Genomic DNA, 115,343 nt, shown 5'->3' on the forward strand with positions numbered 1-115,343 from the left:
CTCCCGAACAAGATCAATCAGATCGTGTCATCACACCCGCTCAACCAACCTCTCCGAGCAGTACAACTAGCGCAGCCGCGGCGGCCACGACAATCGCAATCACCGACAGTATCCGGGCGGCCGAATCGGAGGCCTGGATACCGGTGACCGAGATGATTGCCGCGTCGGTCGCGGTGGGGTCACCAGAAGGTGGAGCGGCGCTCGCCGCGCCGGACTGTGCGCCGGCGGCTCGCAGTACCAGAGTGGGCGTCGGAAACTCGGGTTCCTCGCCCGAGGCGGCTACGTCTTGGTTCCATCGGACGATGTCTCCGTTGTCGTAGGTCTGAACAGCGGGAAACGCCATCTCGGGAAGATTCGGGAGCGGGCCGACTGTGAGGCTGAAGTCGCCGTAGCTGCCCGGCGGGAGGGCGTTGCCGTCCCGGGCGGTGAAGGTCACGGAGGTGACCGCTTCGGTGATCGTGAAGTTGCCTTGAGTCACGGGTTGCGTCAGTTTGGTCTTGTCGGCGCGGGCGGTCCAGCCGGCGGTCTGCTCGAAGCGCACCTGCGCCAGGGGCGTGGCGGCCGGGATCTGGATCTGCACCATCACAGTCGATGCCGTCGCCGACTCGTTGGGTACACGGAACGTCAGCGTCGCGGTGTCTCCCGGTGCAGCCACACCGGGGTCGATGTCCAGGTGGGCCCACGCAGGTGATGCCGAGCCGACCAGGACAGCGACGACCGTTGCGGCAGCCGCGAATCCCCGGACCAGGTGGCGTCGAGCCTTAGAGAACACTGCTGTCCTTCCAGATGGTGCGAGGCGCCACGCCGCGCCGAAGGGGGAAGCGGCGCGGCGTGGCGCGGGCAGGACCGTCGACGATGGGGTCGACCGGTCAAGGTCATATCGTGCTGCTGTGCCCGGCATCTGCGGGGTTGGGCGCGGCCGGCCTGATGAGCGCGGCGTTGGAGACTTCGGTTGTCGAGCGGTCAGGGATAGCGGCGCCGGCTTGGCCGGTTTCGCGGACGTGCCGGTCGTGGAGCCTGGTCAGCATCGCGTTGTAGGCGGTCAATTCGTCGTCACCGTCCCGGTCTGCGCGTCGATCGGCGCGGCGCGCGTCGCGTTCATCGGCGCGGAACCACTGCGACACCAGGGCGATGATGACGATAGCGGTGGGGATGTCGGCTAACGCCCAAGCGATCGCCCCGCCCAGCCGCTGATCCGCCAGCAAGTCCGGCACCCACGGCAGCGAGAACTGGCGGTAGTAATCGGAGGCGATGACTGCATGACTGTTCATCAAGGACAAGCCGAAGACGGCGTGAAAGGGCAACGTCACCATCAATAGGCCCAGCTTGACCACCGGCGGGAATCGCCGCGCCGCAGGGTCCATACCAATGATCAACCAGTAGTACAGGTAGCCGACCGTCAGCAGATGCAGGTTCATGACCAGATGGCCCAGATGGGACGAGATCAACAACCCGAACAGTCCGGTGAAATATATGGCATAGAAGGAGCCGACGAAGAGCATAACGGCGACCAGGGGATGGCTGACAAAGCGCAGGGCCCGGCTGTGGGTCACCGCCACGATGAGCTCCCGCATCCTGGGCGGCTGCCCTCGCCCTGCCGGTGGCAATGACCGCAGCGCCAAAGTGACCGGTCCGCCCAGGACCAGCAGGATCGGGGCGAGCATGCCCAGCGTCATGTGGACGATCATGTGCAGCGAGAACTGGGTCTGCGCGTACCGGTCCAGTCCGGACGAGGTGGCGATCAACACCATGACGCAGCCCAGCGCCCAGGCAACTGTTCGCTTCACCGGCCACCGCACGCCCCGCCGTCGCAGGCGGTCAGCTGCCCGCAGGTACAGAAGCGCTGCGGCGATCGCGGCTACGCCCAGCAGCAGGTCCGGCCGCCAGGCCGTGACCAGTCGCCACACGGTCGGTGGCCCCGGAAGGTCGAAGCCCAGGGCGGCCCGGACCGTGCCGATGCTCTGATCGTCGATTGCTGGAGACGCCGTCCGTGCCAAGGTGGCGGCAACCGCCACCGTGGCTGCCATCAACACCAGCTCTGCGCCAGCGACGGCCAACAGCGGTCGGGTGCGGCCCTGACGGAGCTGGGCCAGCGCCCATCGGCGCTGCCACCAACCAGCAACGCCCAGTGCGAGCAACAGCGCGGACTTGCCGACGACCAGCCGACCGTAGTCGGTCGTCCACAGATCACCGATGGCGCTGATACGGACCGCCGCGCTCGCCGCACCGGACGCGGCCACCGCGACGAACGCGGCCAGTGCCGTGGCCGAGTACCGCGACACCACGACGGATAGACCGGCCACCTTCTGCTGTGTCAGCGCAACGACGGCCACCAACCCCCCGACCCACAAACACGCCCCGACCAGGTGATAGATCATCAGGTCGACCGCGATGTCGTGGTTGTCGCTGTCGCTGGCGTGCCCTGCGAAGGCCTGCGGCGCGACACCAGCGATGGCCACCGCCGCCAGCACCAACACTGTCGATGATCGTCGCGCCAGCCTGGCACCGACCGCGAGGCCAACGGCCACTACAGCGCTGATCAGGTTGGCCTGCAACGAGCCAAAAATGCTTGCCGCTTGCAGCACGAGGCCACCGCGCGCTGCGTCGATCACCGAACGGCCCGACAACTCCGACACGGACAGGGGCACGAGCAGCAGGCCCGACACCGCCCAGACCCCCGCGGACTCGGCGCCGGCGCGGGCAGCGCGCAGCCCTGCCACCGTCAACCGTCCCGACGGATCGGCCGGCAACCAGATCGCTGCCGCTACCAACCACCCAACCGTTGTTGCGGCGCCGACATAGAAGACAACGCGCACCGCGGGCAGCAGCAGCCGCGCCGCGCCGCCGGAATCCGCTACCCCCAACACCGTGGCAGGCGATGGCAGCAGCAAGGCCAAGCCAGCAGTAACGCAGCAGCCCACGACGACCAGCCCAGCGATGCTGGGGACTCCCCACCATCCGTGGCGGCGCTGTTTCGGCTCGGCGGACGCGACACCGACAGCGCCGTCACCCGAGGCGGCCGACCCTGCGCGGCGCTCAGCCACCGCAAACACCCACACCACCGACCCGCGCAAACCCGCCCGGCGAACCGCGCAACCTCAGAACTTCGTGCACCGGCCTATGACGATCCGCCGCCACAGCACCGGCACCGGCACCGGCACCGGCACCGAACTTCTCGCAGCGGCGAGCCAGCGGTCCGCACCAACGGACAACCGCACGCAACAGCCATGCAGCAGACACGAGCAGCTTCTTTCAGGGCGCCATCGTCACGCTCAGGTGGAAAGGCACATGACGGTCCGGCATCAACCGGACCAACGCCCCGTCCTAGACCTGGATGACGTGCACCAATGCGAGGCAGCCGGTCCATGGCGCAGGCCACAGCCGCCCCGACAGCTCGCGCAGATACCCGACACCGTCAGACCGTCGATGGGCAAGGTCCACCGGACCAACAGGCACGCTGAGCGCCCGCGAATCGGCCGAGACAGCCAGACACCGGGACAGTGCGGACCGGTGCGGATCGCTGCTGCCGTCCCCCGGTGCGGTGCCCTCATCGGAACCGATGATCCAACCACCGGGCGGGGCGGCTGCCTGCTGCACGTCCACGGTGGGGACCGCCAGGTCCACTACGGCGGCGACCGGCCGGTGGTCTCCCGCCGAGTCGTCCAGAGCCACCCAGTGCACCGACAGCAACACCGCCACAGCGGCCGCGAACGCAGCGATCAGCGTCCGTGCAGTCCGCCAGGGTCGCGGCGGGTCGGTTGCCTGCAACATCGCGCACCCCTTCGCGTCCTCGGTCGCTGGTGTCCTAGCATCGTACAGTGGACTGTGTATCACCGAGGTCGTGGCCGCCCGGCAGTCACCCCGCCGGCCGTCGGGTCAACGTCTGCGACGACCGCTGCGATCGGCACCGGACCCCGCCCAAGTGGCTGCCGTGAGACGGCCACCGGCAACACCGGCCAATCCAACGACGAGCTCCACGATCCCCACCAGCCAGAGCAGATGGGCATTTCTGCGTCAACGCGGATGGATAGCGGCAGTTGTCGGCGCACTGGCCTTCGCGGCCGCTTGCTGGCTGGTGTTGGCGCCGTGGCAGTTCGGTCGGCACGCCGAGCGCAGCCAGCGCAACGCCACCATCAACGCAGCCCTGACCGCCCCGCCCGCGCCGGTAGACGAGTACCTGTCCGTCCAGGGACCCCCGGACCCGGGCCTCGCGTGGCGGCAGGTGACCGCCACAGGAACGTTCGACTTAGACCAGCAGGTCGTGGTCCGCCTCCGCCAGGACCAGCGCAACCAGCCAGCTTCCGAGGTACTCGTCCCGTTCCGGCTCCAGGACGGCACAACACTGGTCGTGGATCGCGGCTACATCGGACTCGACGCGGTCGACATACCACCGGCGCCCGGCGGCAGGGTGACGATCACCGGTCGAATCCAGCCCGACCAGCCGGATCCGCTACGTCGCCCCCCGACAAAGATCGGCAGTCAAATGCTGGTCACCGGTATCGACAGTCGTCAGCTGCAGCCACGGCAAGCCGGCGATGGCACACTCCGCATCGGATTCGTGCAGCTGGGGCAAGCATCGCCAGGCGCGCTGCGGGAGATCGGCGTACCACAAACCGACGACGGATCGTACCTGTCCTATGCACTGCAATGGTGCACGTTCGGCGCGATCGCCGTCCTGACTATCGCATACTTCGCCTGGCGCGAGGCTTTCGACCCTCGAGAAAGCGATAAAAGGGACGCATGCAGCAGCCCCCCTGACCAGCCCAGTTTACGGGAGAGCAGCAACGTGCAGCGCCCAACGAGCGTAGGGACTGGCGTCGAAACGGGCCAGCGTGATCAACGCTCGAGTCCCGGCCACATGCGGCGACGATTCGACAGGTCCCAGCTCTATGATCAAGACGCGCCTCGCACATCGTGAATGCATGCGCTCAGGCAGGCGCAACGGTCGCTCGGCAGTGTCGGCCCGCAATCCGAAGGGAGGAAAGACGTGAGTGACGCCTCAAACCCAAAACCCCGGCCCAACCGCAAGCGCGAGCCAATCATGCGGCGGCGGGGACAGTTGATGCGGAAGCAACCGCCCGACGAGCCCCTCAGTCGACTGACCGCACCCCACCGTCCATGCCCGGTCAACGATTTCCCACAGCGACTGGGCGACACTGCTCATACAGAGTCGATCGATCGGGATGGCATATCGCACGTGCAGGAGTGGACAGTCGTCGGCGCTGTAGCACTGGTCATTGCGTTCGCAGTTCTGGTCGCAGTCAATGGTTTAGCAACTGCCCCCGCGCCGAGCCGTAACGTCAGCACCATGATGCACGGCCATCGCTAGCTTGCCGGTGATCAGGGGTCAGCGACCTGCCGACCCGCTCGCGTCCTCGGGTAGCGCAGTCGTCGGGGCTGCACTCGCGAAGACTTACCGAGCCGGCCCAGCCTGTACCCAGCCACGCACCCGACCGGTCGAGGGCACGCACGGATGCATGCGAGGGAGAACTCAGCTGATGTCCGATCTCGTGGCGTTTGTGAATGCGCGTATCGCTGAGGTCGAGCAGGACGCTGAGGACTTCCTCGGCCGCGGGCGCAGCCAAGCTTCCACAGGAGCCCGGATGGTCGCTGCCGTGCTGACGGGCTTCCAGATCCCCGACTGGTGCGCCGCCATGCGGACCATCACCGCCCGGTACAGCACAGCGCTCGCCGCGTACGACTGGCACCACGGCCACAACGACGACGGGCCCGAGGACCCGGGGATCGACGCCAACGAGGCCGACATCTTGGAACGCCATCTGCGATGGATCGTCCGAGCAATCGCCGGCATTTGGGCAGACCACCCCGACTACAACCACCAGTGGACGAACCCCACGGACCCACCACCCGACACTCCGACAACCGACGCACCGCCCAACTAGACGAGGACACCCGCGGCCGCCGCCCGCAATCCCCACACGCTCCGGTTGTCTTGCCAGCAATGGGGCTTCGAGTCCGGCGATACCGGCGAATTTGCCCGAAGGTCATCAGTTGGCGTGCGCGGACGCCCAACAAGGAGGCCGTCAACCCACTGCAGCACCGCCGGCCTCGTGCGGGCAATGTCGGGCGTTGGCGAGCGCGGGGCTGACCTTGTTCAGGCGTGCAGCCGCAGATGGCGCCTGCCGGGAGCAAGACGATCGCCTCGAGTTCTTCGCCTAGTCATCTGATCCAACTGCAGGGTGGACACCGCCTCGACCTGCACACGGATGGGCCCCGAAGCGGGCCTGGATGGAGTTTCGCTCAGCACGGTCGGCGGACGCGGCGACACAGCGAAGACTTGCTGGTAGATCCGAGTTGATTCGACCGCCGGCCGGGAGGACAGAGCTGTACCTGCCCACTACGACTTGTGACGGCGTCAGCCCATACTTCGGTCGGGCCCAGGTATCTGCGCTCGGGACTGACCGCTATCATCGGCGCATGGCTATACGTTCGGTGGAGCCGCGAGCGGCCCTCTCTCCCGCGGCGGTGTTGTTCCGCGGCCTCGGCGATGTCTCCCGCCTCGCCATCCTGCGTCGGCTGGTCGATGCCGAACGCCGGGTCACTGACCTCGTGGCCGACCTCGGACTGTCGCAAGGGACTGTGTCGGGGCACCTGGCGTGCCTACGCGACTGCGGCCTGGTGACGGCGCGTCCGCAAGGCCGGCAGATGTTCTACGCCTTGGCGCACCCGCAACTGCTGGAGTTGTTCACCGCCACCGAAGAGCTGCTTTTGCGCATCGGATCGACAGTTGCGTTGTGCCCGACCTACGGCAACCCCGATACAGGTTGCGACGACCCCAGCTGTGTCAAGAGTGAGGAGACGGCGTGACCGAATCCGTCGCCGGCGCACGGTTGGCGCGCCCGGCCCGGATCGCGATTGGGCTGCTTTGGGCCACGATCGCCTATAACGTCCTTGAGGGCGTGGTGGCGGTCTGGGCCGGTCTCGCGGCGGGCCTGGTATCGCTGACCGGTTTCGGCGTCGACTCCGGCATCGAGGTCGCGGCCGCCGGGATCGTGCTGCTGAGGCTGCGCGCGGAGGTCCGTCACGGCAAGGTCGATGAGACCAAGGAGCGCCGTGCGCTCCGGGCGGTCGCGGTCACATTCTTCCTGCTGGCAGCCTATGTCACCGTCGAGGGCGTCCGGGACCTGATCAACGGCGTGGAGCCGGGAACCAGCGTCGTCGGGATTGTGCTCACCGCGCTGTCGGTACTCATCATGCCAATGTTGGCCCGCTACAAGCGGATCAACGGAGAGCGGTTGGGGAATCGGCTCGTGCTTGCAGACGCGGCGGAGACGAAGCTGTGTTCTTGGCTGTCGGTGTCTACTCTCACCGGCTTGGTGTTGTTCGCGGTTGCCGGGTGGACGTGGGTCGACTCGGTCGCCGGTTTCATCATCGCCTACTTCGCTGTTCGGGAAGGTCGAGAGGCCTGGGAAGGCGAGTTGGTGTGCGACGACGGCTGCGATGACGACTAATCGCCCGGAACCGCCCGCCGAAGACGGAGACAGCGGCGCCCGTACGGCATTGCCGACGGTTGGCGTTCCGTCGGCGCAGCGGCGCCGGATGAGCTTGATCGTTGCGATCGGGGGTCTAGTGCTGGCCACGGACATCGCGACCAAGACTTGGGCGGTGCAGTCGCTGAGCACCGATCCGATCTCACTATTGGGTGGGGCGCTAGTGCTCACCGAGCGGCGCAACCCCGGTGCCGCATTCGGGCTGGGGACCTCGCTGACGCCGCTGCTCGCCGCTGTCGCTATCGTCGCGGTGATCATGCTGGCAGTGGCGGCCCGTCGACCGCACTCACGGCCGGTCGCGGTGGCGTTAGGGCTGGCCCTGGGCGGCGCCGCCGGCAATCTCGCCGACCGGTTGCTGCGCTCGCCAGGTCCGATGCGTGGCCACGTCGTCGATTGGATCGACATCGGATCGTGGCCAACATTCAACCTGGCTGATTCCGCCCTAATGATTGCGCTCGTCTGTGGCGCTTCGATCGCGCTGCGCACCGCCCGCAGGTCAACGCCGTGACGGCCGCGGCCGAGCCGGCCCCGACGGCAGCAGGTGGCCCGGCACCCATCATTCAATGGCCCCTGCGGTGAGCTGGCTGCACGCCTTGGTCCTTGGACTGGTGCAGGGCCTGACTGAGTTCCTGCCCATCTCCTCCAGCGCGCACCTACGCATCACTGCAGCTCTGTTCGGCTGGGAGGACCCGGGTGCGGCGTTCACCGCCGTCACCCAACTCGGCACGGAAAGCGCTGTGCTGTTGTACTTCCGTCGCGAGCTGTGGCAGATCGCGACGACTTGGAGTAGGTCATTGGTCAACCGAGGACTACGTAGGGACCCGTCCGCCCGGATGGGCTGGTACGTCATCGCCGGTACCGTGCCGATCGCCCTGCTGGGCGTGGCTTTCCAGGACCTCATCGAGACCCAGGCCCGTGACCTGCGGCTCATTGGCGTCAGCCTCATCGCGTTCGGGCTCGTCCTCGGCCTGGCGGACCGTGTTGCCCGGAACCAGCGATCGCTGCAGGACCTGAGTACCCGGCACGCCCTGATCTTCGGCGCCGCCCAGTCGCTCGCCCTCATTCCTGGAGTGTCCCGTTCAGGGGGCACCATCACCGCCGGGCTGCTGCTGGGCTACCGCCGGCAAGACGCGGCCCGCTACTCCTTTCTGCTCGCGGTGCCCGCCGTTCTGGCCTCCGGCCTGCTGGAACTGACCAAGCTTGACGACCCCGGTAGCACTCAATGGGGCCCGGTGCTCGCCGCGACACTCGTCGCGTTCCTGGTTGGCTACGCCACCATCGCCTGGCTGCTGCGCTTCGTCACCACCCACAAGTTCACCGGCTTCGTCCTCTACCGACTCAGCTTAGGCGCCTTGATCCTCGCCTTGACTGGCGCCGGCGTGCTGCAGGCCCGCTGACCTGTGCGGTCCCCACACGCCCAGCGCCAATGGCAAGTCGAATTCCATCCCCGGCGAGCGCACGCCGCACGGTGGGCAACTGGCGAGCTGGGCTTCGCAATGGGTGAGCCAAAACGACTGGTGCCGGTCTCGATGATGTTACCGCCGGAGGTGAGCCGCGGCGTGGCTGCCGTTGCGGCGGGGTCGCCAGCGAGCCGGCGGACGACCGGGCGGCTGCCGCAGCGGAAGGCGCGGCTCCCAGAAGGCCGCAGACGACGTCGCCGCGGCGTGGCTGATTTCCAGAGCCAACCGCACCAGCTTGAACGTCGAAGGCGCGTTCCAGCACATCCTCGACGACCTCTACGCGTTCATCGCCACCGCCATCGCCGGACTGGTTGTGCTGCTGACCGGGTTCGCCCGCGCCGACGCCGCTCGCGGCGATGGTCGTGGCAGCTTGATGCTTAAGGCCGGATTGATCGGTGAGTCTGGTCGGCCGCTGTCAACAGGACCGTCTACGACGAACCGGGCGACCGCGGTGCCTCAGCAGCCCCGAGAACCGCACGCTTCGGACCGCGACGTGCGCGGAAGGCGTACAGCGGGCATTCCCGGTAGCTCAACTGCAAGGGTGTCCACGCAGCGACTCGCCGCCGATTAAGGGTCGCCGCGTCGTGGACGTGGAGCCCGTCGGCCGCGCCTTTGGCAGAAAGACTGCGGCGCCCTAACAAGGGGTGCGCGCCACCGCGTTGTCGCTGATTCTGCAGCCGACAGCTACCCGCCCGCCGTCCCCGTCAGCAACTGCGGCGCTTGGGCTAGTTGCAGGGCGCGTCCGGGTCGATGACCACGCCGATCGCTACGAAGGCGCGGTGCCCGGCGATGCTCCACGTCGCTGCTGCGGTTGGCCGGGTTCGTGCGGCGGCCAGCAGCTGTTGGGCGGGTGGGCCGGTGATGGTGGCGCAGCCACCTTCCGCCCGGCCAGGACGCGCTGCACGGCGGCGGTGACAGGGATGGGCTAGGCCGGCGCGTCGGTGGAGGAGTACCGCGGAACCCAGGCCGCCGGCTTGGTGACGGTCACAACCGACGGCGTCCAGGCTGCGCTGGTGGGTGTCAGCTGTTGGATGTCGACGATTGTGGCGGTCAGCGCGGCGCGGCCGCGTCGTTGGGCTGCCACCATCTCGGCGGACCCGAACGCTTGGAAATCGTCGATGACCACGTGGCGGGACCGATCCTGACCGGCGTACTGCAGGACCCTGAGGCCGTCGTCGTACATGCCGTTGACGTGCGCCATGTCGATTCTGGACAAGTCGGTGCTCAGGTAGTCCTGCAGCCGTTGTCGCACCTTGGCCAGGTCGGCGCGTCCAGCGGTGAACGTGGGGATCGGTTGGCAGTACTGCCCGAGGCTGCCGGTGTCGGGGTCCGTGCGGATGACCGTGCCATCGTCTAGGACCACGAGTTCGGGCACGAGGGTGTGCAGATCCGCGCACGACCCTCCGGTGGACTGCCACCGAAGGACCAACACCGCCGGCGCCGACGCTGCTGCCCCGACAACAGCCGTCTGCCGCGACGTGCCCGCCGAAGCGGTCGAACTCGCTTCGGACAAGGGTCGCGACTGCAAAGTGGTCGACACAGCCGCGCCGGGCGACGACACCGGTGCCGAGCGGCCAACAACGGTGCCGACGTCGCGGGCGGAGCCAGAGCTGGTTGAACAGCTCACCAGCAGGCAACCCAACACGGCGGCGAGCGTCACCAACCCATGCCTACGGCCGGTCATACCGTGCTGCCCACCACCTCGTGCATCGCCAAGACCCGTCCAACCTCAGACGTGCGTCGCCAACCCAATGGTTGCTTTTAAGACCCCGCCTCGCCCAGGACGGCTTTGTCACAGCCTTCGGACGGCGTGACGCCGGTTGAAATCGCGACGCTCACCCGTCAGCCCCCGGCTAGCAGCCGTTTCGTCCGGCCACCTTGCACACCGGCAGGTCTCGCTTGCCGGGAAGGTGTGACCATGGGGTGCCGCGTCATGCACGACAACGCGAGCCGCCGCGCCGGTGGCGGTGCCGCACCACTGGTCACTGTGGCGCAAGATAGACGACCGGTCTCCAGCGTGGATTCGCAGCGATGTTGCGGCCCAATCGCGCGGCCACGCCCGGGTGAACGGGTCCACGCACGGACTTCGCCGGGATGCTTTCGCCACGTCGGTCGCGGCACTTGTCGATGATCAGTTCCCATGAGCCCTCGACACGGCCGTTCATTGCGATGGGGGTGGTGGCTGCTCGTCGCAGCGTGGGTCACCGTTTCCGTCTATGCGGCTGTGGCCGCGGTCGAGCCGGTCATCATCGAGCTCGACGACCTGGGGGCGGACCCGGTCGACTGCGGATCCGCGCTGTTCGCCGCAGCGCACCGCCCCCCGGCCTGCACGCCCGCCGCGATAGCTTCTCAGCTGAACGAGACTCGCACGCTGCTGGTGTTGTCGGCGGTGCTGCTCGCCGGCGTCGTCGCTGTTCTTCTACGCCGGCGTCGCTCCCGGCTGACGCCCACAGCCTGCAGCCAGCCGCCGACCCCAGAGACCGCTCGGGGTCGACAGCGACCATCGTGCCCAGCCGCGACAATCATCGATCTCCAGCGTTTGCAGCGCCTGAGCGCCTCCAACACTCCGCCACCGTCGGCCAACCGTGAGGACCCCGTGACCACAGCACACCGCCGCGGTCCTGTTCCGTATGCAGGCCTGTCGACGTAGGCGGTCAGTGGTTCCGTCGCCTGGGCGGCGCTTGCTTTCCCGGGCCACGGCAGACCGCATCAGATAGTGGCTGAGCCGGTGGGAACGGTTCGAGGTGACCACCCCGGCGGTGCCCAGAACAGCCCCGGGTGTGGCTAACGGTCGGGTGGAACGATCGTGCGGGTGCCGATCGCAGCGCCGGTGCGGTCGTAGGCGGTCACGACCAGCCTCTTGTCGACGTCTGGGTCGCCCACGACCGCGACGAAGCTTCGCCAGCCGTGGCCAAGGCTGGTGCCCGGGTAGCTGCCGAGCACCTGTCTGGGCGGGCGGCCGCCGCCGAACGCGAAGCGAAGGGCGGCGACATCCGACGGCACGGCACCCCAAACATAGTTCTCACCGCCCACGCTGCGCGGATGCGGCGGCGACGCCTGCAGACGCACGTAGGGCAACGGGCCCTCTCCCGGCGGGATGGCCTCGACCGGCTCGAGGCTGCCCCAGTTGGTGCGGCACAGGACACCGCGACCCGGGACGCCACCGGCGGTGAAAATCGAGATCACCGGGTGGCGGTCGCCGCCGGCATACATGAACGGCAGCGCCGCCACATCGCTGGATCGGTGCTGGCAGGCAACTGTCGGCCGTGGCACCGTCGGAACCGATCCGGATTGACTACCGGACTGCGTGGTTGCCGCCGTGCGGCTGATACGACTGTCCGGTGCGGAAGTCGCTGCCGTCCGCGGCGGCACCGCGTGCGCTGTGCCGTCCGAGGTGGCACTACCGGTGGTCGCGCCGGTTGGAGCGCGTGATGCGCCACCAAGTTGAGACGCCGTCTCGTCCGGCGTTGTCGATGCTGCAGCGCTGCCGAATTGACCGGTCCGCTCCAAGGGCAGGGCGGTCGGCGATGCGGACGTGCACCCCGACAGCAGGACGGCTACCGCGACGGCGGCAGCCGCGACCAAACGGGGCATCACCGGCGACGAGGACATGCCGACCATCTCCCGAACCATCTCGACGTCACGACTTGGGGACGGGACGGATTGAAGGCGCGCGCCCGTTGCTCGCTCGCGGCTCGAACTGCGGCTGCACAGACATTCCAGGGCGAGGATTCTGATCTGTGCCCATTCGGACGAGCGCTGCCCGAGGACATCCGGTCGCCGCCTGGCGTCTGACGCCGGAACGGGTATGCCGTCACCTAGAGTCGGTTGCCGGTCGATTATGGCTTGACGAGCCGGTAGGACTTCCAGACACGACAGGTCTGCTACACCCGTCTCCCTTGCTCGAGCAGCTGCTTGGTGCGGGCCTCCAGTTCGGCGATGCGGGTGTCCATGTCGTCCAGGGCGTCACCGAGGTGGGCGAGCTGTTCGCGGGCGGCATGGCGTTGGTGGATGCCGTGTTGCCACTGCTGAATGTCGTAGGTCAGCGTGGGCGCCAGGACGTCGTCGGTGAACTCGATGGGTCGCTGTCCGCTGACCGGTGGCGGGATGTCGCGGTGCGGCTGGTCGTCGCCGGCGGCAGCCTGTCGAGCAAGGCGGGAGATGGACTGGCGGGACAGGCCGGCCGGTCTGTCTAGGGGTGTCCAGCCGTGTTGGTCGATCGGCGGGAGCAGCGGCACTCCGTCTCCGGTCCAGTCGGGTGGGCGAGGGCTGAAGCAGTTGTGCGGGGCGCCGAAGTACAGCGGGTCGGCGTCGTGCAGCACTTGCGCGACCTGCCGGGTGCCGCGGGTGGCTTCGAGGTAGAGCAGGTCCATCCAGGCGGTGACGGCGCAGGCCGGGCACACCCACGCCTGCTCGGTGGCAGCTAGCTGGACGTCGCCGGCGGGGGTGGTGATGGTGGCGGCGCCGCGGCTGATGGTGATGTCGGCGCCGGTGAGCTGGGCAAGGTGGCGGTAGGGGATGTCAGCGGCGGCCAGGACAAGAAGGAGCCGGTCGCGGCGGCCGAACCAGCCGCGGGTCCAGCCGCTAGCCGGGAGCCGACGCAGCGCCGTGTCGACGGCGGCCGGGTCGAGCGGCCGGCGCACCGGCCGGGCGGGACGGCCACGGACCAGGTCCCGGATGGCGTCGTGCCGGCTGGGCGGCGGGTGGCCGGCGGCGCGGTGGTGATGGTCGATCGCGGTCAGCCGTCGCCGTTGGGTGGCTGGCGCGGCCGGGCAGGCGACCAGGAATGCGTGCACGGTTGCCGTGTCGCCGGGCAAGCCGGTATGGCCGGTGGTGGCGCACCAGTCCACGAACAGCCGCCACTCGGCCGCGTACCGACCCCCTCCGGCGTCACCCTCGCTCGCGGCGGATTGTCGGTCGGTGGTAGGCGGATCGGTTTCGGTGGCCACCATTCACAGCCCCAGCTTGGTGACGGCGTTGCCGACCAAGGGCGCGTGTTCGCGGGCGTAGGTCTCCAGGATGGTGGGGTTGCGGTGCCCTGTTTGCCGCATGATGGCGTGGGCGTCGGCGCCTTGTCGGAAGGCTTCGGTGACGAACCCGGACCGCAGGCTGTGGCCGCCGAGCTTGGCGATCTGGGCGTCGGTGTAGCCGGCGGCGGCGGCGCGTCGGGCGAGGACTTCGTTGACCGCCTGACCGGACATGCCGCGGCCGCTGAGGGCGCCGGTCTTGTGAACGGTCGGGAACAGCGGCGCGGTCGGGTCGGTCGGTGCGGGGAGGTCGACGCGGCAGACGTGGCCGTCGACGCCGGGGTCGCCAGCCTGTTGGAAGAGGGCGGCCATCACCGGCCGCCGCTGCTCTGCCGGCGACAGGTCGGCGGCGGTGTCGAGGAGTTGCCGCCAGCGGGTGTAGGCGCACGGCGGGCAGGTCTGGGGGTCCCTGCCGTACGGGACGGCCTTGACCGTGCCGCGGGCTTCCTGGTCGGTCTTGGACTTCCGGACGGTGATGTGCAGCCCGTCCACCCGATGCACCGCCACATCGCCCACAGTCAGGCCGACGAGCTCCGACCGTCGGGCGGCGGTGGCGAACCCGAGCAGCAAGAGGGCGGCGTCGCGGCGGGCGATCACCCCGGCCGGCCACTGGTGAAACGCCAGCCGCAACGTCTCCAGCAGCTGCCGGATGTCCTCGAGCAGCAGCGGCGCCCGCCGGGCCGGCGGCGTCGCCCGGCCGCGGCGGATCCCGGCCAGCGCCCGCCGCACGACCTCCGCGCGGCCGGGTGCGTCCAGGCCGGCGGCGGTGTGGAACTGGTTGATCGACGAGACCCACCTGGCGAGGGTGGCCGGGCTGTACCGCCACCGCGTCCCGGACCCCGACTCCCCCACCTTCGGCGGCCGCTGCTCCCCCGCGGCCTCCGTGACGTAGGCCGCGACAGTCAGCGGGTGCGCCGGCAGGCTGGCCTGCCCCTGCTCGTGGCACCACCGTTCGAACCGCGCCCAGTCCGACCGGTACGCCGCCTTCGTCGCCAGCGCCGTCGACGCCTCCACCGCCGCCCACACCCGGCGGACGGCGTCCGCACCCAACTCCTGCGCCGGGGCGGGTTGCTCGCTGACCGCGGCACCGGCGTCGAGGTCGACCTGCCGCTCCCCCGCCAACGGCATCAGCCGAGCCGCTGCCGGGGCGTTGCGGCGTCGGAACGTTGCAACGCTCCGACGGCCGGCTCGGGCTGCTCCGAACTCGACAGAGTGATCGACACGGCGCTCATGCCGCGGCCCCCGAAGTCGGGCATACCGTGCAGCCGTGACGACCACCGACTCGACGACCTACCGCCCGTGGTGGGTGGTCAGCGGATGCCGGACCGGAGCGGTCTGGTGGCTGGTACTTGGCCTGACCGGGGTGACACCCCTGCTGACGCTGTGGCGGTGGAACCTCGCAGTCACGGTGCTCGCTGTGGCCGGTGCCGCGTGCATCGCCGCCGGTTCGATCGCTTGGTGGGCCCTGAATCGTCGTGCACCCGCTGCGTCGCAGCCGCCGGTGTCCACGGAGCTGAAGGTCATCACCGTTGGATCCATCGTTGCGCTCCCCGTGGGAACGATCGGGTGGTTCGTCACCCACGACAGCGGCTGGCTCTTCGTCGCACAGATCGCAAGCATCGGGATGGCCGCCCGGTGGAGTGAGCGCGGTTGGCAACCGCGCCGGCCCCGCGTCAGTCCGTGGCAACGCCGGCCCGCCTCCCGGAGCTGACTGTGCTGCAACCGCCGCTCGACCGGCCACCCGCTCCCCTCCCCCACCGCTGATCCGCCCAGTTCACCGGCAGCGCCGTCCCAGCCCGCTCAGTGCGGACGGGATCTTGAGCTGTGACTTGCTGGGCTATTCGGCGCAGTCTCGCAGAATTATTCGGCGTAGTCCGTGTGCCGTGCCGCGGTGGTTCAGTCGGTCCGGGGGTCGAGGTCGGCGATGGCACTGCCTTCGGGACCGCAGTGCACTTGTCTTTGTGGTCCTGGCGCTGTCAGCGGTAGGCGATGGTTGGGATGAGGCGTCGGAAGGTGGTTTCGGCGGGCGCGGTTACGGGGCCGGCGAAGCATGCCGTGAGCTGGATTGGGTAGAAGCGCCCGGTGCGGTCGCCGGGGACCAGGACGTGGATCTGGCGTTGGGCGCCGACGACTTGGCAGTCGTCTTGGGCTGCGGTCTCGGTGATGGAGGCGGGTCGGCCGGCGACGGTGCTGTTGGGGTGGAGCGGCGGTTTACGGGAGGCGGGGCCGTCGGCGCCGCCGAGGATGATCAGGACACCGTCGGCGGTCAGTCGGGTTAGCGGTTGTGCGCAGTCGGTTTCGATGCCGTCGGGCACCTTGATGGTGGTGCACGGTTGGTGGAGCGGGTCGGTGCTGAGGTAGCCGACCACGGTTGAGAGGGATCCGGCGACGACGTACGGGTAGAGCCGCCAGGTGGGTGGGTGTTGGAAGTAGATGCCGTTGACGACCGCGGCTGGCCACTGGGCGGGGTTGGCGGCTGCAGCGCCGCTGGGCGGCGCAAGTTGCGGCCAGTAGCGGGCGAGGCGGGCGAGTCCGGTGTTCTTGAAGGTCATGTGAGCGGTGGTGGTGGTGAGCGTCAGGGTTGTCGCGGTTCGCTGGTAGTGGATGGGTGCGGCGTCGAAAGCGACATCCAAAGCGTCGGGGTCATGACCTTGGGTCGACGGTGGGCAGCCGCGGGCCAGGCTGTCGATGAGCGGCCCAAGTTGCAGGGCGGAGGGTGGTGAGTCGGTGCGGTAGCTGTAGAGGCGGCCGCCGCAGCCGGTCCCCAGAGCCAGGTAGGTATCGGTGAACTCGATGGTCACGTCCGGGTAGGCCGTGCTGGCTGGCCGGTTGTCCGCCGTGCGAAGTGAGGACAGGTGCCAGCTGATGCCGCCGAGCCGGCCAGCGACGGTGGTCCGGGCAGCGGTGGTGGTTGTTGGAAGCGTCGGTGTAGCAGGCACGGCCGTCGTTGTCATGCCGGTCGTGGGCACGGCCGTGGGCCTGGTGCTGTCCGGCGTTGACGAAGCGGGCTTCGGCGGCGCCGGCTCGGCTCGGGTGGTTGAGGATGTGACCTGCGCAGCGGACGCGGATGAGTTGGCCGGCGAGGTGGTGCTTCGACAGCCGACGGACAGTAAGAGGGCCGCCAGCAGCACGACGGCGCTGGTTGATCGTCGCCCTGCCCTCATGTGTCCCCCTGGTGCTGGTCCTGATCGTGGACGGCCGTTGGTGGCTTGGTCGTTGCAAGCAGCGCGCCGCGGGGGCCGCTATGCGCCGATGACGAGGGTTTGGCGGGCGGCTTCGACGAGTTCGGCGGTGATGGTGTCGAGGTGGTTGAGCTCGCGGAGTCGGCCGATCTGGGTCATCAGGCGTTGGATGAGGCGGTAGTTGCCGCCGGTGATGCGGGTGATGGCGGCGGCGGCGTCGATGGTGTCCGGCCGGTCGGGTTCGTACTGGGCGCCCAGGCTGGTCCAGGCGGCGGCGAGAACGGTGTCGAGGTCGTCGGTGTCCAGGGTGCGGTATTGGTGGGCGAAGCCGATGCGCGAGTACAGCTGGGGGTAGCGGGCCAGACGCCTCTCGAAGCCGGGCATGCCGATCAGGACCAGGCCGATGTCGGTGCGGTCGAAGAAGTCGCGTAGCTGTTCCAGGCCGCTGGTGCGTAGCCGGTCAGCTTCGTCGACGATCAGTAGATGGACTTCGCTGGAGCCGTCGTTGGGCCAGAAGTCGCCGTCGTAGCTGGGGTCGAGCTGTTTGCGTAGGGCGCCGTCGAAGCCCAGGACGCGGATGTGGATCTCTTCTTCCAGGCCGCGGGGGCTGGTGGTGACGTACGGGGTCCACATCGCTGTCCGGGCCGCAAGCAGTGATGCGGGCATGCCGGCGGCGGCGTAGCGGTGGCTGTTCCAGTGGTCCCAGTCGTCGGCGGCGGAGTAGGCGCGGGCGGAGCGGGTCTTGCCGACTCCTGGTGGGCCGTAGCAGACGCCGATGTAGCGGTGCGCGCGCACGGCATCGGCGAACTCGACGAAGCGGCGGTGTTGTCGGGTGGCGATCAGCGGTCCAGTCAGGTGCGGCTGAGGCCGCAACGGCGTGGTCTGGTCGCGGTAGTGCGCTGGTACGGCGGTCGCCGTCACGGCCTGCCTCCTAGCGTCCGGAGTCGATTGGTGAGCGGTGTTCAGTCCTCGCGGTAGAGGCGCAGCGTGGTCCGCGGCGTCCGTCCCGTGGCGGCTGCGGTAGGGGCCGGCGGGATCCGCGCGGTTGTGGGGGTCTCGTCGGGGACGTCTTGCCAGACCGGGTAGGTCAGGGTGTCGACCAGGCTGCGGCGGTGCTGCAACTGGTGCTGTAGCTGGCGCCGGCGGCGGGCGCGGGTGGTCTGCAGGTCCTTGAGAGAGATGGTCGCCGCGGCCAACTCCGGGGCGACGGCCCGACAGATGAACTGGCCGCGGTGGAACACCCGGATCTCGGCAAGGTCCCGCGGGTCGTAGCGGATGGTCACCTGCTCGCCGACATAGGCGGCCAAGGCCAGGTCCATGTAGCGCAGGCCGTGGCAGCGGATGCCGTCGCGGTGCACCACCCGCGGGGTGGCAACGGTCAGCAGCAGCAGGTCCAGCTGCTCGAGCGAGTCCGGCATGCGGGGTAGCCACCCGCCGGCTGTCCACCGTTGCGCCGGCGTCTGTCCGGTCTTTGGATGCACCCGCTGGTGGTAGTTGTCGGTGACGAACCGGCCGACGACGCTGTCCAACTGGTGCAGCGACAACGCCGGCGCGGTCACCGGCCGGCCGTTGCTGCCATGCGGCAGGTGCCCGGGCAGGGTGGGCAGCAGCTCGGAGGTGATCGTGCCGAAGAACCGCTCGATTTTGCCGCGGCCCTGCGGCACACCCGGCGTCGAGTGGATCAGCTGCACCCGGGTGTCCGCGCAGACCTGCGCGATGTGCTCGGAGGTGAAATCCGCGCCGTTGTCGCTGTAGAGGGTGGCCGGTAGCCCGCACACCGGCCACGCCGCATCGTCCTTGCGCCAGATCGCCTGCCGCAGCGCCAACGCGGTCTGCACCGCTGAAGGCGCACCGAGGAACACGGCGTATCCGGCGACCGCCCGCGACCGGTCGTCCAACACAACCGTCAGCCACGGCCGCACCGCCCGTCCCCGCTCGTCCACGATCAGCAGGTCCAGTTGCGTGTGGTCGACCTGCCACACATCGTTTGGGGCAGACGCCTCGCGGCGCATCACCAGCTCGAACCGATCCCGATACCCGGCGCTCCCCCGCTGCGCCAACACCGCCATCCCCGCATCCATCGCCGCCACGATCGACCGCACGGTGGAGTACGACGGCGCCGCCCAGCCGCGCTGCTCGGACACTGCCGCGACCGCGCGGTGCAGCTGCGCCAGCTTCGGCGGCGGCCGGCGCAACGCCATCCCCTCCACCAGCTGCACCAGCTCCGCCGGGAACCGCCGACCGCCCCGATCCGCCCGCCCCGCCCGGGACAACGCCGCCGCTCCCCCGGCCTGGTAGCCGGCCAGCCACCGCTGCGCCGTCCGCAACGGCACACCCGCCGCCGCCGCCGCACGAGTCAACGGCACACCCTCGTACAGGTGCGGTCCCAGCACCGCCAACCGCCGCTCCGCCACGCTCATCAGGGCAAACCCTGGCACGAGCCGCGCGACTACGCCAGATAGCGCTGCAGGTTCGCGCCACCTACCGCTGCGCCTGACAATCTTGACCGTACAGCCCGTCTTTAACTCGGGTCGGTTGACACGCGGTGGGGATGAGCCGCGGTAATGGATCCTTATGACAGCTGGCAGGACTGTAGTGTTGCGCCCTTGAAGAAGCGTGTGACGGCTCCGATGGACCAGCTCAGGGGCTCTTGTCACGTGACGAAGCACCGTCCGATCGCCGTTGCGCCCGCCGCCGGGTGACCACCTGCACCACCAGCGCCACCCACGCGATGCCCAAGCCGATCCACACGATCGGCAGAGCGGGATTGCTGGTCCGTCCGGCTCGGATCACGACCACCATGCCCACGGCAACGAGTGCGCTGCCCACGAGAACCAGCAGCGGATAGAGCCACCGAGCGGTGCGTTCAAGCTGGGTCGGCATGGGCGCACTGTAGCCGGGTGGGATTGCCCGGATTCCCATATCGAGCTTCACTCGCAGAGTGCTGGCCTCGCTCCGATCCCGTGCGTTGGTGTGCGCCCTCGCGATGACCACGGGAACCGCGCTGGGCTCCTGCGCCGAGCCCCGGGCGTGCTCGATGGTTGCGGGTATCAATGGCGTCGCTGTGGCCTTCGACCGTTCGATCACCGGACGCGTCGTCAACCTGCAGGTGTGCATCAACGAGACCTGCCAGAAGGGACACGACGCGACGGCATCGCACGGAGCGTTCGTGGGCTTCCCTACGCTCGACGGCACCGCCGTCAAGGTGGCGGTCAGCGGCGACACGGCAAGTCGCACGATGCACTTCGGTGGCTCGACAACGGCAACACCGCAGGCGTACGAGCCCAACGGGCCCGGATGCGGCACCTGGTGGCACGTCGACGTCACCGTGACTCGCAGTCGGCTGGTCCCGACTTCTTGACGGTGAGGCGTTGGCGCGTCGATCCTCGCTGTACTGAGCTGGCTCGACCGTGCGATACCGAGGCGGCGAATCGATCGACGCGCGACCTCTCCCCCACTGTCGCTGCCGCGGCGGGTCCGTGGGGTGGAGTTCAGCGGACACCCGGCGTTTGGAAGCGAGCGGGCGTAGCAATGTGCCCGCGTGCCGGCCGGTGTACCGGTGTGTGTATCGGTGACTGTGCCGGGCGGCGTGCCGGCCGGACGGGAGGCGGGGGCCTGGCAGTCGTCGGCAGTCAGCGCAGTCAGCGCGGGTCGACCGCCCGGCCTCGAGATGCGGCCGGCTCGCGTCTGGCGTTCTAGTAAGCGAGTTGGCGACGCCCGCATCGATCGTCTGCCGGTTGTTGTGCCGGTTGTCGGCTCGGCCGGTGTGCCGAGCGCTGCTGGCGCACGTCATGGTCGATGGAGTAAAGCGGTCGCTGTGTCGGTGGGTGGGCCGGTCGGTGTGCCGGTGGCTGTGCCGGCCGGCGTACCCGTGTAGCTGGGCAGTGGTTTAAGTGAGTTCGTCGGTGGGGCTGCCGGCCGCCGCCCTTCTAGTTGCCGCGTGGTCGTCGTCAGGACGCCGGAGCGCTCGGCGGCCCGGCCTCGAGCGCTGACTGAGGTCGTGCCTTACGGCGTTGTGGCCGGCCAGTGGTCACGGCGTCCGTTGCGGCTCAGCGACCGGTTGCTGTGCCGGCGCCCGACCGGTGGGTGTACCGGCAGATGTTCCGGTTGCTGTGCCGGCCGGCTGGCCGCGCGGCCCGTCAGTGGGGTTTGCCGTGGGCGTCCCGACGCTGTGGCGCCGGCCGTGTCCTCGGATGGCGATCGGCGCGGCCAGCAGAGTAGGCGGCCCAGCCCGAAGGGACGGCTGGGCTTGCCTTCCCTCCCCGGTTGTTGTGGAGGGCGAGTCGGCGGCGTCTGTGACGAGCGAGTGCCGGTTGCTGCGCCGGCAGCCGTGCCGGTGGGTGCATCGGCTGGTGTGCCGGTTGGGGCGCTGGCCGGATGGCCGGCGGGCCTGTCGGTGGGTTAGGGCGTGCCGACGAGGGGCGCCAGCGGCGCCCGTCGGATGGCGACCGGCGCGGCCGGCACGGCGTGGCGGCCGGTCCCCGACGGACGGGGGCTCCTCGTGGTGCGTCGTGGGTGCGAGATGATGCTGTCCGACGCGACGGTGTGCGAGTCGTTGTGCCGACGGGCCTGCCGGTGGGTGTGTCGGCTGGTGTACCGGTTAACGCGCTGGCCGGGTGGTCGGCGGCCCTGTCGGCGGGTCTCTGCGGGCGTGCCGACGCGGGGCGCCGGCGGCCCCTGTCAGATGGCGATCGGCGTGGCCGGCACGGCTTGGCGGCCGGTCTGCGGCCGACGGCGGGGGTCGCTTCCGTGGTATGGATGGCAAGCCGGAGCTGTCCGTCGCTACGGTGTGCCGGCAGGCGTGCCGGTGGGTGTGTCGGCTGGTGTGCCGGTTGAGGCGCTGGCCGGGTGGCCCGCGGGCCTGTCGGTGGATCTCTGGGGCCTGCCGACGCGGGGCGCCGGCGGCGCCGTCGGATGGCAATCGGCGCGGCCGGCACGGCGTGGCGGCCGGTCTGCGGCCGACGGCGGGGCTCGCTTGCGGGCGTGGATGGCAAGCCGGAGCTGTCCGTCGCGACGGTGTGCCGGTTGCTGTGCCGGCGGCCGTATCGGTGGGTGTATCGGCTGGTGTTCCGGTTGCTGTGCCGGCCGGCTGGCCGTCCGGCCTGCCGGTGGCCGCCTTGATTGCTGTTGCTAGGGCGACGTGCCGGTCATGCGCCGGCCGCACGGATGTAACTGCTGCGCATGGGGTGTGCCGGCAGGAATGCCGGTGGGTGTGCCGGCCGGAATGCCGGCGGCTATGCCGGCCGGTGTGCTGCCGCAGTCGTGCCGACCGACGCATAAGCAGGCTTGGCGGTGCGTGCGCCCCGCGTCGGTAGATGGGCCCAGCAGCGCTCCGGTTGGTGTGTCGGTAGCCGCGCCGGCCGGGTCCCGGGCGGGTGCGCCGGTTTGTGTGCCGGTGGGTGTGCCGGTGACCATGCCGGCCGCTGTGCCGGTTGGTGGGCCGGCCTGCGTGTCGGTCGGCCGCAGTACCGGCGTGTCTTCGTTTATCCCGATCCGACCGGTGAGATTGTGGGTACATGACTGTCGACCGTGAGGCGCTGACTCGCGTCGTTGCGATCGCCAACGGCAAGGGTGGCGTCGGCAAGACCAGCCTGGCGACCACCCTTGCGGGGCTTGCAGCCGCTGGCGGCTACAACATTCTCCTCGTCGACCTCGACCCCCAGGGCAACGTGGGCGAGGACCTGGGCTACACCGGCGCCGGAGGCAGCGACGAGGGCGCCGGACTTGTCACCGCATTGGCAGCCCGGACCCCCTTGACCGTCACGCTCGCGCAGGCACGGCGCGGCATAGACGTCATCTGCGGGGGAGAGCGACTCGACGACCTCTCCGGACTCCTGCTGGCCCGGCACCGCCAAGGCAGCCGAGTCGCCGACATCCTGGCCGAGCCGCTATCGCAACTACTCGCAACCACCGACTACGACCTCGTCGTCATCGACTGCCCGCCCGGCGAGCCGAATCTGCAGCTACTTGCCCTCGGCGCGGCTCGCTGGCTCATCGTGCCCACGCGCGGTGACGCCGCCAGCCTGAAAGGCATGACCCGCATTGCGCAGCGCCTCGTCGAAGCCCGCGCCAACAATCCAGACATCGAACTGCTCGGCGTGGTCCTGTTCGACATCGCGAGTTCTGCAACCCGCGTCAAGCGCGAGATCTCCGCTGAGATCACCAGAGCGCTCGGGGGAGTAGCACCGCTGTTCGAGCACACCATCCGGCACAGCATCGCCGCCACCGACTCCCGCCGCCGTGGACTGCTGATCCACGAGCACGCCAGCTCCCTCGAAGGCGAACCGTTCTGGAGGGCACTCAAAGAGGGCCGCCAACCGAGCAACCCCGGCTCCGCACCTGCCCTCGCTGCCGACTACGCCGGCCTCGTCCACGAGATTCTCACCCGGATCAGTGCTCTGGAGGCCCAACAAGATCCGGCACTCGCATGACCGCCGTCGAACCACGCCCCATGGCAACCCCCGACCTCGCCGGCCTGCTGAGCAAGCGACCCAAACCGCAAAATCGGTCGTCCACACCGTCGACCTTGGCGCCCGAAGAAGCCGCTACAAACCCGCTCACGGAACAGCCGGCGGTCCAGCAGCCTGCAGCCCAACCAACGCCGAACACGGCTGAGCCAGAAGCCCGCCCACCGCGCACTGCACCCAAGACCGCCGTGCGGCGACGTCCCTCTCGGACCGTCACGGGCGAGGTCGCCTCCCTGGCCGCTCCCGAACCGGTCGAACCTGACGACATCGAGAGCCCGACCACCACCTCGCGGTCCTACCGGCGGCCACTGACGTTCCAACTGCCACGGTCAGTGCACCGAGCGCTTCGCGAGTACACCGAGAGCCGCGAGACCACGCAAACTGCGGTGTTGTTCATGGCCGTGAACGCCACGCACAAGGAAGTCAGGGAAGCGCTGCGCGCTGAGGACGCCGTCGCCGACGGCGAACTGTTCAAGATTCCGCAGACGCCAAAGGCCGAGCCAACCACCGAGGTCAAGGTCCGAGTCACCGACGCCCAACTCGACGCCCTCAACCAACTAGCCAGGGAGCTCGGCACCAATCGGTCAAGGGTCGTCACGGAAGCGGTCAGGATCTACCTCGGCCAGTAGCCGCGGCGCAACCTCCACTACGCCAATCAGCTCGACCGCCTGTGCGAGTGCGTATGCGCGCTGTCCGCACCGTCCGTCGGCTGTGCCCAGCTGTGCCAGTCCCAACCCGTCACCAGCAGTCGTCCGTACCGCTGACGGCGCGCGGGGGTCATCGATGGGCAGCTGGTCGGGGAGCGCGTGGCTTGACCAGCGCCATCAGCTGCGCCCGAAGCGCTCAATGCCTGCGCATACACGGTCGCCTGCGCCTGCACTCCCCTCGGCGACGGGTGTCGGCGACAAACTCCGCGACCAGCCATGCGCGGTACCGGCAGACACAGGACCCACCGGCTTCAGCGTCTCCGGCGTGTCAGCACCAGTTCGGCCGCCGACCACGGCACCGTGATCACAGAACTGCCCCCGCGGAGTCGGAAGCTCCCGGGGGCACGGACCGCTCCTACTGTCATAGGAACCGCCATGACCACAGTACCCAGCAGCAACCCCGACACTCAGCCGTCGCTGTTCGGCGCGTCGTCGACACTCCCAGCCCCACCCACCCGGCGCCAGCGTGAGCTGCTCGACATCGCCAACGCCATCGAGCTGGAAGACGCCCACGAAGCCGGCGCCGTCGGCTACGCCGCCCGACTGTGGGCGCAACTATCCCTGCCCTACAAAGAACCCGGCCCCGACACCCGACTGTGGATCCGCCGCAACGGCACCCTCACTCTACGAGTCATCCCCGGCATGACCGGCCGCAAAGGCTCCGAAACCGTCGGCTACCCCTACGGCGTCCTACCCCGCTACATCCTCACCTGGATGAGCACCGAAGCCGTCCGCACCCAATCACCAGTCCTGCAGCTCGGCACCAGCCTGCGCAACTTCATGAGCCAACTCGGACTCAAACCCACCGGCGGCAAAACCGGCACCATCGGCCGCCTCAACGAACAGATGCGCCGCCTGCTCAGCAGCTCCATGGCCGTCGAAGACACCCGCCACACCGACCACCGCTGGAGCGTCGCCGGCGGCCACTTCAGCGTCGCCACCTCCTACCAACTCTGGTACGACGCCGACGACCACAGCGGACGAAACCCGCTCTGGGGCTCGACCATCACCCTGTCCGACGCCTTCTACAACTCCATCATCAGCTCACCCGTCCCCGTCGACACCCGAGCCCTCACCGCCCTCGCCGGATCACCACTCAAGATCGACCTCCTGGTCTGGCTGTCCCACCGGCTCAGCTACACACGCAAACAACAACTGATCCCCTGGGAGCTGCTCGCCCAACAGTTCGGCACCGAATACGGACGCCTCCGCGACTTCAAGGCCATCATCCAGCGCCAACTCGCCGACGTCCTCACCGTGTACCCAGGCGCCAACGTTCAGGTCGCCGAGGGGGGACTTTTGCTCGCACCCTCAAGGCCGGCGATCAGCTCACGCTGAGCCGGTCTCTCGTACCCCGAAAGCCCCGCACGCGGACGCTGGACCCCACGTGTCGTGCGCATGTCATGGTCAATCAACGGCAGGGCTTCTCCAGCTGTTCGGCGACGGCACAACCACCGAACGTAGCTCCGCGCCGAACCCGCGGACCACTCCTGTAGCCGATCGAGACAATCGGCCGGGACCGCAACAAAGGGCCACCCAGGCCACCTTCCAGCAGCCGCCACAGGTACGGACCAGGTGATTGCCGGTCGCAGCACTGCCTGAGCTGCCGCAGCGCGACCACACCTTCGGCAGGCGACACAAGAGTCCGCGCGGCCGGGCGACAAGGCGGCCGGTAAGGACTTAGGGGCACGTCGCGTCGATGAGGGCCAGAATGTTGCCCCACTGCGTAACCATGCGAGCGACGGCGCCGCGAACGCCTGCCGGTAGCGCCGCGCCTCCCGCCCTGAGGCCGAGACAGAGGAGCGGCGCTCCCCAAGGGTACGACCCAAGACGACAGCACCGAACGGTGCAGCACCCACTCCTGAGCGAGACCAACCAGTGCCGCCCGCAGTCACTTGCAGTCAGGCGCTACGGGTCATAGCATGTGCTATGCCCCGTAGCACATAGACGCACAAGGCCAGGACGACACGAGGCGGCGTCGGCCCCCAAGCGAACCGCGTTGTCATTTGGCACCCAGGGTGGCCCCTGCGGTCCAACACGTGCACCGCATCGGATATGTCGAGACGGCCACCGAAGCTGTAACGCCTTCGGCGCTGCACGAGAGCAATGTTCCTACCGACCGGGCTTGTTCGAATCGAGGCTCCACCAATGAGCCGTCCTGGCAAGCGACGCACGAGGCTTGTTATAGCCCTATCCGTGTGCTGTCTTCTCACAGCAAATTGCCAGGACGACAGCGGGACCGCCCATACCGGGAAACCGGGAACGTCCGGCGTCGTGACCACCCCGCCCCCCAACAGCACCACGAGGAGGACGCCGTGATGGATCTCGTGTGGATCTACCTGATCTTTCGCTACCGGCGGGGCATCACCTGGATTTTCGCCTGGATGTTCGCGTTTTGGGCGCCGGCCCTCATCCCGATCCCCGTCATCGGCTGGGCCGCTCCGCCGCTGCTGTATTGGGCCGCCATCTCCTCCCGCCGGCGACACCTCCAGCAGCCACCTCGCAGCCATAAAATGGCGTCCCCGACGCAGCGAGCATGGACCGCCGCTATGGCCGAGCTGAAAGCCGGACGCCTCCAACAGCCGTGATGAGGAAGAAGGCCGTCCACCCGGAAGTCGAACGGCGCGGAGCCGTACACAACGGTTGCCGCCCGTCCACCACCGCCGGCGCGACACTCAAGCGGGGCCGACGACTCGTCCGGTGATCAGCGAGCAGGCACGGAGCTGTGCCTGAAGACGACAGTGGCCGCGGGCCTCGGGCAAGGAGTCCCCAGGACCGGCGGCGGCTGGCGCGTTCAATGCGGGGACCGTCAGCGATCTCTCGGCCTGTGGCCGCTCGCAGCGGCCAGAAGTGGGGCCCCGGGGCATGTACCGCACCAACGTCACCTACAAGCGCATCCCCGGACGAGATGTTCCGCGGCGCGCCGGACGCCGGCCGGCCTCGGCGATCGAGACCTAGGGCTCGCTTTGCACTGTGGCGTCAGCCGTTGTCGCCTTCGGCCTCGACGGGGGCCGGCTGCAGCGCGTCGAGGTTCAGCGCCCTGCCGGTCCGTTCCGCCCAGGCGGTGAGGTCGCCGAGCGCCCACACGCTGCCCATCTCCAGGACGGCAAGGGGCGCGGGAAAGGTGGGCTTCTGGGCAAGCTGCGACACCCGCTGACGGCTCACGCCGATAAGGCGGGCGAGTTCGGCAGGTCCGAGCAATCTGTCCACATCGAACAGGGTAGGCATCTGTACAGGCTAGGGCGTGCCTAGGCAGATGACAACTAGCCATGTGTAGATTGACGATTGACTACTAGGCGTATGACAAGTACGCTTGAACTATCGGCAGGGCGGGCGGTCCGCCTCGATAGAGGGAGTGAGTCATGGCTGATCAGCTGGAGAAGTGGACGGACGGGTCGGCGTCGTTCGTGTCGGCGCGGAAGCACGCCTGGCACCGGTTGGGCACGGTCCTGCCGGACGAGTTCGACGCGGCGCAGGCGATGGAGTACGCCAAGCTCGGCGGCTGGCGGGTCCGCAAGGAGGCCCTGCAGACCACCGTCCTAACCAGCGACGGGGTGACCACGCTCGACGTGCCGGAGCAGTTCGCCACGGTGCGGACCAATCCGGTGAACGGGCAGCCGGAGGTGCTGGGCGTCGTCGGTCGCGGGTACACCCCAATCCAGAACGAGGAACACGCCGCCCTGCTCGATGCGCTGGTGGACGAGTCCGGCGCGCACTTCGAGACGGCCGGATCGCTGCGCGGCGGCCGGGGCGTGTTCCTGACCATGAAGCTGCCGACCACCATGCAGATCGGGGGAGTGGACCCGCTCGACGTCTACCTGATCGCGCTCAACAGCCACGACGGCACCAGTGCGTTCCGGCTCCTGGTGTCCCCGGTGCGGGTGGTGTGCGCCAACACCCAGGCGATGGCAATCCGCCGGGCACAGTCGACGTTCTCGATCCGGCACACCTCCGGCGCTTCCGGCCAGATCGAGCAGGCCCGGCAGGCGCTGGGGCTGACGTTCAAGTACGCCGAGACGTTCCAGGCCGAGGCAGACGCGATGATCGCGCAGGCGATGACCGATGCCGAGTTCCGCGAGCTGATCGACGCGGTGTGGACCGTGGAGCAGCCGACTGGGACGGCCAAGCCGTCCAAGCGGGCGCAGACCATCGCCAGCAACCGGCGGACCGCGCTGCTGAACCTGTGGAAGTCCTCGCCCACCGCCGAGGCGATCCGGGGCACGAAGTGGGCCGCCTACCAGGCGATCACCGAGTACACCGACCACGTCGCGCCGGTCAGCGACAAGCGCAACCCGGGCGCGGCCCGCGCCGAACGGGCCATCACGTCCGCGAACGTCGCCGCCGTCAAGACGCGAGCGTTCGAGCTCATCGCGACGAACTGACCGACCGGTCACGTGGTGGGCCGGGGGATCGCACCCCCCCGGCCCACCGGGTCGCCCCACCCCACACAGCCATGCGTCAAGGAGAGCAACACCCATGATGCCCACCCACCACCCGGACCCGCACCCCGCACCCGGCCGGGCCGTGGACGGACCGACGGCCGAGATGGTCGGACCCGTCCGGTACCACGGATCGCTGACCGAGCACCACGGCGCGGCCCTGTGCCTGGGGTACTGCCCGTGCCCGGACTGCCGCGCATTCGCTGCGGCCTCCGATGCCTACCACCGCACCGCGTTCGCCGGGGACGGCCTGGGCGACGAGCGCTTCACGCTCCAACTCCCCGAGGGCGGTGTCCTGTCCCACGTCCGCGCCGACAGCTTCACCCCGTGCGCCCAGCACGTCCGTCCGGCCACGCCTCGACGGCCGCCTCGCGCCCCTCCAACTCCTGAACGATCCGAGAGGACTTCACCATGACCGCACTGCTGAACCATCCCGTCGCCGCCGACACCGGCAGCGCCGACGCCAACCAGGTCGACCACGAGCAGGCCAACCACCAGCACGCCGCGCCGGCCGGCACCGTCGTGGTCGAGCTGACCGCCGATCAGGTCGCCCAGCATCCCGACAACCTGCGCGACGCCGGGCGCGGCATCCGCGAGCTGACCGCGTCCATCGCCGAGGTCGGCGTCCTGGTCCCGCTGATCGTCGTGCCCGTCCAGGCCGTGCCCGGCTACGAGTTCGGCCCCGCCGTCACGCACCTGGCCGTGGACGGCAACCGCCGCCAGGCCGCCGCCCGCGCCGCCGGACTGCCGCTGCCGTGCATCGTCCGGCCCGACGTGGCCAGCGCCCGCGACACTGCGCTCACCATGGCCGTCACCGGCCTGGCCCGCGACGGACTGACCGCCCGCGAGGAAGCCGGAGCCGTCCAGACGATGCTCGAGCTGGGCATCGACGCCGCCGCGATCGGCCGCGCCACCGGCCGCAGCCGCAAGCACATCGCCGCCGCCCGCAAGGCCGCCAGCCTCACCGACGAGGTCACCGCCGCCGTGGCCGACTACCCGATGACCCTGGCCGAGCTGGCCGCCCTGGCCGATTGGCAGCACGACCCCGAGGCCACCGCCGTCCTGCTGGAGGCGATCCCACGCGGCCAGCTCGACCACACCCTGGCCCGGCTGACCCTGGCCCAGCGCGAACGGAAGCTGCACGCCAAGACCGCCCGCGAGCTGACCGCCCACGGCGTCACCGTCACCGACACCGAACCCAGCTACTACGGCGACGGCCCCCGAGTGCTGACCCGGCTCCGCGCCGCCGACGCGCCCAGCGGACAGGCGCTGACCCCGGACGAGCACGCCCAGTGCCCCGGCCACGTCGCCCACGTCGAGGTCACCATCTACGAGGCCGACCCTGACGAGGGCACCGACGAGGACACCGAGGTCAGCATCACTTACGGGTGCACCGACCCCACCGCGCACGGCCACCTCGACCTGTGGGAGCGGCCCAGCATCCGCACCGTGCACCTGCCCGACGAGGACGTGCCCGCCGACGAGGACGAGCAGGCCCGCGCCGACCGGCTCGCCCGCGCCGAACAGGCCCGCGCTGAGGCGCAGGCCCGCGCCGAGCAGGAAGCCCGCGACGCCCGCCGCGAGCTGATCCGGCTCAACAAGGAAGCCGACGCCGCGCAGACCGTCCGCCGCGAGTTCCTGCGGTCCTGCCTGACCGCCAAGCCGCGCCACAAGGCGATGACCGGCTACGCGCTGCGCCAGTTGCTGGCCCGGGATCGCACCGTCACCGACTGGTTCAACGACCACCCGTGGCCCACCGGTGAGCCCGCAGTCCTGGCCGAGTTCCTGGGCGAGGACCCGGTCACCACCGCGACCAACGCCCCGGCCACCCGGCAGCCGATCATGCTGTGGGCCTACGTCGTGGCCGCGCACGAGAAGGCCATGCCCCGCGACGCCCACCGCGACCACAACCCCGGCCGCGCCGACTACCTGCGCCACCTGATAGACCTCGACTACGTCCCGGCCGACGTCGAGCGCCGCATCATCGCCAACGTCTACCCGCCGACCCCGCTCATCGAGCGCAACCCGAACGAGCCCGACGACCAGACCGACGCCGAGCCAGCCGACGCGGAGCCGGTCGTCGCCGAGCCGCCCGTCGCGGAGCCGGTCGACTCCGCGCCTGACGACCAGGCCGACGCCGAGCCCAAGCGGGTCGCCGTCGACGGTGCCGAGCCGGGGACCCCGGCCGTGTCGATGCCGGGGGAGGTGATGCCCGCAGCCTGACGACCCATCGACCGGAGGGGCAGCGTTGACCGCGAACGCTGCCCCTCCCTGCTGTATGCGGTCAGCTCACAGGTCGAACAGCGGCCAGGTGTCGGCCGCCGAGGGCAGCGCCGGCAGCGCCGGCACGCTCAGCGCCGGCGCCGCGACCGCAGCGCCGGCCGCCGGCGCCGGCGGCTCCACGTCGAACAGCGGCAGCAACTCCCGCCACGGGTCACCATCGGCGATGACCGACGCCAGTACCGCCGCGAGCGCGTCCGGGGAGCGGTCCATCGACGCGGCCAGCGCCGCCTGGATCGCCCGAGACGCGCCGACCTTGCCCCGCACATCGGTCCGGCCCGGCCGGGGACCGACCGCCCGGCCGCGCCGCACCGCGTCGCGCATGTTCTCGCTCTGCGTCCCGATCCGCACGTGCCCGGCGTCGGTTCGGCAGCACAGCCGGACCTCGCAGTCGTGCAGGATCGTCGCCCCGGCCGGGATCACGCCGAACCGCAGTCGCGCCGCCACTTGATGCGGAGTCAGCATCCGTGGCCCGTCGTCCTTGGTGTTCACCGCGACCCGGCCGTAGCCGTCCGAGCCGACCGCGCCCATCCAGATGTGGCACGTCCCGGTGGGCAGCACGTGCCGCCACCACCGCGCTACGTCCATCTGCGACAGCTGGACCGGCCGCCCCTGCGACTTGCTCACCGCCCCGTCCCGCCGCTCACGCCGCACCGTCCAGGTCGCCGCCGGATTCGACCGGAGCGGCCGGAGCCGCCGGGCCGCGCAGCAGCCGCCGCACGTCCGCGGCGGGCAGGGTGACCAGCTCCGCGATCTGCGCGACGGTCAGCCCCTCACCCTTGAGCGCAGCCACGCCCGTGCCGATCCGCGCATCGGCCGCCGCGACCGCCTCCCGCTCGGCTTGTTCGGCGTCCGCGATCGCCCGCTGCGCCGCCTCGACCGCCAGCGCCCGCCGCGCCGCCGCCGCCGTCTTGGCGTCCAGCTCCGCGAACACGTCAGCGGCCGCGTCCTCGATCCGCTGATCCCGCGCCGCCCGCTCCGCGTGCAGCGCCGCCATCCGCTCCTGCGCCCGAGCCCGCGCCGCCACCGCCGCGTTCGCCACCTTGCCCATCGCGCACCCTCTCCCGATCGCCAGCGCCAACCGTCGCCCAGTCCACACCCGACCACCGACAGTCCCCAGCCGCCAGCCAGCACGCTACCGGCCCGACCAACGCCGGACACACCTCATGCACTTTGGTCACGACGCGGTTACGACCGCTAAGCTGCTGGTCGTGATGGGTCTGCACAAGCTGACCGCCGGGGACGGGTACACGTACCTGATCCGGCAGGTCGCGGCGTCGGACTCCACCGAGCGCGGCTACAACTCGCTGGGCGACTACTACGCCGCCAAGGGCGAGTCGCCGGGCACCTGGATCGGTCGCGGCATCGACGCCCTGGGCACCTCCGGGGCGGTCACCGAGTCGCAGATGCGGAACCTGTTCGGACTGGGCATCCACCCCGACGCCCACGACATCGTGGTCGCGCAGACCGCGGCCGGCGCCTCGGCTGCGGCCGCGCAGGCCGCGACCAAGCTGGGCTCGGCGTACCGGGTCGTCGAGGGCGACGCCGAGTGGCGGGCTGGCCTGACCGAGCGGTACCAGGCGTGGAACCTTGTGCGCGATCGGCCGGAGAACGCGCCGGTGCCGCCGGAGGAGCGGACCCGGATCCGCACCGAGCTGGCCACCGAACTGTTCACCAAGCGGCACGGCCGGCCGCCGGCGCACACCGGCGAACTGACCGGCTTCCTGGCCCAAGCATCCCGCCCGGAGTCGGCGTCGGTGGCCGGGTTCGACCTGACGTTCTCCCCGGTCAAGTCGGTCTCCTCGCTGTGGGCCGTGGCGGAACGCCCGGTCGCCGAGCAGATCGAAGCCGCGCACCGGGCGGCGGTGCTCAAGACCATCGAGTTCCTGGAACGCGATGCCGCCTACACCCGGATGGGCACGCACGGGGTGCGGCAGGTGGAGATCCGTGGCCTGGTCGCTGCGATGTTCACCCACCGCGACTCGCGGGCCGGCGACCCAGACCTGCACACCCACGTCGCGGTCTCGAACAAGGTGCAGACCCGAGACGGCCGGTGGCTGGCCCTGGACGGGCGGATGCTCTACCGGTACAACGTCGCCGCGAGCGAGTTCTACAACTCCCAGCTCGAGGCCGAGGTCACCGCCCGCATCGGCGGCCGCTTCGCCGCCACCGAGCGCGGCGACGGCAAGCGGCCGGTGCGCGAACTGGTCGGCGTCGACGAGCGGCTGAACACCCATTGGTCCAGCCGGCGGCAGGCCATCGAGACGGTGACCGGTGACCTGGCCGCTCAGTTCGTCGCCCGGCAGGGTCGGGTGCCGACCGCGGTCGAGACGCTGCGGCTGGCGCAGCAGGCCACCCTGGCGACCCGGCAGGCCAAGCACGAGCCGCGGTCGCTGAACGAGCAACGTCAGGTGTGGCGGGCCCAGGCGGTGCGGGTTCTCGGCGGTGAGGCGCCGTTGGCGGCGATGCTGCGCGACGTCCGCACCACCGTCGCGGCCGAGCCGATCACACCCGCACTGGTCGATGAGCTCGCCGCCGAGACCGTCTCGGTGGTCAGCACGGCGCGGGCCCGCTGGTATGAGACCAACCTGCTCGCTGAGGCGATCCGGCAGGTCCGCGCGGCCGGTGTCGACCCGGCTCAGGTCAACGAGCTCGCTCAGCAGGTCACCCGGCGGGCGGTGTCACCGGATCACTGCGTGCCGATCGGCGCGGACACCGACGTCGCCCCGGACGCTCAGGTGCCGGCGGCGCTGCGCCGCTCGGACGGGACGTCGGTGTACCGGGTGGCCAAGGGCCAGCGGTACACGTCGCCGGCGGTGCTGGACGCCGAACGTCGGCTGGTGCAGGCCGCCGGCCGCACCGACGGCCGGCGGATCACCGCGGCCGATGTGCAGGTGGCGATGCTGGAGTGGTCCGCCAACCGCGAGGGCCGCGTTCTGAACCACGGTCAGGCCGCCATGGTCAACGAGGTCGCCACCAGCGGCCGCCGGGTGCACCTGGCGTTGGCGCCCGCGGGCACCGGCAAGACGACCGTGATGGGGGTGCTGGCCCGCGCCTGGCAGGGCAGCGGCGGCCACGTCGTGGGCCTGGCGCCGCAGGCCTCCGCGGCCGAGGAGCTGCACGCCGCGCTGCACCAGGTGGAGACCGACACCCTGGACAAGCTGGTCCACGAGATCAGCCAGACGCATGAGGACGCGCACCCGGACTGGATCCGGGAGATCGGCCCGAACTCGCTGGTGATCGTCGACGAGGCCGGCCTGGCGACCACGACCAAGCTGGACGCTGCGGTCGGGTTCGTGCTGCATCGGGGAGGGCGGGTGCTGCTCGTCGGGGACGATCGGCAACGCGCCGCCGCCGGCGCCGGGGGAGTCCTGCGCGACATCGACGCCGCGCACGGGTCCTCGACCCTGGTCGAGGTCATGCGGTTCGCCGATCCCACCGAGGGCCACGCGACGCTGGCCCTCCGGGCGGGGGAGACCAGCACGGTCGGCTTCTACACCGACCGGAACCGGCTGCACGCGGTCAACGCCGACACCGGCATCGACGCCGTCTACCGGGCCTGGGCCGCCGACACCGCCGCCGGCGCCGACTCGGTGATGATGGCCCCGACCCTGGAGCAGGTGGCCCAGCTCAACGCCAGGGCCCGCGCCGACCGGCTCACGGCACAGGCTCTCGACGGGACGCCGGTGGGTCGAGAACTGACGCTGGCCAACGGCGAGACGGTGTCCGCCGGCGACGTGGTGGTCACCAAGCAGAACGCCCGGTCGCTGGCCCTAGGCGGCACCGACTTCGTGCAGAACAACCACCGCTGGACGGTCCAAGCCGTCCGGGCGGACGGGTCGCTGGACGTGCGAATGATCGGCGGCACCGAGCGCGAGGTGCACCTGCCCGCCTGGTACCTGGGGCAGGGCAACGTCAGGCTCGGCTACGCCCACACCCTGGCCTCCTGCCAGGGCATCACCGTCGGTTCTGCTGGCCCCGGCGGGCGGCGCGGCACCGCCCACGCGCTGCTGACCCCGGAGATGACCCGCAACGAGGCGTACGTCGCGCTGTCCCGGGCGGTCAGCGAGAACCACGCCTACCTGCAGGTCGGCGGCGGCACCGACCCGCACCAGGTCGTCACCCCCGAAGCGGTGCAACCGGAGACGCTGGCCGAACAGCTGACCCAGATCCTGGGTCGGGACGGTTCGGCCAAGTCCGCGACCACCGAGATCCGCGAGGCGCTGGACCCGCACCTGCTGCTCGGGCACGCCTCCGACGCCTACGCCGACGCCATCGTGGCCGGCGCCGAATCCCTGCTCGGCCCGCAGCGGCTGCAGGAGACCACCGCCGCCGCCGAGCAGACCGTGCCCGGGGTCACCTCGGCGCCGGCCTGGCCCACCCTGCTCGGCCACCTGGCCGTCCTCGCCGTCAGCGGCCACGACCCGATCCAGCAGCTGTGGTCGGCCGCCGCCCGCCGCGAGCTGGACTCCGCCCTCGACATCGCCGCGGTGCTCGACTATCGGCTCGACCCCAGCGGCAACCACTCCGAGGGCCGGGGTCCGCTGCCGTGGCTGCCGGCCGTGCCCAGCGCGCTGCGGGCGCTGCCGGAATGGGACCCCTACCTGACCGCGTGGAGCAACCGGGTCGCCGACCACGCCGGCGCCGTCCGCGACGACGCCCGCGACTGGACGCTCGACACCGCCCCGGCGTGGGCGGTGCCGTACCTGTACGACCGGCAGTTGGTCGTCGACCTCGCCGTCTGGCGAGCCTCCCAGTCCGTCCCGGCCGACGAGATCCGCCCAGCGGGCGAACGGCCGCAGCGGGTCGCCCTGCGCAGTCACCACCGCACGCTCACCGAGCGGTGCGAGCGGGTCGCCGGCAACGCCCGCGACGGCGCCGACCGCTGGTCCGCCGTGCTCGCCGCCCGCAGCATCGACCTGACCGAGGACGACTTCTGGCCCGTGCTGGCCGGCCGGCTCAACCTGGCCGACTCCGCCGGCCTGCCCGTCGCGGCGCTGCTGGACTCCGCAGCCGCCGCCGGGCCGCTGCCCAGCGAAGGCCCAGCCTCCGCGCTGTGGTGGCGCCTGCACCCGCACCTGGGCGCGGCCACCTCACCGGTGCACCCCGACGTCCACAGGGTCCGCCCGGCCTGGACCGACCGGCTCGTCGAAACCCTGGGGGAGCAGGTCGTCGACCGGATCACCCGCGACCGGCTCTGGCCGGTCCTGGTCGGCCGCGTCGACACCGCCGCCGAAGCCGGCGCCCACCCCGACCGGCTCGTCACCGACGCCGCCGCCCTGCTCGCACCGCACCTGGGCGACGTCCCCGAGCATGCCTGGGCCACCGCGCTGCTGTGGCACATCGGCACCCTGGCCGACCCCGAGCCCGTCCAGCCCGGCGTCGATGCGGTGCCGCCGGACCCGGCCGACGCCGACCGCACCCCACCGGCCGACCTGTACCTCGACGCCCCGGAACCGGACCCACGCACAGCCACCACCGACCTGCCCGGCGACCCGACGGCCGCGGCACCGCCGGCACCGGAAGCACCGGCCGAGCCCGAGGCGGCCCCGCCGGACCCGCAGGCCCCGCCCGCCGTGGTGGTGCTGCCGGCCGCGGAGCAGGCCGCGGCGCTGACCCGGGCCCGCGCCGCCGTCGCCGCAGCATGGGACTACTACCGCGAGCTCACCCCGCGATCGTGGGTGCCCGCCTACGTCACCAGCCGCGGCCTGGACCCGGCCGGGTTCGGGTACGCCCCGTCCGGCTGGACCCGCACCCTGGAGCACCTGCGCGCCGCCGGGTTCACCGACGACGAGCTGCTGGCCGCCGGCCTGGCCCGACCGACCAGCCGCGGCACCCTCATCGACCCGTTCCGCAACCGGCTGATGCTGCCCATCCATGACGCCGACGGGCAGGTCGTCGCCTTCGTGGGCCGGGCGCACCCGCGGAAGGTCGACGAGCGCACCCCGAAGTACCTCAACAGCGCCACCACCGACCTGTTCAGCAAGACCGACCTGCCCTACGGACTGACTCCCGACACCATCGACAAGCTGCGCCTGGGCGCCAGTCTGGCCATCGTCGAGGGGCCGATGGACGTCCTGGCCGTGAACGCCGCGGCACGGCACGCCGCCCGGAAGCTGGTGGCCGTCGCCCCGCTGGGCACCGCGCTGACCGCGGCCCAGCTGGCCACCCTGGACCGGATCGCCCCGCTGGCCGACCGCAGGGTCGTCGTCGCGCTGGACAACGACCCGGCCGGTTCCCGGGCCGCGGCCGCCGCCCACGACTTGCTGCTCGCGGCCGGGGTCACTGTCCCGCGCATCCCGAACCTGCCCGCCGGCCAGGACCCCGCCGACGTCCTGGCCACCGCCGGCGTCGACGCCCTGGCCACCGCGATCGGTCAACGCCGACCCCTGGCCGATCTCGTCGTCGACCAGGTCCTGACCGCCGCACCGCGATCTGGTGACCACAGCGCCGAGGGGCGCCTATGGGCGCTGAATAAGGCCGCACGAGTCGTCGGCCGCATGCCGTCCGAGCAGCGCGCCCGCCAAGCCGTCCGGGCCGCCCGTGCACTGGACCTGGACGCCTTCCGCGTCCTGGACACCATCCAGTCGCACGTCCCCTATGACCCCAAGCCGCAGGGGCCGCTTGGACTGCCCAAGCCGCCCCGCTCGATGCGGCAGCGGGCACAACTGCTGGCCGACAACGCGACACGCATCAACGCCATCGGCGCGAACCGCGACGCGACGCAGGCGGCCCGCCGTCGGCGCTTCGTCGTCGACGGCCGCGACGAGGACCGCAGCGCCGAGGTGGACCGCGGCGCCGACGCCGACTGGTAGGCCGCTTGGTGCGTCCCCGATGGCGGTCTGGTCAGCTCGCCGTCGGGTCGGCCGGCAGTGCGTCGACCGCTCGCCGCAGCGCTGAGAACCGCTCGTGCGTCAAGTGACCGGACCAGCGCAGCTCCGCGAGCGCCGCGTACCGGTCGCCTTTGGTGGGCCAGTGGTGCCACGTCCGTCCCGCGCGTCTGGCTCCGCCCGCCGAGACGGCCGGGCACTCACTGCCGCCCGGGCCTGTCAGGTCACCAGCACTCACCGAGCTGTCCTCCCGACACGTCCAGCCAACCGATCAGGCGCAGCGGTGATGCTGGCACGCCCTCGCGGTGGTCAGCAGCGGTCGAGACCTGGAACGACCCGGCTGAACAAGGCGGCCACTCGACGCGGCGGCCTGCGGCCGTCGTAGCGACAACCACGTCACCCGGTCGACGCGCCGCCGACCCCGGCTACGTCGCGACGCCGGCCCGGTAGTCGAAGCGCATAACGGCCCGGCTCGGGCTGTCGGCGACGGCGCCGTGGCGCTGGTAGTAGGCGGCCACCGCCTCGTTGGCCGGGTTGAACAGCACCACTGCGCCCGTGCGCTGCCACTCCTCCTGCAGCGCGCGCAGCAGCCGGCTGCCCTCACCGGCCCGGGCCCGGACGAACGCCGACATGACGAACACCGGCGCCCCGGAGCCTGCGGCCAGCTCGCGCTGCCGGGCAGACAACGACCGGACCTCGGGGCTGCGCGCCAGACGGGTCAGGCGAACGCCCAGCTCGAGCAGCAGCGGCGCGGTCACGATCACCAGCGCCCCGACGGCCGCCCAGCTCGCCGACAACGGACCCAGCAACGCCACCGTCAGGGGGAGCGCGACGGCCACCACGACGGCCAGCTGGGCAAGCAGCAGCGCCACCGCCGTCAGCACCACCGGTCGGCTCATCCGCGGCGACGTGCCGTCGGTCAGTGTCATCGACGCCCCGTCCAGCCGGCGCAGACGCCCCCAGTTCAGCGCGACGATCATGGTCTCGAACGGCCACAGCCACGCCGCGATCAGCGCACCGGTCCACGAGTGCGCTCCGCGGTTGAGCAGGTTGAACGACCGAGCTCGTCGCCAGCCGATCCGGGCCGCCTCGATCGGGCCGGCGCCGCGGGCGGCGGTCAGCGGTTCACGCAGCGAGTCCTGCGCCGTCACGTCCGCGCCGGCTCCGCCGGCGCTGGCGCGGGGGCTGGGGCCGGTTCGGCGGGCAGGACCGGCGCGGTGGTCGGCAGCACCTCGATGCGTCGCTGCGGTTCGCCGATGTCGGCCATGGTCACGCTCCAGTCGTCGGGGAGGGGGGAGGTGGGGGAGTGATCAGGACGGGGACGACGCCGCGGCGGCCGCGGCGCCGCTCGCCGGAGGTCAGGCGTTCCGGTGTCCAGTCTCGCCGGTCGCTCAGGCCCGGGTGCGCGCCCCGGGCGGCTCCGAGCGGGGTCGGTGCGCTCGATGGGGCCAGGGCCAGCATGAAGCGCTCGACGCCCAGCAGCAGCGCCCACGCGGCCAGCAACACCGCGATGCCCGCGGCCGGGATCGACTGGCCCACCAGCGCGGATGCGGCGGTGCCGGCGGCCAGGAGGGCGCTGGCTGGCCGCCACAGGCGGAGCGCCGGACGGCGGGGAGTTATCAGCAGTGGGGGACTGGCTCCCGTGGCCAGCAGCGCGATCATGTGCGTCGGGGACTCGCACAGCATCACCACCACGGCCAAGACCAGCAGTACCGCGGCCAGCTGCGCCATCACGACCGCCGCCGACACCGCAGCGGCCCCGGCGGTCACCGCGCACAGGACGGCGGTCAGCACCGCCACCGCAGCCGCCCACAGTCCGGCTCGGCGAGCTCCCGGCAGGCGCGGGCGGGTCACGCTGGACCACCACGAGCGGGCAGCCCGCGCGAACGCCGCCGACCGCGGCCGCCGCGCCGGGACGAGCTCCGGGTAGGCGGCCAGCATCCGGTCCAGGTCGGTGTGGACCCGCACGCCAGGCAGGTGCTGCCGCAGCAGCCCGGCCTGCTCCGTCGGCAGGCCATGGCGGCCCGTCGCGGTCCAGACGTCGACAACACGGGCGGCCTGAGAGCGCCAGCCCTTGGCGCCCTCGACGGTCTGGCCTTCCAGGGCGACCACCGCCACCAGGCGGCGAGCCGACCAGTACTGCAGGCGCAGATCCCGCAGGTCCCGCAGCGAGTAGATGCCGCACGTGCAGCCGTCCGCCGGCGCCGCGTGACCGCGGCCGCATCGGGCGATGCACGTCCCGCGAGCCCAGTCCGCCCCGGTGAACGACAGCGGCAGCAGGTAGCCGTTGGCCGACACCCGGAACGTCCGCAACGCGAACAGGCCGACGACCGGCTCCGGCCCTCCTCCCAGCGACGTCACGGCCGCCTCCGTCTCTCCACTGGGGCCGGCGTCCGCGCCGGCTCCCCGCTCGACGGTGCCAAACCGCCGGCCGCGCAGCAAGGCGGTCGATTGGTCATGCCGCGGTGCTCACCTCGACGACGAGTACCTCGCCCGGCGCGAACCTCGCCCGGCCCGTCTCGCCGGCGAACAGCACCGACACCACACCGCCACCCGCACCCTCCAAGCGGACCGAGGCAACCATTACCGGCCGGCCCTCCCGAACCACCCGCTGACCGATCCGGAGACTGCCCGCCGGCAGCTGCTGCGTACGCATGCCGTTGGTCTACCGCCGACGACCGACAACGGGCCGACCTGCGACTATCCATCGACCGCGGCTCGGGCGGTGGTGAGCGGACCCGACGATGCCAGCAGCGATCGCCGCACGGCATCGCCAGCGCCGAGCACCGGCCGACCAGTCTGCTGGCACGGTCGGTGGCACGGCATCGGTGGGCCTGCGGGGTGTGGGCTTGCGGGTCGGGCAGGATGCATGGGTGCTGACCGGTGACACTGCAGAGCTACGGAAGGCGCGGGGGGCCTACTTCACTCCGTCGGCGGTCGCGCGCTTCATCTCGGCTTGGGCCATCCGCAGTGCCAACGATGCGGTGCTGGAGCCGTCATGCGGCGAAGCAGTGTTCCTGCATGAAGCTGGCAGGGATGGTCGCCACAAGGGCGCCCTCGTGGGGGTCGAACTCCACGACAGCTCCGCGGCCCAGGCCGAGCAGACACTGCGCGCTGAGGGCATCGACGCGGACATCCACGTCGGTGACTTCTTCCACCACTCGCAGTTCGGCGTCTACGACGCAGTCATCGGTAACCCTCCCTATGTCCGCTACCAAGACTTCTCGGGTGAGTCTCGAGTCCGCGCTCGCCAAGCCGCCTTCCGTGCCGGGGTGTCCCTTACCAACCTCGCCTCGTCCTGGGCAGCGTTCACGGTCCACTCCGCGCTTCATCTGCGAGCCGGTGGGCGCCTCGGGTTGGTGCTTCCTGCCGAGCTGCTCACGGTCAACTACGCCGCCGGGGTCCGGCAGTTCCTCATGGACCACTTCAACGACGTCGGCCTCGTGCTGTTCGAGGAACGCGTGTTCCCCGGCGTGCTTGAAGAGGTCGTACTGCTGCTAGCCGATGGATACGACCCGAGGGGCATCGCCGGCACCGACCACATGACCATGTGGCAGGTCCGGGACGCCGCCGGCCTGATCGATTTGGCTGAGTCGCGGCGCTGGACCCCACCGAGCAAGTCGGCCAAGTGGTCCGCGGGCCTCATGTCCGCGAGCGGGCTGGCTGCCTACGACCACGCGCTGACCGGGCAGGGCTTCACCGTCCTGGAAACCTGGGGCGACACCACACTCGGCATGGTCACCGGCAACAACAACTTCTTCACCCTCGCGCCCGCCAAGGCGCGCGAGCTGCGCCTACAGCCGACGGACCTTCTGCGGCTCTCACCGCCCGGATCACGGCACCTGCGGGCACTCACCCTGACCGATGCCGCCCTGGACGCCCTCGGAGACGCCGGACAGGCCAGCTTGCTGTTCCGGCCAGCCGACGAGCCCTCCAAGGCCGCCTGGCGCTACATCAAGTCCGGCGAGCTGCTGGACGTGCACCAGGCGTACAAGTGCCGGGTCCGGTCCCCGTGGTGGCGGGTGCCGTATCTGCGCCCTGCGGACCTGTTCCTGACCTACATGAACGCCGACACCCCCCGCCTGGCCAGCAACCGCGCGCGGGCGCATCACCTGAACTCCGTCCACGGCGTGTACTTGCGCGACGATCTCCGCACGGACGGTCTCAGCCTGCTCCCGCTGGCCTCCTTGAACTCGGTCACGCTGCTCGGCGCGGAAACCGTCGGGCGTGCGTACGGCGGCGGCATGCTGAAGATCGAGCCGCGCGAAGCGGACCTGCTGCCGGTGCCCTCGCCGGCCCACGTCCGAGCGCACCGCGACGCACTCAATCGAGTGCGCCCGACCGCGGTCGCACACGTCCGTGCCGGCCGCCTGCTCGAGGCCGTCGCCTTGGTGGACGACGTGCTCCTGACCCGCGGGCTCGGTATGGCTGCCGCCCATCTGGCTGCGATTCGCAATGATCATGCCGACCTCACGGCCCGGCGCGTCGCTCGGGGGAAGGACAGCGCCCGTGGGGTCTGAGCCGACCGGCAAACAGCTGGCGTGGCCGCTGTTCGACGCCATCGTCGACCGGGCTTCCTTGAAGACGGTCAACCCCTGGAAGGCTGTCGGTGCCGGCTCGGAGCCCGTCTTCGAGCCCGATTACAAGACTCTCCGCCAGCTGCTGGGAGTGCCCCTTCACCTAGAGTCGACCACGAGGTCAGGGATTCCGGCGCTCGCGGTCGACGTCTGGGTGGCCTACGAGCTGCGCCGCGCCGGACTCGACCCCGACGCGGTCTGGCCACGTGCAGAAGCCCCCCGAGTGATCGACAGGGACGTCCTCAAGTTCGTCCGGTCTACGCCCAAGAAGCTTCAGACGGAACTGCGATCGAGACTCCGCACGAGCACCGCGGGCGGCGTCGCCACCGCCTCCGCGAACATCATGGGCAAGAACTACCTCAAGCAGGTCGACGTCATCATGACCTCGTGGCAGACCGGCCCAGAGCTGCTCATCTCCACCAAGCGCATGGACTCCTCGTTCGGCAAGAACGCCGCCAACCGCGTCGAGGAGTCATACGGCGACGCCAAGAACCTCGCACTACGACACCCGCTGGCAGCAATCGGCTTCGTATACGCCCTCCGATCCACCGCGTACACCCAGGAGCGCACGCAGTTCGACTGGCTCATCGACCTGCTCACCAAGCTCGGCCGCGAGGAAGACGCCTACGACGCCTGCGCACTCATCGTCCCCGAATGGGAGGGCGCCGGCCCGATCGGCGATGGAAGCCCTGAAGAGGCTCCGATCGACCCCGACGACGTCGAAGTCGAAGACGCCGAAGCAGAGGTTGTCGATGACCTTGACGAGCAGTTGGCCGCGCTGCCCCCGGTTCAACTCCGGCACGATCTTGTGCCCGCTGAGCTCAATCCGGGTCGCTTCTTTGGCCTCATGATGGCCTTGGTGCTCGACAACTCAACAGTTGCTCATCACGGAGAAGCCAGGTGGCGGCGAGGGAACCCGCGAACGGCGTAGCCGACGTCAGCAAGTAAGCAGTTGTTGCCGTTCTTGCCGCGGACGAGACGACTGTTTACCGAACTTCCGGAACGACTCGCTGACCGATCAATGCTCGCCCGCTGGCAACTGCCGCATTCGCTTCTCGCCGACCACATACATTTCACCACTTCGGTCAAACACTCTCGAACGGGAGCTCGGCGGAAGCGAAGCCCCGTCTACAGCGAAAGCCCATTCGGCCAATGGGCCCGGTGGCTCTTAGAAATGTTTCGCAGGTTACTTCGGACTTGTTTGAGTGTGATCGTTGAGGGTACGTCGTCGTCGTGGCTGCCAGGATTGAGCTGCGTGTTGAAACTGCGCCACTGGCCTTTTTCAGCGTTGTCGAGCGCGTAACCATTAACCAGCGGAACTAACTTGCCAAGCACGGACGCTTCGGCATGTACGTCGGCGACACTGGTGGGATATCCGTCGTTGGTACGCCCGGTAGCGATGACCTGCTTGGCCAGCCGCTCGGCGGCTGAGCGCAGGCTGGTGCAGGCGGCGCGGCGGCTGCGGGCAGTGGGGGAGTGCAGGTTGTCCTCAGCTTCGAGCAGTAGCTGACTGAAAGTGTCTGCCGTCGGGGTCACCTCGGTGCCGGAGGTGGCGTCGAGCAAGGTGAGGTCATAGCCCGACAGGCCCCGCCAGTCGTGGATGGCGCGGGCGTGCTGCACCAGCTTGCCGTCGAAAGTGCAGAGCACGACTTGGATGCCGTCGTCAAGAAGCTGTCCCAAGGTGTTTTCAACGAAGGTCGACCGGTGGTCGGCGTCGCTGCCTGGGATAGGGTCATCGAGCACCACAATCGGTGAGCTGAGCAGCTGAGTGCGGGCCAGGAAGATCGACAAACCTAGGGCGTTGAGTTGGGAGTCGCTATACACCCCGAGCGCTTCACGTTCGACCGGGTGGCTGGCAGCATCCGCCCGCAGCGCCGCAACGAGGTTAACAAATAGTGCGCCGCCAGCGCGCCGCTTCACTCCGCCAAAATCGACAAGCTCCTCCGGTCGGATGGTGCGCCACCAAGCGGTGATGGTGTCGCTCATTTGCTCGAAGCGGATGTCGAGCACTTTGCCGGCTGCCTCGCGCAACCCTCTTTCGGCAGCGGACATGCGCTGGATCGTGCGTTGCCGCGCGGATCCGACGACAAGATCAGTGACCAGCTCGCCGCGTCGTAACAGCAGCTCGCTTAGGTCTGACAGTCCCGGCAACGCGCCACGTTCGCGGATGGCGGCGGCGACGGCCGACCGCAGTCGGGCGGAGATTTCGTCGTAGGCGGCACTGACCTGCCTGAGAGTACTGAGGGCATCCTGATCCGTGAGGAGTCCGGTCACCTTCGCGCAATCAGCAGGTTCGGTGGGCTTGCTCGGCTCGGTAGATCTATCGGGCTCCGCCGGCTCCTGGTCGATGGGGGGCAGCGGCTCGCGTGAGGAAACCGCGCCTAGAGCGGCTATCAAAGCGTGGCGGGCGGTATCAATGGCGTCGTTGGCTTGCTCGGCGGCAGATGCCACTCGTGTGGCGGCGTCGCGGGCGTCTGTGACTAGGTCGGCGTCCAGGCCGAGCTCGGTAAGGCGGTCGGTCGCTGCTGCAAGGGCACGCTCATCCCACGCGGCTACGGCCGGTACCGCTCCACGAGTCGCGGCGGCGACCTGATCGAGTTCGCTGGTTGCGCTGGTCAGGACTCGTGTGGCTGCCTTCGCGGCGTCATCGATGGCTCGGGTCTCGAGGAGGTGTTGTCGCAGTTGCCGGACGCGGTCGGCGTTCAATGCGTGCGCCGTCCCGCAGAGTGGGCAATCGAGTGGGTCGACCAGCCCGGCGAAGCTGTCGATGGACAGCAGAGCGTCGATGACCGGGGCCAATCGGGCGGCGCGTGCGTCGGCCGCGGCAAGCGCCGCGGCGTAACCGGACAGGTCAGGTGGCGCCGGCAGACGGTCCGGCGCTGGGGCGGCATCGAACGGGGCCAGGGGGAAAGACCGCTCGCGGTGCTCGTCGCGGGCGCGGTCAATAGCGGTCTGAAGCGCGTCGAGATCGTCGAAGACAGAGATAAATTCGCTAGTCGGCCCGTCTACCGGAACCGACGTCGCGGTGTCGGAATCGCGAAGAATCATCACGCCGGTATTAAGGATCAGGCGCTCGACGAGCGTCGTGGCGTCGACAACGGTCATCGGACGCGTCGTGGCGGTACGTAGCTGTGCGATCAGAGCGGCGAACGGTTGGCCACTCAGAGCGGTCACCGCGCTCAGTGCCGCGCCGACCTGCTCGGATTCGAGGCGGGAGCGAAGAGCCTTGACGCGTTCGCGTAGTTGGTCGAGGTCGGTCAGCTCGAGTAGTGCCTTGAAGTAGCCAACGCGTTGCTTGGGCTCGGTGGACAAGACGTGGCGCAGGATGTGCTGCAACAGCACCGGTGCGCGCACGGGTCCCTCGGCCAGTGCGATACCTACAGCGGACAGGTCGGCAACCTCAACCCCGTCAACCAGCAGGCGGCTGACACATTCGGTGCCCCGTCCGAAGTCAGACAGCAGCTGGCGCCGCACTCGCCGTAACGCGCCGGACGGGTCGCGCACTACCGCCTCGACATAGACCTCGTCGTCGCCTTCGGGCAGGTGCGCGTTGCGCAGGCTGCCGTCATATTCCGCCTTCGCCCCACCCAGCAACTCCCGGCGACTGCTGCGCCCGCTGATCAAGAACTCGATGGCCTCGGCCAGACTAGTCTTGCCCTGGCTGTTGCCCGCGTGCAGCACGATCAGCGGCTCATCGGTTTGCAGCGTGCGCGCCTCGACGCCGAATGCGCGAAAGCCACGTAGCTCCAGCGAAACAAGGCGCGTTCGAGCGCCGGCCCCAGTCACTGCTCCGGCAGCGGTCTCAGTCACGATGGCGGAAGACACCGCTGCGTCGACGGGATGGTCACTGCTCGCGCCAGCGCGTTACGACGACATTGAGCTGCTCGTCGACCTCGTCCAACGTGCCGGCGGTCTGGACGGCCCGAGCCAGCTCGCAGGCGTCCCGTCGGGCGGCGGTGTCGTCGTTGAGTTGCTGCAGCAGCGCGTCGAGATTAGGCAACAGGTCGCTCACAGGCCGGATGCTACCGACCATCTACGGGTGTGACGGATGCCGATAACGTGCGTTCCGTCAAGCGAGGCGGAATGTCCGGTTCAGTGGGTCCTCCCCGGCCATGGGTACAGCGGTCCGGGACGCTCGGTTTCGGGGTTGCGGTACGGCCGGTTGTTCTCGTCCCACAGGATCGCCTCGGGTTGGTGCTCATGGCTGCCGCCGGCGTGGCTCACCGCGGCCAGAACCAGGGCGAGGGTGTCGCGGTCCAGGCCCGGCAGGTTGTCGTTGAGCAGGCCGTCGTCCGCCCCGAAGGACGCGGCCAGGGCGAGGATGCGCCGCTCGCCGCCGGACCAGGGTCCGCCGGCCGTGACCGCCTCGCTCAACTCCTCGAAGTCGATCCAGGCCCGACCGGAGTCCTCGACGTGCACCCAGGGGTTGCCGGGCGCGGCGAAGCGGCCGCCGCAGGCGCGGATCAGCAGCTCGGTGGCCGCCTCGAGCGGGTACAGGCCGCGGGCCCAGTCCCGGAGCGCGTCGGAGTGTGCCGCGGTGAAGGCCTCCGAGGTCGTCATGACCTGAGCTTAGGGTCTGGGTCCGACAGTGACCTCGAGATCACTGGTCGGCGACGTCGCCCGGCTCAAGGTCGGTGCCCGGCCGTGCCTGGGGTCCCGATCGGCCCGCACGGCTCCGTCCGCGGATGTGTCGCCCGCGAGCAGCTGGTTTTACCGCTGCGTGAGGTGCTGGGTGACCTCGGCCGCTTCGGAGCGGAGCTGGGCGCCTCCGCGCGGGCCTGGGCCGCCCGACGGCACAGCAGCGCACGCTCCTGCTGGTCCTCGTCCCAGCTCGCGTCCTGCCGGCGAGCGTCCGTAGCACTTCCTCCCCTGGCGGCACCACGACGCGGCGGCGACCCTTGGCGCATCTGAGTGTGGACGGCCGAGCCGCATGTGAGCAACGCTCGCCCCCTGGAAACCAGCCAAGGAAGTTTGAGAGACTGACTCGCTGTTGACCAGGCCCGCACGGGACGACGCACGCACCGGTCCTTGCCGCCAGCGCCAGCGCACGACCGTGCAGACAGTGCACGCCGCCCGTCGAGGCAGGGAGACAGTGTGCCGTTCAACGACTCGAACTCGACCTTGGTGCCCGATCAGGCGTCCACCGCGGCCATGCTGGCCACGCTGCAGCAGGTGGCCGCCGGGCTCGCGTTGGGTGAGCCGACCAGCACCTTGTGCCAGGGGGCGGTGAAGGAGCTGCGAGACCCGCTGGGGATCGACCTGCTCCTGCACTACGGCGTCACCGGGCAGCAGCTGCAGCTGCGCGCCACCGTGGGCATCGACCTGCAGCACCTTCCCGCCCTGCAGACCATGCCCATCGGGCATGCCGTGTGCGGCGCGGTCGCTCAGGCCGGCGCTCCGCTGTGGTTTCAGGACGTCCAACACGACCAGGACCCCCGCCTGGACCTGGCGCGCTCGCTGGGGGTCACCGCCTACTTCAGCGCGCCCCTGCTGCACCAGGCGGCCACGGTCGGCACCGTGTCGTTCGGCTCCCGCACCCGCACCGCCTTCACCAGCACCGAGCGAGGCGTGCTGAGCAGCATCGCGGACCTGCTCGCCGTGCAAGCCGCCGGACCTGAGCCCGCCGCCGTCCCGGCCGCCGAGGTGACCGCGCTGCAGCAGCGGATCGCCCACCTCGAGGTCGGCCTGGAACGACGGACAGTGATTGGCCGGGCCACCGGCATGCTCATGCTCGCCCTGGGCACCGACCCAGATGCCGCGTGGTCCACGCTGCGATACCTGTCGATGAACACCAACCGCAGAGTTCGCGACGTCGCCGAGCTCATCGAGCAGCACCTGAGCACCGCAGCGCCTCTCCCGGACGACCTGGCCGGCCATCTGCGATCGCTGCTCACCTGGACAACGCGCAAGGACCGGTAGTCGTAAAGCCCGAGGTGGGAGGCGGTCCGGCGAGCCGCCATCTAGGACTCGCCGGACCTGACGACACTGCCCCTCCGGATGGGCGGCCCCGCTGACGCGGCAGTACCCCCCACCTATCAGTCCGACTCCCTTCAGTACCAAAGGCCGTCGACTGCGCATCCACACGCGGCAGCGATCCGGTAGCGGCCCTTATTGGACCCGTCGGCCGGCGTTGCCTAGAGGCCGAGTTGGGTGGCGGCGTTGTCGTCCCAGGCGGTGTCGGTGCGGATGTAGGTGCCAACGCTGGTGAGGGAGCGGTGGCGGGTTTGGTGTGCGATGGCGTGGTCGGTGGCGCCGCGGGTGTGGGCGTAGGTGACGAATCCGGCGCGGAGGCTGTGGGCAGAGTACTGCTCGGGCTGGTCAATGCCTGCGGCTGCGACGGCGGTCTGCACGATGTCGTTGACCGCGGCGGGAGCGAGGCGGCGGTTCAATGCGCGGTTGCCCTTGGAGACGGCGCGGAACACGGGCCCATCGGTGATGGCGGCGAGTTGCAGCCAGGTCTGCAGGGCGGTGACGGGGCAGCGGGCGGTGTTGGTGGCGCGGGGCAGGACGACCAGTTCGGTGGTGTCGCCGCGCTGGTTGGTCTTGGACCTGGACAGCTGCACCACAATCCCCCGGTCGTGGTCGGCGATGTGCTCGACGTCGATGCCGACGATCTCCGAGCGGCGTAGCGCGGCGACGAACCCGACGAGCAGCATGGCGCGGTTGCGAGCGCCGGCGAGGTCCGACTCGGGCGGACGACTCGGCGTCTTCCAGGTGCGTTGGGTGGGGAAGGTGGCCAGCACGTCCCACAGCTGCGGTGGCATGAGTGGGCGGGCCTGGTCGGGGTCGGTGGTGTGGTGGCGGCGGATGCCTTCCCAGACCCCGACGACCAGGGCGTTGGCGGTGGGGTCGGGGTGGTTCTGCAGCTTGTGCACGAACTTGATCGCCGACAGCCGTCGGCTCATGGTGCCGACCTTGGCGCCGTGCCCGGCGAGCAGGGTGAGGTAGCCGGAGACGGTGCGCGGCGCCGCGGGCAGCGGGTCCAGGCCCTGCTGGGCGCACCAGGTGGTGAACTCGGTCCAGTCGGAGCGGTAGCCGCGGACCGTGTTCGCGGCGCGGGCGGCGCCGATGTACCGGCGCTCGTCCGATGACAGCTTGTCCTGGTCGGCGATCGCCATCGGATCCGGCACCGCCACCTCGGCTGGTAGCTCGGTCGGCGGCGTGGCCGGTCGGGGTGTGCTCATCGCGGGCCTGATCGGCGGAAGGGAAGCACGTTGTCCGGCGGGACGAGCCGGGCGCGGAGCCCGGCGATGCCGTGCTGGGCGGCCAGGTCGGCGATGCTCTGGGCATCACCGAAGTTCGAGAGCCGGCAGAGCTCGACGGCCAGCTGCAGGTCGTCGTCGGTGCCTCGTTCCGGGTACGGGACTTCGAGCAGGTGGTCCTCCAGCGCCCACCCGCGGTGGTGTTCGCCCAGCGGCGGCTGCCCGAGCCGCATGTTGCGCACGATGGCCAGCGCGACACTGATCCGCCGGATGGTTCGCAGGTACACCAGCTTGTCGCGGTCCAGCGCGCTGGCCGGCGGCAGGAGCCGGTCGACCAGGGCGACCATCCCGTCCCGGGTCGGCCCGTCGCCCCAGATGACGTGCCACCGCCAGCCGCCGCTGCGGCTCGAGGAGTCCCATTGCACCTCGACCGGCGCCCCGGTCTCCGCTGACAGCTGCACTTGCAAACGGCGCGCCTGCACCGACCGACCGGCCATCAGTGCACGCCTGGACCGACGCCGGCCGCCGCGCCTCGTTCCAGCCCGCTGATCACGGCCGGGACCCGTCGGTGTGAGTGTAGGTGTCGCCGTCGGTGACCGTGCTGGTGGCGTCGATGCTCGCGGTCCCAGTCCCCGTTGCCTCTGCGGCGCCGGTGATGGCGACGGCGAACGCGGCGGTCACCTGCTCGGCCGGTGGAAGGGCGGCCTGCTCGGCGGGTGGGAGCGCGTCGTAGGTGTAGGTGGCGATCGCCATCGGCGCGTTGGCGGACCGCAACGCGTAACGGACCACGGCCTCCTTGGAGCCTTCGCTGCACAACAGGATCCCCACGGTGGGGGCGTGCCGGGTCGGGTGGCGGAGCTGGTCGTCGACGACGGTGACGTAGAAGGCGAGCTGCCCGGCGTACTCGTGCCGGAACCGGCCCACCTTCAGCTCGACGACGACGTAGCGGACCTGCTCAGCGTGGAACAGCAGCAGGTCCACGAAGAACTCGTCACCGTCGACGGCGAAGTGAACCTGCCGGCCGACGAACGCGAACCCGGGGCCGAGCTCGGCCAGGGTCTGCTGCAGCCGCTCGGTCAGCGCAGTCTCGATCGCCCGCTCCCGGGACCGCTCGGTCAGGTCCAGGAAGTCGAAGACGTAGGGGTCCTTGACGATCTCCTGCGCCTGATCGGCGTCGACCGGCTCGAGGTGCTCGGTGAAGTTGCTGGGGGCCGCACCGGTGCGGCGGTGCAGATCGGTGGCGATGTGGTGCTCCAGCACCTGCCGCGACCAGCTGTTCATGGCGTCGCGTTCGGCGTACCAGTCCCTCAGCGCAGGGTCGTCGAGCTGATCCAGCAGGGCGCGGACGTGGCCCCACGGCAATGTCCCCACGGGCTGTGGGGAAATTGGTTCGGCCGGCCAGGCCGCGGCGAACGCCCGCATGTACTGCAGGTTCGTCGCCGACAGCCCCGTCATGTCCGGGAACTCCCGGCGCAGGTCGGCGGCGAGCTGCCGGATCACCTTCGAGCCCCACGGCTGGGCGTGCTGCCGGTCAAGGATCAGCCGGCCGATCCGCCAGTACAACCGCACCAGCTCGGTGTTCGCTGAGCGGGCCGCGCGCAGCCGGGTGGTGCGGACCTCGGCACCGATCGCGCTGACCAGCCCGCCGTAGCCTTCCGGCACCAGCGACGTCACAGCACCTCCACGGGCCCACGCGATGCAGCCGGCGGACGCCGGTCAGCCGCTCACCCTACCGGTCGACCGGCCTATTACCCACGATTCCATCCATAATCGTAGGTAATAGATCGCGCACGTAGCGTTGAGCCGAGGCGCCGCTGCAATCGGCCGCAGTATCGTGAGTTCCGACGCTCCGCCTGCTGCTCGTCCTGCGACGCTCATCGCTACGGAGTCCGCCCACGCCGTGACGTCGCGGACCGCGATGTCGCAAGGCGCAGCCGTCGCTGCACAGCACGCAGGCCGACTCCATCCCGGCTTGCACGTGCGCCTCAGTGGCCCCCTCGGCCAGCACCTGGTCGACGCGGACGGGCCACCGCTGTCCCCGGTCGAACGGTGTGCCGTCCCCCAGACGTCGGCGACGCGATCGACCATCGACCCCTCCCGGTTGCACCGTTGACGCTCACGCGAGTGTTCGGATCATCATCGGCGTGGCGTGCCCGGTGGGCCGCTCAGTGGTCGCGTGGGTCGACTGCATTGCGTGCGCACGGGCGGATGTACCGCTGGCGCCGGCGGGCAGCAGCGCGCCGTGCGTTCCGGCCGAGTGCCCAGCGGTGGGTACGTGCATGCCGAACAGGACTACGAGCACGGCGAGCAGCAACGCGGACCGCAGCGGCAGCGGCGCCCGCCGCCCGCCGGATCGCTGCCTTCCGCTCCGCAGGTGTTCGATGTTTCATCCGATGCCCGGACGACCCGGCTTCCTCGACGTTTCGGCGAGCACGCGTCTGATCCGCGGCCCGGTCACGGGACGGCAACCAGGATCGGCAGCGAACCAGCTCCCACACCGAGCAGCAGCACACCAGCGGCGGCGAGGACCGCGGTCCGCTCCGCCCATGGCCGGCTTCCCCGCAGGTCGCGTCGGTCCACGTGTCCCTCAGCCATATCGCCTGCTCGCGCCGCGCGGGTGAACGTCGGTGCCAGCCAGCGCAGGAAGTAGAACAGGCTGGCCACGGTGTTGACCGCGGCGACGATGACGAGCCAGGCCAGACCCCCGTCCCAGGCAGCGGTGAAGGTGGTGAGCTTGCCGAGGAACACCGCGGTCGGTGGGGTCCCGACCAAGGACAGCAGCGCGACCAGCAAAGCTCCGGCCAGCCAGGGCCGGCTGGTGCCCAGGCCGCGGTATCCGGCGAGGTCGGTGCGGTCGGGAACCGCCGCGATGACGGCGAAGGCGGCGAGGTTACTGACGGCGTACCCGGCCAGGTAGATCAGCAGGGACGGCTCGGCCAGTGGCGCGCGGCCGGCGACGGCCACGGGCAGCAGCAGGAAGCCGACCTGGCTGACGGTGGACCACCCGAGCAGGCGCCGCGGGTCCCGCTGCGCGAACGCGGCGAAGGTTCCCACCGTCATGGACAGCGCGGACAGCGCGGCGACCAGCAGGGGCCAATCGGCCACTCCCGGGAGCGCGTCGACGAGGCGGAACATGGCCACCAGCGAGCCGACCTTGGGCACGGTGGTCAGGAACGCGGCCGCGGCGGTGTTGGCGCTCTGGGCGGCGTCCGGGACCCAGAAGTGGCCCGGCACCGCACCGGCCTCGAACAGCAACCCGGCCAGCACCGCCACCGCACCGACCGCGACCACCGCCGGCACGACCGAACCCGCAGTGCTCAGGCCGGCGTACCCGGTGCCGCCGGTCATGGCGAACAGCAGGGTGACCCCGAGCAGCATCACGATGCCGAAGAGCGCGCCGAGCAGGTACGTCTTCATCACCGCTTCTGCGGCCCGAGCGGTGCGGGTGCTGCCGATGAGCGCGTAGAGCGGGATGCTGGTGAGCAGGTACGCCACGGCCAGCACGAGCAGGTCGGTGGTGCCGGCCAGCACGGTTGCGCCGGTGGCGGACAGCAGCAGCAGACAGCACGTCTCGCTCTCACGCGGCGATCCGCGCAGCTCCTCGGTCCCCAGCAGCAGCACCAGCAGGGTGGCTGCCGCGACGACCAGCCGGGTCGTTCCGGTGAGGGGGTCCACGGCGTAGCTGTCGGCGAAGACCGACCGGGTTGGGCTGGCCAGGGCGACGATGGCGGCTGCGGCGGCGGCGATGCAGGCCAGCGCGGCGAGGATGCGGGCGATCCACTGCCGCTGCCGGGGCAGGAACGAGCCGGCCAGCAGGGTGGCGATGGCGCCGGCGAGCAGGCAGATCTCCGGGAGCAGGGCGAGCGGGTCCTCGTCCACGCCGCTACCGGCCGACCAGGGAGACGACGACCTCGGCTGCGGGCTCGATCACGTCGAGCAGGAACCGGGGCAGGATCCCGATGACCACGGCCAGGATCAGCAGCGGGCCGGTCGAGAGCAGTTCGGCCGGTCGCAGGTCGCCGAAGCCGGCCGACTTCGGGCCGGGTGCCCCGGTGAGCAGCCGCTGGATCGCCCGCAGGAACAGCGCCGCGGTGATGAGGATGCCCGGCAGGGCCAGCGCAGCCCAGCCGGTGGCGCCGATGCTGCCGGTGAAGACTTGGAACTCGGCGATGAACCCGCTGAAGCCGGGCAGGCCCAGCGAGGCGAACGCCGCGACCGCGAAGAACCCGGCGAACCGCGGGGCCGGGCCGGCCAGTCCCCCGAAGTCGGCGAACTCGTAGCTGCCGGCGCGGCGGTGCAGCACCCCGGCGAGTAGGAACAGCGCGCCGGTGATGAGCCCGTGGCTGACCATCTGCGTCACCGCCCCGGACACCGCGACCTGCCGGGCGGCGGCGTCGGAGCCGGTGACCACTCCCGCCGCGCCGACCGCCAGGACCACGTACCCCATGTGGTTCACCGAGGTGTAGGCGATCATCCGCTTCACGTTGCTCTGCGCCAGGGCCACCAGCGCGCCGTACAGCACCGACACCACACCGACGGCCACGACGACGCCCGCCCAGGCCCGCCAGGCCTCGGGCAGCATCGGCATGGCGATCCGCACGAAGCCGTAGGTCCCCAGCTTGAGCAGCACGCCGGCCAGCACGGCCGACCCGACGGCCGGGGCGTCGGTGTGCGCCGGCGGCAGCCAGGTGTGGAACGGGAACGTCGGCGTCTTCACCGCCAACCCGACCAGGACCGCCGCGAGCACGAGTCCGCCGACGGCCCCGCTGCCCTGCAGTGGAGCGGCGGCGACCAGCTCGGGGATGTCGAAGGTGTGTGGGTCGGCGGCCAGGTACAGCCCGATGAAGCCGACGAGCAGCGCGAGCGACCCGGTGAAGGTGTATAGGAAGAATTTCAACGCCGATCGGGCCGCAGTGCCGTGTCCCCAGCCGGCGATGACGAAGTACATCGCCACGATCGACAGGTCGAAGAACAGGAAGAACAGGATGAGGTCCTGCGCGGCGAACACCCCGAGACAGGTGGTCTGCAGGAAGCAGAACAGCGCCGCCTGGGTCCGCGGCCGGGTGCGTTCGGTCAGCGCGTACACGGCGCAGGCGGTGAAGACGACCGTGGTCAGTGCGAGCAGGGGCAGGGACACCCCGTCGACGCCGACGTGGTAGCTGCTGCCCACCGAGGGCAACCACCGGACCTGCTCGGCGAAGGCGAGCCCGCCCGGCGGTGGCGTCCGGTAGGCCGCCCACAGTCCCACCACGAGACCGAGGTCGGTCAGCGTGATACCCACCCAGGTCCATCGGGCGACGCCGTCGGGCATCCGGCGCGCCGCCGCGAGCACCGCGGCGCCGACCAGGGGCAGGAACACCACCACGCTGAGCACGTTCATCCTCCCGTCATGAACAGGACGCTCACCGCGGCGAGCGCCGCGGCGGCGCCCAGGACGATGACGACCTGGGCGTAGTACTGGTGCAGCTGGCCGGTCTGCGGGCGCCGGGCCAGGGTGCCCAGCCTGCGGGCCCCGCGTGCGATGGTCTGCACCGCGCGGTCGATGCCGGCCTCGTCGACCCGGGCGGTGACGTCGGCCAGCCGGACGCCGCCGCGGGCGGCGCCGCGGACCGCGCCGTCGACCGCTCGGTCGTCGAAGCGGGCCACTCGCTGGGCGGCGGCCCGGGCCATCGATGCGGCGCCTCGGACGCCGCCGTCCACCACCCGGTCATCGAACCTGGCCAGACCGTCGGCCAGGGCCAGGACCGGCCGGACGACGAGGCGGTGGGCCGCGCGTTCCAACCCGAGCCACCCGGCGGCCCACCGCAGCGCAGGCAACCCGCGCCACACGACGAGCACCACCACCGCCGCCGACACCGCTCCGGTGAGCAGCAGCGACGTCCAGTCGGGCGAGGGACTGGTGGTGTCCCCCAGCACCCGGCGCACGGCCGACCCGACCGGTGGCAGCGCCAACACGCTCAGCACGGCGGCCGCGGCGGCCAGCGGCACCATCGGCCACCACTCGGCCTCCCCGATCCGGCGGGTGCCCCGTTCCTGCTGGTCGTACCGGTCCTGGACGCCGACCGGGGCCGAGGCGAGGACGACCCGCAGCACCTTCGCCGCGTACGCCGCCGACAGCACCGCACCGACGAGCCCGGTCAGGTACAGCGGCACCGAGGCCTCGCGGGCCGCGGCCAGGACCTCGTCCTTGGTCGCCCACAGCGACAGCGGTGGCACACCCGCCAACGTCACCGCCCCGACGCCCGCGCACACACCGACCAGCGGCCACCGCCGCGCCGCCCCGCGCAGCGCGGCGAGTTCTCTGGTCCCCAGCGCCGACAGCCAGGCCCCGGCGGCCAGGAACAACAACGCCTTGGTGGCGGCGTGCGCGATGAGGTGGGCGGTGCCGCCGGCCACCGCCGACACCCCGGCGGCCAGCACCACGAAACCCAGTTGCGCCGAGGTGGACGCGGCCAACAGCTGCTTGAGGTCCCGCTGGGCCACGGCCACCAGCCCCAGCAGCACCGCGGTCACCGCACCGGCCCACGCCGCCACCGTCGCTGCCCAGCCCGTCGCGGCCAGCAACGGCGCCGTTCGCAGCAACAGGAACCCGCCCATGGCGACCATGGCGGCCGAGTGCAGCAGCGCACTCACCGGGCTGGGACCCTGCATGGCGCGGGAGAGCCAGAACGAGAACGGCAGTTGGGCCGCCTTGCCCAGCGCGGCGACCAGCACCCCGCCGGCCGCCACGTGCACCCAGCCCCCGGGCGCGGCGGGCAGGTCCGCCAGGGCCCAGCCGGCGCCGCCGGCCAGCGCGGCCGCTGCGGCGGCGTACAGCCCGAGGTCGGCGAGCCGGGTGGTCAGGAACGCCGTCTCGCCGGCGGCGACGTCGTGCGACCGGCGCCAGCGGAACCCGATGAGCGCGTACGACGTGGCCCCCATGACCTCCCAGGCGACCAGCAGCGTGGGCAGGGTCGCCGCGGTCACCGTGACCGTCACCGCCGCGGAGAACAGCAACATCAGCCCGAAGAACCGGCCGGTCGCACCGCGGATGTCGCCGCCGGCGAACACCAGCACGAGCAGGGCGACGGCCGCGACCGCAGGAAGCACGAGCGCCGCCAATCCGTCGACGGCCAGGGCGAAGTCCGCGCCGGCCACGAACGGAACCGACACCACCGGCCGGGTGAGCGCCACCGCGGACGCGAGCACCAGGCCGCCCGCGGCGACGACGACCGCGACCGTCGAGGCCGAGCGGCGGATGCGGGAACCGCCCAGGCACAACAGGACGCCGACCGTGGCCGGGAACAGCACGGCGATCACCAGCGCCGCCTGGCTCAGCACGGCCACCGCCCAGGATCCCGTTCGGTGGGCGTCATCCGGCGAGGTCCGCTGCCATGTCGGTCATGTCCGACTGCCGCGAACGGTGCAGCAGCGTAGCCACGGCGAAGCCCATGGCCATCTCCACGGTCATCGCGGCCAGCACCACCAGCAGCAGCACCGCACCGTCGATCTGCGGAGCCAGGAACCACAGCACCGCCGCGACCGCCAGGAGAACCGCGTTGAGCATGAGCTCCAGGCCCATCATCACCATCACCACGACCTGCTGGGACAGCGCGCCGTACAGGCCCACGCAGAACAGAGCGGCCACCACGATCAACACCGCCTGCAGGCTCACCGCCCCACCCCGCCCGGTTGCGGATCGGCGGGCGGGCGCCGCCGAAGATCGTCGCCGAACCGGTCGTACCGGCCGCGGGGCAGCGCCAGCACCAGGGCAGCCACGATCGTGGCGAACAGCACCGGACTGACCGTCAACATCACCAGCATCTTGTGCCCCATGATCGACTCACCGAGCGCGTGGGTGACGTCCGCGACCGGAGCATCGCGTCGAGATGGCCACGGCACCAACAGGATCCCAGCGGTCAGCACGATGAAGAGCCCAGCGGACAGCGCCAGCGCGGTCCGCCGCCCGTGCACCATGCTCATCGGCATCAACGCCGGGTTCATCCCCATGAACATGACCATGTAGACGGCCATGATCGCCATCTCCATGACCATCATCAGGGCGGTGACCACCCCCAGGTAGTCCTGCCGGAACAGCAGCAGGACCACGGCCACCGCGACGAAGGAGGCGGCCAGGCAGTATGTCGCCCGCGCCATCGAGTCCACACGGAACACCAACGCCCCGAACGCCACCGCCGCGGCCGCCAGCACCCAGAACGCCACCGTGCTCAGCACTCCCACCGCTGCTCCTCCCGAACGCCGTCCCGGGGTACCCGGGGACGCGCCGACACCGCCCCGCTCACCGACCCCGTCACCGAGCCACCACCACGACCGAGACCACGAGCAGCTGCAGCAGTGTCGCCGGCACCAACACCAGCCACCCGGCCTCCAAGAACCGGTCCGGTCGCAGCACGGGCAGCCGGCGCCGCAGCACCACCAGCGCGCACAGGACGGCGAGGGCCTTCACCGCCATCCACAGCCAGTCCGGCAGCAGCGGTCCCGCACCGCCGCCGAGGAACAGCGCCGCCGCGAACCCCGAGCCCGCGGTGAGCAGCAGGTACCGACCGGCCAGCACGATCAGCCGGTCGACGCCCGATGCCTCGGCCAACACGCCCCCGGCGATGTCCGCTCCCGCCGGGGCGCTCAACGGTCCCCACACCGAGAACCCCGCGACACCCAGGCAGAAGACGACGAAGGCCACCGGCATCCACACCACGAACCACAGGCCCTGCTGGGCCTGCACGACACCGCCGACCCGCAACGTCCCCGCGGCGACGGCCGGCGCCGTCAGCGCGAACATCAGCGGGAGCTCGTAGGCCAGCGCCTGGGCCAGGAAGCGGTACCCGCCGATCAACGCATGCGCACTGTTGGGCCCCCACCCGGCCAGCCACACCGCCGCCCAGACCGCCACATCCACCGCGTTGAACCACACGATGCCCACCGACCAGTCGACGAGCGTCCAGCGCCCCAACGGCAGCACCGCGGCCATGAGCAACGCCGCGACCGGCAGCGCGGCCACCCCGATCCGCCACAGCATCACGTCGGCCGCCACGGGAACCCGGCGCCGCTGCCGGAGCAACCGCGCCACCGCACCGGTGACCGTCCGACGCCGACCCGGTCGAGCCCGGCCTGCCCGACCGGCCGGCACCGAGTGCAACGCTCCGTCCAGGGCCGCCGCGACCACCGCGCCGGCCAGCAGGACCAGGGCGACCACCGGCGCCCACGCCGCGCTCAGCGGCGCCACGCCCCCAGTCACGGGCCGGCTACCGAATGCCGACGCACGACGGACACGTTCGGGTCCAGGCTGGCCACGACCAGGCGTGCCGCGGCAAGGTCGAGCCCGGTCACCACCTCGGGGAGCCGATCGAGGCGTTGCCGTTCCAGCCGCGGATCGGCCGGCTCCCCGGCGCCTCCGTCCAGCAGCAAGTCCCGTGCGTGGTCGAGCCGCGCGAGCAGCCGATCCCGCACATCCCCGCGCAGCAGTGCCGGGACGTCGTCGGGGACACCGCCCGGCGGCCGCGGTGCCCGACCGAGCAGACCGAGCCCGCGCACCGACCAACGCAGCAGCCACGAGCGCCGGACCTGGCGCGTCACCTGCGCCACCTCCCGCGCGCAGTCCTGCGACGGAGCTCCGTCCAGGATGCCGTCGCGCACCGACCGCAGCCGCTGCGACGGGTGGTCCCAGCCCGCGACGGCCAGGAACCGCGCGGCACTGTCGCACTCGCCGGCGGCGATGCGCCGGGCCTGCCATCCGTCCATTGCGATCTCCGCGACCTCGGGCGCGACATCCGCAGCCGGTCCCAGCGTCGACACCTGCGCGTGCACGACGACATCACCGTGCAGCACGCACCGCACGACCAGCCCGGCCGGCCAGTGCGGCAGCACCGGTCCCAGCGGCACCGTGAGCTCGTCCATCTCCAAGCCGTCGCGGTCGTCCTGGCCTCCGCCCGCCAGTGGCACGCCGCCCGGCATCGGCATGTCCATATCCATGTCACTGGAGTCGTCCGTGTCACTGGAGTCGTCCGTGTCACCGGGGTCGTCCGTGTCACCCATGTCGTCCATGTCATCCGAGTTGTCCTGATCGCCGTCCGACTCGGCGGGCGCAGGTGCCGAGCTCGGCTCCGCTTGAGCGCCGGCCTGCCCTCGGCTGCCGGCGTCAGCGCGTTGTCGGGGTGCGTCCAGCAGGGCAGCCGCAGCCTGCTCGAGGGCGGCGGCTGCCTCGCGCGCGTCGTCCACCAGCAGTCGCGCGCGAGGCCCCGGCAGCTGCACCCACACCGCCTGGACCGCCTTAGCCAGCTCAGGACTTGGACGGCCACAGACGACCAGGACGTCCGCGTCGGCCGAACTCATCGCGAGTCGCCAGCCCCGGCACCGGACCTGCCGCTCCACCGCGATGCGCGTGTCGGTCGAACCCGGAACTTCGACCAGCAACACGGACGCCGCCCGCACCCCCGCTCGAGCCAACGCCCCGGTCACACCCACCGCAGCGCCCCCTCACGCCACGCCCACAGCACCCCGACCAGCAGGACGCCCAGGAACACAAACATCTCGACAACGGCGCCGACCCCCACCTCCCGGACGATCACCGCCCACGGGTACATGAAGACCATCTCGACGTCGAAGGCCAAGAACACCAACGTTGCGGGGTACCACCGCACGTGGAACCGCGAGAGCGCGTGCTCGTCCGGGCGCCAACCGGACAGGAACGGCAGCACACCCAGCGGGCGTGGGTCGACCGCGGTGCGGAGGGCGACCCACCACAGGAGAGCGACCGAGACAAGGGCGGTGAACAGCATCGAAGCCACCCCGACCAATGCGAACATCCAGCCCTCCTCACCACCGTGCCGAACCCGGTCTGACGATCAGCCGAGGCTGTCGAGAAGTTGGCGGCACGCCCGCTCACAGCGCCGGCATGCCTCAGCGCAGACACGACAGTGCCCGTGCAGTCCGGCGTGCGACTCACACTTATCCGCGCACGCCTTGCACGTCGCCAACACGGCGCGAATCAGGCTCGCGTCGGACCCGGCGAGTTGAGTCAGCACCCGCCCGGTCGCCTCACACACGTCCGCGCAGTCCAAGACAGTCCGGATGCACTTGACGAGTTCGACGACCGTGTCCTCGCTCAGACAGGCCTCGGCGCATGCGCGCACGCCTGCGCACACTCCACACACGCTCGGATGCACTGCACCAAGACGTCCCGGTCGACTCCGGCCAACCCTGTGGGTTGGGTGCTCAGCATCGCGTCCGGCCCGCTCATCATCGGTGCTCCCGTCCGCTCGAGTCGCGGGCACGCCGCCCCTGGCCTGTCCTCTCCCGTCACAATCGACAGCGACTCGCGCACGCACAATACCCGCAGACTCGTACGGATAAACGGCTGAGAGGCGAACTCCATCATGACGTCGGCCGCCGAGCCGCACCCGCACCCCATCGACCCTGCACGACTGCAACGTGCCCGCGACCATCTGCCGTCCCTTGAGGACGTCGCGCGCACCTCGAGCATCTTGAGCTTGCTCGGCGACCCGACCCGTGCCCGTGTCCTGTATGCCTTGGACATCGTCGACGAGCTGTGTGTCGGTGATCTTGCCCTCGCCCTGGACAGCAGCGAAGACGCCATCGGCTACGCCCTGCGGATCCTGCGCACCGCCGGCCTGGTCATGAACCGCAAGCAGGGGCGCGTCGTGTACTACCGCCTCGCCAGCGGCTTCCCTGAACCGCTGCTGGACCACTGCCTGCGCCGCCTGGTCGACCTGTCAGCGGACACGGATCCGGACGACTGACCAGCTGGCGGCGGCCAGCTGACGCACCGGCCGTCGTGACGATGCCTACCGGAATCGCCCTCGACCACGGTTTGATCGCCCACAGTCGGCCAGCGACGTGTCACCGCGTGCCGCCGACCGTCGACCGGAAGGGTGAGCTGACCGGCAGCGTGACCGTCCCGAGCCAGGCGGAAGGTGGTCGCGGGCGCGCTGCACGCCCGTGGGGTCGACGGGGTGCGGGTGCGGCTCGGGGGCCGTCGTCATCTTCGGTCCTTCCACCCGCTTATCCGTACGAATTTGCGGTTATCTTGCGTGTGCGGGTCGCAGTCGATTGTGACGGTGATGGCAGGCCGGCGAGTGGCCTGCCGGCGACGCGCGGACGGGAGCGCCGACCGTGAGCGTGGCAAGCGAGATGGTGAGCAGCTACCCCAAGGACCTGGGCGGCATCGATGAGGCCGCCTTGGTGGAGTGCATCCAGGCGTGCGTGGAGTGTGCGCAGGCGTGCACGGCGTGCGCGGACGCGTGTCTGAGCGAGGACATGGTCGCCGAGCTCACCAAGTGCATCTGGACCGACCTGGACTGCGCGGACGTGTGTGAGACCACCGGGCGGGTGCTGTCCCGGCACACCGGGTACGACGCGAACGTGACCCGCGCGGTCCTGCAGGCGTGTGCCGCGGCGTGCAAGGCGTGCGGAGACGAGTGCGAGTCCCACGCCGGCATGCACGAGCACTGCCGGATCTGCGCGCAGGCGTGCCGCCGGTGCGAGCAGGCCTGCCGGCAGCTGCTGGCGGCGCTGGGCTGAGGCGCCCAGAACCGGGCGGGCCGGCCGCCAGGTCCGGCAGCGGGTCGGTCAGGTGCGGCGCCCGGGAGGCAGGCAGGTGACAGGGCGGCGTTCGGACGTGACGCCGTCGGTTGCCCGCGCCGGTTGGAACACTGATCTGGTGGCTGCCGGGGGACGTCGGGGCGGTGCCGGCAGGTCGCCGGCACCGGCGCGATGGGTGCTGCTCCTGGCCGTGCTGGCCGGCCTGTTCGGGATGCACGTGCTGACCGCCGAGAGCAGCTCCGGCGGGCACGGCGCGCTGCCCACTGCGTCCGGGGCCGGTGCGCACTCCGCGAACCAGGCCGGTGGACATGACAGCGCAGCTGATCACGCCGTCGCAGCCCTCACCGGGTCCCTGGTCGAGCCCGCGGGGATGACCCGCGCGGCCGGAGCGGCTGCGGAGGCGCCGGATCCGGCTGGCATGCCCGAGGGTCACGGCGGGCTGAGCGGCTGCATCCTGTTCATGGTGATCGGCGGCGCGCTGGTGCTGCTGGTGCTGTTGTCCGGTCGGGCCTGGCCAGCTGCCTCCGGGGCCTGGAGCGCGACGTGGACGGCGCGGTGGCAGGTGCGGCGCCGTGGACCACCGGGCCGGGACCGGCCTCGGGTGGCGTTGTGCGTGATCCGGGTTTAGAGCGCGGCTGACGTCGTTCCCCACGGAACGGCGGACTCCAGTACGCCCTCATCCGGATCTTCCTCGTAGGAGCACACCCACATGTCTTCCCTGAACGGGTCTTCGGCTCGGCGCGGTCTCATCGGCCTGGCCGCCGCGGCCACCCTGAGCTTGGCCGCCTGCGGCGGCAACGACACCACCACCGCGGGCGCCTCCAGCGGTTCCACTTTTTCCAGCGCGGCCATGTCGATGACCGCGACGGCCCCGTCCTCGAGTGCAGCGTCCTCGAGCGCGCCGTCCTCCTCGATGGAGATGTCCTCCTCGATGGGCACGTCCTCGAGCTCGTCGACCTCAGCTGGCGCCGGGGACAGCACCCACAACGACGCGGACGTCATGTTCGTGCAGATGATGATCCCGCACCACCAGGGCGCCATCGCGATGGCGCAGCTGGCCGCCAGCCGGGCCAGTAACCAGCAGGTCAAGGACCTGGCCGCCACGATCGAGGCGGCACAGGGTCCGGAGATCGAGCAGATGACCGCCTGGCTGCAGGCCTGGGGAGTGAGCACCTCAACGGCCGACATGTCCTCCTCGACCGCCGCCTCATCCGAGGGCGGGATGGATCACGGCGGGATGGACCACGGCGGCATGACGATGGGCAAGGACGGCGACATGGGCTCCTCGACGGCCATGTCGATGCCCGGGGAGATGACCGACGAGCAGATGCAGGCGCTGGAAGCGGCCACCGGCCCCGAGTTCGACCGCATGTTCCTGCAGATGATGATCGAGCACCACACCGGCGCGGTGGAGATGGCCCAGACAGAACTCGAGCAGGGCAGCAACTCCGACGCCCTGCAGCTGGCCGAGTCGATCAAGTCCAGCCAGACCGAGGAGATCGCCACCATGCAGCAGTTGCTGCAGTCGCTCTGACCGCTGCCGGCTGTGCTGCCTGGTGGTCCGGCCGCGGGCCGGGCCACCAGGCACGCCGTGCGGCCCGCCGCCCCCGTGCGGGGCTGGCTACCTGACCTGCCTTCCCTGTGTGTTCTCGATCGAAGGGTCAGTTCGATGCGCGTTTCCCGGCGCCCCCGGGCGCTGCTGGCGTCGCTGCTGCTCACGGCGGCGCTCACCGCTACCGCCTGCACCACCGGCGGCCTAACCTCCTCCTCGCAGGTGACGGTCACCGTGTCCATCGGTCCCACCTCGACAGGGCCAACCGACGGAGCAGCGCCACCGGCGGCGAGCTCGACGCCCCCGTCCTCCCCTGCGGCGGGCACGTCCACCACCTCAAGCACGCCCAGCCCACCGACGTCGCAGGCGGTGATCACGATGACGCCGGCCGATGCGGCCACTGGCGTGCCGGTGCTGCAGCCGGTCACGGTCACCGCGACGGCCGGCACGCTGACCGAGGTGTCGCTGACCAACCCCGAGGGCAAGCTCGTGGCCGGCGCGCTGGCGCCCGATCAGCGCACCTGGACCTCCAGCGAACCGCTGGGCTACGCCCGCAGCTATCTGCTGGCCGCCACAGCCGTGGACGCCGCCGGGCTGAGCACGACCTCGTCCAGTTCGTTCACCACCGTGCAGCCGGTGGGGGTGATCTTCCCGTCGTTCGAGCCGCCGCCGGACCGCGGGCAGGTCGGCATCGGCCAGCCGCTGTCGGTGATCTTCGACCAGCCCCCGGCGGATCGCGCGGCGGCCGAACGGGCACTGTCGGTGACCAGCGACCCCGCCGTGGAGGGGGCTTGGTCGTGGGTGGACGAGCGGACGGTGCACTACCGGCCCCGGGAGTACTGGCCGGCCGGCACGCAGATCACCCTGGGGGCGAACGTGTACGGCGTCGACCTGGGCGGCGGCATGTACGGGGAGACCGACCGGTCGATGTCGTTGACGATCGGCCCGGCCAAGATCGCCACCGTTGACAACGCCACCAAGCAGATGACCGTGAGCATCGACGGGCAGGTGGTCCGCTCCTATCCGGTCAGCCTGGGACGGGAGGAGTCCACCGTGGTGGACGGGCAGGAGATCTCCTTCGTCACCCCGAGCGGCATCTACGTGGCGCAGGAGAAGTACGAGGTCAAGCAGATGAGCTCGGCGACCTACGGGCTGCCCACGGACTACGAACTGGGCTACGACTCGGCGATCCCGCTGGCGGTGCGGCTGTCCAACTCCGGGATCTTCGCGCACTCCGCGCCCTGGTCGGTGGCCGATCAGGGCGTCCGGAACGTCTCCCACGGCTGCATCAACATGCCGCCGCAGGACGCGCAGTGGTTCTACGACACGTTCGGCTTCGGCGACATCGTGCAGGTCACCGGGACCAGCACCCAGCTGGCCCCCGACGACGGGTACGGCGACTGGAACGTCCCGTGGGAGCAGTGGGTCGCTGGCAGCGCCCTGAGCTGACGGTCTGGCCGGGGGCGCCGGCGCCGCGATGGCGGCATGACGGCGCCCCGGCCTGCAGGTCGTGCGGACCGCCGTGGCGCGGTGCCGCCGGCGCGGCCCCGGACCGGCACTTCCCCGTGCCCGGTCCGGGGCCGTTGCACGTTCACCGCCCGGCTGGCACCGGCTGATCAGCAGCGCGAGCGGGCTCGGCCGGCGCGGGCAGGCGCAGCCGCTTGAGCAGCAGGGCGTTGACCGCGACCAGGAAGCTGGACCCGGACATGGTCAGCGCGGCGATCTCCGGGCGCAGCACCAGCCCGAGGGAGGGCTCCAGGACGCCGGCGGCGATGGGCAGGGCGATGGCGTTGTAGCCGATGGCCCACCCGAGGTTCTGCCGCATCTTGCGGAGGGTTCCGCGGCCGATCCGCAGCGCCACCGGCACGTCCAGCGGGTCCGAACGCATGAGCACCACGTCGGCCGTTTCGATGGCCACGTCGGTGCCGGCGCCGATCGCGATGCCCAGGTCGGCCTGCGCCAGGGCTGGGGCGTCGTTCACGCCGTCCCCGACCATCGCCACCTTCCGGCCCTGGGCCTGCAGCCGGGCGATGTGCGCGGACTTGTCGGCGGGCAGGACCTCGGCGATGACGGTGTCGATGCCCAACTGCTGCGCGATCCGCTGCGCGGTGGCCTGGTTGTCGCCGGTGAGCATGACGACCCGCACCTCGGCCTGGTGCAGCGCGGTGACCGCGGCGGCGGCGGTGTCCCGGGCCGCGTCGGCCATCGCGATGACGGCGACGGCGCGGCCGTCGACCGCGACCAGCACCGCGGTGCGGCCGGCGGCGGCCAGTTCGTCGCGGCGCGACGCCAGCGGGCCCAGCTCCACCTGCTCGGCGGCCAGCAGGGCGCGGTTGCCGACCAGGACGCGGCGGCCGGCGACAGTCGCGGTTGCGCCGTGCCCGGGCACGTTCCGGAAGCCGCTGGCCGTGTGGTCCGCACCGTCCGCGGCGGCGTGCTGCTGGGCGTAGCGGACCACCGCGGTGGCCAGCGGGTGCTCGGATTCCCGTTCGACGGCGGCGACCAGGCGCAGCAGCTCAGCGTCGCCGATGCCGTCCACGACGACGTCGGTGACCTCGGGCTCGCCGCGGGTCAGGGTGCCGGTCTTGTCCATCACGACGGTGTCGATGCGGGCGGCGGTCTCCAGCGCGGTGGCGTTCTTGAACAGCACGCCGCGGCGGGCGCCGAGCCCGGAGCCGACCATGATCGCGGTCGGGGTGGCCAGGCCCAGGGCGTCGGGGCAGGTGATGACCACGACGGTGATCGCGAACAGCAGCGCCGTCTGCACGCCGGCCCCGGCCGCGAGCCACACCAGCAGGGTCGCGGTGCCGCCGAGCAGAGCGACCAGCACCAGCCAGAACGCGGCCCGGTCGGCCAGCCGCTGCCCGGGCGCCTTGGAGTTCTGCGCCTGCTGCACCAGCGCGACGATCTGGGCCAGGGCAGTGTCCGAGCCGACCTTGGTGGCCCGCACCCGCAGCGTGCCGGTGGTGTTGACCGACGCCCCGATCACCCCGGAGCCGGGCTGCTTGGCCACCGGCAGGCTCTCCCCGGTGACCATCGACTCGTCGACCTCGGAGACGCCCTCGACCACGGTGCCATCGACCGGGACCTTTGCGCCGGGGCGGACCAGCAGCAGGTCCCCGACCTGCACCTGCCCGGTCGGCACCTCCACCGGGTCGCCGCCGTCGGGTGGCAGCCGCAGCGCCATCGGCGGGGACAGCTCCAGCAGGGACCGGATCGCCTCGTTGGCGCCGCCGCGGGCGCGCATCTCGAACCAGTGCCCCAGCAGCACGAACGCGGTGAGCACCGAGGCGGCCTCGTAGAACACCTCACCACCGCCGGTGAGGGTCACTCCCACGCTGTACAGCCAGCCGGCGGCCACCGCCACCGCCACCAGCACCATCATGTCCAGGGTGCGGGCCCGCAACGCCCGGTAGGCGCCATCGAAGAAGATCCACGCCGCGTAGAACACGACCGGCAGCGACAAAATCAGGCTGAACACGTCGTCGCGGAGCCCCAACGGCGCCGGCACGTGGAACCCCAGCACCTCCCGGCCGATCGGGGACCACAACAGGATCGGCACCGACAGGACCGCGGCGACCAGGAACCGGTTGCGCATGTCGCGCACCATGTCCGCCATCGACATGCCGCCGTGGTGCCCGCCGTGCCCCATCACCTCCTGCGGCGACCGGCCACCCTCCTGCCCGTGGCCGCCGTGGCTCATCTCGTGGTCCACCGCGGTGTGCGCCGCGCCGCTCTCGTGCCCGGCGGGGGGCTGCGGGTGGGCGTGCTCGAGCTGGCCGCCGGCGCCGGCGGGTTCGCTCATCGGGTCGCACAGGTGGTTCGGCACGGACTGGCCGGCGCAGTGGTAGCCGCAGTCGCGGACCCAGCCGGTCAGCTCGCGCACCGAGGTGCGGTCGGGGTCGTAGGTGACGGTCGCGGTCTGGGCGACCGCGTTGGCCTGCACGGCCAGCACGCCGGGCCGGCGGGCCAGGGTCTGCTCCACCACCGCCTGGGAGGTGGCCCAGTGCAGGCCGCCGACGTCCAGCACGGTGCTGCGACCAGTGCTCATCTTGTCCTCCAACAACGTGTGGGGGTCGCCCAGCGGCCGCAGCGGCGAGCGGGCGGCCGGGCGGCGGCTGGGTCCGGTCCGAACATCCAAGGGATGGCGGGTGGCGGGGTGCGGCGGGGTGGCGGGTCAGGTGGTGGCGGGGTGCCGGTCGCGGGATGGCGCGTGCGGCCGCCGGTGGGCGTCCTGGTCGGTGTCGGTCAAAGACACAGCGGTGAAGGAGCGCAGCCGCAGGCTGTTGCTGACCACGAACACCGAGGACAGGGCCATCGCGGCGCCGGCGATGAGCGGGTTGAGCAGGCCGGCGACGGCCAGCGGGATCGCGGCGACGTTGTAGGCGAACGCCCAGAACAGGTTGCCCTTGATGGTGCCCAGGGTGCGGCGGGACAGCCGGATGGCATCGACCGCGGCGCGCAGGTCACCGCGGACCAGGGTCAGGTCGCTGGCCTGGATCGCGACGTCGGTGCCGGTGCCCATCGCGATGCCCAGGTCGGCCTGGGCCAGGGCGGCCGCGTCGTTCACGCCGTCACCGACCATGGCCACCACCCGGCCCTGCCGCTGCAGGTCCTGGATCACCGACAGCTTCTCGGTGGGCAGCACCTGCGCGATGACCTCGCTGATGCCGACCTCGGCGGCGACCGTCGCGGCGGCCCGCTCGTTGTCACCGGTCAGCAGCACCGGCCGCAATCCCAGCTGGCGCAGCTCAGCCACAGCGCGGGCGCTGGTCGGCTTCACCGTGTCGGCCACCACCAGCACGCCCCGCACGGCGCCGTCCCAGCCGACCACGATCGCGGTGCCGCCGGCGTCCTGCGCCTGCCGGTGCGCCGTGTTCAGGTCGGTGGGCAGCGGCAGCGCCCACTGCTCGGCCAGCCAACCGGCGCGGCCGGCGACCACGGCGTGCCCGTCCACCACCCCGGCGACCCCGAGACCCTGGGTGCTGGTGAAGTTCTCGACCGGCGGCAGCGTCCCGAGCTGCTCCCGGGCGGCGGCGGCGATGGCCGCGGCGATCGGATGCTCTGAGGCGTCCTCCAGGGCGCCGGCCAGGCGCAGCAGCTCTCGCTCGTCGACACCGTCAGCGGGCAGCGTGCGGGTCATGCGCATCCGACCGGTGGTGATGGTGCCGGTCTTGTCCAGCACGATGGTGTCCACCCGGCGGGTCGACTCCAGGATCTGCGGGCCCTTGATCAGGATGCCCAGCTGGGCGCCGCGGCCGGTGCCCACCAGCAGCGCGGTCGGCGTGGCCAGTCCCAACGCGCACGGGCAGGCGATGATCAGCACCGCGACCGCGGCGGTGAACGCGGCCTCCGCGCCCGCTCCCCACAGCAGCCACCCGGCCAGCGTGGCCAGCGCCAGGGCGATGACCACGGGCACGAACACCGCGGAGATCCGGTCGGCCAGCCGCTGCACCGGCGCCTTGCCGGACTGCGCGGCCTCCACCATGCGGGCCATCTGCGCCAGCTGGGTGTCGGCGCCGACGCGGGTGGCCTGCACGACGAGCCGGCCGCCGGCGTTCACGGTCGCGCCGACCACCGCATCGCCCGGCCCCACCTCCACCGGGACGGGTTCCCCGGTGAGCATGCTGGCGTCCACCGCGGAGGAGCCGTCCACGACCTCCCCGTCGGTGGCGATCTTCTCGCCGGGGCGGACCAGGAACTGCTCGCCCACGGCCAGCTGGCCGACCGGGATCCGGACCTCCTGCCCGGAGCGCAGCACCGCGACGTCCTTGGCGCCCATCTCCAGCAGGGCGCGCAGCGCCGCGCCGGAGCGCTTCTTGGCGCGGGCCTCGAAGTACCGGCCGGCCAGGATGAACACGGTGACCGCGGCCGCGACCTCGAGGTAGATTTCCTCGGCCCCGGACCCGGCGTGCGGCAACAACCGGAACGGCATCCGCATGCCCGGGTGGCCGGCGCCGCCGAAGAACAACGCGTACAGCGACCAGCCGAACGCGGCCAGCACCCCGACGCTGATCAACGTGTCCATGGTCGCCGCGGCGTGCCGGGCGTTGACCACCGCGGCGCGGTGGAACGGCCACGCCCCCCACACCACCACCGGCGCGGCCAACGTCAGGGACAGCCACTGCCAGTTGGCGAACTGCAGCGGCTCGATCATCGCCAGCAGCAGCACCGGCAGCGTCAATGCCGCCGAGATCCCCAGCCTGCGGCGCAGCTCGGTGACCTCCCGGTCCTCCCCCGGCTCCGACGGCTCCATTCCGGTCGCAGCGTCATCGACCGCCGGGCGCGGCGGCTCGGGGAGCTCGGCGGTGTAGCCGGTGGCCTGCACGGTGGCCACCGCGTCGGCCACGGTGGTGCCCTCGGGCAGGTGGACGACCGCCTTCTCGGTGGCGTAGTTGACGCTGGCCTGCACTCCGGGCATCCGGTTGAGCTTGCGTTCGACCCGCGCCGCGCACGACGCGCACGTCATGCCACCGATGTTCAGTTCGACCCGCTGCCCCGCAGCAGGCAAGGAGGCAACAGGCGGCGAGGCAGCCGCGGGGGTGGACGTCATGACAGCTCTCCCAACATGAACAGCACGATCACTTCGAGTCCGGCGACCGAGGAGCCGGTCGGTACTTGCGCTCCCCGGCCGCCGGCGGTCAGCGCAGGCTTCCGGGTACCAGCTGGTAGCCGGCCTCTTCCACGGCGTCCTGCACGGCGTCCGGGTCGACCGGGCGGTCGCTGGTCACGGTGACCTGCCCGGAGGCCAGGTCGACCTGGACCTGCGCGACGCCGGGCACGCCGTCGGTCACCTCCTGGGTCACCGCCGCCACGCAGTGCCCGCAGGTCATCCCGGTGACCTGGAACGTGGCGGTCACCGCGGCGGCGGCCGGCGTCGAGGACGGGGCCGAGGACTGGGCAGCGGCCTCACCGCACCCGCACCCGCACCCGCGTCCGCTCGGCCGCTCGGTAGCGGCGGACACGTCGGTGATGCGCAGGGACTCGCTCATCGAGAACTCCTTCGGATTGTTGACTGGCTGGACGGCCGCGGGTGATGCGGACCGCGGGGAGTCGTGGACCGGCCGGTCAGGACCGGACGAGGCGGGCGATCGCGTCGGCGGCTTCCTTGACCTTGGCGTCAGCGACATCGCCGCCCTGGGCGACCGCCTCGGCCACGCAGTGGGCCATGTGCTCCTCCAGGAGCTTCACCGCCACCGACTGCAGCGCCTTCGTGGCCGCCGACACCTGGGTCAGGATGTCGATGCAGTACTGGTCGTCCTCGACCATCCGCGACAGCCCACGGATCTGACCCTCGATGCGGGCCAGCCGCTTGGCGTAGTCGCTCTTGCTGGCTGAGTAGCCGTTCATCTGCCTCGACCTCCGGTCCGTGCCGTCCACACCTTTATACCATACCCCCCCAGGGTAGTCCCAGGAGTCGACTCGGCGGCCCACGGTCCCCAGGCATACCCCGGCCGCTATCCGCTCAGGTTTCTCTCAGGAGATCGACATCTGCTCACCCGGACCGGCTCGATCCCCGAGACGTTCACCGTCGCTTCGTGACGGCCGGGCAGTGTCGGTGGTCGAGGCGAGGATCAAGCCGTGTGGATCGCCATCGACCCTGACCATCCCCGCCGACGCATCGCCTTCGGCGACGAGGAACGTGCCCACAGCTACGCCGACAAGCTGACCTCGGCCTGGACCGTGCGGCCCGCCGACGACCCCCAGGTCCAGCCCATCACCGGCACCTGGGCCGACGACGAGACGCCCTCCGCCTGATCGTTCGAGCTGTCCACACCCGAGCAACCACCGACAGGAGCTTGGGCACTCGCCCAGCAGAATCGCTGCGTGACGACCCCACCGCCCGGCCCCCGCTTCCTCCGGTTGACCGACGTGGCCGAGGTTATGTCCCGTCTGACTGTGCGGATGAGTGTTGAGCTGCATCGATGTGTCGTGGACATGTCTGTGACGGTGGCGGGGTCGAGGCGGTGAGCGAGGTTCGGTTTCTGAAGCTGACGGACGTGGCCGAGATCTTGAACATCTCGGCCAGTCAGACGTACGCGTTGGTGCGCAGCGGCGAGCTCAAGGGCATCCAGATCGGTGGGCGCAACCAGTGGCGGGTGGAGCGGGTGAAGCTCGAGGAGTTCATCGAGGAGGCCTACCGACGCACGGCCGCGAACCTGTCGTCGCTGCCGACAACGCTCCCCGAGGACGCGTAGCCAGGGCGCTCCGCCTACCAGTACAGGATGGCGTGTATTCAGCCGTCGCTGTACGGTTCTGATCGTGCAGACGTTGACTCATGGTCCGGTGCTCGCCCGTTTCGGGCATGCGCTGTCCGACCCGACCCGCACCGAGATCCTGCTGTCGCTGATGCAGGGCCCTGGCTATCCGGCTGAGCTGGCCGATCGGCTGGCCGTGTCTCGGCAGTCCCTGTCCAACCACCTGGCGTGTCTGCGTGGGTGCGGCCTGGTGGTGGCCGTCCCGGAGGGCCGGCGGGTGCGGTACGAGCTGGCCGACGCCCGGTTGGGGCATGCCCTGGCTGACCTGATGGCCGTGGTGCTGGCGGTCGACCCGGAGCACTGCGCCGCCGCCGGCCAGTCGGGCTGCTGCTGATGGCCACCGACCTGACCCTCGCCACGGGGCCGTCGGCGGACGGGGCCGGCGCAGATCGGCGGCGGGTGCTGCAGCGGCGGATCCGTTGGTTCGTGGCCGCCACGATCGCCTACAACCTGGTTGAGGCGGTGGTCGCGATCACCGCTGGGACGATCGCGTCGTCGGGTGCGCTGGTCGGGTTCGGTCTGGACTCGATCATCGAGGTGACGTCGGCGGCCGCGGTGGCGTGGCAGTTCGCGGGCCGGGATCCCGAGCAGCGGGAACGGGTGGCGTTGCGGATCATCGCCTGGTCGTTCTTCGCGCTCGCGGCGTACGTGTCCGTCGATGCCGTCCGGACGCTGTTCGGAGCGGCCGAGGCGCAGCACTCCACGGTCGGCTTGGTCCTGGCCGGCGCCAGCTTGCTGATCATGCCGGGGTTGTCGTGGGCGCAGCGGCGCACCGGTCGCGAGCTGGGCTCCCGCTCGGCGGTCGCGGACTCCAAGCAGACGCTGCTGTGCACCTACCTGTCGGCGGTGCTGCTCGTGGGTCTGGCCGTGAACAGCCTCTTCGGTTGGTCCTGGGCCGACCCCATCGCCGCCCTGGTCATCGCGGCGGTCGCGGTCAAGGAAGGCCGGGACGCTTGGCGCGGCGACGCGTGCTGCGCCCCCGGAGCCGACCTGCACCACCATGACGACGACGCGGCCGCGCCTGCTTCCAGTGGCGGCTGCGGCGGGGCCTGCGACTGCTGCTCGCCTTCCAGGTAGGCCGTCACCCGTCCGGCTTGCAGCGGAGTGGTCTCGCGTGCCGGTTCGGGTCACGCGTCCCTAGGGGCGTACATGAGCACGGCCACGCCGATCAAGCAGATCAACGCGCCGATGACGTCCCAGCGGTCGGGGCGGAACTTGTCGACGACCATCGCCCAGGCCAGGGACCCGGCGACGAAGATGCCTCCGTAGGCGGCCAGGATCCGGCCGAAGTGGGCGTCCGGTTGCAGGGTGGCCACGAACCCGTAGGCGCCGAGCGCGAGGATCCCGCCCGCGATCCACAGGACGCCGCGGTGCTCCCTGACCCCTTGCCACACCAGCCAGGCGCCACCGATCTCGAACAGCGCGGCGACCACGAACAGCACGATGGAGCGGGTGAGCGTCACTGGCTGGTCTGCGTCCGTGCCCCGACGACGAGGTCGAGCACCGCGGTCCGGGCGTGCTCCGGGGCCGTGATCTCCAGCTGGGTGGTCGGCCCGGTGAAAGTCAATCGGAAGGACAGGAATGGGCAGCACTGCTGCTCGGCGACGATCAGCGACGCCAAGGCAGCGGTCCGGTCTGCCGGTACCTGCAGGACCGCACCGGTCGGCGTTGCGGTCCAGGGAACGTCGGCCAGCGTGGTCGTCCAGTGTTCGAGGCGGTCACGGTGATCGGTCGGGGTGAGCGAGCAGGCGATCTCCGGCTCCGGCCCCGGCTCCGGCGCCGGCTCGGTCAGGAACGCGCAGGTCGGCGCGCAGGCGGTGTCGCGGTCGGGCAGGGTGTCCAACCGGTGCAGCGCCGACCGCAGCCGTGCGTCGATCTCGGCGACCGCTGCGCGGTCCCGTTCCAACCGCTCGAGCTGCTGGTCGATCAGGGGTCGTAGGCGCTGCTTGACCGACCGGCACGGACGGGACTGCCACATCTGGGTGAGTTCGGCGATCGCCTCCAGCGGCAGCCGCAGGCGTCGGGCCGCGGCGATGAACCGGATCTGCTCAACCGCCCGTTCGTCGTAGATGCGGTACCCGGCTGGCGTGCGGCCGGGGCGCAACAACCCGACGTCCTCGTAGTAGCGCAACGTCGTCGCCGGCACGCCGCTGCGAGCGGCAGCATCCGAGATCCGAAGGGCAGGCACGCGGCGACGGTAGACCTTCGAGCCCACTCGAAGGTCAAGCGTGCGCACCGGCCACTTCCCCTGGGTTCAGGTGGCTCGCACGGGCCTCGGGGGACGCAGCGGCGACCTCGACGCCAGCTGGATCGATGAACGCGAGCAGCGGAGTGTGGGACGCCGGCGCGTGGGACGGCGCATCGTCGGGCGCGCTCCGCCGGCCCGCCCCGCGGCTGTGGAGTTGGCAGTGGTCGCTGCAGTGCTGCAACGGTTCAGACCGATGATGACCGTCCTGGCGACACTGGCCGTGGTGACCTACTGGTGGTGGAGCCGGGCTTGGAGGCGTGCAGCGAGCTGGTCGACCCGGTGTGCGATGTCGTCGCGGACCAGGCGCATGCGTTCGAGACCGTCGATGCCGCGTTCGGAGGGTTCGTCGGTGTCCCAGACCTCGACGGGGGTGCCGTCGACCGGGTCGACGGTGGCCTCGCGACCGAGGACCACGACGAGGTCGGCGGCGGCGATCAGCTCCGGCGTGACGGACTTCGGGCTGTTGCCGCTGATGTCGACGCCGACCTCGGCGAGGGTCTGCGCGGACAGGGCGTTGATCGTGCTGCCGGGATCGGTGCCGGCGGAGTCGACCTCGACGGTGTCGCCGGCGGTCTTGCGCATGAGACCTGCGGCCATCTGCGACTTGCCGCCGTTGCGGACGCACACGAACAGCACCGACGGCGTGCTCACTGGCGAGCCTGACCGGCGGGCGCGGGCAGCAGTTCGGCGATGAGGGTCTCGACGCGGGCGCGGATGTCGTCGCGGATGGGGCGGACCGCGTCGATGCCCTGGCCGGCGGGGTCGTCCAGGGCCCAGTCCTCGTAGCGCTTGCCGGGGAAGATCGGGCAGGCGTCGCCGCAGCCCATGGTGATGACGACGTCGGATGCGCGGACGGCGTCGGTGGTGAGTTGCTTGGGGACCTCGGTGGCGATGTCGATGCCGACCTCGGCCATGGCCGCGACGGCGACCGGGTTGACCTGGTCGGCAGGCAGGGACCCGGCGGAGCGAACCTCGATGGCCCCGCCGGAGAGGTGGGTCAGGAAGCCGGCGGCCATCTGGGAGCGGCCGGCGTTGTGCACGCACACGAACAGGACGGTCGGCTTGCTGGTCACAGGTGGCTCCTGGGATCGGTGGGGTCAGGTGGTGACGAGGGCGCCGGCGGGCTGCGGCGCGGGCTGATGGTGTTCGCGGGTCCAGGCGTGGCCGGCCATCTGCACGGCGTCCCATGGTGAGCCCAGTGGTGGGGTGTAGGACAAATCGAGGGCGTCGAGGTCGGGGACGGTCATGCCGGCGTACAGGGCGGTGGCGTAGGTGTCGACGCGTTTGGCGATCTCGCTGCCACGGCGGCCGACGAGCTGCGCGCCCAGCAGGCGGCTGTCGCGGGTGTCGCCGGTGACCCGGATCGCGATGCGGTGGGCGCCCGGGTAGTAGGCCTTGTGGTCGTCGGCGGTGGTCTGGGTGGTGGCCGGGTGGAACCCGGCGCGGGCGGCCTCGTCGTGCCGAAGGCCGGTGCGGGCGGCGACGAGGTCGAACACCTTGACGACCTGGGTGCCCACGCTGCCGGTGAACCGGGCGCTACCCCCGACGGCGTTGGTGCCGGCGACCTTGCCCTGCTTGTGGGCGGTGGTGCCCAGCGGCAGGTAGGTGACACCCAGGAGGCGGTGATGGGTGGTGACGCAGTCGCCGGCGGCGTACACATGCGGCAGGCCGGTGCGCATCGCCTCGTCGACGACCACGGCGCCGCCGGCCCCGGTGACGGCGCCGGCCGACACCAGCAGGTCGGTGTCCGGGCGCACCCCGACCACGACCAGGACCACGTCGACGGTGCGGGTGAACGGAGTGCCGTCGCGGCGACCGGTGACGGTGACCCGGCCACCCGTGCTGGCCCGTGCGCGGGCGATGGCGGTGATGGTGGTGCCGGTGACGACCTCGACGCCGTGCGCGGTGAGCTCGTCGCGAACCAGAGCACCGAGGGGCTCATCCAGGGTCGACAGCACCTGCGGGCCGCGCTGGACCTGGGTGACGGTGATGCCGCGGGCGGTGAGAGCCTCGGCCATCTCCAGGCCGACGTAGCCGGCGCCCACGATGAGCGCGGTCTCCGGCTGCTGGGCCAGATCCCCGGCCAGGGCGAAGGTGTCGCCCATGGTGTGCAGGACGTGCACGCCGTCGGCCGGGCCGAGCGCGTCCGGTCCGGTGAACCCGCCGATCCGGGATCGGGTGGGGACGGCGCCGGTGCCCACGACCAGCTCGTCGTAGGACAACCACGACTGCTGCCCGCCGGCGCTGGTGAGCAGTACCCGCTGCTCGGCGACATCGATCCGCTCGGCGCGGGTGTCCAGGGCCAGGCGCATGCCGGTGGCCTGCAGGTCCGCCACGGTGCGGTGAGCCAGGTCTCGCCAGTCCGGGACATCACCGGAGAGGTGGTACGGGATGCCGCAGATCGAGAAGTTCGGGTAGGCGTCGGCCACGACGACGGTGACGTCCACGCCGGGCTCGAGTTCACGAGCGCGCAGCGCAGCGGAGATCCCCGCGTCTCTGCCGCCGATGGCCACCAGGTGCCGGTTCGCCATGTCCGGTGCTCCGCCGGTCAGCGGGCCTGGTCGGACGACCGGCCGGCCTCACCGACGAGTTCGGTGAGCAGGGCCCGCACGCGCTGGTCGAGGTCGTCGCGGATCGCCCGGACCTGCTCCAGTGGCAGGCCCTCGGGGTCGGGCAGCTGCCAGTCCAGGTACCGCTTGCCCGAGTACACCGCGCACGCGTCGCCGCAGCCCATGGTGACCACCACGTCCGCGGCGCTGACCACGTCGTCGGTCAACGGCTTGGGGAACTCCCCGACCAGGTCGACGGCGACCTCTTCCAGGGCCTGAACGACGACCGGGTTGATCTGCGCGGCGGGCAGCGACCCGGCCGAGCGGACGTGGACCCGGCCGCCGGCGCGGGCGGTCAGCAACGCGGCGGCCATCTGCGAGCGGCCCGAGTTGTGCACGCACACGAACAGCACCTCGGGCACGTCCTTGTCGACCTTGCCCTTGGCCTGCGCGAGGGCGGTAAGCCGGTCCTGGGCGAACCGTTGCGTCAACACCGGCAGGAACGTCGTGACCCTCGAGGTGCGGCGCAGCGTGGCGTAGGACTCGAACACGTACCGCTCGACGGTCTCGGCGGAGAACACCCCGGCGAACCGGGTACACAGCCGCGCGGTGATGTCCAGCAGCGTGTCCCGGGGGATCGCCGCGGCATCGACATCACTCGGCGCGGGGGCGGATGGGGCGGTCATGACCGAACTCCCTTCGTGGTGTCGGCGGTGGCGCCGACCGGGACGGTGGCGGTGGGATCACCGGGGAAGAACCGCCGCCCGGCCCACAGGGCGACGTAGACCAGGGCGACCAGGACCGGGACCTCGATCAGGGGCCCGACGACGCCGGCCAGGGCCTGCCCGGAGGTGACGCCGAAGGTCCCGATCGCGACGGCGATGGCCAGCTCGAAGTTATTGCCGGCAGCGGTGAACCCCAGCGTCGTCGTCTTGGCGTACCCCAGCCGCAGCGCGCGGCCCAGGACGAATCCGAGGGCGAAGGTGATGGCGAAGTAGACCAGCAGCGGCAGCGCGATCCGGGCGACGTCCCACGGGCGGCTGGTGATCTGGTCACCCTGCAGGGCGAACAGCACGACAATGGTGAACAGCAGGCCGTACAACGCCCACGGCCCGATCCGCGGCAGCACCCGGGACTCGTACCGCTCCCGGCCCAGGCGGCGTTCGCCGAGGGTGCGGGTGAGGAACCCGGCCAGCAGCGGGATCCCGAGGAACACCAGCACACTGATAACGATCGCGCCGACGGAGAAGCCGGCGCTGGTGGTGGACAGGCCGAGCCAGCCCGGCAGCACCTGCAGGTAGAACCAGCCCAGCGCGCCGAACGCGACCACCTGGAACACCGAGTTGATCGCGACGAGCACCGCGGCCGCCTCACGGTCACCGCAGGCCAGGTCGTTCCAGATCAGCACCATGGCGATGCAGCGGGCCAGCCCGACGATGATCAGCCCGGTGCGGTACTCGGGCAGGTCCGGCAGCAGCAGCCAGGCCAGGGCGAACATCAACGCCGGACCCACGACCCAGTTCAGGACCAGCGAACTGACCAGCAGCCGCCGGTCGCCGGTGACGCGGCCGGTCTCGTTGTAGCGGACCTTGGCCAGCACCGGATACATCATGACCAGCAGGCCGATCGCGATCGGCAGGGACACCGACCCGATCTTCACGGCATCCAGGCCCTCGGCCAGGCCGGGGATCAGCCGACCCAGCAGCAGCCCGAGGGCCATGGCGGCGATGATCCAGACCGGCAGGAACCGGTCGAGCGTCGACAGCTTCTTCAGGACCGGTGCGTCGGTGATGGCGGTCGAACTGGTGCTCATCGACCGGTTTCCTGGCAGCCGCAGGTACCCGCGAGGTGCGCGGAGGCCTCGCAGCAGTCGGCCTTGGCGGCCGGCTCACAGCAGGAGTCCTGCACCGCCGGGGCGCAGCACGACGCAGCGTCCGCGGTGACGTCGGTGACGGGCAGTCCCGTCCAGACCGGCGCAGCCCAGTTGGAAGTGGTGGTGCTCGTCGCAGGGCTGTCCGACGCGGTGGGTGCGTCCAGCGGCTTGGTCGCGCGGACGATGGCGCCGTGCATCCCGGGCGCGACCTCATGGGTGAAGACCACCTCGGTGTCGGTGAAGCCCATCGCGGCCAGACCCTGCAGGTATTCGGCGCGGGACAGTGCCCCGGCGACACAGCCGACGTAGGAACCGCGTTCGGCCCGCTGCTCCGGGGTGACGTGGTCCTCGGCGACGACATCGGAGATGCCGATCCGCCCGCCCGGGGTGAGAACCCGGAACATCTCGGACAGCACCGCCGGCTTGTCGGTGGACAGGTTGATCACACAGTTGGAGATGACGACGTCGACCGCGGCATCGGGCAGCGGCACGGCCTCGATGTGGCCCTTGACGAACTCCACGTTGGTGGCGCCGGCCTTGGAGGCGTTGGCGCGGGCCAGCTCCAGCATCTCGTCGGTCATGTCCAGTCCGTAGGCGTACCCGCTCAAGCCCACCCGGCGGGCGGACAGCAGCACGTCGATGCCGCCACCCGAACCCAGATCCAGCACCCGCTCGCCCGCACGGAGCTCGGCGACCGCCAGCGGGTTCCCGCAGCCCAGGCTGGCCAGGACGGCCTCCTCGGGCAGCTCCCCGGTCTGGCCCGGCTCGTACAGTCCGGCGCCGAAGACGTCCGTGGGGCTGCCGGTCACGGTGGCGACCGCATCGTCAGGTCCGCAGCAGCTCGCCCCGGTACCCGATCCCACAGCCCGGGCGGCGGCGGCGTACCGCTCCCGGACCTGCTCACGCACGACATCGGTCGATGCGGTCATGACTCCCCACCCCTTGCATAGACAACCGTCGATGACTGGAACCACGATGCACCGGGACATCGACAACTGTCAATGCCACGGGCACACTGGCTGCATGGCCGGCCCGAAGACCCTTCCCCTGCTCGATCCGGCATGCTGCGCCCCGCTGGTCCGCGCCCCGCTGGACGCCGCGGCCGCCACCAGCCTGGCCCGGACGCTCAAGGCGCTCGCCGACCCGGCCCGGCTCCGGCTCCTGTCGATGGTCGCCGCCCACGAGGGCGGCGAGGCCTGCGTCTGCGACCTCACCGAACCGCTCGGCCTGACCCAGCCGACCGTCTCGCACCACCTCAAGGTCCTCGTCGACGCCGGCCTGCTCACCCGGGACAAACGCGGCGTGTGGGCCTACTACGCCCTGGTCCCCGGCGCCCTCGACGCGGTGGCTGCGGTCCTCACCAGCCAGGACGTCGCCGTCCGGATCTGACCAGGGCCGAGCCCGGCGGTCACCGCGTGACGGTGGGCACACCGAAACGCAGGGTGCGCAGCTCGCCGTAGAGGATGGCGATCTGCGCCTGCAAGGCGCGGTTCTCGGCGGTCAACGCCCGATTCCGGTCATGTGCCAGTGACAGTCGTGCAGCAGTGTCTGCTCGCTGGCCCGCTCGCCAGTCGGCGGAGCGCCCGCGGTGGTGGCCGGCGCCGGCGCTCGAGGTAGGTCGGCCAGCAGTATGGGATGGGTGTAGACGCCGACGTCCGTACGCCCTGGTCCGCAGCGGTGAGCTGCGAGCCATCCAGATCGGCAACCGCAACCAGTGGCGGGTCGAACGGGCCAAGCTCGAGGAGTACATCGAGCAGGCGTACCGGCGGGCGGTGGACAACCTGGGCAACCTGCCGGCGGAGCCGCCCGAGGAAGCGTGACCGCAGCACCTACTATCTCGAACATGCGTTCGACTGACGGGCTCAGGTCGGTTCGCGGGTACGAGCTGAGCGGGCGTCACTTCGGCCGGCACGGAGCCGAAAGGCTGATCGAGTTCATGCCGTCCCGCTGCCCGGGCGGGCACGAGCTCATCGAGAACACGGTGCTGGTCGGGACGCATCCGTGCCTGTGCCTGTGCGCGGCTCCGGTGACGTGCCATCGGACGTAGCGGTGCCGGGTGTGCGACGCCTGCTGGGTGTACCCCGCATGCACCGGGCATCCGCGGTGGCCCGAGTGGGACGGCGTCGATCCGCCACCCCGCCGGGGCCGCCGGCCGCGCATGGGCTAGACGGTATGGGGGTCAAGGCCGATCCGCCCCGACCCCCATACCGTCTAGCGCTCCAACTCTCGGCCGTCATCCGCGGCGCCGCGGTGCCGGTCGTCGTCGCGGCCGCGGCGCGCGTCGGCGCTGCGTCGCGCTGCCGCGGACTGCTGCTGCTGCAGGTTGGCGCGGTACCGGTCGGTCATCCGGGCGGTCCGTTCGTTGAGGTCGACGAGGCGTTCCAGGGCCTGGACCAGCCGTTCGGCCACCGGGGCCGTCGACCATCCACCGGGTGGCGGTGACCCGGGGAACGGCAGCCGTGCCGGCAGGAGCAGTGGATCGGTGTCGCGGTGGGGGCGGCGCGGTGGGCCGGGGGTGGTCATCGCGAAAGGTTCCTTCCGGTCAGTAGTCGCGGCTGGCGATGCGCCAGCCGCCGTCGGTGCGGACGGCGGTGAGGGTGACCGCCAGCGCCTCGTCCGCGGGGTCGGTGCCGGTGGCGCAGGTGGTGTGCAGGGTGCCGGCGGCCTGGACGTGGACGGTGGTGTCGGTGCGGGGCGCTTCGGGTGGGATCACGGCGGCGGCGTCGTCGACGCGGGCGGTGCAGCGGCGGTCGACGAAGTCCTGCCAGGCCATGCCGGGGCCGCGGCCGTCCCGCCGCAGCTGCAGGTTCTGTTGGGCGAGCTGGTCGGTGACGTAGGAGGCGGTGCGGTCGATCCAGGCGTCGGCCGCGCCGGTGAAGCTGGCCGTCCGGTAGGCGACCAGCCAGGCCACCGCCAGCTGCTCGACCGTGGCGTCCGGGTCCTCGGCCGTGAGCGAACTGGCCGGGCTGGTCGACGGGGATGCCGGCGCGGCGATGGTCGTCTCGATGCCGGTCGCGGTCGCGGTCGTGGTCGGTGCCGGGCTGGGGGCAGTGAGCCGGACGGTCGGTGGCGCGCCCGCCGTGGGCGTGCCGGCGGGTGCTGCGCACGCGGCCGTCCCCGCGGTGATGCCGGCGGCCAGGAAGGTCAGCAGCAGCCGGCTGGCGTCGGTGCGCCCGTTCATGCGCCCGGCCGGACGGCGCCGATGAACTCGGCGCCGCGGTTGCCGCCCCAGATGCCGCTGCTGATCTTGACGACGTCGCCGGACTGTGGCGCCTCGACCATGCGGTCGTCGCCGAGGTAGATGCCGACGTGGTGGATGCCGTTGGCGGCGCCGTTGCTGGAGTACAGCAGCAGGTCGCCGGGCTGCAAGGTGGTCCGGTCGGTCAGGTGTGGGAAGGCGGCCCAGATCGCCTGGGTCTGGTGCGGGACGGCGACGCCGATGCCGGCGTAGGCGTAGAGGGCGAGGCCGGAGCAGTCGAAGCCGACCTTGGCGTAGTCGCCGTGGGCGTCGGCCACTCCCCCGTCGTGTATGCCGAGTGTGGGGCCGTTGGCGTCTCCGCCGCCCCAGGAGTAGGTCACGCCGAGCTGGCTCAGCGCTCGGTTGATCACCGTCTCCGCGCGAGGGTTGGACGGCAGGCTGATCGAGGTTCCGCCGGCGGCGCCCGCGGCCGGTGTCGTGGTGCAGGTGCGGCCCTCGACGGCGCCGACGACCTGGTTGGCCGGCTGCTCCCACTTGGCGTAGGCGTCGGGGGTCTCGGACTGCTGCACCCGCTGCGCGGCCACGGTGACCGGCAGCTGCTCCCACCCGGGGATATCGAGCAGGCCGGGCTGGCCGGCCTGCCCGCCGGTATAGAACATCGCCGCGGACTTGGCCGGATCGAGCCGGTCGGCCAGCGGCCCCCAGGCGTCCAGCTGCTGGAACAGCCCCCGGGAGGACGACATCTGGCCGTTGGCCATCGTGTCGCCGTAGTTCAAGGTGCGCAGGGTCGACTCCTGCATGGCGGTGGCCACCGCCACGACCCAGCCCCGCTCCGGCACCCCCAGCGCCTTGCCTTGGCCGACGATGACCGCGGCGTTGTCCAGCTGGTCCCCGGAGAACCCGGCAACGTCTTGACCGGTGGTTGATCCAGCCGATCCGCCGCTGCCGGAGGCCGGTGCGGTGGTGCAGACAACGCCGGGCTGCCCGCCCGGCGGTGCCGCCTGCGCCTCGTCCTCGCTGCCGAACAGGACGGCGACCAGCATCGACAGCAGCAGCACGGGCACCAGGACGACGGCGAGTCCCGCCCCGATCAGCCGCTTCACGTCACGTCCCCGGCGTACCTGCTGGCAATGCTGGCATTACCGGCATCACCAGTAGCAGCGCTCAATGTCGCGGCCGATGGCGGCGTCCCGGTCCCGTCGACGCTGCTCCTCGTAGATCTCGCGGTCGCGGCGGCGTTCCTGCTCACGGGTCCGGTCATCCTCCTGCCGGGCCCGCTCCAGTTGGTCACGGCGGTCGTCGTCGTCGCGGATGCGGTCGAGCCAGCTCATGGTCGGGTCCTTCCGGTGGTGGGCGATGAGGCTGGGGCCTTGGTCGAACGGCTGGGCTTGCCGTTCTTGGCCGGTGCGCTCTTGGGTGTCGGTGGGATGGGCGGTGCGAGTTGCCGGGTGCGGGCGAGTCGGTAGTCGGCGCCGCCGGCGGCGGCGGCCTGGGTGCTCCAGCGGCGGTGCGCCTGGGCGGCGAACGCGGTGTCCAGCGCGCAGGTCTCGGTGCAGCGGGCGCCGCGCAACCAGACGGCCCATCGGGCGCCGGCGGCCTTGTGCAGCTGGTCGTGCCAGAGCACGGCGGCGTCGTAGCGGCCCTCGTCGACCCAGACGTTCTGCCAGGCCACGTAGAACCCGGCGAGCTCCTCGGCGAGGGCGTCGTGCCGGTCCCAGCAGGCCGGGATCGCGTCGGTGAGCTGGTAGGTGGCCACCAGCCACGACACCCACTTGGCGAGCTCGGCGTGCGCGGCCGCGGCGTCGGCGGCCGGGTGGCGTTCGTAGCGAAACCGCAGGTGCTTGCCGGCGCCGGTGCCGTCCTGGTCGTGGCGGTCAGCGCTGATGAGCTGGTCCAGCTCGTCGATGCGTTGGGTGAGCACGTGCAGCTGCTGCAGCGCCTCGTCGAGCAGTTCCTCGGGCGTGTTCCCCCACGGCGGAGCCGGCGCGGCCGGCCTGGATCCTGCAGCGGCGGCGGCGTCCGCGCCGCCGGGCGGTGCGGACAAGTCCGCGTCGTCGGCGATGAACCCGCCGGCGTCGGGCACCGGGTACAGCCGACGCACCGAGGCGTCCGTGGCGTAGCCGGCGGGATCTGAGGGCTCGTCGGGGCCGTCGGGTGGCTGGGTCATGGTCGTCTCCTGGCCAGGGGCAGGTGGTGGGCGCGGGCGTCGTCGTAGTCCTCGGCGGCGCGGTGCACGTGCGCGGCATCGGGGCGCCGCCACCACGGGGTCAGCTCGATCTCCACCGGGGGCATCTGGGAGGCGAGCACGATCGCCCGGCCGGGTGGGGTGTTGCGGACATCGGCGACGGTGCGGGTGGCCTGCCGGCGGCTGGACAGCGAGTGCACGGTTCCGGCGGTGTCGCGGGAGTAGGTAGCGACCTCGACGTCGCCGAACGCCTCGGCGACTTCCTTGCTGTCGGCGCCGCCCTCTCCCCCGCCGACCATCATTCGCATCCCGGCGGCGGACCAGATGGCCTCGCCCTGGTCCCGGCCGTAGGCGCCGCGCAGCAGGGAGCGGGTCTGCACCACCATGTGGGCGCTGATCCCCCAGCCGCGGGAGTCCGACAGCACCGTCTCCCAGTCCGGCAACCGGCAGGTGTTCACCGACTCGTCCGCGATGATCGGCAGCGGTGGGTCCAGCCGGGCCCCGGTGGAGGCGGCGGCCAGATGCCGGGCGGCGTCGAGGATGTCGGCGACGATCAGGGACACGATCTTGGTGGCGCCGGCCAGCATCGTGTTGTGGGTGAGCAGGTACAGGCTGTCGGTGCCCTCGGCGAGCCAACGGGTCGCGTTGAACGCCCGGGACGGCCGGTGGTCGATCACGGCCAGCACCTGCGGGGTGGACATGCCGTCGAACGCCGAGCGGACCGACAGGTAGGACCCTTCCCGTTGCCGGTCCGGGGTCTTGCGGACCGAGGCCAGTTCCTCGGCGTAGAGCTGGTAACCGCGGGACGAGCCGCGGATGATCTGCTCCGGCCGCTGATCCAGGGGGTTGTAGACCCAACCCAGCAGCTCGGTCACGGTGGCGTCGGCCAGGCCGGCGGCGTGCAGCAGGGCCCGGACGACGCGGCGGCCGTCGGCGGCGAAGTCGGCGTGCGGGTCTGGGCCGGCGGCGCGTTCGGTGAGCACCTTGGTGCGGGCCTCGGCGATGTTCGGGTCGGCGCAGCCCTGGATCGGCGTCCAGGACAGCTCGGGGAACACCCCACCGGACAGGCGCAGCGGGTCGAACACCCGCAGTCCGCCGCGGTCGGCGGCCGCCGCCCACGTGCACCGCAAGATGTCGGTCTTGGTGGTGGACACCACCTGTCGGCCCTCCCAGTCCAGCACGGCCGGGATGACCACCGAGGTCGTCTTGCCCGACTCGGACAGGCCGGTGACGATCGAGGACGTCTCGATGGCCCGCCACACGTCGCGGCCGCTGGCCACCGACCGGCCCAATCGGGCGCCCAGCTGCTCCGGCCGCAGTTCCCGCGGCGTGGTGGTGGCTGCCAGTTGGGGCCGCAGCGACCCGGCCCGGGCGCGCAGGCTGTCGGCGGTCATCGACCGGGTCTCCTGCGCGCGGGTGGCCACCCCGGCCGTCGCCGGCCGGTGCACCCGCCGCACCAGCAGCACCGCCGTCGCGGCGACGGCGACCAGCCCGGTCAGCAGCACCGCGGTCAGCGCCCACACCAGCACCGGCCCCGGCCGGCCGGCCGGCTCGGGCCAGCCCCGGGTCGGGTCACCGGGGTGAGCGAGCATGCCGACGGCGGCCGCGGCCGGCGAACCGGCGTCCGGCCAGCCGCGCCCGGTGACCAGGTAGGCCAGATGCCCGGCCAGCAACGGCGCCGCCAGCATCGCCGCGGCCAGCACGGCCCCGCCGGCCAGCAGCAGCCAGGTGCCGGACGACGCGCCGGCGGTCACCGAGCGGCTGTCCCCGTGCACGGGCTGTCCGGCGTCTGCGCCGCTTCCGCCGGTTCCGGTTGCTCGCAGGCGGGTCGGCAAGGAGCGGGTCACGTCGGGTCCCCGGTGGCGTGCTGCTCGAGCAGGGCGTCCCACTCGGCGTCGGAGATGTCGTCGATGCCGGCGATCACCTTCATCCGGGAATCGGTGTTGACCAGCGGCCGCTCCACCGAGGACAAGATGTGCTTGACCACCGCGGTGCGCTCGCCGATCTTCCACAGGCCCACGCCCTGCTTGAGGAACCGCAGCAAGTCCTCCTGCACGTCCGACAGGCTCATCAGCGCACCAGTGACCGGCAGCGCCGCCTCGCCCTGCCGGTAGGCGATCTTGATACCGGTGTCCTCCAGCAGACCCGTTGCCAAATTGCGGGTCTCGCTGCCGGCGTCGCCGATCGCGTCCAGGTCGGTGAACCGGTGAAAGGCGATCCAGTTGGCGATTCCGTACAGCCGGGAGAGCTTCCACTGCTCCTGGAAGCGGCGCAGCAGCGGCAGGTACCGCATCGCCATCCACGCCTCGTCGTAGCCGACCAGCCGCCGCGGAGCGTCCGGGTGCATCAGCTCGGCCTCCATCGCCGACTGCGCGCACACCATCGACAGCACCGTCAGCATCTCGTTGTGCCGCACCCGGTTCAGGTCGACCACGGTGCCCAGCGCCCGGAAGTCGAAGGCCAGGTTGCGCGGCTCGGTGGAGTCGAACATGCCCGACAACGACCCGGTCACCAGCTCGGCCAGCGCCAGCCGCACGTCTTGGGCCTGGTCGGCCAGGTCCGCGGCGTCCAGGCCGAGCTCGACAGCGCGGTGCTGCCACCGCTGCGGCGTGACCAGATGACCCAGCAGCGACGGCAAGGACACCGGCGCGAGGTGGGTCGATGCGCCGTCATCGGCGCCGGTGGCGGCGTCCAACGCCCACCCGATCACCGAGCGTTCCACCGGTCGCATCCCGCGGCGCAGCGCCACCTGAAGCAGCCCCTCCAGCAGTGCGATCCGGCGGGAGCGGTTGCCGGCGCGGTGCTCGACGTCGTTCTGCTCCGGGTGCCGGCGCACCTCCGCCAGCGGGTTCAGCCGCACCAACTGGCCTGGGCCGATCCGCAGCGGCTCGATGCCCAGCGCGGCGCACAGGTCCTCGTACTCGGGTTTGACCTGCACCCACGAGAACGAGATGCCGAACACCAGCAGTCGCAGGATCAGCGACTTCATCAGCGCGGACTTGCCGGCGCCGATCTCCCCGACCAGCGCCATGTTCGGCGAGGAGATCACCCCGGCCGCGTACAGCTCGAACGGGTCGAACAGAAAGCTGGCCTGGGAGAACAGGTCCTGCCCGACGTAGGCGCCGGGTACCCCTAGGCCGGGGTCCATGATCCACGGGTAGATGCCCTTGAGCATCCGCGACGGCGCGGTGTGCGCCTGCAGCCGCATCCGCCCCCACAACCGGCCTGAGCCGGTGCCTTTCGCGCCGCGGCGGTCCAGCCCGGTGCCGCGGATCAGCCGTTCGAGGCGGCGCTGCTCCTGCTCGGCCGAGCGTGCGGCGGCGGCCGCGGCCGCGGCGGCGTCCCGCTGCGCCAGGCGGCGGGCGACCTCACCGGGCACCGTCACCCCGGGCAGGGCGCCGATCGCGGCCGCGCGAGTGCGGCGGACCGGCCGGGCGGGTCGTTCGGTGGTGGTCATACCCCGGCCACCCCGCGCATCGGGGACAGGCCGCGGGCCAGCGGCAGCGCGCCGGCGAAGAACGCCTGGTCCTGCTCGCCGTAGAGCACGATCGACTGGCAGCGGGCCCGGATCAGCCGCCGCCGCGCCGAGAGCATCTGCCGCGTCAGGGTTTTCTCATCCGGCGCGGTCACGGTCAGAAACAGGTGGTAGCGGAACACGCCGTCGCCGTCGGCCTGCGCCTCGTCCTGATCCAGCGCCGCCTGCGCCTCCTTGCGCAGCCGCGCCGTCGTCGGCCTGCCCATCTTGCGCCGCTCCGCTGCGGACCCCTCGGCGCGCAGCGCCTGCCGCTCGGCGGACGCCTGAGCCTTCACCTCGCCCAGCGGCTCGGCCACCAGCGACAGCGTCCGGCGCAGCCCGGACTGCTGCAGCACCGGCGCCAACCAGTTCGTGGTCACCGGCCGCTTGGGCAGCTCGTGCACCCACACCGTGCGCGAGACCGCCGAGTCGTGCCGTAAGGACTTCCACGCCCGCTCGGTCGCCGACGGGCCGGCCAGCCGCGGATCCAGGTCGTGGTCCTGCCCGGCCAGCACGTCATGCAGCGGCAGCGACTCCGGGTCGAACTGGGTGTGGATCAGCGCCGCGTACTGCCCCGGCCGCAGCCACCCACGCGACTCGATCCGGGCCTCGGTGATACCCCGCTCCAGGTCCAGCAGCCGCTCCAGGACCACGACGCCGACCGCCTCGTCGCGGCTGGAACCCTCCGACAGGGAGGTGATCTCGTCGCCCAGGGCGCGCAGGTCGAACGCGACGATCAGGTACACCTCGTGACGCTGCGCGGCCGGCGCCGCCTGCGCGATGAGTTCCTGGGTGGCCTGCCACGCCGGGCCGGAGCGCACCACCGCCTTGTCCCGGGCGTGCCGGCTGGCCACGTTCACCACGTCCGGGGCAGTGCGGGCCAGCAGCTGCCACCGGGACACTCCCGCGCCCTGGGCGCAGAAGGACTCCATCACCGCTTCCCAGTCATCCAGCCGCATGCCCTGCTCGGTGCTGCCCTCCAGCAGCATCGCCGAGCCGAACGTCAGCAGCGCCGCGCACGCGACCTTCTCGCGGTCGTTGACCATCAGCCCGACCGTCGACCGGCCATCCGGGGTGGGCACCGCGACCGCGCGGTAGTTGACCAGGTCTCCTGGCAGATCCATCCGGTGCGCCAGCGACGACGGGGAGAACACCGCGCCGCGGAACACCCCGCGGCGGGTCAGCCGGTCCCCCACCGTGGCCAGCACCGGGTGCAGGTAGGCCGTCAGCGGCCGGCCACCGACCCGCGGGAACGGGAACGCCGCCAACAGCAGCGCCGCCACGCCCAGGCCGACCAGCCACCACACCGACACCGGGATCAGCCGGAAGCCGGTCCACAACAGCGCAAGCGCCGCGGCGAAGAACGCCAGATCTACGATGCCGAACCGGCCGACGATCCCGGCCGTCGGCCGCGGTGGGTACACGAACTGCCGCGGCCCCCCGCCGCCACTGCTCCTAGCCATCTCGATTGCTCCGCTCTGTTCGGTGGCTCACGCCGGCCGCGGCCGACGCGAGGTGGACGGTGACGAACTCCTCGGCCGCTTCACCGCGGGCCCCGGCGTCTCAGCCGCCGGTGGGGCGACCACCGGCGGGAGATCTGACAGCGGCGACGCAGTCGGCTCCGCACTCGCCGGCGTCGCGACCGCCGTCATCTGCGCTGACGCTGACACTGACGCCGCCGGGACGGGTGCCGGCGGCGGAGGCGACGCGGGCGGAGCTGCGGCCGGGGGTGGGCTCGCTGCCGGTGTCGGCAGGGCGGCCGACGCTGCCGCGACGGGTGCCGATGCGGGTACTGGCGCGGCCGGGGCTGGGCTCGCTGCCGGTGTCGGCAGGGCGGCCGACGCTGCTGCGACGGGTGCCGGCGCGGGCGCGGGTGCTGGCGCTGCGGCCGGGGGCGGGCTCGCTGCCGGTGTCGACTGAGCGGCCGACGCTGCCGCGACGGGTGCCGGTGCGGGTGCTGGCGCTGCGGCCGGGGCCGGGCTCGCTGCCGGTGTCGGCAGGGCGGCCGACGCTGCCGCGACGGGTGCCGGTGCGGGTGCTGGCGCTGCGGCCGTTCCTGACGGTGCCGGCGCGGGTGTCGAAGCAGCCGCCGCACCTGCAGGTGCTGGTACAGACGTTGCGCCCGCCGCCGGCGTCGGTGATGCCGGTGCGGCAGCGCCACCAGCTTGCGCCGGTGCCGGTGAGGCTGCGGCGCCACACCGCCGGGCCTGCGGGTTCCGGGTTCCGCGAGCAGCGTTGCCGTTGACCGTCCCGCCCGGTACGTGACCGTTCACCGTGGCGCCGTCGGTGCCCGGATCGGTCGCCGCGGCCTGTCCGTCCCCACCCGCGCCCGCAGGGGCTGGGGCGTCGCCTGGCTGCGGGCTGGGACCAGTGCCGGTCGATCCGGTCGTCGACGCGGCCGCTGCAGACCCGGCCGCGCCGGTACCCGTTGCGATGCCGTCCGTCGTTGGGTCCCCGTTCGAGGCGGTCGTGGCCGTCGAGCCGGACCGGCGGCCGGCGGTGGCGCCTGTTCGGCGTCGCGTGCCTGCGCCTGCGGTCGCCGCCGCGGCGGCACCGCCGGTGGCAGCAGCGCCCGCGGCTGCCGCACCGGCGCCGGCCGCGGTGTGCAGATCCTCGGGGGCTTCCAGGTCGGCGTCCTGCGGATCCGGTGGCGGCTCCCGCGCGCCGGCCGGTGCGGTACCCCCGGCGCCCGGAGCTTTGGTGGGCGCCCCGTCGCCGCAGCCGCCCGCGTCCGGCTTGCCGCCCGTGTCACCGGCGGGGGAACCGTCGCCGTCGGACTCCCCGCCGCCGCCAGGAGCCGTGCCGCCAGCAGCACCGCCGCCCGGAGCCACGCCGGGCGGATCGCCGGCCGGAAGTGCCGGTGCGCCGCCGGCGTCACCGCCGCCGTCGTCCTGGTCGTCGTCCATCTCGCCGTAGGTGCGGCCGTCGCCGGTGCCGAAGGTCCCGTTGCCGAGCTCGCCCAGGGCGACCAGGTTGTTGCCCATGGTGGCCATGGCGTGAGCGGCCCCGGCCGAGGCTGCACCCGCGGCTGGCGCGGCCTTGAGTGCTGCCATGCCCGCCGCGGCGGTCATCTTCTGCGCCATGGCGTCTCCGGCGGCGGAGGTGTGGCCGACGGTGAAGGACATGACCCCGGACAGCAGCCAGGGCGTGGTGGGCAGCAGCAGCATGAGCAGCATGCCGGACAGCACCGAGAACAGTTGCTGACCGAAGTTCTGCTGCATGTTGGCGGAGGTGCTGGTGAGCAGGTTCTGCGCCAGGATCGTCATGCCGACCATGAAGAACTTGCACCAGGCCAGCGAGAGCAGCTTGATGAACCAGCGGCCCATCCAGTGCGAGGTCCCGGCGTGCGCCTGGCCGGCGGCGGCGACGGTCCCGAACAGCGCGTGCCCCAAGGTCAGCGGCGCCTGGAACACCAGCACCAGGCCGGCGCCGATCAGTCCGAGGATGGTGAGCACGGCGGCGATCAAGCCGACGACCGGGTTCACTTGCAGCAGCGAGGCGGTGAAGTCGGAGTTGGCGATCTGTCGCTGCTGTCCGGAGATCAGGCCCAAGGTGGCCTGATTGGCCAGCTGGAGCATCAGGTAGGCGATGATGCCGACGATCTGGATGCCGACGATGGCCTTGACCGCGCCGATGATGGAGCCGGTGAGCCGGCCGCGGCGCCAGGCGGTGACCAGCCCGGCCAGCCAGATCAAAAAGGCCATGGCCAGCATGACGCCGGAGATCAGGTTGTAGGTGTCGACGAAGCCGCCGGTGGCCAGGTTCGGCGTCGTGGAGTTGATCATCCAGGCGGTGACCTGCCCCCACAGCCACACCGCGCCGGAGGTGAAGAACGCGACGACCTGCTCCATGCCCTTCTTGGCGACCCACCCGATCGCGTCGCCGACCTTGCCCAGCACCCAACCGAGGCCGCTGACCACCCAGGCGCCTGCGGTCCACAGGCCGTGCCCGACCGCGCTGAAGAAGTCGCCGACCCGGTCCAGCACGGACTTGTTCTGGTCGATCCAGTGCGCCATGCCGTTGAGGTGCTGCTGCACCGAGACGTTCCAGTCCAGACACCGCTGCTTGCCGGCGGTGTCGGCCTGATCGCAGTTGACGAAGAACGCCCGCGAGCACAGGTAGGAGTCCGGGTCGTCCGAGCACACGGTCAGTGGGTTGGCGATGTCCTGCCCGCCGACCGCGGTCATCCGCCGCAGCGACCCGTCGTCGGGCCGGGCCACCCAGCTGAACCCCCACGGGGAGCTCGCGTCCGGGGTGCCCCACTGCTGCAGGTCGGCCGCGCACACCCCGGGCGCCACGTTGTAGGCGGCGTCGCCGTTGGGGAACACCTGGTCGTCCTGCGGCCGCGGCGCCTGGATGCCCAGGTCCTGCAGATCCGGGTTGCCCTTGATCAGCTCGGCCATCATCTGCTGCCGGAACGCCGCTTCCCGCTGGAAGTAGGTGTTGATGTAGCGGCTGACATCACCGCCCCGACCCTGGCAATCGCCCTCGGTGAACCACGGCGCCGAGGTGAACGCCGGCGTGCCGGCGACCAGCTGCTGCAGGTCGGTGGGCCACGAGGCGACCACGGCCGGGTCCCCGCCGCCCTGGGTGGTCGGCACCGCGCCGCTGGGCAGCGCCGCAGCCAGCAGCAGCGCGGCCGCCGTCACGGTCACCGTGACCGCCCGGCCCAGGTGACGGGGCAGTCGGATCAGTCGGGGCAGCATCGCCGGCTATCGCAGGTAGACGGTCAGGGCGCCGGTCAGCGGCACCAGGTTCTCCCCGCCGGCACCGTCGTCGTCCGGGCCGTCGGCGACGGACAGGTCGGCGACCTTCCAGTCGCCCTGCTCCCAGGACAGGGCGACGGTGAAGGTGAACCACATGCCGGTGGTGCGGGTCTTGTTCCCGACGGTGCCGCCGTAGGCGCTGACCGCCCACACCGACACCACGGCCTGCTGCTGGTCCTGCGACCGCACGGTCACCGCGGCCGGGGTCAGCTGCTGGCCGCTGTCGTCGCGGGCGACCCGGCCCTGCCCGATCGTCTTGAGCACTTCGGCCGAGGGGTTCGCTGCGGCCATGACCGCGCGGATCCGCTCGACGTCGCCGACGCCGGAGGCTGCAGACCAGCAGGTCTGCAGGAAGTTCACCGCCGCGGTCGCCGCCCCGGCCCGGTCCCGCGGATAGCCGGCCGGGATGCCGTCGACGACCATCGCGGGCCCGTGCGGGGACAGCACCATTGACCCAGCGGCGAGTGCCGCGGCTGCGGAACTGGCGTTGGCGGTCGCCCGACCGAGTAGCAGCCCGCCGCCCAGCAGCACGGCTCCGACGACGAGCACGACCGTGGCCAGCAGGCCGGTGCGGCGGGAGCCGCGACCGTGCAACGGGGTGTAGTCCGTGGTCACCCTCACTGCGAGACGACCCACGTCCAGATCGCGCCGGCCGAGCCCAGGATCATGCCGACGGCGATGGCGCGGATGATCGTGGTCTTACCCTCGTCCAGGACGTGCCGGCCGCCGATCTTGTGCCCGACGCCCCACATGATCAGACCGATCAAAAAGGCCAGGAACGCGCCGCCGTACCCGACGTACATCAAGATGTTGGCGATCACCTTCCAGATGTCCAGCTGCGTCAAACCCTCGTTGCTGGGCCGGAACTGGTTGAAGTTGATCCCCCCGGTCCCGCCACCTCCGGCGGGCGGCACGGTCGGATCAGCTGTGGGGTCCATCAGGAGTGCTCCTCATCGTGGGTGGATTCGGCGATCGCTAGCGGCCGCAAGGTCGATGGGGGCGTGTTGAGGTGGTGCGCGGTGCGAGCCAGGGCGCACACCAGCTCGGCCAGCGCGCCGGACACGGCGCGGTCCCAGCCGCCGACCGGGACCGGGCTGCGCCGCAGCACCGGGGCCTTGGGAAGAACCAGCACGTCGGCGGCGGTGGCCGCCAGCCGCTGCGCCGTGCGCAGCACCCCGGGCCGGGAGCCCGCCGCATCGCAGAGCACCAGCACCGGGCGGCGGGTCAGTCCCGCGGCGTCCAGCTCGGTCAGTGCGGCCAGCGCGGCGGTCACCCCGGCCGAGTCGGCGCGGGCCACCATCACCGCCGGCCCGTCGTGATCCAGCAGCAAGGCCCGGGTATCGGCGTGCTCCAGCGATCCCAGATCGGCCACCACCGCCGTGTCCGCGGTCAGCCGCTCAGACAGGCGAGGCCACCAATGCGCGCCCGCCTGAACCACTCGGGCGCCACTGGGCCCCGACGGAAGCCCGGCCAGGTCCGGCGCCTGCTCGACGTCCGACGGCAGCCACCCACCCACGGACACCGCATCCACCGCGCCGCACACCTGCCGAGTCAGCTGCGAAAATTCCCGGCGCGCCAGCTCCACGGCCAGCACCTGGTCCGGCCGGGCCGCCGCCATCAACCCGACCAGCGCCGCCACCACGGTCGTCGCCCCGACACCGCCACCGGCCGCGCAGACCAGCACCCGGGGCGCCGGGACGGTATCGGTCAGCCACAACCAAGCCCGGAGCGCGGCGGGACCGGTGAACCCCGCCGGAGCCGACCGACCCGCCGCGATCACCGTCTCGTCGGGCCCCGGCGGCGTGGCTTCCGCCACAGCGCGCCACCGCGGCGCCCACCGCCGCGATCTCCCAGGGCGCTCGGCCGGCTCGGTCTCGGCCGGCTCCTGCGCCTCGCGCACGGCCGGTTCGGTGGCCGGTTCGACGTCTCGTTCCGGCGGCTGGGTGGTGGCCGCAAGGGGTGCCGCCGCCCGCTCGGAAGGCGCGATCAGTCGCGGCCGCATGGTCGCCCGGGCCGCGGCCATCGCTTGCGCCGCCACGAGCGCCGCCTGCAGCTCGGCCACCGTCAACAGCCGACCGGTCGCCTCGTCGACGTCGCCGCCGTCCAGGACCGACCGATGCTGGCCCGGCAGACCGATCTCCGCCATGCGCCTACCCACGGACAACCCCGCTCGCGGCGCTGCCGGCAAGCCGGTGCCAGCGTCGGTCCGGCACCCGTGGAGTCGCGGTTGCAGCCACGGCCCCACCGGTCCCCCGACCGAGCACCGCCCGGCGTTCCCGATCCCTCACGCCCTAGACAGGTTCGGTTCGAGGCCGAATGTGGACACCACGAACGGAGCAATCTGGATCGACACGACTCGCCGACCCGTCCGGGGATTGGGGCTCGCGTGCTAGGGCCCCGCGGACTTCGCCCGGCCGGTTGTGGATTACCCGCACTCGGACGGCGTCCGGTAGTCGATCGAGGATAGCGGCGCATCAATGGGTCGCGCGACTCGTTCGCCTTGGATCAAGCTCCCGCGCCCGCCGGCTAAGGAAGCAGCGTGTCCCCCACGACCTACGCAGACGTGCCCACCGATGACGACCCGTTCTAGCGCCCCACTACAACGGCTCCACGCCAAGGCGCCCGGATACCCGCAGCCCGAGGTGCTCGTCGACACCAGCGGCCGCTCGCAGGACACCGTCGCACTATCGACACGGATCATGGTCGAGTGCGTCATGCTGCCCCGGACGAACAGCGGACGCGGGGCTGGCCACGGTTGCGCGGCTGGCCGGTCGCGCATCTCGTTGAACAGCTTGCGGACCTAGCGGCGGACACCCCTGTCGGCGACGGCTTCAGACAGTGAGGTGCTCTGTCCCTGCAGGGGGATCATCACCCAAGCGGCGCACACCGGCATACCCGAGCCGGCCATCCGGAATAGCGCCTGAGCGTGTGAGAGTCGACCGATCACACCACACCGGGCGCCGCGACCCGGATCAGCGGACGCGTGCGATCTTGCTGACTGCCTTGGGCACTGTCTTGCCCAGCTTGCTGCTGATCGCCACCTGAGCCCGCGCCGCAGCGATCGTGGAGCCCGACACCTTGACGATGCGGCGAGCGCGAGCCTCACTGAAGGCGGCGGAGCTCGGCCTCTGCGTCGTCGTCATGGCGTCTCCTCTGTGGGGCTGACCCAGTGTCCCGGACGTAGTCGATGTCGTCCACATCGACGTCAACGAGCCGCGCCGACGCTGCGAACTGCGGGTCGTGCACCAGCTGCAGCAGCGTCCGGTTCCCTACTTGGCCAGCGGCGAGGTAGCCAAGCGTTCAGCACGCGGAAACCTTGCACTCTCGACCTCGTCGCGATCGAACTGAGGGAGCCCGTGCGCGACTGCACCCGGGGAGCCGCAAGAGCATCCGACGCCTCGAGCGCTTAGGAGCTACGCCGCCCGTTCCAAAAGAAATCGGGGGCCCGCGGCGCGCAACGCCGCCAAAGTCCGGTCCCGCCGGCGGCGCAGCGTCCGCTCGTTGATACCAAGCTCGGCGGCGATCCGATGCCGGCTCCGCGAGCCGTAGCCGGCCCGCTCCTGCAGCGCGACAAGCATCCGCAGGTCGTCGGGGTCGGCGATGCTGTTGCGCTCAGCCCACCGCATCAGGTCGGTGAGCATCACCTCCTGGGCAGCGGGCGCCTCGGCAGGTGCAGGCAGCGAGCGCCAAAGCGAGTCGAGCGGGTCGAGCGAGACGTCGCGGCGAGTGCCGTCCGGGCCGAGCGCAGGCAGCTCCTTCAGCAACGCGTGCTTGGTGTCCAGTAGCAGATTCGCCGCGTACGCGCGGGTCCGCCGACGCCACGGGAACGACCGGATCTGGCAGGTCAACTCGCCGGCGACCAGCGCCACGGCCTCCGCCCACGGATGCGGCAGACGGGACGCCAACGAGTAGATCCCGTCACTGAGCAGGTGCAGCAGCACCAGCGCCGCGTCCGGGTCTGCCATCCCGTCGACGGCTGCGACTCGGATCAGCGCGCCCAGGACGCGGTCGGACTCGCCGCGGTCCGAATGGACGGCCGTGCACGACGGCAGCCCTGCCGGCGACGGCACCGTCGCCAGCTCCGGCGCCCACGTACGCCACCGCCCAAACGCACCCGCGCGATCCAGCCGCTCAAGCAACACCGACCAGTCACCCACCGGCGAACAGTCCTGGAACACGATCAACCTCCAGAAGATCAAGACCCAATGTCTCGACCCTCCGAAGCGCAGTCAGTCTCTTGTCAGTGATCGGTCAGCAGTTGCTGGTCGACCTTGCGTGCCGTGGCCACTGACACGCACAGCCCGCTCAAGCAGGAGCCCAACCGAGCCCGGTGGCGAGGGCCGGCCCATTAACGCCGTGAACGTGTGGCGAAACGTGCGCGGGCCGGGCGGTCGCCGGCGTCAGCGCTGACAACGCGACGAGCGCAAGATCAGCAGCAATCCCGCGTAGACATCGGCGACCCGGCCCGGCTTACGAGATCGCTGGTCGGAACTGCCTGTCGTCCGGGGTCGCGACCAGCGGCCGTGGCGGCATCCAGTGCGAAGTAGAAGACGCCGGACGTCCGGCACCACATCGGCAGTGTGCTAATAGCCGCGATTTAGGTCGTACTAGGTCACTGGAACGATCCCGCACACCACGGACGCGGGGTCCGGTTTGCCGTGCTCGTCCGTCGCGATCAAGTGCCTCAGACAGCCGCACCACCAGCCCGGGCGAGGCGACTGGGCGCGTCACGGCGGTCCACGGTGATCCTGACCGCAGCACGAGCAGCCGGCACGGCGGTCCTCTCGAACGCCATCACCGCCCAGGCCTCTCCCGACCGCACCGCGAGCGTCGTCGTCGTCGTCGACAGACTTGGGTGCAGCAGGAACTGTTGTAGGAGGCCAGCGACCGATCGCTCACGCAGAGCCCGGGATCGGCCGAGAGACAGAGCACCACGGTGCGCAGCCGTGCGCATGTCTTGAGCGCGACTGGAGGTGGACGCGTGTCCGTCGTGCCTTGTGGTGTGAAACGGCGTGTGAAGCTGGCTGTCATCGAGTCGGTGCCAGTTGTACGGTGGGGCATGGCCACCTCGAGCCCGGCCCGACCGGACTTGCGCAGCTACGAGCGCACCGTCCGCCTGGACACTTCCGAGCTGGTCAAAGAGCTGCGGGAAGCGCTCGGCGCCAAGCTCGTGGCCTTCCTCGGCGGTGTTCGGGAGACTCGTGCCGTCCGTCAATGGGCCGACGGCGAGCGGAACATCCAAGACCGCGCCGTCGAGCAGCGGCTCCGCATCGCCCATCAGGCCGCCGCGATGATCCTCGTGAAGGACTCCCCCAGGGTCGCTCAGGCCTGGTTCCAAGGGCTGAACCCGCATCTGGAGGACCGGTCCCCGGCGCGGATCCTGCGCGACGGCGACCTAGAAGTTGCCGGGCCCCAGGTGCTGGCGGCGGCCCGCGCTTTCGCCGCCACCGGCTGACCCCGCAATGCCGCTGGCGCAACGGCACACGGCCGACGGTCCAGTCGCAGTCCTGAACCATCCGGGCACCGTATGGCGGGTCGGGTACCTACCTGATCCGTGGAACTGGACACCCTGGGAGTACGCCGAGCAGGGTCGCTTCCATGGCCGCTGGGACGACCCGGACGGCCGATACCGCACTCTCTACGCCGGTGTGAGCCTGCTCGGCTGCCTTGTCGAAGTGCTCGCGTGCTTCCGGCCCGACCCGACGATGGACCTCCAGCTCGCAGACATCCAGGAGGACCCGCAGGACGCCCAGCTCTGGCCCACAGCGCCGGCAGGTCAGGTTCCGCTCGACTGGCTTACCCCCCGCACGGCCACCTCCGCCACGCTCACAGGAACCTACTGCTCGGTCACCAAAGCCGAGACCATCTCCACGCTGCGTCCCCGGTTCCTCGCCGCCGCCATCACCTACGGTCTGCCCGACTTCGACGCGGCCGCCTTACGACTGGCCAGGCCTCGATCGCTCACCCAAGAGGTCTCCGCCTGGCTGTACCGGCAGCACTTACCCACCGGCGATGCCCTGTTCGACGGCGCGCACTTCCAGTCCCGACACGGCGACGACCACGAGCTGCTCGCCATCTTCGAACGCGGCGTCGACGACGACTCCTCCCGGCTGCTCACCCAGCATGCCGAGGAGCCACTGCATCCCGCGCACCCCGCCATCGTCAGGGCCATGGCGCTACACCGACTTGTCTGGGCTGGGTAGTTAGTAGCCACGCGCTAGTTCGCGGGTTCGCCTAACCGTCATAAACCCAGTCAGCCCTCAACTTCGTCGGCACTGGTGCAATGCCCATCCAGGTCCGTTACCTCGACAGGCTCCCGGCACCGCGACGACAACGTGTCAACACCCACCAGATAGATGCCGCCCCCGACCCGGAATGCCACCAACCTCCGTGCCGCAAACACGCTCGGCGCTATAGCCACAGCGCAAGGACCGCGCCGGCGAGCAGGGCCGGGCCCATGGGCACCGTGACGGTGCGGCGGAGCCCGCGGCGGCTACGGGCCGCCATCGTGACCGCGGTCAGCGCGGCCAGCAAGAAGGTCAGCAGCAGCGCCTGCCAGACGTCAGCCCAGCCGACCCAGCCCAGCACGCCGCTGGTCAGCGCGGCCAGCCGGGCGTCGCCGAGACCGGTCGTGCGGGGCGAGAGAAACCAGAGGGCCAGCCACAGCACGCCAACCGTCAGCGCCGCAAGGCCGGCGCGCAGCAGCGGACCAGCGTCGCCGCCGATGACCGCGGCGGCGACGAGCGCGGCGGCGATGAGGGCGGCCAGCGGGTAGGTCAGCCGGGCCGGTAGCAACTCCGTCTGCGCGTCGACGACGGCCAGGACACCGCCGCCGACGGCCAGCAGCCACCACGCCACCGACGGGTGCCCGGCAGCGGCCAGCAGCACCAGCGCGGCGGTCACCGCAGCGACGGTGGCCCAGCGCCGCGCACTGACCGGCCGAAGCCGCCACCAGCCCCTGTGCTGACCCGCGGCCAGCGCTGCGGTCCACGCCGCTGACAAGGGGCTGACCGCGACCGCGGCGACGACCGACACCAGCAACGGCCAGGTCATCGCCACCTTCGACCGCCCGTGCTGGGGGTCGGGTCGTTCATGCCGCCGGCGGTAGGAGTTGGCGGCGCCGCAGTACGTCGTAGGTGCGCGGCGACAGGTCCTCGAGGTCGTCGGCGCCGTGGTTGCGCAGGATCTGCTTGACGTGGGCGTCGCCCTCGGCGCGGCGGTCCTGAGCGTCGCAGGCCCAGACCAGGTCCAGCAGGGAAATGTCGCTGGCGCCCTCCACGCCCCGCGTCGCGGTGAGCGCGATCTTCGCGGCGGCCTCGGCCCGGTCGGGCTCGCCGACGGCGAGGTGGTGGGTGGCCACGGCGTGGGCCAGGTCGACCATCGTGGCGGTGTACTCGTGGTCGACCGGGCGGCCGGCCAGCCAGCCGTAGCCGCCGGGCCGCTGGTTGTCGAACGGGGCGCCGCGGACCAGGTGAAGCGCCTGCCACCAGTCGGCCAGCCGGTCGTCCTGCTCGTCGCGGGTGAACCCGCGCAGCCGGAGCCGGCGGAACAGCTCAGCGTCGATCAGCACGTCCTCCAGCCGGTACAGGGCGCCGTTGGTGGCCGCGTTGCGGGGCAGGTACTCGGTGCCGGTGCGGGCGTTGACCCCGAGCGCCCGGCGAAGCTCGTAGATGCTGTTGCGCAGCTTGGTGCTGCCGGCAATGCCCGGATCCTCCGGCCACAGGTCCGTGCCGTACTGCTCGGGGCTCACCCCGGTGGGATGCATGGACAGGTAGACTGCGATCTCGGCCTTCATCGGCGACAGCGGCCGCGGCGAGGCGCCGCCCCGCGGCCACACGGCCACCGCTCCCAGCACCGCGATCCGCGGTCGGCTGCTGGCCCGGTCGGTCCACTCCGCCACGTCGGCGTCCAGGTCCGGGTCACCGGCGGCCAGCTGCTCACGGACGTCGGCCTGCACCACCGGCGCCATCGCCTGCAGGTCGCGGGAAGTCGTGGCGGACTGCTCGAGGTAGACCTGCTCCGGCAGCGGCAATGCCGAGTCCGCCCGCGCCCACCGCGCCTCATCCGGCTCCGGGCGGGGATGCGTCGAGACGGGCTTGTCCTCGGGCAGCGGCGAGGCGACCGACCCCTCGTCGGTGTTCACGGCCAGGGCCAGCAGCTGCGCCAGCTGGCCGGCCTGCTCGGGCGGGATCTGCTGGGCGATCAGTTCCAGACCGAGGTCGGGGATGGAGAGCACGCCGTGCTCGTCGACCCGCAGCACCCACCCGCCGTCGCCCGCCGCCGCGACGTCGGTGTCGTCGGTGTTCCCACCGGTGGTCACCACCAACGCGACGGTGGAGCGGTCCCCGCGACCGGTCACCGCATCCAGCAGCTCGGTCAGGCCGGCCCGGTCGGTCGCGTCGTCCGGGAGGGCCTGCGGGGCGATGAGCAGCACGTGCGGCGCCCAGGCATCGCCGGCGATGCCCCGGCCGCGGCCGTCCAGCACGGGCAGGCCCGACTCGTCCACGACGGCGGCCACCGACCGCAGCTGCGCGGTGACCGCGTCCAGGGCTGCGGCCGGGTCCGCGGCGTAGGTGAGCCGGTCCGGGTGCATCTGTGCCATCTCGGCGCCGAACCCGACCAGGGTCACCTGCAGCAGCTCAGCCCAGGAATTGTGGGCCAGCTCGGCGGCCAGGAAGCGGGCCAGGTTCGTCGCCCGCTCGGCGTCCCCGGTCAGCGTCAGCGCGCCGATGCGTTCCAGGTCCAGCAGCCAGTGCTCACCGCCGGCGGTGTAGCCGACGGTGGCCAGCGTCGGATACGGGGTGACGTCGCGGTCGCGGCGCTGCGGGTCGTACCCGGTCGACTGGCCTCGGTCCAGGACCCAGGTGCCGTCCGACTGCGGCGTCCACGCACCCACCGGGGTCGGGCACGGGCTGGCCAGCACCAGCCGAAGCCGGGTGTCGGTGGCGCACACCGCCAGGACGTCCGGCAGGGACAAGGCGCCGTCGCTGGCCGCGACCGCGTGGCCCAGGCCGCGCAGCGCCTCATCCAGCCACTGCGCGTCGGCGGAGCTGGCGCCGCCGACGCTGCGCAGCGCCCGCTCGATCTCCAGCAGCCCGGACGGCGCCGCGGCGACCAACTCACCGGGGCGGCGGTGCTGCAGCTGCCGGCGCCGTGCCCGCACCAGGGCCGCTAGCAGCAGCGCGGCCAGCACCCCACCGCCGCCGGCGAACACCGCGAACGACGTCGCCACCGACGACGAGGACGAGGAGTTGGACGAGGATGAGTCGGACGAAGGCGAGCCGGCCGCCGGAGAGGAGACGGCCGGCGTCAGCACCGGCGCAGTCGGCACGCTCGGCGCCGAGGCAGGAGCCGCCGATGGGCTGGCCGGTCCAGTTGCAGCGGCCGACGGGACGGAGTTAGCGGTGCCGGGGCCTGTAGCGGCCAGCGGCGTGGAGTCCGCCGGACCGGGCTCCGTGGCGGCCGGCGGCGTGGAGTCAGAGGCGCCGGGCTCCGTGGCGGCCGGCGGCTGTGCAGGTTCTGGCGGGGTCGGAGCGGCTGACGGGCCGGAGTCAGTGCCAGCCGACGGCTGGGCGTCGGCCGGGCGCGGGATGGTGATGGTCCAACCAGGCTCGATGTCGTCCGGGTCGGTCAAGGCCTGCCCGTCGGGCTGGGGGACGCCGGTGTTGGCGGCGATGACCGCGTCGAGGTCAGCGCCGCGAGCTGCGGCGATGCCGGACAGAGTGTCCCCGGGCTCGACGACGACCCGGTCCGCGGCCATGCCGTTCGAGCCGGAGTCAGTGGCCGCGCCGGCGGAGTCAGTGCCGGAGTCAGTGGCCAGTGGGGCCGGGATGGTGATGGTCCAGCCGGGCTCGATGTAGTCCGGGTCGGTCAGGTGCGCGCCGCCGGGCTCGGCGCGGCCGGCGTTGGCCTGCCACAGCTGCGGCCAGTCCCCGGAAGCATGCTCGGCGGCCAGCTCGGACAAGGTGTCCCCCGGCTGCACCGTGACGTCCACCGCTACGTCAGCAGCGGCCTGCGCGGCTGACCGCGCTGCCGGCTCCGTGGCCGGGACGAGCACCGTCCAGCCGAGCTTAAGCACGGTCCGGTCGTTGCGCAGCACGGTGCCGTCGTCCTGGGCGCGGCCCTGGTTCAGCTCCCACAGCTGGTGCCACCGGGACCCGTCGCCCAGGTGTTGGACGGCAAGGTCCCACCAGGTGCGGGCGCCGTCCGCGGACACGCTCACGGGCTGGGTGGGCACCTGCGGGCGGGGTGCCGGAGCGACCGTCGCCGGGGCCGCGGCGGGTGCCGGCGGCGGCGCCGCCGCCGGAGCCATGGCAAGTGCCTGTGCGGCGGGGGCGACCGTGGACAGGGTCAGCGGCAGGAGCAGTAGGGCGCCGTTGACTAGTGCCCGGGCCAGGCCCTGTTGAAAGCCGAACACGCCGGGGATGCGCCGCGGCATCGGGGTGCGGCGCAGCGCCGAAGCGAGCTCGACCACGAACGCGATGGCGAACTGGGCCCATGCCAGCCACACCACCGCGGCGATCGCGGCCAGGATCACCTGGTCGTTGACGTCGCCGGCGAGCAGGTCCGGCAGCCGGTCCAGCGGGTTGCCGATCGTGGTGGCCAGCAGCCACGGCACCCCGACCACCAGCAGCGCGGAGGCCACGGTGGACGCCAGGACGCGCAGCAGCCGCCCGATCACCCGGGTGCCTGCCGTGGACGAGGTGGGCATGTCAGGACGCTCCCGTGGTCGTGCCGTGCAGAGGGATCGCGGTGGCGGTGGCGCTGCCGCCGACCTCGTCGATGCCGACGATCGCCAGGATCGCGGTGGGCTTGCTGGCGCGGGCGGAGACGGTGACCCGGGATCCGGTCACGGTCACTTCTCCTTCAACCCCGGCGGCGGACAGCACCGCCTGCGCCGCGGCCCGCGCGGCGGCTGGGTTGGCGGTCAGCCCGGCCGGGGTCGGGCTCCGCAGCGACATGCCGTCCAGGGCGTCGGCGCCGGCGCGGGCGGCCTGCTGGGCCACGTCCGCCGCCTGCCCGCGGGCGGTCAGCGCCGCGCCGCCGTCCAGGACCAGCCCGGCCAACGCGAACAAGGCGAAGGTGATGACCACCAGGTAGCCGGTGATCGAGCCGCGGTCGCCCTCTCGGCGCAGTACCAACCAGCGCCGGCGGAGCAGGCCCCCGATCCGAGCGGCCGCCCCGCGGGTGCGGCCGCTCACGATCCACCGGCCCGGGAATCGGCGTACTGCCGGTAGGTCTCCAGCGGCGCGGCGCCAGTCGCGGACATCCTTGCCGACCCGGGGACGCCGGCTAGGGTCAGGCCGGACAGATCCGCGGTGCAGGTCACGGTGACCCTGACGGTGCCGCCGGCCCGGAACGAGCTGGTGTCCACGGCGGTGCTCATCGACGCGCAGGACACCCCCGCATCGGACAACGCCCCCGACGCCGCCTGGACGGCGCGGTCCTGCGCCTGCGAGGCCGTCGAGGCCAGCGACGCGGCGCGGGCCGCTGCCGCCGCGGCCTGCTCCACCAGCTGCTTGCCGTGGGCGTACCGGCCCAGCGCCACTACCAGCAACAAGATCACGACTACGACCGGAGCGATGATCACCAGCTCCGTCGTCGACGCGCCCCGGTCCCGGTTCTGCTGGCCGGTGGATGCCAGACGGCGGCGCAGCGCCGCCGGCCAGCCGGCGGCGGTCATGGCGCACCCGCCGCGGTGAACGCCTCCACCGGGGCGCTGGCGGATTCGTCGACCGTGAAGCGACCGAACGGGATGACCGACAGCACGTCGGCGTGCACGGTCACCGTGACGGTGGTGGCGGCCCGGACGACCTGCACGTCCCGGCCGGGCAGCAGGTTGGCCGCGACCTGCTGCAGGTAGGCATCGCCGTCGGCCTGCCCGAATGCTGCTGTGCCCTGGTAGGCGGCGGCGGAGCGGGCGGCGATCTGCGCGGCCGCCTGGGCGACGTGGCGGCCGTGCCAGAGCAGCACGGATTGCACCACCACCATCGTCAACACCACCACGATCGGCACGATCAGCACCGCCTCGACGGTGGCGGACCCGCGGTCAGGGTCGCCAGCAACCCGGCGCCACCGGCGCCGGGTCCACCCCAGCAATCCCCGCACGGGCCGATCCGCTGCGGTTACTGCAGGTCGATGCTGTTGGCCTTGCTGGTGATCTTGGCGACGATGATGCCGCCGATCACCAGGGCCGCCACCACGATCAGCGCCACCCAGATCACCGTCTCCGACGTGTTGCTGCCCCGATCCGGCTCCTCCTCGCGCAGCGCGGCGACCCTGGTCATCACCCAGGTGCGAACCATCTCCAACTCCAGCTTCAACATGTGCGTTCCTTTCACAGAGGGGTCGTGACGCGCTCTCGTCGGCGGTGGTCACGTCAGTGCGGGTTGGCTTGGTCAGGTCGGAATGATCGGGTCGGGGATGGCGGGTCAGAAGGACAGGACGGCGACGACGGCGGGGTACCCGAGGAAGGCGATAAACCCCAAGCCGATCAGGATCTGCGCGATGCGCATGCTCTGATCGGCCTTGCCTGCCTTGCCCTCGAGGTTGGCCAATTCATGCCGACGCATGGTCTGGGCGCGGGCGGTGAGCGTGGAGCGGACCCGGGCGCCGTCGTGGGCGACCAGCGCGATCAGCTGGCCCAGATCCCGCAGCTCGCCGACGCCGATCCGCTGCCCCAGGTCGGCCAGGGCCGTCCACGGGTTCCGCCCGCCCCGGGTGGCGCGGTAGAGGGTGTCCCGGATCAGGGCGAGCGGCCAGCCGGCGCCAATGCGGGCCGCCGACGGCAACGCCTCGGCGGGAGCGGCGGAGCCGGCCATCTCCAACGCCACCAGGTCCAGGTAGGCACCCAAGGCGCGGCGGAACTCCTCCCGGCGCCGGGCGGCCTCGGTGCGGGCGTCCAGATCGGGCAGGAAGAAGAACGCCGCCGCGAGCACCAGGGCCAGGATCACCGGGGCGCCCGCGGGCAGCGCCAGCCCCGCCACGGTCAAACCGACGGTGGCCAGCAGACCCAGCAGCAGGCCGGCGCCGGCCAAGGTGATCTTGCGGCCCAGGGCGTCCTCAACGGTGCGGCCGGTCAACGCCAGGTCCTGCCGCAGACTGGTGTAGCCGACGCCGCGGCGGGTCAGCTGCCAGGCGAGCCACCGACCCGACTGCCCCTGCACCCGCGCCAGGACGCCGCGCCCGGCGCCGGCAGCACCGGCCTTCTCGGCCTGGGTGAGCGCCGCTGCGGTGGCGCCGTGCCCCGCGTCGAAGTGGGCCAGCTGCACCAGCGGCGACGTCTTGGGCGGCGCCAGGCGCACCAGCAGCGCGAACAGCACCCCTCCGAGCGCGGCGCCCAGGACCACGGCGGCGATCACCGGATCACCTGCCGGCGCAGCGTGCCGCTGCCGGTCGTCGGCATCGGGTTGTCGACCAGGGTGGTCACCAGCCGGGCCTCGAGGGGGTCGGGCTGCGCGTCCGGGCGGGTCAAAAACGGCGGCACCGGAGCCTGCACCGACAGCTTGCGCATCCAGGCAAACGCCGCGGCGAAGATGCCAACCACCACGGCCAGGGCCAGCTGCCCGGTGACCGTGGAGTACGGGGCGATGTAGGTCTTGCTGAACACCACTAGGAACACCGCGATGGCCACGGTCACCCCCACGACCATCTGCATGCCGCGGCGCAGCTGCGCGCGGCCGGCGGAGATCTTCCGCCGCATCTCCAGCTCCTCCCGCGCCGAGGACGCCAGGCCGGTCAACACCTCGCCGAGCCGGTCACCGCGGCGACGGACGTTCAGGATCAGCGCGGCGATCACCAGGTCGGCGCTGGGGTCGTTCAGTTCGGCGGCCAGGTTCAGCAGCGCCCGGTCCATCGGGACCCGGGCCCGGATCTGCCCGACCAGCCGCACCAGCGGCGCCCGGATCAGCTCGGGCGCGTTCACCGCCGACGCCGGGATGGCGTGTTCCAGGCTGGCGTGCGCGGCGATGGTGTCGCGCAGCGACTCCGTCCACACCACCAGCGCCTCGAGCGAGGCGATCTGCCGGGCCTCGGCGGCGCCGCCGCCGAACAGCTTCGGCCACAGCAGCACCAGCGTGGCCAGCCCGGCCGCGGCGACCGGCCAGCGGGTCAGCGCAAGCACCGCGACGCCGACGACCGCGGCGGCCAGGATCCGCCCGGACAGCGCCGGCGAGCGCAGCGCCGCCACCGCGCGGGCGGCCCGCGACGGGGGGCGGGTCGGATCGACGGTGGTGCCCCGCAGTCCCACGACGATCAGCAGCAGGCCGGCGCCCATGCCGATGCCCAGCAGCACCGTCAGCGCCATGGTCCCGGTCACGACGTCGGCCCGCTCGGGAAGTGGAACGAGGTGGCGGTGTCGTCGTAGCCGGCGTCGGCCAGCTCCTCCAGCCGGGCGTCGCTGATGGCGACGTCGTCGACCCGCACCGCGCGGCCATCAAGCGGGGACGGCCCGAAGATCCGGGCCGAGGCCACCCGGCCGTCCGGGGCGCCGGCCAGCTCGACCACCTCGGTCACGGTGCGGCTGCCACCCAACCGGCGGTTCTTGCCGATGAACACCACGAAGTCGACCGCGCCGGCGATCAAGGCGTGGGCGACCCGGTTCTCGATCCGCTCGTACTGCTCGGCGTACTGGGCGAGCTTGGCGAACACGTCGGCCGCGGACCGGGCATGCAGCGTCGACAGCGACCCGTTGTTGCCCTGGCTCATCGCCGACAACATCTCCACTACCTCGGGGCCCAGGACCTCGCCGACCACCACGCGGGACGGGTTGTGGCGTCGGGTACGGCGCACCAGCTGCTGGATGGTGATGCCGCCGTGACCCTCGGCGTCGGGCAGCACCTCCTCCCACTCCACGACGTCGGCGTGCAGGCCCTGTCGGCGAATCCCGAGCTCCAGAGACCGCTCCACCGTGATCAGCCGCTCATCGCCCTGGATGCAATTGATACAGGCCCGCAGCAGCGTGGTTTTCCCCGCGTCCGTGGCGCCGGCAATGATCAGATTCATCCGGGCGCGCACCGCCGCCTGCAGGAACACCGCCAGCTGCTCGTCGATGGTGCCCAGCTCGACCAGCTGCGACAGGAACATCTGCGGGTAGCGGTTGCGGCGGATCGACACCGCCGGCCGCTCCCCCGCGCCCATCACCGCCGACAGCCGAGACCCGTCCGGCAGCCGCAGGTCCAGCTCCGGGTTGGCTCGGGTGAACGGGCGGGCGTTGATGCTGGCGTAGGCGGCCAGGTTCTGCACGATCTGGACCAGGTCCTCGTCCGCTGCGGCGATCGGTGCGCCGCGGACCTTGCCCCGGTCGGCGTAGCTGATCCACACTTCGTCGCAGCCGTTGATGTCGATGTTTTCGACCTGGTCGTCGTCCAGGAGTTCCTGTAGCTCGCCGGCTGCGTAGATGGCCGAGTCCACGGCCATGATCAGCCGCAGGTCGTAGCCGGTGTCCGCGGGCAGCTCGCCGCCCGCCTTGACGATCTCGGCCTGGTGCGCCTGCACCGCGCTGGTGATCAGGCTCAGCGCCAGCTGTCGCTCGTCCGGCTCGGACAGCTCGCTCAAGCCCCGGCGGTCCCGTTCCTGCTTGGCGCGGGTCATCGCGTCGGCGACCTGCACCCGCAGCGCCTTCACCAGCTCGTACTCCACCGGCGTCTCGCTGACCGGCCCGGTCACGGAGCCACCGCCGGTGCCGGCGCCGTCGTCGACTCGGCGTGCACGTCCGCTGACGAGTCGGTGGCGTCGAAGGTCGCGGTCAGGGACGGCCAGGTAGCCAGCACCGACTCGGCGACCGAGCGGGCCGAGCGCACCAGCTCGCTGCCCGCCAGCCGGCGCGTCATCACCCCGGCCCACAGCTGCTGCGCCACGGCCGGGTCGTGCACGAAGCAGCCCAGCACCGGAGCCGGTGAGCCGACCGAAGCCAGGACCTGATGCACCTGCTCGACCGCGGCCCGGCGCTGCTTGACCGGGGCGGTCACCACGACACCGACCCGGATCCGGTCGCCCTCCCCTGGTCCGACCATGCCGGCCAGCTCCACCACCCGGTCCCGGACGTGGAACAGCCCCTCCAGGTCCGCGCGAGTCAGCAGCAGCACCGCCGTCGACGCCTGCGCCACCGGCGCGGCCGGCGCACCCGGGTGCAACCGGCCCAGATCGGCCAGCACCGTTCCCGGCCAACCCGCCAGAGCCTGACCCAGCCCCGGCCACAGCGACCGCAGCGGCCGGAACCGCTCCGCCGATAGCACTCCGGGCACCACCGGCACGCCCAGCGAGGTCTCCTGCGCGAACGGCAGCGGTCCGGCCCCGGTCAGCCCCAGCCGCGCAGCCGTGGCCAAGCCCGCGATCGACGGGTCCGGCGCCAGATGCGACAGCGGTGTGTCCGCGGCCGCCGGGTGCAGCCTGAACGACAGGTCGCTGCCGGCGGTGTCGGCCTCCACGACCGCCCGGGGGCCGGGCCACACCACCCCCAGCGCCGTCGCCAGCGTCGTCACCCCAGGGGCACCCTTGTCCGAGCACACCGAGACGATCACGACGCCGGCACCTTCACCAGCGCCGCCGACGCCGACGCGCTTGCCGCCGCGACGGCGGGCCCGTCGGCCGCGGGCACCAACAGCGTCAGCAGGGTCCCGCCGGCCTGCACCGGATCCGGGTGCGCCGCGTAGACCGTCGCCGCGTCGACGAGCACCACCGGCTTCCCGGCGTCCCCGCCGGGCCCGGACTGCTGCTGCCCGGACGGCAGCGCCAGCACCTGCACCCGGTCGCCCGGCACCAAGCCGTCCGCGGGCAGCTGGCCGCCCTTCACCGCCACACCGACCTGCACCTGCCCGGCCGGCATCGGATCCACGTCAGTCACCATCGAGCGCTGCAGCAGCGTGTGCGGCAGCAGCGCCACCGCGGCCCGCTGCCCCACCACCGAGTGCAGGTTCGCGCCGGCGATCGCGGTGATGTCTCCCGCCACGTCCACCGTCGACAGGTCGCTGCGCTCGATCACCTGGCCCACGGCCACCGGCTGGGCCACCACCACCACCGGGACCTTCTCGCCCGCCGTCGAGTACAGGTAGCCAAACCCGCCGCCCAAGCCCAGCACCAACAGCGCGCCCAGCGCCGCATACCCAGGACGACGCTGCCGCGTCGGCAACGGCGACCGCGCCACCGGCGTCGCCGCACCGCCCTTCCCCACCGTCGGCGCCGCGGCCGGGCGTGCGCTGCCGTTCGTCCCCACCGGGCGGGCCGAACCGTTCACCCCATTGACTGACGTCGTCACCGGATCACCACCTGAATCTGCTCCACCAAGAACGAAGACGAGGAGGACGTCGTCGAGGCCGGGAACGTCCCCGACGCCCCGGTGTTGCTGGTCCAGCTCACCTCCCACTGCACCGACGTCGTCGCCCTCAGCGGGCCGTTCGGCGTCACCGACCGGTAGCTGTAGCCGCACGCCCCGTTCGACGCAGGCTCGTTGCCGTCCGCCGCAACCCACGGCCGACCCGGACCCGCACAGGTCACCGCCGCGTTGCCGTCGCCCGGGTCGAACGAGAGCCCCGTCGGCGTCGCAGTGGCCGTCGCCGAAACGCCGCGCAACGCAACCGTCCTGGTCATCGGCTGCCAGTCATCCACCCAGAAGTAGGTGCTCAGCCCGACCCACGTGTACGGCAGGCCGCCGTACGCAGGATCCGAGTTGGTCTCCGGCGGCGACCGGTGCGCCACCGGCGACGGCAGCGTCAGCTCCGTCCTGGCCTGCTGCGCCAACACCGCAGGATCCGGCGGCGGCGGGGGCGGCGGCGCTGCGGCCCCGCCGCCCAGCGCCGAATCGGGCACGTACACGAACTGCTCCGGGCCACCGTTGCACGAGTTCGTCACCAGCGACCCGGCCGCCGGATTGTTCGAACCCCAGCGCGGGTCGCCCGCAGGCACATCGTCCGCCACCCGCCACTGACACTCCATCGACGCCACCGCATCCGGATCCGGCGCACCCCCGCCGGAGCCACCAGAGCCACCTGAGCCACCGGAGCCGCCGGAGCCGTCGTCGCCGCCGCCGCTGGTGTGGCCGGCCAGCTCGTCGACGGCTGACCCCACGCCAGAACCCACCGACGACCCACTTCGGGCCGTACCCGCCGCCCTGATCGCCTGCTCAACCTGGCCCGGCTCCAACCCGCCACCGGAACCCGACGACCCACCAACCGACAACGTCAACGAGTAACTCGATCCGCCGAGCAGGCTGCCGTCGCCTGCCACCACTTGGACCGGAGGCGGGTCGGCGTGCGGCGCCGCAGCGGCCGCTATCGGGAACGACAACACCGCAGCACTGGCAAGAGTCGTCGCAACAGCCCACTGACGGGCTAGCACGGCTCGTCTTTCAAGTAGTAGACCTGCTCGACGCGCCAAACACCGTCCCGGCCCTTAACCATCCGGCCCTGGTAGTGGTCCCGGGCGACACCGACCGTCAGCTTGTTGCCGGTCGCCACATCCAGCGACCCGCTATGACTGCGATCCTGACAGTCCGAGATCACCGCACTAGCGCCACCGTTGACGGCGCGGGGCCACGAGATCCGGTGCCCCAGCGTCCCGTACGTGCGCACACCCTGCGCGTCGAACCTCTTGGCGTCACTGAGCATACTCGCCCGCGCAGGATCCACCGCCACTGCGTCCACCGCAGCAACACGATCAGCAACCGGCGTCCGGGCGAGCGCGAGATACACGTTCCAGGAACGGATCCACTGCGCCTGGATCGCTGCCCGGTCCTGCTGCTCCTCCGACTGGGCCGACGTTGATGCCGACGGACTCGTCCCAATAGAGGATGAGGACGGGCCCGACGACGAGGATGTCGTGCCCATCGTCGGCGCCGACGTCGAAATGTTTGCAGAGCTCGACGAATCATCGCTCGGCGTCACAGGCGGCGTCGAGGACGGCGCCATTGGGGTCGTTGAGTCCGCGACGGTCTGCGTAGCCACAGTGGTCGAGGAACTCGGCACGGACTGTGTAGTAACACCCGCATCGCCCCGGCAGCCGGTCGCAAGAAGCACGGCACCGACGGCTGACGCCACCGCCAACGCCCCCCGAACCCGCACGAACCAACTCCTTGCATCACCTCGGGCACCCACGTCCGTGCCCGACCGGCCGAGCGTCATCCACTCACCGTGCCCACGTCAACCCGTACGGCGACCAACTCAAACTCGTGCTCACCCGTGTGCCTGCCGTCGGTTACACACGGTTTGCTGACCCCGTGGCTACTCACCTCGACGGTCGGCCTCGCACCGAAGGCATCGATCACCTGATCCGTTCTCAGCGCCCGCGCGCGCAACGGCACGGCCTTCACCCACCGCCCCGATCAAGCGCCGGCAACCAACCTCGCCGCGTCGTCCCCGACGACGCCGTTCGAGCCATGGTTTCGACCTGGCAACCACGAGCGCCCGATGGTCGGACGCCGGAGCGCAAGCGCGGAGCGATCAAACGACGGGGAGAGCTTTAGACAGCCAGGGCGTCGGCCCGTCGCCAACGGCCGCAGCCGTTCGTTGAGCCACCTCAACTGGGTGACTCGCCGCCCAACTGGGCCGTGCGCCCCGATCTGACCGTCTGCATACGCCCTCCACTTGAAGTGTGTCCCGCATCACACCCGTCGAAGGCGCCTCAGTGCTCCGAAGGTCGCTTGGCGACGTCCGACCGCATCCCCACAGCCTGTGGGGAAAACCGCCACCGGTGCGCCATGCGCCCCCAGACGACCGGCGTTGAACGCCGCGTCATCGCCGACTGGTGCACGCCGCCCGGCGACGGTCTGGGCGGTCCCCAGGCGCACAGCAGCTGCGCCAGCGACAGAGATGGTCACAACTAAGGCCTCGCCCTCTTGCGCCGCCCACTGACGCCTAGCTGTAGTGCCCAGCACGGTTGTTGACGGTGGTGCGGGCGATGGGTGGTTGGCCGGCGAGTGCTGTGTGGTTGCGGTGGTGGTTGTAGGTGTGGAGCCAGGCTGGCAGGGCGGCGGCTCGTTCGGCGGAGCTACGGAAAGGTCGGATGTAGGCCCATTCGTCGGCCAGGGTGCGGTTGAACCGTTCTGCTTTGCCGTTGGTCTGCGGCCGGTAGGAGCGGGTGAACCGTTGATCGATGCCCAGGTCGGTCATGGCTTGCCGCCAGGCGGTGCCGCGCCGATAGGCCATGGCGTTGTCGGTCATGACCCGTTGGATGCGGTCGATGCCCACCGTGGCGAACCAGGCCACGGCCGAGCGCAGAAACGCCGCGCACGTGCTGCTGGTCTCGTCGGGATGGATCTCGGCGTAGGCCAGCCGGCTGTGGTCGTCGATGGCGCAGTGCACGAAGTCGTAGCCGACTCTGCGGCCGGCGCCCACCTCGGCGCGGCTGTGGTTGTGTTGGTCGGATCCGCGGCCGTGAGCGCACCAGCCGCCGCCGTCGCGGATCGCGCCGAGCTTTTTGACGTCGATATGGACGAGCTCGCCGGGCCGAGCCCGCTCGTAGCGGCGCACCAACTCACCGGTCGGACGGTCCAACCACGCCAACCGGTGCATGCCGTGCCGGCGCAGCACCGCATGCACCGTCGAGGCCGGCAACCCCACCAGCGGCGCGATCCTGGCCGGCCCCAACTTCCGCGCCGACCGCAACGCCACCACCTTGGCCTCTAACTGCGCAGAGGTCCTGCCCGGCAGACGGTGCGCCCGGCTGGGCCGGTCGACCAGTCCTGACGGGCCCTCGGCGCGCCACCTGGCCAACCACTTGTAACCGGTCGCCCGGGAGACGTTCATCTCCACCACCACATGCGCAACCGGACGGCCTTGCTCCACCACACGGCGCACCAACTCCGCCCGACCATGAACCGTCAGACGGGCATTAGCGTGGGACATCGAGACCTCCGGGTTGTCGGTGAGGCGTCAGCACCCACACCTTCACCCGGAGGTCTCCCCACCCACCACCACGACCCGCCGTCAACAACGCTCATGGGCAGTACACCTAGCCGCCAGCCTCCGACGCCGGACGCCACGCCCATCCCCAGCCGATAGCGTCAACACCCCGCACGCCCGTCCGGAGGCTGGAGGTAGCCGCCCAGATGTCCCCAGCTCCGTGGTGGGTCACCATCGTCATCGGCGTCCTCACCGTGGCCGGTTCCTTCCTCGCCGCACGGATCGGCGCCGCGCAGACTCGACAAGCCACCGACCAGAGGGAACTTGCAGCAGCCCGAGAGGAGTGGTTCCGCCGCATGCAGTGGGCCGCCGACCTGAGCCTGCGAGATGACGCCCGCAGCCGAGCCGCCGGTCTGGCCCTACTCGCCGCCCTAGGCGACTCACCCCTGGCCCACAACGCTGACCTGGAGCTACTCTGGGCTCTGAACGCCAACGCCGACCTGGATGAGCTCGAAAGCAACCTAGTCGACGACCTGGACGACACCGACTTCATCGCCGATGATGACACTGACACGGAGGAGGACCAGCATGGCAACAACGAGCCGTAGCCGCCGCACAGTCGCCGTCTCGCCCGTCCTCGTCCAAGCCGCTCGGTTGCGCAAGGTGATCAACGATCGCCGTGGACTGGCGACCTCGCCGGTCACCCAGAAGATCGCCGCCCTCGACCACAACCTCCAGCACGAACCGCAGGCCTACCCGAACCACTGACTCCGATCGGCTTCGCCCTGAGCGGCGGTGCGCAGCGCACGGGCGGATCGGCTGGACGAGCGGCGTCCCAAGCCACAACCCTCGCCTCCCGGCTGAGAACTGACCGGATCATGTCCTACGGCTGGTACGCCCAGCCATCGCATGAGCGGCTGACGGACGACCGGCGACAGCTGCGCGGAGCTCCCAAAATCGAGGGTCGGCGCCCCAGCCTGAGGCGCGACCTCGAAGCAGTGCCGACCGCACCGACCGTCCTGTCAAGCCTCCCAACGGTCCGTTGGGAAATTTCCTCGGGTCAGTCCGTACGCCCTCTACCCGTCCGATGACGACCTGAGGACTAGTGGCCGGCCAGCCGGTAGGCCGGCTCTCGGTTCCCGGGCCCCGGTCGCTGCACTCATCGACCTGCAGGCCCGTCGAACCGGACAGAAGCGCCAACCCCCGCTGCATTGACCGCACGCAACGCCAAGTGGTACACCCCGACGCTGTCCAGCCCGCCGATAACGGCGCGCAACGACGCTGAACCGGCTGCCCGCACGGACTGCCACGTTCGACCGGCGTCCAACGACAGCTGATAGCCGCGGATCTGTCCACCGCCGCCGGCCGACGCCGGGGGGATGAACCCAATCGTCACGGACCGATGGCCCCCAGCGACACGGACGGCCCGAGGCGCCGACGGAACGGCCGACGGCACACCAGCCACCGTGACTGCGAACGCCCGGGAGACCGAGCCGGCACTGTTGCTGGCTCTCACACCGAAGACGAACCGCCCCGCCCTGGTCGGGGTCCCGGTCAACGCGCCCGCACCCGTGTCCAACTGCAGGCCCGGCGGAAGAGCGCCGCTGGCGAACCGGTAACGGACCGGCTTCGACCCGGCCGTCGCCGCAACCGACCCGGCGTAGCGAATACCCACCTGGCCAGAAGGCACCGTCCGCGGCAGCAGCGGCGCGGATCCCGGAGCCTGCGGGATCACCGGCGGCGACGCGGCAGACGGGTCGCTCAGGCCCACGGTGTTTCCAGCGCGCACGCTGAAGGTGTACGCCGTGCCGTTCTGAAGGCCGCCCACTGTCCAGCTCGTCCGCGGCGCCCCGGCTGCCGATACCACGCTCGAGCCGGCCGGGGACTGCACGGACCGCCCTGCCGCTGACATCGTGATCGCGTACGAGATAACCGCGGAGCCGCCGTCGTCAGGCTGAGGAGGAGCCTGATGACCGGGATGTCGTCCGTGTCCCCTGCACCGACGTCGAGTTGCCTGCAGGGTTCGTAGAAGTAGTGGCTAGCGTGCCCGGCGGCTTCGAGGACAGCGTCGCTTGAGTGGTCGCGTGTGAGACGATTTGCGTGGCGGCAGTGGTCGGCGAGGTCG

106 protein-coding genes and 2 pseudogenes are annotated in these 115,343 nt (G+C 71.3%); 34 read left to right on the forward strand and 74 right to left on the reverse strand.

The features are described from left to right. Positions 1 to 40: 40 nt before the first annotated feature. The 3 genes from IEY37_RS15530 to IEY37_RS15540 form a co-directional block, all read right to left on the reverse strand. Positions 41 to 772, reverse strand: coding sequence for a YcnI family protein (locus IEY37_RS15530; protein ID WP_188943180.1), 732 nt, complete (start codon positions 770 to 772; stop codon positions 41 to 43). Between the two features lie 103 nt (positions 773 to 875). Beyond that, positions 876 to 2,897 carry a bifunctional copper resistance protein CopD/cytochrome c oxidase assembly protein gene (locus tag IEY37_RS15535; protein ID WP_188943181.1) on the reverse strand — a complete coding sequence of 674 codons (2,022 nt, stop codon included), beginning with the start codon at positions 2,895 to 2,897 and terminating at the stop codon, positions 876 to 878. Between the two features lie 427 nt (positions 2,898 to 3,324). Continuing rightward, positions 3,325 to 3,693 carry a hypothetical protein gene (locus IEY37_RS15540; RefSeq protein ID WP_229674494.1) on the reverse strand — a complete coding sequence of 123 codons (369 nt, stop codon included), beginning with the start codon at positions 3,691 to 3,693 and terminating at the stop codon, positions 3,325 to 3,327. A gap of 229 nt (positions 3,694 to 3,922) precedes the next feature. Between IEY37_RS15540 and IEY37_RS15545 the strand changes: the two genes are divergently transcribed. From IEY37_RS15545 to IEY37_RS22835, 7 genes and pseudogenes are all read left to right on the forward strand, one after another. Further along, a complete protein-coding gene (locus IEY37_RS15545; RefSeq protein WP_188943183.1) occupies positions 3,923 to 4,918 on the forward strand; it encodes an SURF1 family cytochrome oxidase biogenesis protein in 996 nt (331 codons plus the stop codon). Positions 4,919 to 5,498: 580 nt separating this feature from the next. Then, positions 5,499 to 5,903 (forward strand): DUF6221 family protein, encoded by a 405-nt coding sequence (locus IEY37_RS15550; RefSeq protein ID WP_188943184.1) that lies wholly within the window; start codon positions 5,499 to 5,501, stop codon positions 5,901 to 5,903. A gap of 535 nt (positions 5,904 to 6,438) precedes the next feature. Further along, a complete protein-coding gene (locus tag IEY37_RS15555) occupies positions 6,439 to 6,828 on the forward strand; it encodes an ArsR/SmtB family transcription factor (RefSeq protein ID WP_188943186.1) in 390 nt (129 codons plus the stop codon). Beyond that, a complete protein-coding gene (locus IEY37_RS15560) occupies positions 6,825 to 7,472 on the forward strand; it encodes a cation efflux transmembrane domain-containing protein (protein WP_188943188.1) in 648 nt (215 codons plus the stop codon). Before IEY37_RS15555 ends, IEY37_RS15560 begins: the two co-directional genes overlap by 4 nt. Then, positions 7,462 to 8,019, forward strand: a complete 558-nt coding sequence (locus IEY37_RS15565; RefSeq protein ID WP_188943191.1) for a signal peptidase II — start codon at positions 7,462 to 7,464, stop codon at positions 8,017 to 8,019. The genes IEY37_RS15560 and IEY37_RS15565 overlap by 11 nt, the downstream gene beginning before the upstream one ends. Before the next feature lie 67 nt (positions 8,020 to 8,086). Then, positions 8,087 to 8,908 (forward strand): undecaprenyl-diphosphate phosphatase, encoded by an 822-nt coding sequence (locus tag IEY37_RS15570; protein ID WP_229674495.1) that lies wholly within the window; start codon positions 8,087 to 8,089, stop codon positions 8,906 to 8,908. A 247-nt stretch (positions 8,909 to 9,155) separates the two neighbouring features. After that, positions 9,156 to 9,380, forward strand: a pseudogene (locus tag IEY37_RS22835) (cation diffusion facilitator family transporter); the annotation flags it as partial. A gap of 516 nt (positions 9,381 to 9,896) precedes the next feature. On the opposite strand, the gene IEY37_RS15580 reads toward IEY37_RS22835, so the two are convergent. From IEY37_RS15580 to IEY37_RS15595, 4 genes are all read right to left on the reverse strand, one after another. Beyond that, positions 9,897 to 10,631: a hypothetical protein gene (locus IEY37_RS15580; protein ID WP_188943194.1), complete on the reverse strand. Its 735-nt coding sequence runs from the start codon at positions 10,629 to 10,631 to the stop codon at positions 9,897 to 9,899. A gap of 1,124 nt (positions 10,632 to 11,755) precedes the next feature. Next, positions 11,756 to 12,592, reverse strand: coding sequence for a hypothetical protein (locus IEY37_RS15585; protein WP_188943196.1), 837 nt, complete (start codon positions 12,590 to 12,592; stop codon positions 11,756 to 11,758). A 263-nt stretch (positions 12,593 to 12,855) separates the two neighbouring features. Continuing rightward, on the reverse strand, positions 12,856 to 13,767 hold the full coding sequence (locus IEY37_RS15590) for a hypothetical protein (RefSeq protein WP_188943198.1): 912 nt from the start codon (positions 13,765 to 13,767) through the stop codon (positions 12,856 to 12,858). A gap of 156 nt (positions 13,768 to 13,923) precedes the next feature. Then, positions 13,924 to 15,126, reverse strand: coding sequence for a tyrosine-type recombinase/integrase (locus IEY37_RS15595; protein ID WP_188943200.1), 1,203 nt, complete (start codon positions 15,124 to 15,126; stop codon positions 13,924 to 13,926). Positions 15,127 to 15,265: 139 nt separating this feature from the next. Between IEY37_RS15595 and IEY37_RS15600 the strand changes: the two genes are divergently transcribed. Further along, positions 15,266 to 15,709: a hypothetical protein gene (locus IEY37_RS15600; protein ID WP_188943202.1), complete on the forward strand. Its 444-nt coding sequence runs from the start codon at positions 15,266 to 15,268 to the stop codon at positions 15,707 to 15,709. Between the two features lie 265 nt (positions 15,710 to 15,974). On the opposite strand, the gene IEY37_RS15605 is transcribed toward IEY37_RS15600, so the two are convergent. From IEY37_RS15605 to IEY37_RS15620, 4 genes are all read right to left on the reverse strand, one after another. After that, on the reverse strand, positions 15,975 to 16,799 hold the full coding sequence (locus tag IEY37_RS15605; RefSeq protein ID WP_188943204.1) for a hypothetical protein: 825 nt from the start codon (positions 16,797 to 16,799) through the stop codon (positions 15,975 to 15,977). A 441-nt stretch (positions 16,800 to 17,240) separates the two neighbouring features. Further along, positions 17,241 to 18,101 carry an AAA family ATPase gene (locus IEY37_RS15610; protein ID WP_188943206.1) on the reverse strand — a complete coding sequence of 287 codons (861 nt, stop codon included), beginning with the start codon at positions 18,099 to 18,101 and terminating at the stop codon, positions 17,241 to 17,243. 41 nt (positions 18,102 to 18,142) lie between these two features. Continuing rightward, positions 18,143 to 19,600, reverse strand: a complete 1,458-nt coding sequence (locus IEY37_RS15615) for a TnsB C-terminal domain-containing protein (RefSeq protein WP_188943207.1) — start codon at positions 19,598 to 19,600, stop codon at positions 18,143 to 18,145. 220 nt (positions 19,601 to 19,820) lie between these two features. After that, entirely contained in the window at positions 19,821 to 20,063 is a 243-nt protein-coding gene (locus tag IEY37_RS15620; RefSeq protein WP_188943209.1) for a hypothetical protein, read from the reverse strand. A 58-nt stretch (positions 20,064 to 20,121) separates the two neighbouring features. Between IEY37_RS15620 and IEY37_RS15625 the strand changes: the two genes are divergently transcribed. The 5 genes from IEY37_RS15625 to IEY37_RS15645 all read left to right on the forward strand — a co-directional run bounded on the left by IEY37_RS15625 (position 20,122) and on the right by IEY37_RS15645 (position 26,942). Further along, positions 20,122 to 20,541 carry a hypothetical protein gene (locus tag IEY37_RS15625; RefSeq protein ID WP_188943211.1) on the forward strand — a complete coding sequence of 140 codons (420 nt, stop codon included), beginning with the start codon at positions 20,122 to 20,124 and terminating at the stop codon, positions 20,539 to 20,541. A gap of 2,155 nt (positions 20,542 to 22,696) precedes the next feature. Beyond that, positions 22,697 to 23,611, forward strand: a complete 915-nt coding sequence (locus IEY37_RS15630) for a ParA family protein (protein ID WP_188943213.1) — start codon at positions 22,697 to 22,699, stop codon at positions 23,609 to 23,611. Beyond that, on the forward strand, positions 23,608 to 24,276 hold the full coding sequence (locus tag IEY37_RS15635) for a ribbon-helix-helix protein, CopG family (RefSeq protein WP_188943215.1): 669 nt from the start codon (positions 23,608 to 23,610) through the stop codon (positions 24,274 to 24,276). Before IEY37_RS15630 ends, IEY37_RS15635 begins: the two co-directional genes overlap by 4 nt. Positions 24,277 to 24,729: 453 nt before the next feature. After that, positions 24,730 to 25,692 (forward strand): replication protein RepA, encoded by a 963-nt coding sequence (locus IEY37_RS15640; protein WP_188943217.1) that lies wholly within the window; start codon positions 24,730 to 24,732, stop codon positions 25,690 to 25,692. A 977-nt stretch (positions 25,693 to 26,669) separates the two neighbouring features. Beyond that, positions 26,670 to 26,942 carry a hypothetical protein gene (locus tag IEY37_RS15645; protein WP_188943219.1) on the forward strand — a complete coding sequence of 91 codons (273 nt, stop codon included), beginning with the start codon at positions 26,670 to 26,672 and terminating at the stop codon, positions 26,940 to 26,942. A gap of 391 nt (positions 26,943 to 27,333) precedes the next feature. On the opposite strand, the gene IEY37_RS15650 is transcribed toward IEY37_RS15645, so the two are convergent. Further along, complete coding sequence (locus IEY37_RS15650; RefSeq protein ID WP_229674496.1) at positions 27,334 to 27,582, reverse strand: helix-turn-helix transcriptional regulator; 249 nt, start codon at positions 27,580 to 27,582, stop codon at positions 27,334 to 27,336. A gap of 134 nt (positions 27,583 to 27,716) precedes the next feature. Here IEY37_RS15650 and IEY37_RS15655 point away from each other — a divergent pair, with 134 nt between their 5' ends. Continuing rightward, complete coding sequence (locus IEY37_RS15655) at positions 27,717 to 28,736, forward strand: DUF932 domain-containing protein (RefSeq protein WP_188943221.1); 1,020 nt, start codon at positions 27,717 to 27,719, stop codon at positions 28,734 to 28,736. Between the two features lie 468 nt (positions 28,737 to 29,204). Next, positions 29,205 to 31,016 carry a ParB N-terminal domain-containing protein gene (locus IEY37_RS15660; RefSeq protein ID WP_188943222.1) on the forward strand — a complete coding sequence of 604 codons (1,812 nt, stop codon included), beginning with the start codon at positions 29,205 to 29,207 and terminating at the stop codon, positions 31,014 to 31,016. Between the two features lie 66 nt (positions 31,017 to 31,082). Here IEY37_RS15660 and IEY37_RS15665 read toward each other — a convergent pair whose 3' ends face one another. Next, entirely contained in the window at positions 31,083 to 31,700 is a 618-nt protein-coding gene (locus IEY37_RS15665) for an HNH endonuclease family protein (protein ID WP_188943224.1), read from the reverse strand. Between the two features lie 16 nt (positions 31,701 to 31,716). Next, positions 31,717 to 32,124: a hypothetical protein gene (locus IEY37_RS15670; RefSeq protein WP_188943226.1), complete on the reverse strand. Its 408-nt coding sequence runs from the start codon at positions 32,122 to 32,124 to the stop codon at positions 31,717 to 31,719. Positions 32,125 to 32,287: 163 nt separating this feature from the next. Between IEY37_RS15670 and mobF the strand changes: the two genes are divergently transcribed. Further along, the gene (gene mobF / locus IEY37_RS22570) at positions 32,288 to 37,888 is read left to right on the forward strand and encodes a MobF family relaxase (RefSeq protein ID WP_268238024.1); all 5,601 of its coding nucleotides are present in this window, start codon (positions 32,288 to 32,290) and stop codon (positions 37,886 to 37,888) included. Positions 37,889 to 38,328: 440 nt separating this feature from the next. On the opposite strand, the gene IEY37_RS15680 is transcribed toward mobF, so the two are convergent. From IEY37_RS15680 to IEY37_RS15685, 3 genes are read right to left on the reverse strand one after another with little or no spacing between them, the layout of a single operon-like run. Then, positions 38,329 to 39,054 carry a hypothetical protein gene (locus IEY37_RS15680; RefSeq protein WP_188943230.1) on the reverse strand — a complete coding sequence of 242 codons (726 nt, stop codon included), beginning with the start codon at positions 39,052 to 39,054 and terminating at the stop codon, positions 38,329 to 38,331. Then, positions 39,051 to 39,176, reverse strand: a complete 126-nt coding sequence (locus IEY37_RS22575; RefSeq protein WP_268238020.1) for a hypothetical protein — start codon at positions 39,174 to 39,176, stop codon at positions 39,051 to 39,053. The genes IEY37_RS15680 and IEY37_RS22575 overlap by 4 nt, the downstream gene beginning before the upstream one ends. Next, a complete protein-coding gene (locus IEY37_RS15685; protein WP_188943232.1) occupies positions 39,173 to 40,264 on the reverse strand; it encodes a hypothetical protein in 1,092 nt (363 codons plus the stop codon). The genes IEY37_RS22575 and IEY37_RS15685 overlap by 4 nt, the downstream gene beginning before the upstream one ends. A 512-nt stretch (positions 40,265 to 40,776) precedes the next feature. On the opposite strand from IEY37_RS15685, the gene IEY37_RS15690 reads away from it, so the two are divergent. Together IEY37_RS15690 and IEY37_RS15695 are read left to right on the forward strand one after the other, a co-directional pair. Next, positions 40,777 to 42,423, forward strand: a complete 1,647-nt coding sequence (locus IEY37_RS15690; protein ID WP_373298368.1) for an N-6 DNA methylase — start codon at positions 40,777 to 40,779, stop codon at positions 42,421 to 42,423. Next, positions 42,413 to 43,411: a hypothetical protein gene (locus IEY37_RS15695; protein WP_188943236.1), complete on the forward strand. Its 999-nt coding sequence runs from the start codon at positions 42,413 to 42,415 to the stop codon at positions 43,409 to 43,411. Before IEY37_RS15690 ends, IEY37_RS15695 begins: the two co-directional genes overlap by 11 nt. Positions 43,412 to 43,608: 197 nt before the next feature. On the opposite strand, the gene IEY37_RS15700 is transcribed toward IEY37_RS15695, so the two are convergent. From IEY37_RS15700 to IEY37_RS15710, 3 genes are all read right to left on the reverse strand, one after another. Next, positions 43,609 to 46,305 (reverse strand): AAA family ATPase, encoded by a 2,697-nt coding sequence (locus IEY37_RS15700; protein WP_188943238.1) that lies wholly within the window; start codon positions 46,303 to 46,305, stop codon positions 43,609 to 43,611. Between the two features lie 19 nt (positions 46,306 to 46,324). Then, positions 46,325 to 46,492 (reverse strand): hypothetical protein, encoded by a 168-nt coding sequence (locus IEY37_RS15705; protein ID WP_188943240.1) that lies wholly within the window; start codon positions 46,490 to 46,492, stop codon positions 46,325 to 46,327. 80 nt (positions 46,493 to 46,572) lie between these two features. After that, positions 46,573 to 47,040 carry a hypothetical protein gene (locus IEY37_RS15710; RefSeq protein WP_188943242.1) on the reverse strand — a complete coding sequence of 156 codons (468 nt, stop codon included), beginning with the start codon at positions 47,038 to 47,040 and terminating at the stop codon, positions 46,573 to 46,575. Positions 47,041 to 47,574: 534 nt separating this feature from the next. Here IEY37_RS15710 and IEY37_RS15715 point away from each other — a divergent pair. Next, positions 47,575 to 48,399 (forward strand): ANTAR domain-containing protein, encoded by an 825-nt coding sequence (locus IEY37_RS15715; protein ID WP_188943244.1) that lies wholly within the window; start codon positions 47,575 to 47,577, stop codon positions 48,397 to 48,399. Positions 48,400 to 48,614: 215 nt separating this feature from the next. Here the strand turns inward: IEY37_RS15715 and IEY37_RS15720 are convergent, their stop codons facing one another. The 12 genes and pseudogenes from IEY37_RS15720 to IEY37_RS22840 all read right to left on the reverse strand — a co-directional run bounded on the left by IEY37_RS15720 (position 48,615) and on the right by IEY37_RS22840 (position 60,918). Further along, positions 48,615 to 49,664, reverse strand: coding sequence for a site-specific integrase (locus tag IEY37_RS15720; protein WP_188943246.1), 1,050 nt, complete (start codon positions 49,662 to 49,664; stop codon positions 48,615 to 48,617). Next, positions 49,661 to 50,143, reverse strand: coding sequence for a hypothetical protein (locus IEY37_RS15725; protein ID WP_188943248.1), 483 nt, complete (start codon positions 50,141 to 50,143; stop codon positions 49,661 to 49,663). The genes IEY37_RS15720 and IEY37_RS15725 overlap by 4 nt, the downstream gene beginning before the upstream one ends. A gap of 88 nt (positions 50,144 to 50,231) precedes the next feature. After that, on the reverse strand, positions 50,232 to 51,356 hold the full coding sequence (locus IEY37_RS15730) for a PDDEXK nuclease domain-containing protein (protein ID WP_229674497.1): 1,125 nt from the start codon (positions 51,354 to 51,356) through the stop codon (positions 50,232 to 50,234). A 780-nt stretch (positions 51,357 to 52,136) separates the two neighbouring features. Next, entirely contained in the window at positions 52,137 to 53,561 is a 1,425-nt protein-coding gene (locus IEY37_RS15735; protein ID WP_188943250.1) for an NADH-quinone oxidoreductase subunit N, read from the reverse strand. Between the two features lie 4 nt (positions 53,562 to 53,565). Continuing rightward, positions 53,566 to 55,056, reverse strand: coding sequence for a complex I subunit 4 family protein (locus IEY37_RS15740; RefSeq protein ID WP_188943369.1), 1,491 nt, complete (start codon positions 55,054 to 55,056; stop codon positions 53,566 to 53,568). Positions 55,057 to 55,058: 2 nt separating this feature from the next. Beyond that, positions 55,059 to 57,008: a proton-conducting transporter transmembrane domain-containing protein gene (locus tag IEY37_RS15745; RefSeq protein WP_229674499.1), complete on the reverse strand. Its 1,950-nt coding sequence runs from the start codon at positions 57,006 to 57,008 to the stop codon at positions 55,059 to 55,061. 25 nt (positions 57,009 to 57,033) lie between these two features. Then, positions 57,034 to 57,336 carry an NADH-quinone oxidoreductase subunit NuoK gene (locus IEY37_RS15750; RefSeq protein WP_188943252.1) on the reverse strand — a complete coding sequence of 101 codons (303 nt, stop codon included), beginning with the start codon at positions 57,334 to 57,336 and terminating at the stop codon, positions 57,034 to 57,036. Continuing rightward, on the reverse strand, positions 57,333 to 57,896 hold the full coding sequence (locus IEY37_RS15755) for an NADH-quinone oxidoreductase subunit J (RefSeq protein ID WP_188943373.1): 564 nt from the start codon (positions 57,894 to 57,896) through the stop codon (positions 57,333 to 57,335). Before IEY37_RS15755 ends, IEY37_RS15750 begins: the two co-directional genes overlap by 4 nt. A 76-nt stretch (positions 57,897 to 57,972) precedes the next feature. After that, positions 57,973 to 58,905 (reverse strand): complex I subunit 1 family protein, encoded by a 933-nt coding sequence (locus tag IEY37_RS22230; protein WP_229674501.1) that lies wholly within the window; start codon positions 58,903 to 58,905, stop codon positions 57,973 to 57,975. A gap of 8 nt (positions 58,906 to 58,913) precedes the next feature. After that, positions 58,914 to 60,011, reverse strand: coding sequence for a hypothetical protein (locus IEY37_RS22235; RefSeq protein ID WP_229674502.1), 1,098 nt, complete (start codon positions 60,009 to 60,011; stop codon positions 58,914 to 58,916). Positions 60,012 to 60,133: 122 nt separating this feature from the next. After that, complete coding sequence (locus tag IEY37_RS15765; protein WP_188943257.1) at positions 60,134 to 60,484, reverse strand: NADH-quinone oxidoreductase subunit A; 351 nt, start codon at positions 60,482 to 60,484, stop codon at positions 60,134 to 60,136. Between the two features lie 39 nt (positions 60,485 to 60,523). Continuing rightward, positions 60,524 to 60,918, reverse strand: a pseudogene (locus IEY37_RS22840) (four-helix bundle copper-binding protein). Between the two features lie 136 nt (positions 60,919 to 61,054). On the opposite strand from IEY37_RS22840, the gene IEY37_RS15775 reads away from it, so the two are divergent. From IEY37_RS15775 to IEY37_RS15785, 3 genes are all read left to right on the forward strand, one after another. Beyond that, positions 61,055 to 61,438 carry an ArsR/SmtB family transcription factor gene (locus tag IEY37_RS15775; RefSeq protein ID WP_188943258.1) on the forward strand — a complete coding sequence of 128 codons (384 nt, stop codon included), beginning with the start codon at positions 61,055 to 61,057 and terminating at the stop codon, positions 61,436 to 61,438. Between the two features lie 373 nt (positions 61,439 to 61,811). After that, positions 61,812 to 62,219, forward strand: coding sequence for a four-helix bundle copper-binding protein (locus IEY37_RS15780; RefSeq protein WP_188943259.1), 408 nt, complete (start codon positions 61,812 to 61,814; stop codon positions 62,217 to 62,219). 139 nt (positions 62,220 to 62,358) lie between these two features. Then, entirely contained in the window at positions 62,359 to 62,868 is a 510-nt protein-coding gene (locus tag IEY37_RS15785; protein ID WP_188943260.1) for a hypothetical protein, read from the forward strand. On the opposite strand, the gene IEY37_RS22240 is transcribed toward IEY37_RS15785, so the two are convergent. Beyond that, the gene (locus IEY37_RS22240) at positions 62,865 to 63,179 is read right to left on the reverse strand and encodes a hypothetical protein (protein ID WP_229674503.1); all 315 of its coding nucleotides are present in this window, start codon (positions 63,177 to 63,179) and stop codon (positions 62,865 to 62,867) included. The two genes, IEY37_RS15785 and IEY37_RS22240, sit on opposite strands and share 4 nt — an antisense overlap. Here IEY37_RS22240 and IEY37_RS15790 point away from each other — a divergent pair. Then, the gene (locus IEY37_RS15790) at positions 63,172 to 63,774 is read left to right on the forward strand and encodes a DUF305 domain-containing protein (protein ID WP_229674504.1); all 603 of its coding nucleotides are present in this window, start codon (positions 63,172 to 63,174) and stop codon (positions 63,772 to 63,774) included. The two genes, IEY37_RS22240 and IEY37_RS15790, sit on opposite strands and share 8 nt — an antisense overlap. 135 nt (positions 63,775 to 63,909) lie before the next feature. Then, positions 63,910 to 65,241 (forward strand): L,D-transpeptidase, encoded by a 1,332-nt coding sequence (locus IEY37_RS15795; RefSeq protein WP_188943262.1) that lies wholly within the window; start codon positions 63,910 to 63,912, stop codon positions 65,239 to 65,241. A 142-nt stretch (positions 65,242 to 65,383) separates the two neighbouring features. Here IEY37_RS15795 and IEY37_RS15800 read toward each other — a convergent pair whose 3' ends face one another. From IEY37_RS15800 to IEY37_RS15815, 4 genes are all read right to left on the reverse strand, one after another. Then, the gene (locus IEY37_RS15800; protein WP_188943263.1) at positions 65,384 to 67,843 is read right to left on the reverse strand and encodes a heavy metal translocating P-type ATPase; all 2,460 of its coding nucleotides are present in this window, start codon (positions 67,841 to 67,843) and stop codon (positions 65,384 to 65,386) included. 126 nt (positions 67,844 to 67,969) lie between these two features. Continuing rightward, complete coding sequence (locus tag IEY37_RS15805; protein WP_188943264.1) at positions 67,970 to 70,345, reverse strand: heavy metal translocating P-type ATPase; 2,376 nt, start codon at positions 70,343 to 70,345, stop codon at positions 67,970 to 67,972. An 88-nt stretch (positions 70,346 to 70,433) separates the two neighbouring features. Further along, positions 70,434 to 70,784, reverse strand: coding sequence for a heavy-metal-associated domain-containing protein (locus IEY37_RS22680; RefSeq protein ID WP_188943265.1), 351 nt, complete (start codon positions 70,782 to 70,784; stop codon positions 70,434 to 70,436). A 76-nt stretch (positions 70,785 to 70,860) separates the two neighbouring features. Beyond that, on the reverse strand, positions 70,861 to 71,142 hold the full coding sequence (locus IEY37_RS15815) for a metal-sensitive transcriptional regulator (protein ID WP_188943266.1): 282 nt from the start codon (positions 71,140 to 71,142) through the stop codon (positions 70,861 to 70,863). Between the two features lie 231 nt (positions 71,143 to 71,373). On the opposite strand from IEY37_RS15815, the gene IEY37_RS15820 reads away from it, so the two are divergent. From IEY37_RS15820 to IEY37_RS15835, 4 genes are all read left to right on the forward strand, one after another. Next, a complete protein-coding gene (locus tag IEY37_RS15820; RefSeq protein ID WP_188943267.1) occupies positions 71,374 to 71,550 on the forward strand; it encodes a hypothetical protein in 177 nt (58 codons plus the stop codon). A 167-nt stretch (positions 71,551 to 71,717) separates the two neighbouring features. After that, complete coding sequence (locus IEY37_RS15825; RefSeq protein ID WP_188943268.1) at positions 71,718 to 71,990, forward strand: helix-turn-helix domain-containing protein; 273 nt, start codon at positions 71,718 to 71,720, stop codon at positions 71,988 to 71,990. Positions 71,991 to 72,054: 64 nt separating this feature from the next. Next, the gene (locus IEY37_RS15830; RefSeq protein WP_188943269.1) at positions 72,055 to 72,384 is read left to right on the forward strand and encodes an ArsR/SmtB family transcription factor; all 330 of its coding nucleotides are present in this window, start codon (positions 72,055 to 72,057) and stop codon (positions 72,382 to 72,384) included. After that, positions 72,384 to 73,127, forward strand: a complete 744-nt coding sequence (locus IEY37_RS15835) for a cation efflux transmembrane domain-containing protein (protein WP_188943270.1) — start codon at positions 72,384 to 72,386, stop codon at positions 73,125 to 73,127. The genes IEY37_RS15830 and IEY37_RS15835 overlap by 1 nt, the downstream gene beginning before the upstream one ends. 50 nt (positions 73,128 to 73,177) lie before the next feature. On the opposite strand, the gene IEY37_RS15840 is transcribed toward IEY37_RS15835, so the two are convergent. The 8 genes from IEY37_RS15840 to arsM form a co-directional block, all read right to left on the reverse strand. After that, a complete protein-coding gene (locus IEY37_RS15840; protein ID WP_188943271.1) occupies positions 73,178 to 73,513 on the reverse strand; it encodes a YnfA family protein in 336 nt (111 codons plus the stop codon). Further along, a complete protein-coding gene (locus IEY37_RS15845; protein WP_188943272.1) occupies positions 73,510 to 74,238 on the reverse strand; it encodes a MerR family transcriptional regulator in 729 nt (242 codons plus the stop codon). Before IEY37_RS15845 ends, IEY37_RS15840 begins: the two co-directional genes overlap by 4 nt. A 288-nt stretch (positions 74,239 to 74,526) precedes the next feature. Then, positions 74,527 to 74,949 (reverse strand): arsenate-mycothiol transferase ArsC, encoded by a 423-nt coding sequence (locus IEY37_RS15850; RefSeq protein WP_188943273.1) that lies wholly within the window; start codon positions 74,947 to 74,949, stop codon positions 74,527 to 74,529. Beyond that, positions 74,946 to 75,371 (reverse strand): arsenate reductase ArsC, encoded by a 426-nt coding sequence (locus IEY37_RS15855; RefSeq protein ID WP_188943274.1) that lies wholly within the window; start codon positions 75,369 to 75,371, stop codon positions 74,946 to 74,948. The genes IEY37_RS15850 and IEY37_RS15855 overlap by 4 nt, the downstream gene beginning before the upstream one ends. Before the next feature lie 24 nt (positions 75,372 to 75,395). Beyond that, positions 75,396 to 76,829, reverse strand: coding sequence for an FAD-dependent oxidoreductase (locus IEY37_RS15860; protein WP_188943275.1), 1,434 nt, complete (start codon positions 76,827 to 76,829; stop codon positions 75,396 to 75,398). A gap of 17 nt (positions 76,830 to 76,846) precedes the next feature. Then, positions 76,847 to 77,533, reverse strand: a complete 687-nt coding sequence (locus IEY37_RS15865; protein ID WP_188943276.1) for an arsenate reductase ArsC — start codon at positions 77,531 to 77,533, stop codon at positions 76,847 to 76,849. Next, on the reverse strand, positions 77,530 to 78,660 hold the full coding sequence (gene arsB, locus IEY37_RS15870) for an ACR3 family arsenite efflux transporter (protein ID WP_229674506.1): 1,131 nt from the start codon (positions 78,658 to 78,660) through the stop codon (positions 77,530 to 77,532). The genes IEY37_RS15865 and arsB overlap by 4 nt, the downstream gene beginning before the upstream one ends. Then, positions 78,657 to 79,709 carry an arsenite methyltransferase gene (gene arsM / locus IEY37_RS15875; protein WP_308426394.1) on the reverse strand — a complete coding sequence of 351 codons (1,053 nt, stop codon included), beginning with the start codon at positions 79,707 to 79,709 and terminating at the stop codon, positions 78,657 to 78,659. Before arsM ends, arsB begins: the two co-directional genes overlap by 4 nt. 34 nt (positions 79,710 to 79,743) lie before the next feature. Between arsM and IEY37_RS15880 the strand changes: the two genes are divergently transcribed. Together IEY37_RS15880 and IEY37_RS22250 are read left to right on the forward strand one after the other, a co-directional pair. Next, positions 79,744 to 80,109, forward strand: coding sequence for an ArsR/SmtB family transcription factor (locus IEY37_RS15880; protein ID WP_188943278.1), 366 nt, complete (start codon positions 79,744 to 79,746; stop codon positions 80,107 to 80,109). Positions 80,110 to 80,264: 155 nt separating this feature from the next. After that, the gene (locus IEY37_RS22250; protein WP_229674507.1) at positions 80,265 to 80,540 is read left to right on the forward strand and encodes an excisionase family DNA-binding protein; all 276 of its coding nucleotides are present in this window, start codon (positions 80,265 to 80,267) and stop codon (positions 80,538 to 80,540) included. 391 nt (positions 80,541 to 80,931) lie between these two features. Here IEY37_RS22250 and IEY37_RS15890 read toward each other — a convergent pair whose 3' ends face one another. The 14 genes from IEY37_RS15890 to IEY37_RS15955 form a co-directional block, all read right to left on the reverse strand. After that, entirely contained in the window at positions 80,932 to 81,243 is a 312-nt protein-coding gene (locus IEY37_RS15890; RefSeq protein ID WP_188943279.1) for a hypothetical protein, read from the reverse strand. Between the two features lie 19 nt (positions 81,244 to 81,262). Beyond that, positions 81,263 to 81,901, reverse strand: a complete 639-nt coding sequence (locus IEY37_RS15895; protein WP_188943280.1) for a hypothetical protein — start codon at positions 81,899 to 81,901, stop codon at positions 81,263 to 81,265. Next, a complete protein-coding gene (locus IEY37_RS22685) occupies positions 81,898 to 83,022 on the reverse strand; it encodes a C40 family peptidase (RefSeq protein ID WP_188943281.1) in 1,125 nt (374 codons plus the stop codon). The genes IEY37_RS15895 and IEY37_RS22685 overlap by 4 nt, the downstream gene beginning before the upstream one ends. Before the next feature lie 45 nt (positions 83,023 to 83,067). Then, on the reverse strand, positions 83,068 to 83,250 hold the full coding sequence (locus IEY37_RS15905; protein ID WP_188943282.1) for a hypothetical protein: 183 nt from the start codon (positions 83,248 to 83,250) through the stop codon (positions 83,068 to 83,070). Continuing rightward, positions 83,247 to 84,086, reverse strand: coding sequence for a hypothetical protein (locus IEY37_RS15910; protein WP_188943283.1), 840 nt, complete (start codon positions 84,084 to 84,086; stop codon positions 83,247 to 83,249). Before IEY37_RS15910 ends, IEY37_RS15905 begins: the two co-directional genes overlap by 4 nt. After that, positions 84,083 to 85,858 carry a type IV secretory system conjugative DNA transfer family protein gene (locus tag IEY37_RS15915; protein WP_188943284.1) on the reverse strand — a complete coding sequence of 592 codons (1,776 nt, stop codon included), beginning with the start codon at positions 85,856 to 85,858 and terminating at the stop codon, positions 84,083 to 84,085. Before IEY37_RS15915 ends, IEY37_RS15910 begins: the two co-directional genes overlap by 4 nt. A gap of 89 nt (positions 85,859 to 85,947) precedes the next feature. After that, positions 85,948 to 87,561, reverse strand: a complete 1,614-nt coding sequence (locus IEY37_RS15920) for a putative type IV secretion/conjugal transfer ATPase (protein WP_188943285.1) — start codon at positions 87,559 to 87,561, stop codon at positions 85,948 to 85,950. Further along, positions 87,558 to 89,081: an SCO6880 family protein gene (locus IEY37_RS15925; protein ID WP_188943286.1), complete on the reverse strand. Its 1,524-nt coding sequence runs from the start codon at positions 89,079 to 89,081 to the stop codon at positions 87,558 to 87,560. The genes IEY37_RS15920 and IEY37_RS15925 overlap by 4 nt, the downstream gene beginning before the upstream one ends. A gap of 27 nt (positions 89,082 to 89,108) precedes the next feature. Further along, positions 89,109 to 92,324 (reverse strand): hypothetical protein, encoded by a 3,216-nt coding sequence (locus tag IEY37_RS15930; RefSeq protein WP_188943287.1) that lies wholly within the window; start codon positions 92,322 to 92,324, stop codon positions 89,109 to 89,111. Positions 92,325 to 92,330: 6 nt separating this feature from the next. After that, on the reverse strand, positions 92,331 to 92,999 hold the full coding sequence (locus IEY37_RS15935) for a DUF8175 domain-containg protein (protein WP_188943288.1): 669 nt from the start codon (positions 92,997 to 92,999) through the stop codon (positions 92,331 to 92,333). A gap of 2 nt (positions 93,000 to 93,001) precedes the next feature. Beyond that, positions 93,002 to 93,322: a hypothetical protein gene (locus IEY37_RS15940; RefSeq protein ID WP_188943289.1), complete on the reverse strand. Its 321-nt coding sequence runs from the start codon at positions 93,320 to 93,322 to the stop codon at positions 93,002 to 93,004. Beyond that, the gene (locus IEY37_RS15945; protein ID WP_188943290.1) at positions 93,322 to 94,530 is read right to left on the reverse strand and encodes a hypothetical protein; all 1,209 of its coding nucleotides are present in this window, start codon (positions 94,528 to 94,530) and stop codon (positions 93,322 to 93,324) included. Before IEY37_RS15945 ends, IEY37_RS15940 begins: the two co-directional genes overlap by 1 nt. A gap of 826 nt (positions 94,531 to 95,356) precedes the next feature. Then, a complete protein-coding gene (locus tag IEY37_RS15950) occupies positions 95,357 to 95,527 on the reverse strand; it encodes a hypothetical protein (protein ID WP_188943291.1) in 171 nt (56 codons plus the stop codon). Positions 95,528 to 95,797: 270 nt separating this feature from the next. Beyond that, positions 95,798 to 96,568: a hypothetical protein gene (locus IEY37_RS15955; RefSeq protein WP_188943292.1), complete on the reverse strand. Its 771-nt coding sequence runs from the start codon at positions 96,566 to 96,568 to the stop codon at positions 95,798 to 95,800. An 875-nt stretch (positions 96,569 to 97,443) separates the two neighbouring features. On the opposite strand from IEY37_RS15955, the gene IEY37_RS15960 reads away from it, so the two are divergent. Both IEY37_RS15960 and IEY37_RS15965 read left to right on the forward strand, forming a co-directional pair. Next, positions 97,444 to 97,839, forward strand: coding sequence for a hypothetical protein (locus tag IEY37_RS15960; RefSeq protein ID WP_188943293.1), 396 nt, complete (start codon positions 97,444 to 97,446; stop codon positions 97,837 to 97,839). Positions 97,840 to 97,846: 7 nt separating this feature from the next. Next, entirely contained in the window at positions 97,847 to 98,587 is a 741-nt protein-coding gene (locus IEY37_RS15965) for an RES family NAD+ phosphorylase (RefSeq protein WP_188943294.1), read from the forward strand. 208 nt (positions 98,588 to 98,795) lie between these two features. On the opposite strand, the gene IEY37_RS15970 is transcribed toward IEY37_RS15965, so the two are convergent. The 14 genes from IEY37_RS15970 to IEY37_RS16035 form a co-directional block, all read right to left on the reverse strand. Further along, positions 98,796 to 99,437 carry a prepilin peptidase gene (locus tag IEY37_RS15970; protein WP_188943295.1) on the reverse strand — a complete coding sequence of 214 codons (642 nt, stop codon included), beginning with the start codon at positions 99,435 to 99,437 and terminating at the stop codon, positions 98,796 to 98,798. Positions 99,438 to 99,474: 37 nt separating this feature from the next. Continuing rightward, positions 99,475 to 103,095: a LysM peptidoglycan-binding domain-containing protein gene (locus tag IEY37_RS15975; RefSeq protein WP_188943296.1), complete on the reverse strand. Its 3,621-nt coding sequence runs from the start codon at positions 103,093 to 103,095 to the stop codon at positions 99,475 to 99,477. A 1-nt stretch (position 103,096) separates the two neighbouring features. Next, positions 103,097 to 103,585 (reverse strand): pilus assembly protein TadG-related protein, encoded by a 489-nt coding sequence (locus IEY37_RS15980; protein WP_188943297.1) that lies wholly within the window; start codon positions 103,583 to 103,585, stop codon positions 103,097 to 103,099. Continuing rightward, the gene (locus IEY37_RS15985; protein ID WP_188943298.1) at positions 103,582 to 104,067 is read right to left on the reverse strand and encodes a TadE/TadG family type IV pilus assembly protein; all 486 of its coding nucleotides are present in this window, start codon (positions 104,065 to 104,067) and stop codon (positions 103,582 to 103,584) included. Before IEY37_RS15985 ends, IEY37_RS15980 begins: the two co-directional genes overlap by 4 nt. Continuing rightward, positions 104,064 to 104,492, reverse strand: coding sequence for a TadE/TadG family type IV pilus assembly protein (locus IEY37_RS15990; protein WP_268238022.1), 429 nt, complete (start codon positions 104,490 to 104,492; stop codon positions 104,064 to 104,066). The genes IEY37_RS15985 and IEY37_RS15990 overlap by 4 nt, the downstream gene beginning before the upstream one ends. Before the next feature lie 17 nt (positions 104,493 to 104,509). Beyond that, on the reverse strand, positions 104,510 to 104,710 hold the full coding sequence (locus IEY37_RS15995) for a hypothetical protein (protein WP_229674508.1): 201 nt from the start codon (positions 104,708 to 104,710) through the stop codon (positions 104,510 to 104,512). Between the two features lie 105 nt (positions 104,711 to 104,815). Beyond that, positions 104,816 to 105,745 carry a type II secretion system F family protein gene (locus IEY37_RS16000; protein ID WP_188943302.1) on the reverse strand — a complete coding sequence of 310 codons (930 nt, stop codon included), beginning with the start codon at positions 105,743 to 105,745 and terminating at the stop codon, positions 104,816 to 104,818. Further along, on the reverse strand, positions 105,742 to 106,701 hold the full coding sequence (locus IEY37_RS16005) for a type II secretion system F family protein (RefSeq protein ID WP_188943309.1): 960 nt from the start codon (positions 106,699 to 106,701) through the stop codon (positions 105,742 to 105,744). Before IEY37_RS16005 ends, IEY37_RS16000 begins: the two co-directional genes overlap by 4 nt. After that, on the reverse strand, positions 106,698 to 107,975 hold the full coding sequence (locus IEY37_RS16010; protein WP_373298369.1) for a TadA family conjugal transfer-associated ATPase: 1,278 nt from the start codon (positions 107,973 to 107,975) through the stop codon (positions 106,698 to 106,700). The genes IEY37_RS16005 and IEY37_RS16010 overlap by 4 nt, the downstream gene beginning before the upstream one ends. A 71-nt stretch (positions 107,976 to 108,046) precedes the next feature. Then, positions 108,047 to 108,904, reverse strand: a complete 858-nt coding sequence (locus IEY37_RS16015) for a hypothetical protein (protein ID WP_188943313.1) — start codon at positions 108,902 to 108,904, stop codon at positions 108,047 to 108,049. Then, on the reverse strand, positions 108,901 to 109,638 hold the full coding sequence (locus tag IEY37_RS16020; RefSeq protein WP_188943315.1) for an SAF domain-containing protein: 738 nt from the start codon (positions 109,636 to 109,638) through the stop codon (positions 108,901 to 108,903). Before IEY37_RS16020 ends, IEY37_RS16015 begins: the two co-directional genes overlap by 4 nt. After that, positions 109,635 to 110,459, reverse strand: a complete 825-nt coding sequence (locus tag IEY37_RS16025) for a hypothetical protein (RefSeq protein ID WP_229674509.1) — start codon at positions 110,457 to 110,459, stop codon at positions 109,635 to 109,637. Before IEY37_RS16025 ends, IEY37_RS16020 begins: the two co-directional genes overlap by 4 nt. A 251-nt stretch (positions 110,460 to 110,710) precedes the next feature. Further along, the gene (locus tag IEY37_RS16030) at positions 110,711 to 111,070 is read right to left on the reverse strand and encodes a hypothetical protein (RefSeq protein ID WP_188943318.1); all 360 of its coding nucleotides are present in this window, start codon (positions 111,068 to 111,070) and stop codon (positions 110,711 to 110,713) included. A 1,161-nt stretch (positions 111,071 to 112,231) separates the two neighbouring features. Then, positions 112,232 to 113,221 (reverse strand): IS481 family transposase, encoded by a 990-nt coding sequence (locus IEY37_RS16035; RefSeq protein ID WP_188943320.1) that lies wholly within the window; start codon positions 113,219 to 113,221, stop codon positions 112,232 to 112,234. A 203-nt stretch (positions 113,222 to 113,424) separates the two neighbouring features. On the opposite strand from IEY37_RS16035, the gene IEY37_RS16040 reads away from it, so the two are divergent. Together IEY37_RS16040 and IEY37_RS16045 are read left to right on the forward strand one after the other, a co-directional pair. Next, complete coding sequence (locus tag IEY37_RS16040; RefSeq protein WP_188943322.1) at positions 113,425 to 113,826, forward strand: hypothetical protein; 402 nt, start codon at positions 113,425 to 113,427, stop codon at positions 113,824 to 113,826. Continuing rightward, positions 113,807 to 113,986, forward strand: a complete 180-nt coding sequence (locus tag IEY37_RS16045; RefSeq protein WP_188943324.1) for a hypothetical protein — start codon at positions 113,807 to 113,809, stop codon at positions 113,984 to 113,986. Before IEY37_RS16040 ends, IEY37_RS16045 begins: the two co-directional genes overlap by 20 nt. Before the next feature lie 391 nt (positions 113,987 to 114,377). On the opposite strand, the gene IEY37_RS22845 is transcribed toward IEY37_RS16045, so the two are convergent. Further along, positions 114,378 to 115,238, reverse strand: a complete 861-nt coding sequence (locus IEY37_RS22845) for a fibronectin type III domain-containing protein (protein ID WP_373298370.1) — start codon at positions 115,236 to 115,238, stop codon at positions 114,378 to 114,380. Between the last annotated feature and the right edge of the window lie 105 nt (positions 115,239 to 115,343).

The sequence above is a fragment of the Nakamurella endophytica genome (genome assembly GCF_014646215.1).
GTDB lineage: Bacteria > Actinomycetota > Actinomycetes > Mycobacteriales > Nakamurellaceae > Nakamurella > Nakamurella endophytica.

Bases quoted from the DNA above. Each gene is read 5' to 3' on its own strand.
- IEY37_RS15550 (WP_188943184.1), top strand. From the start codon at position 5,499: ATGTCCGATCTCGTGGCGTTTGTGAATGCGCGTATCGCTGAGGTCGAG.
- IEY37_RS15555 (WP_188943186.1), top strand. From the start codon at position 6,439: ATGGCTATACGTTCGGTGGAGCCGCGAGCGGCCCTCTCTCCCGCGGCG.
- IEY37_RS15565 (WP_188943191.1), top strand. From the start codon at position 7,462: ATGACGACTAATCGCCCGGAACCGCCCGCCGAAGACGGAGACAGCGGC.
- IEY37_RS15585 (WP_188943196.1), bottom strand. From the start codon at position 12,592: ATGGTCGGCATGTCCTCGTCGCCGGTGATGCCCCGTTTGGTCGCGGCT.
- IEY37_RS15595 (WP_188943200.1), bottom strand. From the start codon at position 15,126: ATGCCGTTGGCGGGGGAGCGGCAGGTCGACCTCGACGCCGGTGCCGCG.
- IEY37_RS15615 (WP_188943207.1), bottom strand. From the start codon at position 19,600: ATGAGCGTGGCGGAGCGGCGGTTGGCGGTGCTGGGACCGCACCTGTAC.
- IEY37_RS15620 (WP_188943209.1), bottom strand. From the start codon at position 20,063: ATGCCGACCCAGCTTGAACGCACCGCTCGGTGGCTCTATCCGCTGCTG.
- IEY37_RS15630 (WP_188943213.1), top strand. From the start codon at position 22,697: ATGACTGTCGACCGTGAGGCGCTGACTCGCGTCGTTGCGATCGCCAAC.
- IEY37_RS15635 (WP_188943215.1), top strand. From the start codon at position 23,608: ATGACCGCCGTCGAACCACGCCCCATGGCAACCCCCGACCTCGCCGGC.
- IEY37_RS15640 (WP_188943217.1), top strand. From the start codon at position 24,730: ATGACCACAGTACCCAGCAGCAACCCCGACACTCAGCCGTCGCTGTTC.
- IEY37_RS15650 (WP_229674496.1), bottom strand. From the start codon at position 27,582: ATGCCTACCCTGTTCGATGTGGACAGATTGCTCGGACCTGCCGAACTC.
- IEY37_RS15655 (WP_188943221.1), top strand. From the start codon at position 27,717: ATGGCTGATCAGCTGGAGAAGTGGACGGACGGGTCGGCGTCGTTCGTG.
- IEY37_RS15660 (WP_188943222.1), top strand. From the start codon at position 29,205: ATGACCGCACTGCTGAACCATCCCGTCGCCGCCGACACCGGCAGCGCC.
- IEY37_RS15670 (WP_188943226.1), bottom strand. From the start codon at position 32,124: ATGGGCAAGGTGGCGAACGCGGCGGTGGCGGCGCGGGCTCGGGCGCAG.
- mobF (WP_268238024.1), top strand. From the start codon at position 32,288: ATGGGTCTGCACAAGCTGACCGCCGGGGACGGGTACACGTACCTGATC.
- IEY37_RS15710 (WP_188943242.1), bottom strand. From the start codon at position 47,040: ATGACGACCTCGGAGGCCTTCACCGCGGCACACTCCGACGCGCTCCGG.
- IEY37_RS15720 (WP_188943246.1), bottom strand. From the start codon at position 49,664: ATGAGCACACCCCGACCGGCCACGCCGCCGACCGAGCTACCAGCCGAG.
- IEY37_RS22235 (WP_229674502.1), bottom strand. From the start codon at position 60,011: ATGAGTTCGGCCGACGCGGACGTCCTGGTCGTCTGTGGCCGTCCAAGT.
- IEY37_RS15765 (WP_188943257.1), bottom strand. From the start codon at position 60,484: ATGTTCGCATTGGTCGGGGTGGCTTCGATGCTGTTCACCGCCCTTGTC.
- IEY37_RS15775 (WP_188943258.1), top strand. From the start codon at position 61,055: ATGACGTCGGCCGCCGAGCCGCACCCGCACCCCATCGACCCTGCACGA.
- IEY37_RS15790 (WP_229674504.1), top strand. From the start codon at position 63,172: ATGGGCACGTCCTCGAGCTCGTCGACCTCAGCTGGCGCCGGGGACAGC.
- IEY37_RS15795 (WP_188943262.1), top strand. From the start codon at position 63,910: ATGCGCGTTTCCCGGCGCCCCCGGGCGCTGCTGGCGTCGCTGCTGCTC.
- IEY37_RS15800 (WP_188943263.1), bottom strand. From the start codon at position 67,843: ATGAGCACTGGTCGCAGCACCGTGCTGGACGTCGGCGGCCTGCACTGG.
- IEY37_RS15805 (WP_188943264.1), bottom strand. From the start codon at position 70,345: ATGACGTCCACCCCCGCGGCTGCCTCGCCGCCTGTTGCCTCCTTGCCT.
- IEY37_RS22680 (WP_188943265.1), bottom strand. From the start codon at position 70,784: ATGAGCGAGTCCCTGCGCATCACCGACGTGTCCGCCGCTACCGAGCGG.
- IEY37_RS15815 (WP_188943266.1), bottom strand. From the start codon at position 71,142: ATGAACGGCTACTCAGCCAGCAAGAGCGACTACGCCAAGCGGCTGGCC.
- IEY37_RS15825 (WP_188943268.1), top strand. From the start codon at position 71,718: ATGTGTCGTGGACATGTCTGTGACGGTGGCGGGGTCGAGGCGGTGAGC.
- IEY37_RS15835 (WP_188943270.1), top strand. From the start codon at position 72,384: ATGGCCACCGACCTGACCCTCGCCACGGGGCCGTCGGCGGACGGGGCC.
- IEY37_RS15860 (WP_188943275.1), bottom strand. From the start codon at position 76,829: ATGGCGAACCGGCACCTGGTGGCCATCGGCGGCAGAGACGCGGGGATC.
- IEY37_RS15865 (WP_188943276.1), bottom strand. From the start codon at position 77,533: ATGACCGCCCCATCCGCCCCCGCGCCGAGTGATGTCGATGCCGCGGCG.
- arsB (WP_229674506.1), bottom strand. From the start codon at position 78,660: ATGAGCACCAGTTCGACCGCCATCACCGACGCACCGGTCCTGAAGAAG.
- arsM (WP_308426394.1), bottom strand. From the start codon at position 79,709: ATGTCCCGGTGCATCGTGGTTCCAGTCATCGACGGTTGTCTATGCAAG.
- IEY37_RS15880 (WP_188943278.1), top strand. From the start codon at position 79,744: ATGGCCGGCCCGAAGACCCTTCCCCTGCTCGATCCGGCATGCTGCGCC.
- IEY37_RS15890 (WP_188943279.1), bottom strand. From the start codon at position 81,243: ATGACCACCCCCGGCCCACCGCGCCGCCCCCACCGCGACACCGATCCA.
- IEY37_RS15895 (WP_188943280.1), bottom strand. From the start codon at position 81,901: ATGAACGGGCGCACCGACGCCAGCCGGCTGCTGCTGACCTTCCTGGCC.
- IEY37_RS15905 (WP_188943282.1), bottom strand. From the start codon at position 83,250: ATGAGCTGGCTCGACCGCATCCGCGACGACGACGACCGCCGTGACCAA.
- IEY37_RS15910 (WP_188943283.1), bottom strand. From the start codon at position 84,086: ATGACCCAGCCACCCGACGGCCCCGACGAGCCCTCAGATCCCGCCGGC.
- IEY37_RS15920 (WP_188943285.1), bottom strand. From the start codon at position 87,561: ATGACCACCACCGAACGACCCGCCCGGCCGGTCCGCCGCACTCGCGCG.
- IEY37_RS15925 (WP_188943286.1), bottom strand. From the start codon at position 89,081: ATGGCTAGGAGCAGTGGCGGCGGGGGGCCGCGGCAGTTCGTGTACCCA.
- IEY37_RS15930 (WP_188943287.1), bottom strand. From the start codon at position 92,324: ATGCTGCCCCGACTGATCCGACTGCCCCGTCACCTGGGCCGGGCGGTC.
- IEY37_RS15940 (WP_188943289.1), bottom strand. From the start codon at position 93,322: ATGGACCCCACAGCTGATCCGACCGTGCCGCCCGCCGGAGGTGGCGGG.
- IEY37_RS15945 (WP_188943290.1), bottom strand. From the start codon at position 94,530: ATGGCGGAGATCGGTCTGCCGGGCCAGCATCGGTCGGTCCTGGACGGC.
- IEY37_RS15950 (WP_188943291.1), bottom strand. From the start codon at position 95,527: ATGACGACGACGCAGAGGCCGAGCTCCGCCGCCTTCAGTGAGGCTCGC.
- IEY37_RS15960 (WP_188943293.1), top strand. From the start codon at position 97,444: ATGGCCACCTCGAGCCCGGCCCGACCGGACTTGCGCAGCTACGAGCGC.
- IEY37_RS15965 (WP_188943294.1), top strand. From the start codon at position 97,847: ATGCCGCTGGCGCAACGGCACACGGCCGACGGTCCAGTCGCAGTCCTG.
- IEY37_RS15970 (WP_188943295.1), bottom strand. From the start codon at position 99,437: ATGACCTGGCCGTTGCTGGTGTCGGTCGTCGCCGCGGTCGCGGTCAGC.
- IEY37_RS15975 (WP_188943296.1), bottom strand. From the start codon at position 103,095: ATGCCCACCTCGTCCACGGCAGGCACCCGGGTGATCGGGCGGCTGCTG.
- IEY37_RS15985 (WP_188943298.1), bottom strand. From the start codon at position 104,067: ATGACCGCCGCCGGCTGGCCGGCGGCGCTGCGCCGCCGTCTGGCATCC.
- IEY37_RS15995 (WP_229674508.1), bottom strand. From the start codon at position 104,710: ATGTTGAAGCTGGAGTTGGAGATGGTTCGCACCTGGGTGATGACCAGG.
- IEY37_RS16010 (WP_373298369.1), bottom strand. From the start codon at position 107,975: ATGACCCGCGCCAAGCAGGAACGGGACCGCCGGGGCTTGAGCGAGCTG.
- IEY37_RS16035 (WP_188943320.1), bottom strand. From the start codon at position 113,221: ATGTCCCACGCTAATGCCCGTCTGACGGTTCATGGTCGGGCGGAGTTG.
- IEY37_RS16040 (WP_188943322.1), top strand. From the start codon at position 113,425: ATGTCCCCAGCTCCGTGGTGGGTCACCATCGTCATCGGCGTCCTCACC.
- IEY37_RS16045 (WP_188943324.1), top strand. From the start codon at position 113,807: ATGGCAACAACGAGCCGTAGCCGCCGCACAGTCGCCGTCTCGCCCGTC.